Below are 115,343 nucleotides of genomic sequence, written 5' to 3'. Positions count from 1 at the left end.
TCATTGCTGCTTTACCAGCAGGTTAATAACGAAATAGGCAGCATTGAGGTTGTTAATAACCTTGGCGATATATTACGTAAAACCGGCAAGTATGAAGAAAGCTTAAAACTATCATACAAAGCATTAAGCCTTGCGCAGCAAACCAGTAATACCTATCAGCTTGCGGCCGCCTGCCGGGATCTGGGCAAGGCTTACAAACTATTGAACCGGCTGGATAGTGCCTACCATTATATTGAGCTTAGCCGTAAATATTCGTTGGAGGTTTATTCAAAAGAAGGGGTGAACCAAACAGCCTTTTTGCAGGTGCTTTATGATATAAATAAAAAAAGCGATGAAATATCAAGGTTAAACAGCATCCGTAAAACCAACCAGGTAATTACCATTGCCGAAATAATTGTGGTTGTTTTACTGGTTGTTTTGGGCCTGGTTATTTTTAGCAGGCAACGTTTAAAAATTAAAGATCAACGCGTACTTGCGGCCCAAAAGGAATCGATTTTTGCAACCCAGCATGAACTGATGAACCTGGAGCTAAAAAACAAACAGCTGCAGGAAGAAACGTTAAAGCAGCAGTTGGAGCTAAAAAGCAAAGAATTATCCAACCATACTTTAAACCTGATAAAAAATAATCAGCTGTTGGAGAGCCTGCGTAATACCCTCCAGGAAATGGTTAAGGAGGATAAACGCGATCAGAAGAAACAGATGCAGCAGATCATTCACCAGATAAATCAAAGCTTTAACCACGAACAGCACTGGAAAGAGTTTACTGCCGTGTTTGAGCAGGTACACCAGCGGTTTTTTGAAGATCTGAAGAAACATAGTAATGAACTTACCTCGGCAGATATGCGGCTGATCGCACTGCTTAAAATCAACCTCGACTCTAAGGATATCTCAACCCTGTTAGGAATATCTATGGATAGCCTGCGGGTGTCCCGCTACCGCCTGCGTAAAAAACTTAGCCTTAACCAGGGCGATAACCTATCCGCGTTTATCCAAACGCTTTAAAACTATTACCATTTATGCTCAAAGGGTGCAGTTTAACCCATAAATCACTTAACATTATCTTAATGTAACGGTAACTAAATGATAATGGCGTTTTGTTAATGACGTAAATGTTTGACTGTTAATTACTTATGCCTTTGTGTTGCTATGTTGTATATGGCATATGTAACGGTGTATACTTTTTGTAACAGTGTAAATTTCAGTTGTAGTGTGCTGCTGGTACACCTTTGCACCACAAAAAAACGAGTAAACATTGTTGAACAAACGAATTTTAAAATGAATAAACTTATACAGCTATTATTGGTTTTTGTGTTTTGCGCAACTGCCGCAAGCGCTACTACATTAAAAGGTCATGTTTATGACCAAAGCACGGGTGAGCCACTTGTTGGCGCAACTGTTATTCTTGATCAGGCCAATAAAGTAACCTCAACAGGGCTCGATGGTTCTTTTGAACTCAAGGGTGTTTCTGCCGGTTCATTTTCTCTTCGTGTTTCTTTTATATCCTATAAAACGGTTGTTAAGGAACTTGATATAAAAAAGGAAGATAACCCGCATGTGAAAATTTACATGCAGGCAAACGGAAAGGATTTACAGGAAGTTTCCATAACATCAAAAAAAGATGGATCGGCCGAGCATGAGGCCCGCCGTATTGAGCAGCAATCTGTGCAGGTGATGAATATAGTATCGGGCCGGGCCATTGAGGCGTCACCCGATTTGACGGTGGCCAACGTTATTCAACGTGTATCCGGAGTTTCGGTAGAGCGTAACAGCAATGGTGACGCGCAGTATGCTATTTTAAGAGGTATGGATAAACGGTACAATTACACCCTGGTAAATGGAGTTAAAATCCCAAGTCCCGATAATCAATACCGCTATGTTCCGCTTGATATATTTCCTGCCGACTTATTGGAAAGGCTTGAAATATACAAAACCCTTACCCCCAACCTGGAAGGCGATGCCGTTGGTGGGGTAGTTAACATGGTAATGAAAGATGCACCAAGCCGTTTCCTGGTGAATGCCAATTTAGCAGGCGGGTACAACCAGTTGTTTTTCGACCGTAATTTCCTCGGTTACCAATCATCGGCCATAAACCACAAGTCGCCTTATGAAATTGGGGGCAAAAATTTCCAGGCAACCCAAACCGATTTTCCTAAAGGCACATTAAACTATGATTCAAAGAAGCCCGCTCCAAACCTGGTAGGAAGTTTGTCAATAGGGCAGCGATTTTTCAATGATAAGCTTGGCGTTATTTTGGCGGGCAGCTACCAAAATACCTACAGGGGTAGTAACAGTACCTTTTATAGTTCGGCAGTAAACAGTACCGATCAATATGCGGTAATCACGGGTCAAAGTAAGCGTCAATTTTCAGAACAGCAAAAGCGTTATGGCTTACACGGTAAGGTTGATTACATGTTTGATAAAAACAATAAACTGAGTTTGTATAACGTATACGTAAAGCTGGATAACATCCAAACGCGGGACGCGGTATCTACCAATTACTCTACCGGTTATAATCCTTCGGCAGGTGATGCGGAATTAGGTTACTCCACCCGTACCCGTTTAACCGAGCAGCAAATATACAATAGCACTTTGCATGGCGATCATAAGCTATTTGATAACAAATTAAAAATCCAATGGTCTGCAGTTTATTCATCAGCCAAAAACGATGTGCCCGATAATACAACTATTTCACTAAGTGGCGTACGTGATAATAATGTTGACAGGCGTACCGTGGTTGATCAAAGCACCCACCGCTGGGAGCGCAACACCGATGAAGATAAATCTGGTTATTTGGATATCACCTACACAGTACCTGTTGGTAATGTAAATGTTGATTTTACGGCAGGCGGCTTGTACAGAGATAAGCAACGCAGCAGTTTTTTTAATAACTACACCCTTTACCCGGTTAACACGGCGGCACTGTATGGTACCGACTTTCAAAACTACACCGATGTAGCGTGGGCTGTTCAAAATCCAGGAGGCGCTGTAAATAACCCATTAACCTATGATGCTTCAGAGAAAACAAGCGCTGGTTACGGTATGTTTAAATTTACGGCTAATGCTTTACAGGTAATTGGCGGTGCGCGGGTTGAGCATACTAACCAGGCATATAACCTATTGTTTCCGGCTGGTGAGCTAAAACCTAAAGGAAGCCAGATTTATACCGATGTATTGCCAAGTTTAACTTTAAAATATAAACTGGGCGATAAAGACCAGCTGCATGCATCATACTTCAAATCACTTAACCGCCCGGGCTTTTATGAAATTGTACCAAGCAAGGTAGTAAATGAAGAATACCAGGAACGCGGTAACCCGGATTTGAAACGTGCTAAAGCAGATAATTTTGATTTACGCTATGAGCTGTTCCCTGATGCATCTGAGCAGTTATTGGTAGGTGGCTTTTATAAATCTATAAAAGATCCTATAGAATACACTTTCCAGGCAGATGCCACCCGGGGGCAGGATATTTATTATAGTCCGGGTAATTTTGGTACCGCGCGTAACTATGGTGCCGAGATTGATTACATTAAATTCTTTAATAAATTCGGTATCAAGGCCAACTATACCTATACCCACTCACGCATTACCACGCCTAAAACTTCAAGGGTAATTAACAGTTCAACAGGTGATGTAGAGGCCGTTTCGGTTGAGCAATCACGCCCGCTTTATGGCCAGTCTGCCCATATTGCTAATATTTCTTTACTCTATAAGGATACTAAAAAAGGTTGGGATGCACAGCTGGCCGGCGCTTATACCGGGCCACGTATCAATACAGTTTCACAGTTTTTAAATAATGACCTGTGGCAGAAAGGCTTTATACAGATGGACTTCTCGGCCGAAAAAAGATTTAAAAGTGGTTTAAGTGTGTTTTTAAAGGCGGGAAACCTGCTTAACACACCAAGCAAACTGTTCATCAAAGGCACCAATCCCGAAAATCTTAAAATTCAGGAGAAGCTTGTGTCAAACGGGCAAACGTTAATCCGCGAGGACTATTATAAACAAAGTTACCTGTTAGGTATCAGGTATAAATTATAAAAACATCATCATTTAAAAATATATAAAATGAACTTAAAACAAATTTTTGCAGGTTTCGCATTATCGGTTGTGATTTTTGCAGGTTGCCAAAAAGCAAATATTGATGTTGATACTACGCCGGCTGATGGATCGGCTATTGGTGAGGTATCCGGTGTATGGGCAAAAGGAAGTACACAGATGATCAAGGGCGATATTATTATCCCGGCAGGGAAATCATTAACTATTGAAGAGGGTGTAACGGTAGTGATGGATACCGTTGCCAAGCCAGAAATTATTGTAAAAGGGAATCTTTACTCCTATGGCACGGCAGAAAATCCGGTAAAATTTACCGTAAACGATGCTTATAAAACAACCGCCAAAAAATTTGGCAGGCTATGGGGAGGTATACTTGCTGCCCCAAGTTGTGCCGAGCTGGTGCTTGATAATACTATATTGGAATATGGCGGCTCTACAACCTCTGATGCTTCAACATCGGTAAAACAGGGTTTGTACAAGGCGGTAAGCGGCGAAAATTTGCCCGCATTATGGTTCTCAAACGTTAACGGAAAACTTATAGTAGTAAATAGCATCATCAGGAACTTTAATGAAGATTGTACCTATATAGAAGGTGGTAAAGTGATTTTTGCCAACAACTTATTTTACACCACAGGCGTTACCGGTGGCGAGGCCATGAATTTTAAATCGGGATGTTTGGCAGATTTGGCCTATAACATGGTATACAGTGCCAATACCAATGCCTTTAAACTATCAAACACCGGCGACCGCGTGCCCCAGGCGTATATTATAGCTTATAATAATACCATGATCAATACCGGCTGGAGAAGACCTACCGCTAAAGGTGGATCTGTTTGGCTGGAAAGCACCGTACGTGCCGATTTATATAACAACCTTTTTGCCAATACCCGTTTTGGAGTTAAAAGAGATACCAAGAAGCCCGAGGATAAACGATCTGTATACAGCAATAACTGGTATTACGGGTTTGACCAGGCTACGGTTAATCAGTTTCAGCCCAGTGCCGATATTGTGGCAGGTGTAAATGATGTAATTGGCAAAACTGCCGGCGCCAATGATCCGCAGTTTGTAAACTATCCATTGAGTACATCAACCAGCAATGCCGATTTTAATACCAGCTGGGATTTTCATTTAAAAGCAGGTTCGCCGGCGTTAACAAAGGGCATCACTACATTTACCAGGCACCATGCCGCAGGTATCATTGTAAATGGTATAACCTATAAATCTCCTGATCCATCAAGCTTTGTAGGCGCTTTCGGCACAAAATAAAAATAATTTATAATTCAACTCACTACAGGCGGTTGCTGTGCGGCAACCGACTGGCATTTTAATTTAATGAACAGATATAATATTTTCTATATAGCGCCATTAGCTTTATTGCTTTTTAATACAGCCTGCGGGCAAACTGCTGCCAATAAAAACAATCTCAGTTTACCTGGCATAAATTCGGCGGAGATAAAGCCCGTTGTGGTTACAGATCCGGTGGAATTTGATACGGATGATCCGGCAATCTGGATTAACCGCAATGATCCTGCTCAAAGCCTGATCATCGGCACAGATAAAAATAGTGATGGCGCGCTTTATGTTTTTAACCTGCAAGGCAAAATATTAGCTAACAAAACCGTGAAAGGGCTTAAGCGCCCTAATAACGTGGATATCGCCTACGGCTTAATGTTAAATGGAAAGCCAACGGATATTGCCATTACTACAGAACGCATGACCCATAAGCTCCGCATATACTCTCTGCCAGATTTGAAACCGGTAGATAACGGGGGCATTGAAGCATTTGCCGGTGAAACGGGTAACGAGTACCGCGATTTGATGGGTATATCCATTTATACAGCAAAAAATGGTAAGATGTACGCTATTGTAGGTCGTAAAAATGGCCCACTAAAGGGGGGATACATTTGGCAGTACTTACTTACCGATGATGGGACCGGTAATGTGAAGGCGCAGCTTGTACGTAAGTTTGGTGAGTATAGCGGTAAAAAGGAGATTGAATCTATCGCGGTAGATAATGAGCTGGGTTATATTTATTACTCAGATGAGCAGGTTGGTGTAAGGCAATATTATGCGGATCCTGAAAAAGGGAACAAGCAGCTTGCCATATTTGGAACAAGCGGTTTCCTGGCCGATCATGAAGGGATCTCTATTTACAAATTATCTGATACTACAGGATATATTTTGGTGTCAGATCAGGGAGCCAATCGTTTCCAGGTATTTAACCGGGAGGGCACCAAAAGCAATCCTTTTGAACATCGTTTAATAAAAGTGGCAAATGTTGCCGCACGCCAAAGCGATGGATCGGATGTTGTAGCGATACCGCTTAACGACACCTTTAAACACGGTATTTTTGTAGTAATGAGTAACGATAAAACCTTTCATTATTACCGCTGGGAAGATATAGCAGGGAGCGATTTGAAAATAAAATAATAAGCCTTTGCTATAAGCCGCGATAGGTAATCTGTTAATACGGGTTGCTTATCGCGGCTTGGCATTTTGTAATGTGAGGGGGCACAAATAATGTTCAAAGCCTTCAGGCGTAAGCCTCAAGATTTTTTTGCCTGATGCTTTTGCTAATGGTAAAGGAGTCGACCAATGTAATTCCCTCATTGGGGTTTATGCTAAAATAATTGCCGTTAAGTGATATGCCGTCTTCTTCCTTATTGATGCCTATCTGCAGAAAGCCGTGCCCTGTATCATAGTAGCTCATCAGTTTAACATCATCAAGTTGCGGAATATCGGCTGTAAAACGAACATCATCTGTGGTGGCTACGGGGTGCAACTCATCAAAGCCACCTGCACCTGCTATCACAAAGGATACACTTTTACCATCAGTATAATTTTTGCAAAACCTTTGATAATTATGCACATGTCCGCTGAAGACAACATCAGGCTTTTTGCCTGCGGTTTCAAAGGCATCCTCCAAAAAAGCGATCATCGGCAGGCTTGAGCCATGATTGATATCTGCCGAATAGGGTGCATGGTGTATACAAACTATCAGCATTTTATCCGGGCTTGCAGAGTGGAGCTCTTCAATAAACCAGTTTTTTTGTTCTTCGGTTATAACCCCAAATTTAGGCACGTTACTATATAGCCCAATTATGGTAGCTAAGGGCGTTTCCATGGTCCAGTAAATATTGGGCTGTACCATGCTTTTCCGTTTGGTTTGATTGCTGAAAGCAACAGGCCGGGATACAGTATCACAAAATACTTTGGTAAAGGCATCCAGACTTTTGTAGGGATGAGTGCTTAAGGGATTGATATCGCTGTCATGATTGCCGGCTATCGCGAAAATAGGACCGGGGTAGTTGCCAAAGGATTGAAAGAATTGGTTATCATATTGTTCTGCTTCCCCGTAATGGTAAACCACATCTCCTAAATGATATAAAAACTGCGGACCGTCATCCGGTTTGCTTTCTTTATTACATTGGCTGGCCATGGTATTGGCTATTAACTGCTGCAATGCCGGGTTGCCAACGCCTCCTGTATCCCCAATCATGTGGAATGCCATGTGCTGATCACTTACCTGGGGTAAAATATCTTTCAATACCAAATGGTAGGGGTATTTGCCAGATAGAGCAGGCAGTGGCTTAAATTTATAGGTATCGTCGGGTTGGTCTTTTTTAAAAATCGGTGTTTTATATTTTAGATTTTTGAGGGATTTCATTTTAATCATAATAAACTCAAAAGTACTAAATCAATATAAAGGGACGATTAAATATACCAAAGCTTGCACGATATAGACAAAACTTATAGAAGTTGTAAAATCAATCGAGTTTATTGATATTGATAAATTGGTAAATAATGATGGGCTATTTTACATGATTAATGCATTTTATGACAAAGGCCATTGTAAAATTTATAACGACAATTAGCCCGCCGTTTATTAATTTACTATTTGGTAACCTGTTTTACATGTTAATGCTATATTTTTATCAATTGCAACTATCAACAAATCATGATTAAAAGATCGTTAAAACTATATCCTATAACGCTTTGTATAATAGGTGTTTTGGCAGCATGTCATTCGGTGCCAAAAAGCCGCCCGGCTATTGATAATGAAGAGGTAAACATGCATAGTGCTTATGATGATAGTACCCTAAGCCGAAATGTTTTGCCCGTTTTAATGCCATATAACCGCATTGTTGATCCCGCAGGTAAAGTGATATCTTTTGGCGATGCTGAGGACGAAAACCATAGCATGGATGTAAGGCTTATTCCCGGCAGCGCCCGGATAGCTGTTGAAGACAGGTATGGAATTGCTGTAATAGATACCGTATCCGGCAAGGTTATCACCCGGTGGACATACAAGGCAAGCAATCAGTATAAAGGACTTTCAAGTACCTATTCGGGTTTAAAAGTGTTGAAGCTAAATAATCAAACGCAAATATTCTGGAGCGCTGCGGCGGGTAAAGGCAAAGAGTCAAAGTCGTATGTTTTCCAGGCAGTGTTTGATGGTACCACCATCAGCATTAAAAATACTTTTGATTTTAGGCCCGAAGGCGAATCGCCACTTGCCTTACCCAATGATGTAGCCATTAATAATGAGAATGGAACCAACTACCTGTACGTGGTTTTAAACGGAAATAACCAGCTGGTAAAAATAGACCTCAATACCGGTAAAACGGTATGGACCAAGCCCACAGGTGTTGCCCCTTACGGAATTGTAATTGCCAAAAACAAGGCATTTGTAACCAACTGGGCCGGCCCCGAAGCGGTGGATACCCTTACTCGTGAAACCGCAGGTGTACCTTATGGAAAAACATATATCGATCCTAAAACCGGCGCCACAGCGCTGGGCACTGTTATGGTGATAGGCCTTGCTAAAGGCGAGGTTATCAAAGAAATTCCAGTTGGTTTGCACCCCAATGCCATTATTAGCAGTGCCGATGAAGCTTTTGTTTATATCGCCAATGGCAATAGCGATATGGTTTCGGTTATATCTACCGTTTCGCTTCAAAATGTGGAGTCGATTGGTGTAAAACTGAATCCCGGCAAAAAGAGTTATATAGGCGATACTCCTAATGCATTGGCAATTGACCAATCAGGAACCACTTTGTATGTAGCCAATGGACTTGATAATGCAGTCGCTGTAGTAAAGCTGGGTTCAAAGGCATCGGGTAAGGGTGCTGCAAATAGCGAGGTAAGGGGATTTATTCCTACAGAAGCTTATCCGGGCGGCCTTGCAATAAGCGATCATACTTTGTTTGTTACCAACCTGGAAGGCGAGGGCGCACGCGTAAGCAGTAAAGAAATAAATAAAGCAGGCATTGATGCTGAAGTAGGCAATAACCCGGAGGCTACTTATAATTCCCACCATCAAAAGGCAACGGTATCTATAATTCCTTTACCCGATGATAAGCAGCTGCAGCAATACACAAAAAAGGTAAAAGATCTTAGCTTAAGCTTTAGGCAGGAAATTGCACAGCTGCTGCCGCGTAAAAATATTGCACCGCGCCCCATTCCGGAACGTATTGGCGAGCCATCTGTTTTTAAACATGTATTATACATCATCAAAGAGAACCGTACTTACGACCAGGTTTTAGGTGATATGCCAGAAGGTAACGGGAGGAAATCGCTTTGTATTTATGGCGATAGCATTACACCAAACCAGCACAACATTGCACGCAATTTTTTACTGCTCGATAATTATTATGCATCGGGCAAATGCTCGGCCGAGGGGCACCAGTGGACGGATGCCGCCATGGTTACCGACTATGTTGAAAAAAGCGTTCGTTCATGGTTCAGAAGTTACCCGCACGTGCAGGAGGATGCATTGGTTTATGATGGCAATGGCTTTATATGGAACAACGCTGCCGACCATGGAAAAACGGTGAGAATATATGGAGAGGCCTGCCAGCCGCATTTTGATAATAAACTCACCTGGACGGATATTTACAACGATTACATGGCTGGTAAACCTTTTAAATTTACCAATACCAGCACCATATCGCGGGTAAGGCCCATGTTGTCGCAAAATTTTCCGGGATCTGATGAGCACCGGATCAATGAGCAGTTAAGGGCATCAACTTTTATTAAAGAAATTAATGATTATGAAAAACAGCCCGGCGATCAATTACCTAATTTAATGGTTATCGCCCTGTCGTCAGATCATACGGTTGGTACAAGGCCGGGCATGCCAACGCCCGAAGCTATGGTAGCCGACAATGACCTGGCGCTTGGCCGGATTGTGGAAGCGGTATCAAAAAGCAGGTTTTGGAAAAATACAGTAATTTTTGTTACTGAGGATGATTCCCAGGCTGGCTGGGATCACGTATCGGCATATCGTACCACTGGTTTTGTGATAAGTCCTTATAGTCGTTTGCAGGGCAAGGTATCTAAAAACTACAACCAAACCTGCATAGTGCGCTCTATTGAGCAAATTTTAGGCTTACCACCGATGAATATTATAGATGCTACAGCTTTACCTATGTTTGATTGCTTTACAAGCAAGCCGGCGGACTACACTTATAAAAGTTTGAAAAATAAAATTCCTATTAACACTATTAATCCAAAACTAGCCTCTTTAAAGGGTGCGGCCCTGCATTTCGCCAAGCTATCATCATTGCCCGAGTATGATCATATTGATGGAGGAAACGATGATGTATTGAACCGGATATTATGGTATGCAGCTACTAAAGGTAAAAAAGCTTACCCCGCAAAACTGGCAGGTAAGGATAGCGATGATGATTGATTTTAGGTAATAAAGCAAGGCGCTCCGTTTGGCATCAGATATTTTGTAAATAAATAATACACGGGCCAAGCATCGGCCCGTTTCAATACAGAAATCGCGTTTTAAATATCTGTATGGAAAATTTTGGCTAAAGTCCCTTTTTGTTCCTTTTCTGCCGTCCCATAAATGGGGCGGCAATGAACCTTTCGCTACTTTAAATAGGATCGGTCCTTAATCATTGCCGTTGGGCTTTAGCCAACGGTTAAATTGGCGGAAATCAGTTAAGGCTTTAGCCAAAAAATATTCATGGATTTTTAAAAGCGATTTCCCTGCCCCATTTCAACTTACAGGCTATGTTACAATGCAATATTTATAGCTGAACTTATTTTGATTTATAAATAATAAACCTCATATTTATAAATCAATACCTAAAAGCCCAACTTGAAGAAGTTTATTGCATTGCTGTTACTTAATATTCACTTCCTAAATATAGGAGGTCAGTTGGCAGTGCACCAGTATTTGGTTTATAAAACCGATAAATACTACAATCATCAGATAAGTAAAGGGTTGTATAATATTAAAGATCTTACAGAAATAGCCATTCCTGTTAATTTGCCGAATATTCATGACTGGAAAAACTTTGAGAACATAGCCGGTCAGATCCAGTTTGGTAATAACAGTTACAACTATGTAAAAATGAAAATTACCCGGACTGCCATTCACCTCATGTGCATTCCTAATTACGAAACTACCCGCCCGGTTGATAATAATGTACTTAATGCCAAAAAGGTTAAGGATATACCGGTATCTCAAAAAGATCATGTTCCGTATGGCAAAATAGTAATGATGGATAACCTTAGCTTATCCTTTGTACAATTTGAGTTTAATTGCCCCATAAAAAAATTGCAAAAGAACGTGGTACAGCCTGTACAGCGTTTAGTTCATTATCATCAGGACATTCCTGAGCAACCACCTAAAGTTTCCTGCTAATTCTCTCCTTATTTAGACCACTAAAGGCATACCTGGTAGGTATTGTTGAATGTGTTTATCTGCAGTTTTTTGTATCCCGGTTGGGCAACTGCAAATAAATTGAATCATTCGCTTAATAATCAGGCATCCCTTTAATCAGCTTTAATTTGTTATGATGCTTTGTTTTTCAGGGCATCAGGCTTCGGCAGGTTTAAATACAAATTTATTTATCAAAACTAAAGTGGCATAATTCCCTGCAGGTTTACCTGTAGCGGCAAAAAGACAATCAAATGAAATTTAAAATAATATTGGCTTCAGTGCTCGTTGTAGCGCTTGGCTTCACCATAATAGCATCCAGTCAAACCTCTTCGCATGAAGAGATGATACAATTACTAAAAGCAATTAACCAAAAGAATAATACTATTTTAAATCCATTTAACCCCGAACGTAAAATTGAGTATTGTGATTCTGTACTCAAAATAGGGATTAATAACCAGGATTCATATTTATGGGCTTCAAAGGCCTCGCTTCTGCTGATGAAAGGGAAGGAAGAGCAAGCTGTTGATATTTACGAAAATATATTGAGCAAGCTGGATTTCATGCCAACAGATGCTGTTTTTTCTGAATCAGGCATCGCTTATATGCGCCTCGGCGAGCGCAGCAACTGTATGCTTAACCATACCGGTTCTTCCTGCATTTTCCCTATTAAAAATGATGGGGTTCATAAAATCCAGACTGGCTCCAGAAAAGCCATTGAAACCTACAAAACTATTTTAAAGATTCACCCGGATGACCTGGAATCAAAATGGCTGATTAATATTGCCTATATGACTTTGGGCGAATACCCGGTAAAGGTGCCCAAAAATTTGTTGATCCCCGGCTTAAATGCCGATAGTGTTGCAGGCGTAAAACCATTTAAAGATATTGCTGCAAGCCTTGGTATTAATGTTAATGGCCGGGCCGGTGGCGTTGCTATTGATGATTTTAATAATGATGGATACCTGGATATCATCACATCCGGATGGGATTTGAGCGACCCTATGCATTACTTTCAGAACAACAAGGATGGTACATTTACAGATCGTACCGAACAAAGCGGCTTAACCGGTATAACAGGCGGATTAAATATTCAACAAACAGACTTCAATAATGATGGTAACATAGATCTTTTTGTGTTAAGGGGAGCCTGGCTTACCAGGGGTTTTGGAAATCAGCCAAGCTCGCTGTTACGCAATAATGGCGATGGTACTTTTACAGACGTTACTATACCAAGCGGCTTGCTTTTCTTCCATCCAACCCAAACAGCCACCTGGGCCGATTTTAATAATGACGGCTGGCTTGATGTTTTTGTTGGTACCGAAACCTCAACCCAGGTACTTGATGCCAATTCATCTACCTGTGCATTGTATATTAATAACCACAACGGCACATTTACCAATGTTACAAAAACGGCCCATTGCGATATTGTATCATTTGTAAAGGGTGTTACCTCTGCCGATTATAATAATGATGGTTACCCTGATATATTTATTTCGACCATGACCGGTAATAAGTATCTGCTCAAAAATAAAGGTATAAAGGGCGGTGGTGTCGATTTTGAAGATGTTACCGACAAAGCTGGAATTGGCAGCAATAAGGAACGAACATTTACAACCTGGTTTTATGATTATAACAATGATGGCTGGCAGGATATTATTGTAAGCGATTATCAGTTTGAGCGCTCCCTGGGATACTATAGTGCATCCCAGGCATTGGGCCGCCCTGTTGCAAATGCGGGTAATGTATTCTTATACAAAAACAACCAGGATGGTACTTTTACTAATGTAACCAAAGAGGCGGGATTAGATAAAGTAGTGTACAGTATGGGGGGCAACTTTGGCGATATTGACAACGATGGCTACCTGGATATGTATTTTGGAACGGGTAATCCCGATTTCAGGTCGTTGGTGCCTAACAAGATGTTTAAGAATGTTGGCGGTAAAAAGTTTGTTGATATCACCACATCGTCTCGCCTGGGTAATTTGCAGAAAGGACACGGTATTGCATTTGCCGATTTGAGAAACACCGGCAGGCAGGATATTTTTGCCGAAATGGGAGGAGCCTATATCGGCGATTCGTACACCAGTTCTTTATACCTTAATCCCGAAACCAATGATAATAATTGGATAAGTTTAAAGCTGGATGGGGTAAAAGCCAATAAAGCTGCCATCGGGAGCCATATTAAACTAACCTTTACAGAAAACGGCGTTAAAAGAAGCGTGTATAAAGATGTAAATTCAGGAGGCAGTTTTGGTGCATCTCCGTTAAGGCAGGAAATGGGAATAGGGCAAGCCAAAATAATTGATGAAATTGAAATAAAATGGGCCGGAAGTGGCACCGTTCAATATTTTAAAAATGTATTACCCAATCAGTTTTTACACATCACCGAAGGGGTAGATCAATTTAAAGTAAATCAGCTTGCTAAATTAACGTTTATCGATAAGAAGGATATGTCGCTTTGTATGCCTATGACAGCGAAAATGAAGTAAGTGTTGGCTGTATTTAAAGTTGAATACAAACATTCTTTAATATCTAATTAAAATCAGCTACATTTATAGTAAAATAAACTTAGACGATGAAAAAACTATTATTACTATGCTGCATGTTAATTGGGTTAACAACAGCAAGTTTCGCGCAAAAAATGGCTGCAACCAAGCCAGAAGAAAAAGCGATGGAACTACAAAAAAAATTAAAACTTACTGATCCTCAATGCAAAAAAGTTGCTGCCATTTACCAGGAGTCATCAGAAAAATTTGAAAAGATAAAAGAAGCTAATAAAGGTGATAACGCCAAAATGGTGGTTGCTATTGAGCCGTTGCGTACTGCTACCATAAAAAAGATCAAGGGTGTTTTAACACCAAAACAGGCTGCAAAATATGATGCACTTGTAAAAGGTTCAAAAAACGCCGGCGGTAATGGCTGGAGTGACGGCTGGAGTGCAAGCAAATAAGTTTAAGGTATTTGAACCAAACTTTGTTACTATCATTAAACACAAATCCCCCGGATGAAAGTCCGGGGGATTTGTGTTTTAATCAAAAGTCGGTTGTAATAATCCCCGGTTGTTAAGTTATTGTTAATTGAATGTGTTTTTAATGCTAAAAGATAATATGCAAAAGGTATTTATTATCAGTAGCTTTAATATATCCAATTATAAATTTCCATGATCAGGCACGTGAATGTATTGTATACATTGTTGCTGATCTTTACACTGACAACAGTTTATGGCCAGGGCAAAGATCAACGGCTGTGCTTTGAGTTTTACCAGGGAACTTTTAATTGTGGAATTGATAGCAACGTGTTGGTTAAGGTTCCTGTACAATTAACACCACAGTTGGTAAAAGCCTTTTATGCCGAAGTAAATGCCGGTAATTATAAACCCTTAATGGATTCATTAACCGCCTATAAGCAAAGGAGTAATTTAAACGATTGGCTTTACTACCAGCTTATCCGGAAGGTGGCCCAGCAAATTAGTCCTAAGGAAGTTAATTATAGCAGGTATACATTGTATAAGTGGTTTTTGCTGGCTAAGTCGGGATATGATGCGCGGCTGGCTTTAACTTCCAATAAGGTGATATTTTATGTGTTTAATGATGAAAAGGTAGAAGACATTCCGTTTTTTGATGTGGATAACAAGAGGTACGTATGCTTAAATTATCATGATTATGCCCATGCCGATCTACACCAGGATCCGCCCATTCCTGTAAACGTAGATATTCCGGAAGCCGTAAATGCTTTTTCATACAATGTAGAAAAGATGCCCGACTTTAAACCCGAAGATTACTTTGAAAAAGAATTGCAGTTTACCTACCGCCACAAAGTGTATTATTTTAATATAAAACTGAACAGAGAGGTAGAGGCCATTTTTAAAAACTACCCGGTGGTTGATTTTGGATCGTATTTTAATATTCCGCTAAGCAAAGAAACCTATGGTTCGCTGATCCCGATGTTGAAAAAAAACATGAAGGGGATGAATGAAAAGAAAGGTGTGGATTATTTAATGCGGTTTACACGCTATGCTTTTTTATATGAAACCGATGAGGAAAACTTCGGGAAAGAAAAACGGCTGTCGCCCGAAGAAACGTTGTTTGAAAAATATAGCGATTGTGATGACAGGGCCGCTTTGTTTTTTTACCTGGTTAAAGAAATTTACAATTTGCCCATGATAGCGCTTTTGTACCCCACACATATTACTATGGCTGTACAGTTTGATAAGCCAGTTGGCAGCCCTATAGTTTACAAGGGGCAGATCTATTCGCTTTGCGAGCCTACGCCGCAAAAAGAAAACCTGGCAATAGGGCAGGTGTCAGCAAAACTAAAAGGTAAACCCTATGAAGTGGTTTATCAATACATCCCCACAGTAAAATAAACTGCGTGAAAATAGTATGGATTATTTAACCATCGCTGTGTTTAAATAATCCATATTATGTAGATACATAATTTATTATATTTGGGCTGATGTAGATCACCATGAAAGCATTATTCCTCAAAATCTCCTTACTGATTATTGGCCTGATTCCATCCATAGTCCTTGCCCAAACCCAACTCATTAAAAATCTTTGTGCAGGTAAAAAACAAACATTGGTGGTATATGGCACCAGTTTAACGGCTGGTGAGGGCGGTCGTGCCTGGGTTGATTCGGTGAACGCTGGATTAAATAAAAAATATGGCAACAACTTAACCGTGATCAATGCGGCAAAAAGCGCCATGTGGTCGGGTTGGGGTGTGCAGCACCTGGATGATAGTGTGATTAGCAAAAAGCCCGATGCTGTGTTGATAGAGTTTGGGATGAATGACGCTTATTTACCTTATAAAACATCGGTGGCATTGGCCCGGCTTAACCTAAACTATATGATTGACAGGATTAGGTTGTATAATCCCGGCTGCGGAGTGATTTTACAGGTGATGAATATCGCCATTAACAAGCATGCCGAGGCCCGGCCAAACCTACTTGCCTATTACCAGGTGTACAGGGAGGTAGCTAAGCAAAAGAAAATATTGTTAATTGATCACTATCCCCATTGGCAGCAAATTCTTAACCAGGGGGAGGGCGCTTATCTTAAATATGTGCCCGATGGCATCCATCCAAGTGTGCAAAGCACAAAGGCTATTATAGCCCCATATGTATTACAAAAGTTAGCCGAAGGGCGTTGAATGGAATTTCTGTAATTATAATGATATAAAGCTATATTCAGTTGTAATAATTTACTATCTATGTGTGCCGGCAAGCTACCTGTTGATGCCGGTAACGTTATTTACCATTAAAACCACTTATGAAAAACATTTTACTTGCAAGTTGCTTAATCGTTTTAGCCGTTGCCGCTTATGCGCAAAAAACGACGCCCTTATCACCACTAAAAGAAAAAACAGCTTTCCAAACAGGGAGTCCCTGGATGCCCGAGATTGACGTGCGAAGCGACATCGCCATTGTTTATGGCACTAACGACCGGCCGGGCATGACGTTTGAGCAACGTGTACAATCATGGCGCGACCACGGCTATCAAACCAATTTTATGACAGGTATAGCCTGGGGTGATTACAAAGATTACTTTTTGGGTAAGTGGGATGGTAAAAATCACCTGGGGGTAGGGCAGGTAACACAAAAAGGCGATACCATTTTTCATGGTAAGGATATGCCTTATGTAGTGCCCGATGCCTCATTCATTGAGTACATGAAAACTGCCGTGATCAAGAGGGTGATTGACGTAGGTATTACCAATATATTTTTGGAGGAACCCGAGTTTTGGGCGCGCGCAGGTTATAGCGCGGGCTTTAAAGCGCAATGGCAAACCTATTACGGCTTTCCATGGAAACCGCAGGATGCATCGGCAGAGAATACCTATTTATCAAGCAAATTAAAGTATCACTTGTATTACGATGCCATAAAGCAGGTTTCATCATACGCCAAGGCCTATGGCAAAAGCAAGGGTTTAAACATAAAAGTATTTATTGCTACACATTCGCTGGTCAATTATTCGTCATGGCAGATTGTGAGCCCCGAAGCCAGCCTGGCCTCGCTGCCCGGTATTGACGGCTACATAGCGCAGGTGTGGACCGGTACCTCGCGCGAACCAACTTATTTTAACGGTTTGCAAAAGGAGCGCGTATTTGAAAACGCCTACCTGGAGTACGGTTCAATGGTATCTATGACGGCGCCAACGGGTCGCAAAATGTTTTTTTTGACCGATCCGATTGAAGACCGGCAGCGCGACTGGAGCGATTACAAGCGCAATTACCAGGCTACATTTACCGCTAAATTATTGTATCCAACTGTATCTGATTATGAAGTGATGCCATGGCCCGAGCGCATTTACACCCATCCCTATAAAGTGGCTGGGAGTAATGAAAAGGTGCTGATTCCGCAATATTACTCTACCCAAATGCAGATCATGGTGAATGCCTTGAATAGCATGCCTGCATCGGTTAACAAGGTAACCGGCGTAAATGGTATAGGCGTATTGATGAGCAATACGCTCATGTTTCAGCGTTTCCCTACCCATAACGGGTTCCAAGATCCGCAGTTCTCCAATTTTTATGGGCAAACCCTGCCCCTGCTAAAGCGTGGGGTACCGGTGCAAACCGTGCATATGGAAAACCTGGGTTACGCGGCATCGTTAAAAAATATAAAAGTTTTGGTGCTGAGTTACTCCAATATGAAGCCTGTTTCGGCAGATGTGCATGTGCAATTAGCGGCCTGGGTAAAACAGGGGGGAGCTTTAATTTATTGCGGTCGCGATGATGATCCCTATCAATCTGTGATGGAATGGTGGAATACCAAAGGCAATAAATTCAGCGCGCCATCTCAACATTTATTTAAACTGCTTGGTGTAACCCCAACCGGCAATGACGGGCAATTTAAAGTGGGCAAAGGGGCTGTATATGTTTTAAGGCAAAACCCCAAAGAATATGTTTTATCCGCTGATAAAGACAGTGATTACATCAACGTTGTAAAACAGGCTTATGAAAAAGATGCCCATGCTGGCAACCTGGTTTTTAAAAATAGTTTATATCTGGAACGTGGTCCTTATGATATTGCATCGGTGTTAGATGAAAACGCCGATAGCAAGCCATTGACTATAAAAGGCCCAGTTATTGATCTTTTTGATCCTCAATTACCTGTACTGGCCGAAAAGATTATTAACCCCGGCGAGCAGGCTTTGCTGTATAACCTAAGCCGTGTGCCCAATAAAAAACTACCCCAGGTTTTAACATCAGCATCAAGGATATATAGCGAAAATGTGACCGGCTCAAGCTATTCCTTTGTGGCAAAAAGCCCTATAAAAACGCTGAATAGTGTACGCGTGTTGCTTCCCGGCGAGCCAAAGGAAACTTTAGTTACCGATAGCAGGGGCCAGGCAGTTACCGATGTTAAAACATCATGGGATAAATCATCAAATACGCTTTACCTGGGTTTTGCCAACAGCCCGGATGGGGTAACTGTTAATTTGAAATGGTAAGTTTATTGCTGCAAAAAATTTAGGTTCTCATTAAATATAATTGCAAAAGTTTGTTGATACAGTGTATATTGCATTGTTTGGTTAAACGTTTTAGCACTACTGTAAATCAACGCTTTAGTAATTTTAGATGAGCTATTAGGAGTTGCCCTGAAAGGGTAATCAACGCCCGATAGTTTCATCGCCCTTTAAAAAACAATTTTTTATCAATGAAAAAACTATTCCTCCTGGCGTTTGCCTTTTTACCGGTAGCAGTTTTGGCGCAAGAAAAAATAGCGTCGCCGGTTGATCTGATTAACCCGCTTATGGGTACGGCTTCCAAGCCTTCACTCTCCAATGGTAATACTTACCCGGCAATAGCATTGCCCTGGGGTATGAATTTCTGGACCCCGCAAACCGGTAAAATGGGCGATGGCTGGCAATATACCTATGATGCCGATAAGATATTAGGCTTTAAGCAAACCCACCAGCCTTCACCATGGATGAATGATTATGGCATGTTCTCCATCTTCCCGGAAACAGGTAAGTTAAAATTGAACGAGAAAGAACGCGCCAGCTGGTTCTCGCACAAGGCCGAAATTGTGAAACCATATTACTACAGTGTTTACCTTGCTGATTATGATGTAACCACCGAGATTACGCCGACAGAGCGGGCAGCCAGTTTCAGGTTCACTTTTCCAAAAAGCGATAGTTCACATATTGTAATAGATGCTTTTGATAAGGGATCATATGTGAAGATTATTCCGGGGGAGCAAAAGATAGTGGGTTATAGCACCAAAAACAGTGGCGCTGTACCTGCCAATTTTAAAAACTACTTTGTTATTTATGTAGATAAGCCTTTCGCGCTGGCTTCGGCATGGCATGATTGGAAAAAGGATAATGGCTCATTAGAGTATACCGGCGACCATGCAGGCGCTGTTATCACCCTTAAAACAGCTAAAGGCGAGCAAGTGCACCTAAAGGTAGCATCCTCATTTGTAAGCATCGAACAGGCAGAAATTAACCTGAAACGCGAGCTGGCCAATGATGATTTTGCGGTTACCGAGCAAAAGGCAAAAGATACCTGGAATAAAACATTAAGCAGGTTAAATGTAGAAGGCGGAACTATTGATCAAACTAAAACATTTTACTCCAGCTTATACAGGATGCTTTTCTTCCCCAACAAAATGTATGAGGTAAATGAAAAAGGCGAGAATATACATTACAGTCCTTTTAATGGCAAAGTAATGCCGGGTTACCTGTTTGCCGGTACAGGCTTTTGGGATACCTTCAGGGCGTTGTATCCTTTCCTTAACCTGGTTTACCCGTCTATCAATAAAGAAATGCAGGAAGGCCTGATCAACGATTACAAAGAAGGTGGATGGCTGCCGGAGTGGTCAAGCCCGGGTTATGCTGATTGTATGATCGGTAACAACTCTGCATCGGTAGTATCTGAAGCCTACCTTAAAGGCATGCGTGGATATGATATCGAAACTTTATACCAGGCCCTTAAGCATGGTGCCAATAATGAAGGCCCTAATGCTACCGGCCGTCGTGGAGTGCAATATTATAACACATTGGGTTATGTGCCTTACAACGTAAAAATAAATGAGAATGCTGCCCGTACCCTGGAGTATGCTTATGATGATTTTGCCATTTACCAGTTAGGAAAAGCCCTGGGCAAACCAAAATCAGAGATAGAGGTATACAAAAAACGCAGCCAGAACTACCGCAATATTTTTGATCCGGAAACCAAGCTGATGCGCGGTAAAAATCAGGATGGTACATTTGAAACCCCGTTCAATCCGTTTAAATGGGGCGATGCGTTTACCGAAGGCAATAGCTGGCACTACAGCTGGGGTGTATTTCATGATATACAGGGCTTAATAAACCTGATGGGGGGCAAGCAGCAGTTTGTTGCCAAATTAGATTCGGTGTTTACTATGCCACCAACGTTTGATGATAGCTATTATGGCGGCGTAATTCATGAGATCCGCGAGATGCAGATAGCCAACATGGGCCAGTACGCGCACGGTAACCAGCCTATACAGCACATGATATACCTTTATAACCATGCAGGTCAGCCATGGAAAACCCAGTATTGGGCACGCGAAACCATGAACAAACTGTACAAAGCTACTCCCGACGGTTATTGCGGCGATGAGGATAATGGCCAAACATCGGCCTGGTACATCTTCTCGGCAATGGGCTTTTACCCGGTTACACCTGCCAGTGATCAATATGTATTGGGAGCGCCATTGTTTAAAAAGGTAACCATCAATTTAGAGAATGGTAAAACCATCACCATTAATGCTTCAAATAACAGTGCTGATAACAAGTATGTGAATAGCCTGAGCATTGATGGTAAGCCATATACCAACAACTGGGTAAGCCATAAGGCTTTATTAAACGGTGCTGAGTTGAATTTTGATATGATTGCGACACCAAATAAGGTGCGTGGTACAAAGGATGCAGACGTGCCTTATTCCATGAGCAACGAAAAATAGTTGCCTGTATTATTATTTACTAATTGCCAGGGGCTTGTTTAATAACAAGCCCCTTTTTTATTGCCTGTTATTTATTAGTTTTTTTTGGTTTGTAACATTTTAGTTGCTTTTAGAGAAATATGTATTAAATAATAACATTTAATTTAATACATACTTAACGATAACCTGTTTTTTGTTTCAGTTTTAATTATTTTTTATCCGGGTAAAATATCAGGCGGATGCATTGGATGCATTAATTGAGACATCTTTTTGCAAAAAGTATTTTTGAAGTAAAACTTTTTGATATTTATAATTCGTTTATTCTTAGTTAATTGAATTTTTTTTTCATAGATTAGTATAAAAATAAGCGGGGAAAATGCCTCGCGCATTTTCCCCGCCCTAATTAACTTTTAACTGTCTTATTATTAACTAAATGTTTTTTAGTTACGGAATTAGAACGTGCAAAAGAACAAAATATTTTATTATCGCAGCCTAAAAATATTCCCTGTGGTTAATAATATTTATGTAAAGGAAACGTTACACATATTAATTGATTTTATTATAAATCTCCTGTAGGTTTATTTCTTCTAAGTTTTAACCAATAACTAATCTATATTATTCATGAAAAAAAGTCTACTCACGACTTTGTGCATTTTGTTGCTTGCTATATCACAGCTATATGCACAAAACCATACCGTAACTGGCAAGGTTACGGCCAAAGAAGATGGTTTGCCAATACCCGGAGTAACGGTGAAAATTCAGGGAACTAATACGGGTGTTCAAACCAGTGCCGATGGAAAGTATTCCTTATCGGTAACCCCAGGTGCAGTTTTATCATTCAGCTTTATCGGCTACGTTACTCAATTAATACCGGCAAACGGCACTACGCTAAATGTGGTATTGATTCCTACAAGTCAGCAACTTGGTGAAGTGGTGGTAACCGGTGCGCTGGGTATTACCAGGACGCGTAACCAGCAATCATACGCGGCTCAGCAGGTAACCGGTGAAGAGGTCAGCAAAACACGCTCATCAAACTTTGTTAACGGTTTATCTGGTAAAGTTGCAGGTTTGGAAATACGCCAGAACAACGCGCTTGGTGCATCAACCAATGTTATTTTACGGGGGGTGAAATCCATTACCGGGAATAACCAGGCACTTTTTGTTATTGACGGTGTACCGGTTAATAACAGCAACAATAACAGTGCTTCTCAGCAGGCTGGTGATGGTGGTTATGATTATGGTAGCCCATCGTCGGATATTAACCCGGATGATATTGAAGCTGTTACTGTTTTGAAAGGTGCAGCGGCAAGCGCGCTGTATGGTTCACGGGGCAGCAACGGCGTTATTTTAATAACTACTAAAAAAGGCAAAAAAGGTTTAGGTATAACAGTTAACAGCAGCGTTAGTGTTGGTTCTGTAGATAAATCAACCTTTGCAAAATATCAACACAGTTATGGTGCAGGTTACGGTAACTATTATAATGACCCAACGGGTTACTTCTTTTATGGAGACGTAAATGGTGATGGAAAATCGGATTTGGTTACCCCAACAACAGAAGATGCCTCATACGGCGCTAAATTTGATCCAAAGCTGATGGTTTATCAGTGGGATGCTTTTGATAAAACGTCGCCCAACTTTGGTAAAGCTACTCCATGGGTAGCGGCAAAAAACGACCCTACTTCGTTCTTTGTTCACCCGGTTTCAAATAACCAAAGCATCCTGATCACTAACGGAGGCGACCAGGGAACATTTAAGTTAGGTTATACCAGGAATATTGAAAATGGCATCATCCCTAACAGCAGCATTAAAAAGAACCAGGTAGACTTAGGAGCGACCTACAACGTTACGCCTAAATTAACAGTTGGTGGCGCCGTTAACTTCTATAATATTAATGGACTTGGCCGGCCGGGTACTGGTTATGATGGTGCCGCCGCCAGGAACGTAATGACCAACCTAAGGCAATGGTGGGAAGTAAACAACGATGTACAGGCTTTGAAGGCTGCCTATGAAAGAACAGGAAAAAACGTTACCTGGAACTACGCAGATCCATTAAATGGCAATTTAACCCCCATATTTTGGGATAACCCCTATTATGTACGTTACCAAAACTTTGAAAGCGATACCCGTAACAGGTATATTGGAAATGTTAACGCGGTTTATAAGCCAGTTAGCTGGTTAACTATTACCGGCCGGGTTTCGTTAGATTCTTATACAGAGTTAGATGAAGAGCGTAAAAATGTAAGTAGCGTGGGTGTACCATATTACTCAAGAACCAACAGATCATTTACCGAAACCAATTATGATTTGTTAGCTAATATTGATAAAAACATTTCAAAATCTTTCAACCTGAAAGCGTTATTAGGAACAAATATCAGGAAGGAAAACACCCAGAATATTTTTGCTACAACTAATGGTGGATTATTTGTTCCGGGAGTATACTCTATATCCAACTCCCTGAACGCTCCAAACGCGCCTACAGAATATAAAGGACTTAGAGAGGTTGATGGTGTTTTTGCAGGGGCAACACTTACTTACAACAATTTAATTACCCTGGATGCAACCATCAGAAGAGATAAGTCATCAACATTGCCAGAGGCCAACAATACTTATTATTATCCTTCGGTAGCGGGTGGTTTCATTTTCTCTGAATTGTTAAAAGATTACAAATGGTTATCATACGGTAAAATAAGGGCCAACTACGCGCAGGTAGGTGCAGATGCACCTGTTTATAGTGTAAATGATACCTATACTGTACTTCCTCCATTTGGTTCAATTCCGCAGGCCATAGTAAAAACAACCAAAAACAACCCGAATTTAAAACCGGAACGTACCAGGAGTGCTGAGGTTGGTTTGGAATTATCATTCTTTAACAGCCGTTTAGGGTTTGATGGTAGCTACTATCATACATCAACCTTTGATGAAATATTGCCGGTTAACGTATCAACCGCAACGGGTTATTCATTTAACTACTTAAACGCGGGAACGGTAGTAAATAAAGGTATCGAGTTATCATTAAATGGCACTCCGTTCCGTACAAATGATTTCAGTTGGAAAATGACCGTTAACTTTACCAAGAATATAAGTAAGGTTACTGAGCTGTTTAAAGATGATCAGGGTCAGGAAGCTAAAAACCTTGAGCTGAACAGTTTCCAGGGTGGTGTATCTATAAATGCCAGCTTAAACCAACCTTTTGGTATGATACGCGGTACCGATTTTATATATGACAAAAGCGGGCAAAAGGTAGTTGGCGCCAACGGGCAGTATCTGCAAAGCGGCCCTAACGCAAATATCGGCAACTCAAATCCTAAATGGGCAGGCGGTATCAACAACAGCTTTACCTATAAAGGGTTTAACCTAAGTTTCTTAATTGATATTCGTAAAGGTGGTTCTGTATTTTCAACAGATATGTACTACGGGTTAGCTACCGGGCTATATCCTGAAACAGTTTATACCAATGATTTAGGCAACCCCGTACGTAATACACTTGCTAACGGTGGTGGGTTTATCAGGCCTGGTGTAACTGAAGCTGGGCAGCCAAACACTGTACGTGTAAGTGCAAGTAACTATGGCGCTTTTGGTTATGCACGTTTACCAGACAAGGCGTTTGTGTATGATGCTGGTTACATCAAATTAAGAGAGGCCCTTATCGGATACTCTTTACCTCAAAAAACGGTATCAAGCCTGGGCCCTATCAAAGAAGTAACCTTTCAGTTGATTGGACGAAACCTTTGGATAATACATAAAAATTTACCTTATGCAGATCCTGAGGAAGGCTTAACATCCGGAAACCTGCAAGGTTACCAGGTAGGCGCCTATCCAACCACACGTACACTATCACTGAATTTGAAACTACGTTTTTAAGGAAAAGAATTATGAAAAAATATATAGGTTTATTTTTACTGACGTCGATACTATTCTCGGCCTGTAAAAAGGATATTGCGAGTCTGAATAACGACCCAAAGAATCCGGTACTTGTTCCTTCTTATGCATTGTTTACAAATGCCGAAAGAACATTAGCCAGCACGATGACATCATCAAATGTTAACCTAAACATATTTCGTTTAGTTGAGCAGCAGTGGCAGGAAACCACATATACGGATGAAAGTAATTACGATATTACTACCCGCCCTATTCCTGATAATTTATGGAATGCCATGTACAGGGATGTGCTTTATAATTTAGAGCGGGCAAAAACGCTGATTCCAACGGATGTAACAGGTGTTGATGTACAAAAAAATGAATTAGCTACTGCCGATATTTTGCAGGTATACACTTATTATTACCTCTTAACTACTTTTGGTAATATCCCTTATACCGATGCCTTGGATATTAAAAAAACTTTTCCAAGGTTTGACGATGCCCAAACTGTTTATAACAGCTTGCTAACCCGTTTAGATGCGGATATTGCCGCATTAAAAACCGGGGCTTCCGGATTTGGCGCTGCCGACGTAATATACGGTGGTGACATTACTGCCTGGAAGAAATTTGCAGCTACACTTAAACTTAAAATGGGCATCACTATGGTTGATGTGGATAACGCGAAAGCCAAATCCGTTATTGAATCCGCAATTGCCACTGGTGTATTTACTTCAAATTCCGATAACGCTAAATTTACATTTGTAGCAAGCCCGCCAAATACCAACCCTATATGGGTTGACCTGGTACAGAGTGCAAGGCAGGATTTTGTTGGCAACAGCACAATAATGGACCTATTGCAACCTGTTAATCCCAATGGGACACCTAAATATCCTGCTGATCCAAGGCTTCCATACTTCTTTACAGTTAACACCGATGGTCAGTACGCCGGTGCCAATCCTGGTGAAAGTGCCACATTTAGCTTATTCTCAAAACCATCCGGTCCATTGTTGGTAAAAGGCTCTATTGGCTCAATTACCAATCCTGATTTTCCGGCTACATTATTGGATTATGCAGAAACTGAATTTAACCTTGCGGAAGCGGCATCAAGAGGTTATGCAGTTGCCGGTACTGTTGCCGGTCATTACAACGCCGGCGTTACTGCTTCAGTAACCGACTGGGGTGCAACAGCTGGTGCGGCGGCAACTTACCTGTTGCAGCCAAATGTTGCTTTTGCTACTGCAGCAGGCAGTAATAATTTGCAAAAAATTGCTGTTCAAAAATACCTTGCTTTATATAACCGCGGTTGGGATGCATGGATAGAAACCCGGAGACTGGATTATCCGGTACTCTTAGCCCCCGAAACTGCGCAGACTGCTTTTCCTGTTCGTTTTACCTATCCTGTTAATGAACAAAATGTGAACCAGGTTAATTATGATAAAGCGGCGGCTGCCATTGGTGGCGATAAGGTAACTACCAAATTATTCTTTGATAAGCATTAATTAGTATAATCGCTCAAACAAAAAGAGGGAGTTGCCGGTGGCAATTCCCTCTTTTTGTTTGATGTGTTATGAATGATCTTTACAACTGCGCTACAAAATCGCGCATGGCTTGTCCCGGATCCTCTTGCTTCATAAAAGTTTCGCCAATTAAAAAGCCATTATAGCCTTCCAGTTTAAGGTGTCTTATGGTTTCAGGATCACTGATGGCGCTTTCTGATATTTTCATGAACTCGGCAGGGATGTGTTTGGCCAGTTGGTAGGATGTTTCTACAGAAACGGAAAAGTCGGCCAGGTTGCGGTTGTTTACACCAATAGCATCTAAATTGGGGTGAATGCTGCGCTCCAGCTCTTCCTGGTTATGTACCTCTAATAAAACATTCAGGCCGATACTTTTAGCCAGCGTGGCCAGCTTATCAATTTCGGCAGGAGTAAGTATAGCGGCTATCAGCAAAATAATATCGGCGCCTAATGATTTGGCTTCTATTACCTGGTATTCATCGATCATGAAATCCTTACGTAAAACCGGGATACTGTTTACTGACCGGGCTCTCTTGAGGTCGGCTTTGCGGCCCATAAAAAAATCACGGTCGGTTAAAACAGAGAGCGCTGAGGCGCCCGCTGCCGCGTAATCAGTTGTTACCTTGCTAACCCTCACCTTATCGTTTATAATGCCCTTTGAAGGCGATTTACGCTTAAATTCGGCAATTATACCGGTACGTGCAGGGTCAAGCAAAAACTCTTTGAACGAATAAGTTTCCCTATGGAAATATTCAGATTCTTCCAGTTCAACATATGAAGCGCGCTTTTTAGCGTGCGCTACTTCCCTTTTTTTATTGGCAACTATTTTATCAAGTATCGTCATGTATAAATACTAAGAACGTCATTGCGAGGTACGAAGCAATCTCTATGCTTTACAGGGTAACTATGCAAGTTGATCTGCATTTGCAGAGATTGCTTCGTACCTCGCAATGACGGGTTTGTTAATGTAAGTTCATTTTAAAGTGGCCTGCCATCCTGTGCCTCTCGAAGGGCCGCGTGCATAGGCCTTTGCCCACATGCTTCGACAAGCTACCCTGACGTATTTGCTAAAGCCCCTTTTGTCATCCTGAGGAACGAAGGATCTACTCTCCACCATGTGTATTCGCCCTGTACAGTCTACGAATAGATCCTTCACTGCGTTCAGGATGACAAACCTTTAAAAATGTTATCTCTCCATCACCGTTTCGCGAAATTTTTCCCCTCGCGATAACAGTTTGTTAATGTCATTGTTAACACAAAGTTATCATTATCCGTCAATTACCGGGTTAGCCAGTTCTGCATTATTTCTTTTCCGTACTCAGTTAATATTGATTCCGGATGAAATTGGACCCCTCTTACATCATATTCCCGGTGAGATAATGCCATGATGGAATTATCGGCCTCATCAATTGCCGTAACCTTTAATACATCGGGCAAACCATCGCTGCTTACTACCCATGAATGGTAACGGCCAACCTTAAAAGTATCGGGTAAGCCTTGAAATAATTCTTCCTGGCCATCAATAACTTTTATAGGTGTTGCAATGCCATGCATCGGCTGACTAAGATTGTACAGGCTGCCACCAAAAACTTCGGCGATAGCCTGCTGGCCCAAACAAACACCAAAAATGCTCTTTGTAGGCGCGTATTTTTTGATCACATCCAACAGTAGTCCCGCCTCTGAAGGTATACCAGGGCCCGGCGACAGGATTATCTTGTCATAAGCATCCACATCTTCAATGGCAAATTTATCATTTCTCCAAACTTCGCATTGCAGGCCAAGTTCGTTAACCAAATGCACCAGGTTGTAGGTGAAGGAATCGTAATTGTCTATAATTAATATTTTGTTGTTCATTTCTTTAATCCTTAAAAGGAAATTATATATGCTAATTCTAAATCACTCCGGGTGCGCTAAATACTAAATCCGAAATCGAAAATCCGAATTCCGAAATATTTTACAGCTCCTCGGCCAGTTCAACAGCCCGTCTTAAGGCTGCTATCTTATTATCAACTTCTTTTAATTCGCTTTCGGCTATGGAGCCCGCAACGATGCCCGCCCCGGCCTGGTAATGGAGGGTATTATTTTTACTCAGGAATGAGCGGATCATGATGGCATGGTTAAATTCGCCATTGAAACCCATATAGCCTATGGCGCCGCTATAAAAACTACGTTTCTCTTTTTCGTTCTCATCAATAAGTTCCATGGCCCGGTATTTTGGGGCTCCACTGAGTGTACCTGCAGGGTAAGTATCGGCAACTATCTTAAAGGATGATACACCCGGTAAAAGCTTGCCGCTTACATGTGATACCAAATGGATAAGGTGCGAATAGTATTGTACTTCTTTAAAAGCTTTAACCTCTACCTTCTCGCAATGCCTGCTAAGGTCATTACGGGCCAAATCTACCAGCATGACATGCTCGGCAGATTCCTTGGGGTCGTTCTCCAGGTTGCGGGCTATCTCGGCATCTTTTTCATCGTCGCCGCTGCGCTTAAAGGTTCCGGCTATGGGGAATATACTGGCCACGTTGTTTTTTATGGTGATCTGCGCTTCGGGCGATGATCCAAAGATCCTGAAATCGCCGAAATCAAAATAGAACAAATAAGGCGATGGGTTAATGGAGCGCAAGGCCCGGTAAACGTTAAATTCATCACCTTGGAAAGTACGCGAGAAGGCTCTTGACGGTACTATCTGGAAAACATCGCCCCTGAAAATATGCTGCTTCATTTTTTCAACAATGGCGATAAACTCCTCGTTGGTAAGGTTTGATTGTTCGGCAGCGCTGCTTTTAAAGCTGTATTCGGGGAAGTTTTTATTTTTAATCAGATATTCCAGTTTCTCGATACCGCCGTTTGTTGGGCCGCCTTCGGCCTGGTTATGGAAAATATACAGCTCGTTCTTGAAATGATCAACGGCTATAATGTAGCGGTAAATATGATATTGCATCACCGGTATCTGTCGGCTTACATCATCGCTTTGCTTTAGTTTAATGGTCTCGAAATGTTCAACAGCCTCGTGTGTAAAATAACCAAACAAACCATTTGAAATTATTTTAAGCGGATTGGCATCAGTTTCAAAACTGTCAATAAATTGGTTAAGCTGATCTATCAGCTCAAATGTGCCCGCCTCATGGCTCTCCTGGCTACCATCAGGGTACTGTTTTTTAAGGATACCATTGTTAAGCACCAGGCCGGCAATGGGTTCGCAGCAAATGTAACTTAAACTGTTTTCGCGGCTGTGATAATCAGAGCTTTCCAGCAACAGCGAATTAGGGAATACATCGCGAAGGCGCAGGTAAATACTTACCGGGGTGGTGGTATCGGCAAGCAGCTTTTTATGGGTGGTGGTTATTTTAAATTTGCTCATGTTATGTTTTCAAAAAATATATAATAAAAAAACCCGGCGAATTGGGGTCGCCGGGTTTCCTACTTAGGTTTACAATTGATTAGATTTATCTCTGACCAAAAACGTATCCGGCTGCCAAATTTAATTGGTGCCACCAGCTGTTTTTATGTGAGTTTTTAATCATCGAGGTCACAAATTTATAAAGAAAAATGAATTATCAAATTTTTTTAGAAACTATTTATTTGCTAAATCCTATTAGCTACGTGGAATAAGTATAATACTCACCAAAATAATTAACAAAGCGATAAAATATAAGATAGCAATAATCTTATGCTTGCCTTCGGCAGTAGCTGCTTTTTTAGATTTGCTGTGGCCAATGGTGATTAAAACGATAGCTATTATCATCATAACCCAATGTTCAACAGTAAAATAACGGCTCACGGGATTTTTCATCGTATCGCTGGTGAACTGCACAAGCGGACTAACAAAATAAAGTACTATGCCAATAAGCAATTGTGTGTGTGCCGATATCAGCGCGAATAAATTGAGCTTGCGAATGCCATTGGTGTAAGGCTTTTGACCTATCCAGCCAATTAATGCGCCAATAATGGCTGCTAATATTAATGCCAGTACAATATACCTGAAACCGGAATGAAGATGTTGTAAAAAGCTATAAGCTGTCATGCTATGGAAATTTTTTTGTGAATATACAATAAAAGCAAAACAGCTAAAACAGGTACAGCGGATTTGACTAATTACTGACCCGTTCCATTTTTTCGGGGCTTACATGTGCCGGCAATTAAAAATGCTATACCACTAAAGCCCAGGGCTTCAAAAACGCTGGTCCACTCATTACCGTTGCCGCTATGCGGATCAGCGATGGCACGTGGTATATGGAGCAGGATAAGCCATAAAAAGAGGGCTATGCCTAATAAAGTAGCGGCTAACTTTACTTTTTTCCCGAGTACGATAGCCGTGCCTGCTGCTATAAGGGCGACGCCGGCAAAGTATGTCCAAAATAAATGAAAGGGGATCCATGCTGGTACAAGCGTTGCTACAAATGTGGGGTAAACAAAGTGCATGATGCCAAAAACAATCATGGTGGTTGCAAAAAGGTAAGGGCCTGTAGGTCTTAGTTTTTCGGTTACCACATCAATGCCGCTTATTTTATGGGTGGGGAGTGATGTAGCCATAATAAAAGTGCCGCCACAAAGGGCCAGCATTTTAAAAGCATCGGTCCAACCACCCAGGTTATTTAAATTGTGTTTGATGTTATAGGGAATATGAAAAAGTATCAGCATCAGTAATAAAGATGCTCCCAAATAATCGGCCACTACATGGGCATTGATACCCGCTATGATAGCTATGGATATTAAGATAAGTAAGATGCTCGCAACGCACATGCAAAAAGTGCTTTGCCCAATAAACGCTGGCTCTGGTGGCATAATCACCGGCCTGAAACCGGTGTAAATAAATTGTTGTACGGCAATTGCAATGAGCGAAAAGGCAAAGAATGCCCGCCACACTTTATTATAGGTTTCCATAAGATTTGGAATGAGGTTTATAGAGATTTTATAATGCAATTTACAAAATTCGTAGCCTAAATTTATCTTACAGGTAAAAATATTAGCAAATAAGGTGCTGCATTGCCCTATTTATTTTGTTTGGCGAACAAAATTGAATTTTATTAAAAAATGCTTCTGTAAAATTCTTTCACCATGGCAGCAGGATTGAGTGAAAGATTGATAGCTGATGAAACGGCTATACCATAAATGCCGGTTTTAAGCAATTGCTCCACATCTGTTAATTGTATCCCGCCTACGGCAATTACAGGAATATCAACAGGTTGTTTTTCAAGCAGGCGATAGCCTTCATAACCTAATAATGGGAAATCATTGAGCTTGGTATCTGTATGTGCAAACGGCCCATATCCACAATAATCAACCACTCCCAGTTTTTGTATTTTTAACAGATCAACCGCGTTTGTAGCCGATGTACCCAACGTTTTATCTTCACCTATTACCTTACGAATGGTTACCAGATCGGCATCAAAATCTTCTATGTGTACGCCCTGGGCATCAACCCTGTCAAGCAGATCATAATGGTTAGTGATAATGAGTGTGGCCCCCCAATCATCGCAAATAACAGCCAGGTCATTTATTTCATCTATCAGCTCGTCATCAGATTTTGTCATGCAACGGTATTGTATCCAATTGGCACCAGCGGCGCAAGCTATCTCTACCTGTTCTGTATGGCTGCGGTTTGCCATGTCTTGTGTTAGATAATGAAATTTGGAAATGTATTTTTTCATTTTCGATGTGGTGTAGGGGTGGATATTTTGCCTTGTTGCTATGAATTGAAAACTAAAATAGAGACGCAAATATGCGCCTCTATGTTTTATATATGAATACGAAATAGCCCCGCACCTTGTTGCGGGGCATCCGTAACTTATTTTATTACTTCGCTAATGGTTTTGCCAATGTTGCCATCAGGTGCCTGAATGTGCAGCAATGAGGCTACGGTTGGGGCAATATCTGTCATATGCGTTTGGCGGGTTAGGCTGCCATGGTTAATACCCCAGCCCATAAATACCAACGGGATATGTGTATCATAAGGTGCCCAGGTGCCATGTGTGGTACCGGTTGTTCCATGGCCTGAAAAATATCCGGGCTTTAACACTACCTGGATAGCGCCACTGTGCTCGGCACTATAACCGTTTATAATGCGGGTACGCAAATCCTCCGGAATAGTTGCCGCATTTACTCTTTGCATATCAACTGCAAATTGCACGTCCGGTTGTTTTTGCAGGTATTGGATACAATCAAACTTAATAGCATCCTCATTTAAACCAGCTTTTTTAATGGCCGCATTATTAAAGTTAACCTGGTAATTATCCATGCTGATCACCAGCTTATCAACCTTGTATTTATCGTTCAATAAGGCGTTCATTTCTTTTTGGGCCAGGCCATCATCCCATGTGCCTGCCGGGATCTTATGATCAAGCAGGAAATTTGGGTTGTGGGCAGCTCCATGATCGGCAGTTAAAAATACCGTGTAATTACCTTTGCCTACAGTAGCATCAAGGTAGGTAAAAAATGAAGCTATGTCGCGGTCAAGTCTCAGGTAAGTATCCTCGATTTCAACGGAGTTGGGACCAAACTGATGGCCAACATAATCTGTAGATGAAAGGCTGATAGCTAAAAAGTCGGTAACGGTATTTTTGCCCAGTTGCTCGCTTTCAACAGCTGCTTTAGCCAAATCAAGCGTCATGGAGTTACCGTAAGGAGTTGAGCGGATCATGCCTAAACGACCTTTATACAATTCAGAAGTTTTAACAGGCATGGTTGGCGCATCCATTCCGGCAAATTTGCCTTCGTATTTGCTGCTGTTATCCGGTGCGCTTTGCAGGTATGTTGCTATCGGATAAAGGGTGTTCCAATCCTGTTTCAAATATTTTTCGGGGATCTTTTGATCGTTGAACTTTTTAACCCAGGCAGGCAGATCTGTCATGTAATAGGTGCTGCTTATCCAGTTACCGCTTGCATCATCAAACCAATAGGCCGCGTTTGCCGAGTGGCCTGCCGGTAAAATACCACCACGATCTTTCAAAGCAATACCAATAACTTTTGAGCGGAAATTGGTAGCTAATCTTAATTCATCAGTAACCGTGCTCACCAGCAAATTGCGGGGCGACATCTGGCCGGCTTTTGAGGTGCTGCCAACCGCAGTAACCGTACTATCATCGGTACAGTACATTGATTTACCTGTTGCCTGTACAATAAAATCGTTACCTGCAATGCCGTGTATAGCCGGTACCGAGCCCGTGTAGATACAAGTATGGCCCGCGGCGGTTACCGTTGGTATATAATCAATATTGGTGTTTTCGCAGGTGTAGCCTTCGTTCAGCATGCGTTTAAATCCGCCGGTTTGGTAACGGTCATAGTAGCGGTAAAGGTAATCCCAGCGCATTTGGTCAACCACCAAGCCAACAACCAGTTTAGGGCGGGGTACTGAGGTATTAGATGGGGCAGGTACAACGGCTTTTCTTTTTTGTGCCGATGCAGAAACAGTTACTATAGATAAGGAAATAAGCAGCAGATGTTTAAACTTCATTTTTATTTTACTTTGAATCGGCCAAATATCAGCAATGAAATTAAATAGCTATGTGAAGTTTTTGTTAATTATAGCTTATTGTTACAAAAGGCCCCGGCCGACTTTCTCTCAAAAAAAAGGTCACCATGAGTAATGTTGTTGTTGTTAAGCGAGGCTAAATGTTAGCAACGAATGCTGGCTTGCGGTATGCAGATCACGCCATACCTGGCTAATTTCAGTATCGGGGTTTGCAGCGTGTAAGCCGCAATAGGGGTATAGCTGGTCAACACATTCGCGTGCTGTTTTGGCCAGTTTCCGGCTGCTTGTGCTTACTTCATTTAGATGGAAGTTGTCCCCGGTCAATTCTCCTTGCCAGGAGGCGTCAACAGCATGGTAAAAAACTTCGCGGGCATGATGTAGCTGCTCCGTTAGTTTGGTAAGTAATTGTTTTATAATTCCTTTTTGGGCGATGCTTAAACGTTTGCCCAATTGTTTTTCTTCAAATATTGGTTTGCAGAGATCCAGGAAATGGACCGCTAAGCCGGAGATATTGGCGGCAAGGGTTGCTTCGGCCAGCTGTAAAAACGGGTATTGATATAGAGGCTCATTAACTACTGCAAATTCGGGGTCAATTTTAAAACACCTGTTGGCATTAACAAAAAGATCTTTTACCTCATAGGCATCACTGCCGGTTGCCATCATGCCAATGTATTTCCAGGCGGGCAAAATTTCCACATCTTTCCTGTCGAAAATAAAGGGGAGGATCAGTTCGGTGTCATCATCATTTAAAACAGTTTCTTCACCGTTTTTAATAATGCAGTTGGCTGTTATATGTGTGGCATGATGTACACCGCTGGCATATTTCCAGGTGCCATTGATAATATAGCCGCCATTGGTAATAGTTGCAGTACCCGTGGATGCCCCGCTGCCGGCCAAACATAAATGCGGATTGCTTAATAACTCATGGGCTATATCGGCAGATAAAAACCCGCCAAACCAGCCGGCCCCGCTGCATAAGGTTACCACCCAGCCTAAACTGCCGTTGGCCCAGGCCAGGCTTTCTTCCAACCTTACCATATCCGGTAAAGCAAGTTGCAAGCCTGAATAGACTTCAGGAACAAGGAATTTAAACCAGCCCTGCTCATATATCAACTTAAGTTGATCGGGATGCAACATACCCTGCTTTTCGGCTTGTGGTGCTGTATCGCGGATTGTTTTTACCCAGTCGGGTTTAAGATGATATGAAGGATGGTTCATTTTAGAATTAGGATTAATTTAAGAATAAACACCTTTTGTCTTAACTCTTGACTCTTCACTCTTTATTGTTTTCCCCCAGTCAAAATAACCCAAAAAGGCTATCACAAATAAAAAAATGGTGAGCAGTGTAAACATGGGTAGGTGTTTATAAAACAGAATAGGAATAGCAAACAGGTTTGATATGTTGAGGAATATCCAGTTCTCTATTTTTCGGCGGGCCAGCAGCCACATGCCTGCCCAGGCCGTTGATGATATCAACGCATCCCAAACCGGTACGTTTGATGGGGTAAAGTATTTGGCAGGGAGGTTTTTGAGCAGTACATAAAAAAACACCCAGCCAATAACAGCTATTGCCAGGCTTATCATCCACTCGGTTTTATTGCTCCGGCTGATTTTTACTGGCGGTTCGTTGCGGCGTTTTATCCAGTACCACCAACCGTAAATACTCATTACTACATAATAGGCATTGAGGATAGACTCCGCATAAAGGCCCACATCCATCAAAAGATAAATAGCTATAGCGGTGCCCAGGATGCCTGCGGGATAAAGCCAGATATTGTTTTTACGGGCCAGTAACACTTCGGCAACACCCAGTGCAACGGCAAGCCATTGCACCCAGGTGGTTTCCTTTATTTGTTCTATAAAAAGAGATAGCAGGTTATGCATTATCGTGCCTCTTTAAATAAGTGAATTTGTTTCATTGCAATTCGTATTATCTACCATGCATTAATTCGTGAAATTCGCCCAAATTCGAGCCATTCGCGTGTATTAAAAATTCAGGCTCAGTGATGCCATAAAATTGCGCGGCGCCTGCGGGAAATAGTAATTATAATTTACCACATGCCCGCTCTCGATATCGGGATAGGTAGCACCGTTGGCCTCATACTTTTTGCTGAAAATATTATTAACCTGTAAACCCAAACCAATGTTTTTAACCGAGCTGATACTGAAATTATACCGCAGCCTTACATCGCTTGTAAAATAGCTTTTAAGGTAACGGTTAACTGCGTAAGGGTTACCCAGGTTATCGGGCGCTATGTTAAAGCCTGCCGGGTTTTGGTTCATTGTATTATCTAAATATTGCTTGCTCACATATTTGCCAATAAAAGCAATCTCGCCGCCTTTAATAGGGCTATAGCTGATGATGCTTGCCCCTGTAAGCGATGGCGAATAGGCAATTGTTGTTGTTTTAAAAGTTTCTTCAACCAGTGTGCCATCATCATAATTGGAGAAAAACTGGTGATAGTTCTTGATCTTGTTGGCGCTCCAGGTAGCGGTAAGTCCCCAGTTAAGCTGGCTGGTTATCCTTACTTTACCATCCAGTTCGATACCCGCACGGTAGCTGTTATCCACATTTGTACGGATCTGCGAACCTACATCATTCAGCGCTCCTGTTAGTATCAATTGATTTTTATACAGCATATAAAACGCGTTGATGCCGCCGCTGAAAATTTTGCCTACGGTGCGATAACCGGCTTCAAAATCTTTCAGGTTTTCGGCTTTAGGTCGCTTTTGCGGAGGTGAATTTACATAGTCATCCCGGTTTGGCTCATGGTTGCCTACAGCAAATGACGCGTATACATTGCTTTGTTCATTAAGCTGATAGGTGATACCCACTTTAGGGTTAAAGAAATTCAGTTCGGCGCTTTGCTGGGCATTTTGCAGGTTTCTGTCAATGCCGTAAAAGTTGTAGTAAATATGGCGGTACTGTACATCGGCATACAGCAAAACATCATTCAAATGCCACTCGGCACGGTAAAAAATATTAAAGTCGTTCTTTTTAGCATTGTCGCGGTAGTATTCATAATTTGGACCGATACCCGCGCTCTCTTTGGTATAAATAACGTTGCCATAATGCGCGCCCGAGTATTGGTTATAAGCGCCACCCAAAGTCATGTTCAGGTTGCTTTCAGGCTGATATTTTAAGGCATAGGTAACGCCATAAAATTCATTATCCAACCAGCGACGGCGGGCCAGATCGGTATTGTTGATGGTATCAGTACCAATGATTACCGGTTTTAAACCATAATTGGCTACAGCATCCTGCTGGCGATACTCTTCGTAATAGCCTTTGCCTTTGGTATAGTGCAAAGCGCCGCTGAATGATAGCTTGCTGCTTATTTTTTGATCATACAGTAACTGGTAGTGGTTTTGCAGGTAATCATCAACCTGGTCTTTATAAAACGAGCCATCGGCCATTAAACCCAGTTCATTATAAGTGCGATTGTCTGAGCGCGTATTATCGCCTATCACATAATCGGCAATACCGTTCCAGGCCTGGTAGGTACGCTCATGGCCGGATATGACGTTGGCCCTGATGGTGCTGTTTTTACCGTACCAGGCAGCGCTCAGGTAAAGTGATTTTAAATCGGATGTTGCCCTGTCAATATAGCCATTGGAGTGAATGCGCGACAAACGGCCATCTAAACTAAAATGCCCACCCAGTAAACCGGTGCCCGCATTAACAGTATTTTTGATAGAACCGTAAGAGCCTGCCGATGTATTGATCTCGGCATAGGCGGTATCTCTGCGGGTGGTTGTTTGAATATTGATGCTACCGCCAAATGCACCGGCGCCGTTGGTTGATGTACCAACACCGCGCTGTACCTGGATGTTATCAACAGACGAGGCCAGATCGGGCAGATCAATAAAGTATGATCCCTGGCTTTCAGCGTCATTCAACGGAATTCCATTGATGGTAACGTTAACCCTTGTGGCATCAGAACCACGGATGCGGATCCCGGTATAGCCTATACCAGCGCCTGCATCAGAGGTAGTAACTACTGATGGCGTAAGGCTTAAGAGGTAAGGCAGATCCTGCCCGAAGTTATTTTTAGCCAGATCTTTTTTGCTGAGGTTGGTAAAAGCAGTGGGCGAGTTTTTAACCGCCCGGGTGGCGCTTATGGTCACCTCTTCGGCAGCAAACGTATTGCTGTTGAGGGTTAAGTTAATAACTTCATTAGCACCTATAACGATGTTTTTACTAATAGTTTGATAGCCAATGTAACTGGCATTAAGCTGGTACTTGCCGGCTTTAAGGTTGCTAAGCTGGTACTTGCCGGCTGCATCTGCAATAGCGCTGGCAGCAGGATTGGTAATGGTGACTGTTGCGCCGGGCAGTGCTTCGCCAGATTGGTTAGTGATTTTTCCGGTTATGGAAAGTTGGGCCGATGCCAAAACGGGCAACAGCAATACGGCGATGGCCAGGTAGAAAAACTTCAAAATGTGTAAAAAAATTAAATTAGTTAAACCATCTGCTCACCAGGGTACAATGGCAGTACTCTTAACATGTTACCTCTCCCTACGCCGGCATTACCCGGATCAGGTGCGAGCCCTCTTTCCCTTTAGGGGCGGGAGGCTCTGGGTTTGATCTCAGCCTGTCTTTCAGTTTGGTTAAAACAATTTGTTTTGATTACACCAAAGCAAGGCACCCCTTGAGAATTATTGCGCAAAGGTAGGGATTTAGTCCGAAAGTAATGGAGCGCAAGATTTTTAAGGCTCTTTCCTATAAATACCCTCTACAAATCAGGTGGCGGCTTACGGTGCAAGCGGCATTTTTTATTTTGCACACAACAGATGTTGGATCGTGGCTATCAGCTTGAATTATTTAATGCATTAGCCCTTGTATACCAGGGAAATCGCTTTTAAACAGGAGGCACCTACGGAGCCAAGAAGCAATGTCTTTTTGCTATAAACACGTAACTCCGCTGGAGTTGGAAATGGTTGGTGTGTCATTGACTCCGTAGGAGTATCGTGTTTATGGCACGACAAAACCCCAAAGCCAGGCTCCATAGGTGCCTCCTGTTTGTTTTTAATTTTAAAAGTGATTTCCCTGCCTTTGTGTACGGCTTAGTTGCCCGTTATAAAAAATAGTATAGTTTTGTTTTGAAAATGATAACCGTAAAACAATTAGATGCCGGCAGGAACAATAATTTTGATTTGATCAGGTTCATTGCGGCCACGCTGGTTATTTTCTCACATTCATATTGGCTAACCGGTAATGAAGCCAACGAACCAATGGGCAAGTTTTGTGGTATCGTTAATTTTGGATCATTGGGACTTAAAGTTTTCTTTGCTATTAGCGGTTACTTAATAACCAAAAGCCTTTACAGGCAGCCTTCACTTAATAGTTTTGTTTGGGCGCGCCTGCTACGTATATTTCCAGCATTGCTTTTTGCGGGTATTTTTTGCAGTTTGGTTATAGGGCCAATTTGTACAACCTTACCATTGGCCCAATATTTTGCAAATAGCGACATATATTACTTTGTATTGCACATGGCTACATTGCACGGTAATTTTTATGTGTTGAAGAGCGTTTTTGCCTCCAATCTTATATCTATAAGTGTTGATGTACCGCTATGGACGTTGCCCGCCGAGCTGTTCATGTATTTTTGTGTATTGCTGTGGGGCGTAGTGTTGGTGCTTTTAAAGAAACAATTCAAAGACCTGCTGTTGTTGCCTTTAATAATTATAGTATATATTATTTGGTGGGGTATACCAAATTCGCCCGAATTTGGTAAGTATCTTAGTAGTTGGGGATTGGTGTTTTTCCTGGGAGCTATGTGCTATTTATTTCGCCATAAAATAATTGTTAGTATACCGCTGTTGCTGGCCATGTGCGTGTTTTTTATCGTCCTGTTTCATTTCAGATTTCCTTTTATCGATACTGTGCTTAATATAGTGGTCATATACGGCATCATGGTTTTTTCCTATCACCCAAAATTGCAGGTAAAAGGCTTTCATAAGCTGGGTGATCTTTCGTACGGGCTTTATATTTACGCATTTCCAATTCAGCAATTGCTGGCCTTGAAATTCCCGGCGTTAAAACCTGTCGAACATTTCTTATTGTCGTTTCCGCCAACGCTGGCTATCGCCGCTTTATCCTGGTATTTTGTCGAAAAACCGATGTTGGGCCTAAAATCAATAAAACTATCTGGGTTTAATAGGTATTTTACCCGGTAAGTATATCAGCATCTTATTATTGCACCAGATCTGGCACCTGTTTACAGTAATTACACAATAGCGTGCCTGTTTGAACACACTTTTGATTCAACAAATTCAAATTCCGAAATCGAACATTCCAAATCCGAAATCAAAAACTTACTTTTGCGAACTTTTATAAATATAGTTATGCTTAGAACTCACACCTGCGGCGAATTAAATATCAGCAACTTAGGCCAATCGGTTACTTTGTGCGGATGGGTACAAAAATCGCGCGATTTGGGCGGTACCACGTTTATTGATATGCGTGACCGTTATGGTTTAACCCAACTGATTTTCAATACAGATACAGACGCCACCCTGCGCGAAAAAAGCCGCGAGCTTGGTCGTGAGTTTGTGATCAAGGTAACCGGTAAGGTGCTTGAACGCTCCAACAAAAACACAAAAATATCCACCGGCGAAATTGAAATTGCCGTGGAGGATATAGAGATACTAAACTCGGCTAAAACCCCGCCTTTCCAGATTGAGGATGATACTGATGGCGGCGAGGAGCTTAGGGCCAAATACCGCTATTTGGATTTGCGCCGTGCGCCAATACGCAACAACCTCATTCTGCGCCACAAAATGGCACAGGAGATTCGCAAATATTTAAGTGATCTTGAGTTTATTGAGGTAGAGACCCCGGTATTGATCAAATCGACACCAGAGGGTGCCCGCGATTTTGTGGTGCCAAGCCGCATGAACCCGGGCGAGTTTTATGCTTTGCCGCAATCGCCGCAAACATTTAAACAGTTACTGATGGTAAGCGGTTTTGACCGTTATTTCCAGATAGTGAAATGTTTCAGGGATGAGGATTTGAGGGCTGATCGCCAGCCGGAATTTACGCAGATTGACTGCGAGCTGTCTTTCATCACCCAGGAAGATATCCTGAATATTTTTGAAGGTTTAACCCGCCACCTGTTTACTACGGTAAAAGGCATCGACCTGGGCGATTTTCCGCGCATGCAATATGCTGATGCTATGCGCCTGTACGGTTCTGATAAACCTGATGTGCGTTTTGGGATGGAGTTTGTGGAGCTGAATGATATTGTTCAGGGTAAAGGCTTTGGCGTTTTTGATAATGCCGAGCTTGTTGTAGGTATTAACGCAAAAGGTTGCGCCCACTATACCCGTAAACAATTAGATGAAATAACCGAATGGTTAAAACGCCCGCAAATTGGTGTTACCGGCATGATCTATTGCCGCTATAACGAAGATAGCACGCTAAAATCATCGGTTGATAAATTTTACAGCGAAGATGAACTGACCAACTGGGCAGCGGCATTTGAAGCTGAAAAGGGCGACCTGATGCTGGTATTAGCCGGCCCTGCAGATAAAGTACGTAAGCAACTGAATGAGCTTCGCCTGGAGATGGGCAACCGCTTAGGCTTACGCGATAAAAATAAATTTGCACCACTTTGGGTATTGGATTTTCCGTTACTGGAGTGGGACGAAGAAACCAGCCGTTACCATGCCATGCACCATCCGTTCACCTCGCCAAAACCAGAGGATATTGCCCTGCTTGATACCGATCCGGGAGCTGTACGTGCAAACGCGTATGACCTGGTAATAAACGGTACCGAGGTTGGCGGTGGATCTATCCGTATCCATGACCGTGCTACCCAGTCGCTGATGTTTAAGCACTTAGGTTTTTCTGCAGAAGAGGCGCAAAAGCAGTTTGGCTTTTTGATGGATGCCTTTGAATTTGGCGCACCTCCGCATGGTGGTTTAGCTCTTGGGTTTGATCGCCTGGTATCTATTTTCGCCGGTTTGGATTCTATTCGTGATGTAATCGCGTTCCCTAAAAACAATTCGGGCCGCGATGTGATGATCGATTCACCATCAACGATAGCTGATACGCAGATGAATGAACTTAAAATTAAAACAACGGTATAAATAAGTTTTTTTGAATTGTAGCGTTTGTTGTGGTTAAAGCGTATTCAAATTAAACTGATCTTTATTTAAAATGAAAAAAATTCTATTCTTATTTTTACTACCGTTAGCTATTTTTTCTTCGTGCTCAAAAAACAGCGATGTTGTACCTTATGATGCTGCTAAACAGGCGGCCATTGATGATGCTACTATAAAAACCTATCTTACCGCTCATCCGGAAATTACCAATGTGAAGGATACTTTAGGCGTTTATTACCAGGTTATTACGCCGGGAACAGGCGTGTATCCTACAGATGCATCAACAATTAATGTAAATTATACCGGCACACTGCTTGATGGCACCCAGTTTGATGCCAATACAAATTATTCCCAAACATTAGGAAATTTAATATTGGGATGGCGAATAGTATTGCCACATGTAAGAACCGGGAGTAAGGTTTTAATGCTTATTCCATCAGTTTATGGCTATGGTAACTATGCAACCGGAAAAATACCTCCTAATTCTGTTTTGTTATTTTCGGTTACGCTAATAGCGCCCAATAACCAATAATATTTTTAATTATTAAAAGAGGCCTGGAATTGTTAATTCCGGGCTTTTTTAATTTGGTATATTTCCGATGTTTTAATACACCTAAAAAGGTTAGTGATTATTTGAATGAAGAATTTATTGTTACTGCTATTTATTGCATCCATTGCAATAACCTCCTGCTCTCGCGCACCGTCTGTTGATAAGGTAAAGCAAGCCAAAATCGATGATTCAGTTATCCGCGTTTATCTTTCAAACAACCCTATGATCAAAGCGGTTAAAGATCCATCGGGGCTGTACTACCAGGTTGTTAAACAAGGTACGGGCGCTTACCCCAACAGCAATTCAATGGTGACCGTAAATTACAAGGGCAAACTGATCAATGGCGGGCCCTTTGATTCAGCTAACGGTTTTTCCAGTTCACTTGATGGATTAGTAAAGGGCTGGCAAATAGGTATCCCACATGTAAAAGCAGGGGGTAATATTTTGTTATTTGTTCCCTCGGCTTTGGGTTATGGTCCAAGTGGTGGTGGTCCTATACCCGCAAATGCAGTTTTGATATTTGATATCGACTTGGTTAGTTTTAAGTAAACCATCAAAATTGGCCCGCGGGGGAGGGTTGGAACAGTGCCTGAAATATGCTTACGCATGTGTTAGTACATTCAAAGTATTGTTCTTATATTAACTGTTCCAAAAACTCCCTATGAAAACAAAATCGATCTTGTTTTTTTTATTGTTTGCAGTACAGGCATTTGCACAAAATGCTGCCCGCATAACACAGGTTAGTAACAAGGCCGATGCCCTAAAAGACCAGGTAATTGCCTGGCGGCGCGATTTTCATGAGCATCCCGAACTTGGTAACCACGAGGTACGCACATCAGCTATTATCGCTAAACATTTGCAGTCGCTGGGGATCGAGGTGCAAACAGGCATAGCCACAACGGGGGTAGTGGGCATTTTAAAGGGAGGTAAACCCGGCCCGGTAGTCGCTTTACGTGCCGATATGGACGGGTTGCCTGTAATTGAACGCACAGATGTACCTTTTGCATCGAAAGTAAAAACTACCTATAATGGGCAGGAAGTTGGCGTTATGCATGCCTGCGGTCATGATTCGCACATGGCTATTTTAATGGGCGTGGCACAGGTGCTTTCCACTATGAAAAGCGAGTTGCATGGTACCGTTAAATTTATTTTTCAGCCCGCTGAAGAAGGGGTTGAACCCGGTCAAAAAGGCGGTGCGGAGGAAATGGTGAAAGAGGGTGTACTTGAAAATCCTAAGGTTGATGTGATTTTTGGTTTGCATATCAACTCACAAACCGAGGTTGACAAGATCACCTATCGCCCGGGCGGAACAATGGCCGGGGTTAACGATATGCAGATCATTGTAAAAGGACGATCGGCACATGGAGCCTACCCGTGGTCGAGCATTGATCCTATAGTGGTTGCAGCCGAGATAATCAATAACCTGCAAACCATTGTAAGCCGAAACATCAACGTTACCGAAAATCCGGCGGTTGTAACTATTGGTGCTATAAAAGCGGGTAATCGTTCAAACATTATACCCGAGAGGGTGGAGATGCTGGGCACCCTGCGCTCTTTTACCGCGGCCGACGAAAAGCTATTAGTTGAACGCGTTACACAAATAGCAACCAAAACTGCTGAAGCTCAGGGGGCCACCGCCGAAGTGAAGATACCTTACAGTAATCATTACCCGGTTACTTATAACAACCCGGAGCTTACCCAAAAAATGCTGCCCAGTTTGCAAAAAACGGCAGGGGCCGAAAATGTATTATTGCGCCCGCCGGTAACCGGGGCCGAGGATTTTAGCTTTTTCCAGGAAAAAGTACCGGGACTGTTTATCTTTTTAGGCGGAATGCCTAAAGGAGGTGATCCGCTTACTGCACCATCACATCACACACCAGATTTTTATATTGATGAAAGTGGTTTTACTTTAGGTGTTAAGGCTTTGTGTAATTTAACGTTAGATTATATGGCATCCAAAGGGAAGTGATATAATGAAGTATTTTATAGGATTGGTTCTCTTTTTATTTGTAATTGATGCTTAACTTTATAAATTCAATTTCGAAAAGAATGGGCTACATTAACTGATATGATGAGGAAGAGCATATTTACTATGGTGCGTGTGGGCCTGTTATTGATTTTGATAACCGGGCAAAAAGCCATGGCGGCAGGTGTGAACTTAGCCGATACTGTTAAAAAACTAAACCCCGAAGTTCTGCAATCCGTTAATACGGTGTTAAAAGCATGTTATACTTTTGATATTGATAAAGTTACCGATATGTACGCGCCAAACGCGGTTGTTACCGATGAGCAACAACCTTTTTCGTGGAATGGCCAGCTGGCTGGTGTGCAGTGGGTAAACTCGGTTCAAAAGGCTGTTCAGGAATTTAAAATAAAGGATTTTACAGTTATCGTTAAACGGATCAAGATTTTTAGGCAAACAGAGGAGTTAGCCTATTTAATTGTCCCGGTTGAATATACGGGCACAGTAAACGGTGATCCATTTAATGAAGAAGGCGCATTTTCTTTCGTGTTTCGTATCGTAAGTGGTAAATGGCTCATCAAGAGTCAGGCCTGGGTGCCCAAGAATGGCCTGTGATCTATTTAAACATCAACTACTTATATGGAGCCTGTACTTATATTGTTTAAAAGGTTTAATGATTTAGCCCTTGCCAATGCCCTTACTGCGGTATTGGATGAGCACGGAATTGAATATACCATTGAAGAAATAGGTACATCATTTGATCCCGCTTTCAGGCGAACCGAGCTATCAAGCGAGTTTTCTGTAAAAATAAAAGCTGAAGATTTTAAAATAGTGGATCAGCTGCTGAAGGATAGCGAAATTGAAAATATCAACAACGCGGATCATGATCATTATTTGTATGGCTTTACAGATGAGGAATTGATGGATATACTTGCAAAAGCCGATGAATGGAGCGCTTTTGACTATCAGCTGGCCCGTAAAATACTTATAGAACGTGGGGTTTCCATCAATGAAAAAATGTTAACCGACCTGAAAGCCGACCGCCTTGAAGAACTAAAAGCACCCGAACCATCGCAAAAAACATGGATAATTGTGGGCTACCTATTTGCCCTGGCCGGCGGCATATTGGGCATTTTTATAGGCTGGCACCTGGCAACCTACAAAAAAACATTACCTGATGGTGAACGGGTATATGGTTATAATGAAAACGACAGGCAGCAAGGGAAATGGATTTTTTATATTGCTATCGCGATTTTTGTGATTAGTATTATTTATAAAATAGCGCCGGTATTTACGGAAAATTAACGGCCACATGAAAAGAAAGATACTACTATTATGTGCGTTAACGATTTATGCGATAGCAGCAGCAGCCCAACAAAAAGACATTTCCAGGGTAACTGATAGTATAGTTAATGAGGGCAAGGCTCTTTTTCGCTCTGAATGGGCTTCATGGTATGGAACAGATATATTTTTAGAAAAATGTAAAGATAAGCGTGACCAGGTTGGCGGCTATTTGTCCTATGAAACCCAAAATGGTTTAGCAAATGTATTTTTCTCAAAAGGGGAAAAGCCAGCTGTATTGGGCACAACTTTGTTTGGTAATGATTTTAATGAAAACAACTACAAGTTTGATACCGTAGTTCGAAAGCTCAGTGAAATAGAGCAGGAATTATACAACATGAGGCAAGTCGCCATTAAGCGGGTTAATACTGATACTACATTTAAATATTATAAAAATACAAGCCTAAATCCTGTGCCCATAATTATAAAAGGTGTTAAAAAGGTGTATGTTTTAACTGGTACGCATGAGCAGGGAGTGGTTGTTTTTGGTAATGATTATCTTATAAACTTTGACAATGACGAGGTTGTAAGTGTGAATAAATTGCACAAAAATATTATTCCGGCTTACTTTACTAATGTCCCTGCCGATAGCATTAAGAAGGAAGTTTCTTCAATGCATTCACATTTGCCCCAAACCGGTGATTTTATTACGGCAACAGATATTTGCACCTTAATGCTTTATGAAAAGCTAACCACCTGGCAGCAGTATTATGTTATATCGGAAAAATATGTATCTATATGGGATTGCAAAAAAAATGATCTTTTTGTAATGACAAGGGAAGCGTGGAAAAGAATCGCTGACGATCAGGCTATCAGGCATCCAAAAAAACAATAAACTTGGCCAATCTCCTCTTCATCTGTAGTAAAAACCAATGGCGCAGCCCTACTGCCGAGTTACTGTTTAAGGATCACCCGGAACACAAAGCGTATTCCGCGGGAACAAGTGATAAGGCACGTACGCGGGTGAATCAAAAAATGATTGACAGGGCTGATGTTGTGTTTGTAATGGAGCGCAAGCACAAGGAATTGCTTAAACAACGATTTGAAATGGGTAACAAACCTTTAATTGTACTTGATATTGAAGACGAGTACCAATTTAACGACCCGGAGTTGGTGAAGATATTGCAGCTTGTATTAAGCGATTATATCTAAGACGTTGTCTAAATTTGATTTATTAACTTTTAATGAAACACATAGCCATGCGTCATTGTGAATCCATCAGGAGTAACCCTGAAAAGATGGCGATGACGTATAGCAAGCGCTTTCGTAGAGACGCATATTTGCGTCTCCAGTTATACAGAGCGGATTTGCCTTTCCGATTTGCACGCTGGAGACGCAAATATGCGTCTCTACAAAAAAAATACTAGTCTCAACAACTTTGTAATTGCTACAGTTTCCAGTCGGGCCTTTCAAAGTGGCAGGTATATCCGTAGGGGTGTTTCTTTAAATAATCCTGGTGTTCCTCTTCGGCGTTCCAGAAATCAGTTGCGGGGACAACTTCTGTTACTATTTTCCCTGGCCACTTACCAGAGGCTTCCATATCTGCAATTAAAGCTTTGGCAGTTTCGCGTTGTGTTTCATCCAGGAAAAAAATGGCGGACCGATAAGAGGTACCGATGTCATTTCCCTGCCTGTTGCGTGTTGTTGGATCATGAATTTGGAAGAAATATTCAAGCAGTTCACGATAAGGCAAATGTGCGGGATCAAATATAACCTCTATTGCTTCGGCATGTGTTCCGTGATTTTGGTAAGTTGCATTACGTACATCACCGCCTGTGTATCCCACTACTGTTGAAATAACACCCGGGTAATTTTTAATAAGGTCTTCTACACCCCAAAAGCAGCCACCGGCCAAAATCGCTTTTTCAGTATTCATATGGCTTCGTTTTTTAATAGATTAAAGGTAGGGTACAAATGGGTAAACGGCAAGGGTTAATGTGAAATGATGTGGTCTGTGAATCCCGCAAATCATCATTAAAGGTAAACCCGCTATTATGTGGTGATTCCTGAGGCTAACCCCTTGATTGTTATTTTTGTTGCTGGAATTTTACCTTAACTGTAACTTCTTCGGGTTTGCCCGTACTGTTCCCTACCCAGGTGGGGCCAGCCTTTATCAGATCAATAGCTTTTTGATCGGCTGTGGGGGTAAGGCTTTTTTTGATCTTAAAATCGGTCAATGATCCATCGCCATTAACGGTAAATGTTACGCTAACGGTACCGGTAACTTCTCCGTTGGGTAAAACGGCATTGGCCTGCAGGTATTTTTTAAGGGCGCTCATATTGCCTTGTGGGTGGGCGTTTACAATAGCTTCTTTTTTTACACTTCCGTAGCCAACCGCAACTTCATTTAGGGCGCCATCGGCAGGGTTAAGTTCAACTTTTAGGCTATCCCCGCCTTTTACGCTCACCTGTTTAGGTAAATATCCAATGGATGCTATGGCTAATGTTTGTTTATTGCTGCTTGCCGGCATTGAAAAATAGCCGTTCACATCGGTCACGGTACTTTTATTGGTTCCCTCTATCCTAACGGCCGCGCCAATAACAGGAGCGCCATCGGTTTTGCCAATAATTATTCCATTTATACTGTTATAGCCAAACTGAGTTTTGGAATCTTTGGAGGTTACTATGGTTAAGCCATCAACTTTGCCCTTTAGTTTAGATTCAAAAGGAGCAGAGGCTTTGTCCCGTGCTTTTTTTGCAAGTGCTGCCAGGCTATCGCTATTGTTCTTCGCTTTTGGGGTTTCGGTATAATTTGATGCTACTATCTCGCTTGCAGATACAACTTCTTTATCATCATCAGTTTGCTCTTTTGGTTTTGCAACTGCAAACATAGGAGCTGGCGGCAGGCTGGCGACTGTATTATTATCGCCCGATGATATTTCGTCCTGGTAAACAGATTTATTGCCCGATTTTACTATCGTGGTTTGTTTTGCATTTTGAGTAAGCAGAGGAGCCTGGACAACGGTAACAGGCTTAGCCGGTGTTACGGTATCCTTTAACTCAACATTTGTTTTATCTTTTTTAAGCGTGACCAGTTGTTGATCGGCAGTTTTTTCGGTTACCGGAGCTTTCCTTAACCACAAGGCGCCAATGGTTAATATCACCAAAACAGATGCTGCTATTGACCATATTTGCCATGAAAAAACACGACCTTTCTTTGGTTCAATGCGCTGATGTAATCTTTCGGTCAGTTTGGCCAGGTTGACCTGCTGGTCTTCGGGAGCTGCTTCAAAACCTTCAATTGCATCCATTAAAAAAGGATCATCAAGCGCTTCCCGTTCAAGCCTGTGCATAGCTTTGGCATCAAGCTCCCCGTTAAGGTACTTCCTGATCTGCAATATGTCGGCTTTTTTAGTATTCACTTTTCTTCTCCAGGCAAATTTTAAGGTTGCGCTTACCGTTTTGAATGTAACTCTTTACTTCATTCAGGCTAAAATTGGTTATATCGGCTATTTCTTTATAGCATTTCTCTTTTAAATAAAATAAGTCGATGCTTTGTTTTTGTGCACCGGCCAGTTTATCAATACACTGTTCTAAGGCTTTATAAGCTTCTTCGCGGTTATTATCATCAGGATGCAAAAACGGGGTAAATTCCATAACGTCATCTAAATTAACCACTGTTAATTTTTTGCCCGCCCTTAATTGCATTAAGCAATAATTGCGCCCCAATACATATAGCCAACTCCTGAATGTGTTGATGTGATGATTTTTAACCTTTATTATCAGCTCCTCAAATATCCCCATCACAGCATCTTTGGCCAGGTCCTCATCTTTCAGATATTTTAAACAAACGCCATAAACCAAAACCATATATCTTTCATATAGTTTTCCTAAAGCCGCCACGTCGCCGTTGTTACGGTATACGATAAGCAGTTCTTCATCCGTTGATGTGTCTGTTTTACCTGGTTTAATAAAATTGGTCATTAAAAAGTGCAAAATAAAATTTTAAAACCACTTACGGAAATTAAGAATTGGCTGCACCTGTATTTATAAAACGAAAAAGGGCAAAAATGTTGCATCCATTTTAATAAATATGATAATCCATATCAAATTAATGGCGGCGTTTGTGGATACCGGGGTGCGTTAACGGATTAAAGTTAGCGGGGGATTTGCGGGGTTAATTAAACCGGCATAAAATGAGCAATTATGCTGGTTGCTATTAGGAAGATGAATGCCCGACATGATGTGCCGGGCATTTATAATATTTACGCTGATGTTGGTGTGGCATCCAGCTGGGTAACAAATAAATGCGGTTTTGGAATCACGATCTGGTGCTCGTCAAAAGCTTTTTTAACCAGCTCCTGTACACCAAAAAGTACGGTCCAATAATCATTGGCTTTGGCAAAAGGGCAAATGCCGAGCACTATTTTACCTTCATGTAGTTTAGAAACATTAATAACAGGCGCCGGAGTTGCCAATACCAGCGGATGCGAGAGGCAGGCATTAACAGCTATCTGGCGTACGTTGTCCATATCGCTTTGCGGTGCAATTTCAAGTGAAATATCTACCCTGATATTGCCATGCCTGCTGTAGTTAACAATGGTATTGTTTGATACGGCGCCGTTTGCAAGGATGACGGTTTTATTATCGGGCGTAAGTAAAATGGTATTAAAAATCTGTATTTCAATTACCGCGCCGCTTTGTCCCTGCGATTCAATGATATCGCCAATTTTAAATGGTTTAAAAACCAGGATCAAAACACCGCCTGCAAAGTTGGCTAATGATCCCTGCAGCGCCAGGCCCACAGCTAAGCCAAGCGCACCAATAATTGCTACAAACGACGTGGTTTGGATGCCCAGCATGCCGGCAACCGTTATAAGTAATAATACCCTTAGGCCGGCCATCATCAGGCTGCTCAAAAATGATTGAAGGGATACATCAATTTTTCCTTTAGCCATGGAAGCGTTGAGTAAACGCCCTATCCAGCTAATAACATACAGGCCGATAATAAATACCAGCAGTGCACCAAGTAACTTAATACCGAATGTGCTTAACCACGCAAAAATTGCGGTGGAGTAAAAGGATACATTTTGCATAATAAAGGAAGGTTTTGGAGATTAATGGAATTTATTTTTATGATTAGTTGTTACAAGACTATGGCAGTTAATGCCCGGTTAATATACAAATTAAAAGCGGACTGCTTATTTGTAAGTGAAACATTAACAGGCACTTAATAATAAGTGGGACTGGTAAATAAATTTCCAATTGTTCATATTTTTTAATTAGATATAAAATGATATTTACTGTATTGCAAATCAGAAAGGTTTTAATTAATTACTTTTCATGCTCAAATTAAAATGCCGAAAAAAAATTGTGAGGTGAGTTGTACTATTCTCTCTGGAAATAAAAAAAACTGCTACATGCCCTGTTTTTTGGGGAGTTAGGCGGTTTTGAGCCGCTCTTTTTTTATGAAAAGATGTTTGTACAATAAATCTTTAATTATTGCTATAGCCTAAAGTTTTATTATTTTTGGACACATAAAATTAACGACATGAATTTTCCCGCTGAATTAAAATACACTAAAGACCACGAGTGGATAAAAGTTGAAGGCAATGAAGCTACTATCGGCATTACCGAATTTGCGCAAAGCGAACTGGGCGATATTGTTTATGTAGATATAGCATCCTTAGGGAAAGAAACTGCCAAAGATGAAGTTTTTGGCACGGTTGAGGCTGTAAAAACAGTATCGGACCTGTTTATGCCGGTAACCGGAACAGTGACGGAAATTAACCCCGCCCTTAATAATCAGCCCGACCTTGTAAACGCTGATCCGTATGGCGAAGGCTGGATGGTGAAAATCATCGTTGCCGATCTGTCAGAAATAGACGGCTTGTTATCTGCTGATGACTATAAAGCGGTTGTTGGCGCTTAATGAAAGCAATATTAAAATATCATGGGCTCACAATTTTGTGGGCCTTATTTATTTTTGTCATTTGCTCTGTTAACCTGAGCTCTGCCAGCGATTCGCCGATGTTTTTCCCCGGCTTTGATAAACTTACGCATACCGGGCTGTTTTTTACGCTGGTTGTACTGTTTTGTAACGGTATTATAAGGCAACAAAAAAGGCATACTTTCACGTATAAGCAGATAATAGTTGTTGTTTTAGCCGCTGTTTTTTTTGGCGGAGTGATAGAAATCTTGCAACTAACTATTTTTACCTGGCGCAGTGCCGAGTGGAACGATTTGTTTTGCGATGTGCTTGGCATTTGTATGGGGATTTTTGCTGTTGTATTAACATTAAGCGCGGTTGGTAATGAGAAAAAGTAAACTAATTATAATTGGAGCGGTGATACTATTCAGTTGCTCTTCTTGCGGTATATTTAAAAAAGGCTGCGGATGCCCAACATTTGGTGTTATCAAAAGTGCAGTTGATGCCCATAAATTCTGTTAAACTTTATTTCGATAAACGGTTCAATGATGTTGAACTGCTAAAAAAAATAAGAATCTGTGAAAGCTTACGGTTTCATACCAAGAAGTTTTCACAAAAAATATTTTTTCAAAAGTGATCCTTGTCATTTTTAACCATTCTTATTTGGATTTAATATAAATAAGCTTACATTTGCTCAGGTTAAAAAATATACGATGACACTTTCACAACTTGAGGTAGGCGAAATAGGTATTGTAAAGGAGTTTACTGATCTTGAAATGTCGGTAAAATTGATGGAAATGGGATGTTTACCAGGTGAGGAAATCAGAATTTCGCGTATTGCACCTCTTGGAGATCCTATAGCTATTCACGTTTCCGGCTACCAGCTAAGCTTGCGTAAGTTTGAAGCCTCCACTATTATTTTGCAGTAGTTTTGTAAACATTGAAAGCCGATATAAGAGTTGCACTTGTAGGAAATCCAAACACCGGTAAATCAACTCTCTTTAACATTTTAACCGGTCTTAATCAAAAAATAGGAAATTTTCCGGGCGTTACTGTTGATAAAAAAACAGGATTTTGCCAGCTGCCTGATGGTCGCACGGCTGAGATCATTGACTTGCCCGGTACCTATAGTATTTACCCCAAAAGTAAAGACGAATCCATTGTATTTTCTGTTTTAGCCGATAAAGCCAGAGGCCTTGTTCCGGATTTGATTGTTGTAATACTTGATGCATCAAACCTGAAACGCAACCTGTTGCTGTATACCCAGATAGCCGATTTAAAAATACCTGTTGTAGTAGCACTCAACATGATCGATGTATCTGAGAAAGCGGGTATTACTATTGATGTTGATTTGTTTGCCAAAAAGCTGGGTGTGCCGGTTCTACCTATTTCGGCCCGGAAGATAAAAGGGATCGATCAGCTTAAAAGCACCATCGCCTATGCCAATAAAATTGCGCTGCAGCAGGAGACTATTGATGTTGAACCCATTGCCCCGAAACTGATAGCCCAAATACAGCAGGAATTAAAAATTGATAATCCTTACTTTGCCCTGCAGCTAGCCCATCAGCATGAAACCCTGAATTATTTATCGGCTAAAGAAAGCGATCGTATAGAGGAGCTGGAAAAAGTACACGCCTTCCATTCTCAAAAGGCTCAGGCTACAGAAACCATCGCGCGTTACAGTTTTATAAACGACCTGTTGTATGATACGGTTAAGAAGCCCGAAACTGCACAGGACGAATCTGTAAGCAATAAAATTGATAAGATACTTACGCATAAGGTATTCGGCTTTATCATATTTTTTGCCATACTGATGTTCATATTCCAGGCCATATTTTCATGGTCGGCCTACCCGATGTCGCTTATCGAGAATTTATTTATCTGGCTGCAAAGCAGTGTAAACAAGGCTTTACCAACCGGTCCGTTCACCAGTTTACTGGTGAATGGTATTATTGCCGGTTTAAGCGGCGTTTTGGTATTTGTACCACAGATAGCCATTTTGTTTGCCATGATATCCATACTGGAAGATACCGGCTACATGTCGCGTGTTACTTTTATGATGGATAAGGTGATGCGAAAAGTTGGCCTCAACGGTAAATCGGTAGTGCCGCTTATTGGTGGTTTTGCCTGCGCCGTGCCATCTATCATGAGCACCCGCAATATCGAGAACTGGAAAGATAGAATGATCACCATAATGGTTACCCCCCTGGTAGCCTGCTCTGCCCGCTTGCCGGTTTATACCTTACTTATTGCCCTTGTAGTGCCAAACCGCAATGTGTGGTGGCTGTTTAATTTGCAGGGACTGGCGCTTACAGCCATGTACCTGTTGAGTATTATATCGGCGGTAGTAGTGGCCTTTGTAATGAAGTTTATTTTAAAGGCCCGCGAGCGCGGTTACTTTATTATGGAGCTTCCTGTTTACCGGATGCCCCGCTGGAAGAACGTAGCCTTTACGATGTATGATCGTTCAAAAACATTTGTACTGCAGGCGGGTAAAGTTATTATTGCAGTATCCATCATTTTATGGGTATTGAAATCATACGGTCCTGGTGATAGGTTTGCACAGATTGACAAAACATACAGCCAGCCGCAATATACTAAATCCATGAAACCCGATAGCCTGAGCAAGGTTATCGCGTCCGCAAAATTAGAAAACTCCTACGCCGGCGTATTTGGTCACGTAATAGAGCCGGTTATTAAACCGCTTGGTTTTGATTGGAAGATAGGGATAGCCCTCATCAGTTCATTTGCCGCCCGCGAAGTGTTTGTAGGTACCATGGCCACCATTTATAGTGTGGAAGGCGATGCGGACAAGCTGGAATCTGTGCAGCAAAAAATGCATAGCGCTACTAACCCCGATACCGGCAAGCCGGTGTTTACTTTGGCGGTCGCGTTTTCGTTGATGATGTTTTACGCTTTTGCCATGCAGTGCGCCAGCACCGTGGCGGTAGTATATCGCGAAACCAAGGATTGGCGCTGGCCCGCCGCGCAATTCGCTTATATGACGGCTTTGGCATATACCGCCAGTTTTATAGTTTATCATTTCCTGAAGTAGGTTTTGGTTCATAGTTGATAGATCATGGTTCATGGAATGTTTTTTATTGGCACTCAACTGTGACCTGCTTATGTGTCTTAAGTTCTGCCTATAATCGATGGACTATCAACCGTGAACCGCTAACAAATAATAATCTCTTTGTAATTCTTTAAAAACTATCGGCTATGATCAATGAACCATCTACAATGAACTGGTGAAATCATTATATTTGTGTTGAGGTAAACATTGGATAAAGTAAAAGTTTTAGAAAGATATGTCCCACCCGATGCTGCCCCGCTCATCGGCCGCTGGATCGACTACTTTAAATGCGAATTTAAAATTTCACGTAACCGGGGCACCAAGTTTGGCGATTACCGTTCGCCACATGCCGGTAAAGGTCACCGTATATCAGTGAATTATGATCTTAATCCCTACGCTTTTTTGGTAACCACCGTACACGAGTTTGCACACCTGCATACCTGGAACCAGCATAAACAAAAAGCAAAGCCCCATGGAGCCGAGTGGAAAAACAATTTCAAAAAAATGATGCAACCCTTTTTTGAAAAAGACATTTTTCCGCATGATGTAAAGCACGCTATAACCAGCTACCTTGATAATCCCGCGGCTTCCAGTTGTTCAGATCTTAATCTTTACCGGTCATTACGCAAATACGATGCGCCTAAGGAATCATCTGTGCTCACGGTAGAAAAAGTTCCCTTCAAGGCCCTGTTTAAAATAAAGGGCGACCGCGTTTTTCGTAAAGAAGAGCAGTTGCGCAAGCGTTTTAAATGTGTGGAGATAGAAACCAAGCGGGTGTATCTGTTTAGCCCGGTTGCCGAGGTGGAATTGGTGGAAGGGTAAAGTAATACCCCTGTCAATGGCGTATTTATAAAACAGATTTGTCATTCTGAACGCAGTGAAGAATCTGCTATTCGCCATGCTTCTTTGCCCTGTAAAGTCTGCGATTAGATCCTTCACTATCGTTCAGGATGACAATGCTATTAGACGTCATTTATCTTTAGCGTACCCCAATTTTACAACTCCCAATCACGTTTTTTTCAAACCTTCATACCCAACAAATTAAATCCGTACTTTTACCCCATGGCAGAAGTTAAATCATTTGTGAATAATCCTTACCAGGAAAACACTTATATTTTATATGATGAAACCGGCGAATGTGTTATTATTGATCCGGGAATGTACACCGCTACAGAGCAAAATGTGGTGGTTAATTTTATAAAGGATAATAACTTAACCCCCGTTCTGCTGCTAAATACCCATTGCCATATTGATCATGTGCTTGGTAATAAATTTGTGTTTGATAAATATGGGCTTAAGCCTAAATTTCATGAGGGGGAGTTGCCTGTATTGGCAGCCGTAGTGGCTTATGCGCCTCAAATGGGTATCAGGTATGAGGTTTCGCCAATACCGGAGGAATATCTGCCCGAAACCGGAACCATAAAATTTGGCAACACAGAGTTGGAGTTGATTTTCGCCCCCGGGCATTCACCAGCGCATTTGTGCTTTTATGATAAGGCGGCCAATATTTTAATAGGTGGCGATGTTTTATTCAGGATGAGTATAGGCCGTACAGATTTGCCTGGCGGTAATTTTGCCCAATTGATGGATAATATCGAAACCAAGCTTTTTGCTCTGCCCGATGACTGTACCGTTTATCCCGGTCACGGGCCGGAAACTACTATCGGTTTTGAAAAACAAAACAATCCGTTTCTTACTTAAGTACATAACGTAATACTTATCACTCAAAACCAATTTGAATACTTCGGTCTATATAGCTAAACGGTACTTGTTCTCGGGCAAGAAGATGCATGCCATCAATATCATATCGGGCATATCCATGCTGGGCGTGCTGGTAGGCAGCGCGGCCTTGATTATTATATTATCGGTGTTTAATGGGTTCGAGAAAGTTATCCTTTCTTTATATAGCAATTTCACTCCCGAAATAAAGATCGAAACCCGGCTTGGCAAAACTTTCGATCCTAATACGCCCTATTTTAATGCATTGCATAAAGATGCCAGCCTCTTTTCATTCACGGAGGTGCTACAGGAAAAGGCCCTGATAAGATATGGAGATAAGCCGCTAATTGGAATTATAAAGGGTGTGAGCGATGATTTTTTAAAAAACAAACAGCTGGATAGCACTGTACAAAACGGATCTTTTACCTTAAAAAGCGGGGATAAGTATTTTGCAGTAGTTGGGGCAACTATACAAGGTAGCCTGGGCATCAATGTTCATGATGATCTATCGCCCATACAAATATTTTCACCACGGCGTACTGTGGTAAGTTCGGCAAATCCGCTTGATGAGTTTGAAGTGCGATCCATTAACGCATCCGGAGTGTTTGCCATACAGCAGGAGTTTGATGATATTGTGGTAACACCAATAGAGTTTGCCCGCGACCTGCTCAATCAGCCAAAAGAAATTACATCGCTGGAGCTTACTTACAAAAAAGGCACCGATCTATCGGTGGTACAAAACAAAATTAAGGATGCCATAGGCAAGCAGTACACTATAAAAAATCGTAAGGAACAAAATACCGAGCTTTATAAAACGTTAAATTACGAGCGCTGGAGTATATTTATGATTTTAACCTTTGTACTTATCATAGCCATATTTAATATCATAGGTTCATTAACCATGCTGGTTATTGATAAGCGCAAGGATATAGCCATTTTAAGTAGCCTGGGTGCCAATAAACGATTAATACAAGGGGTATTTTTTTTTGAGGGGATGATGATATCAATATTTGGTTGTATTGTTGGTATAGCACTGGGCCTTGCATTTTGCCTGGTTCAACAGCGCTTTGGATTTATAAAAATGGGCGCGGCCACTTCGGTGATTGATGCTTACCCGATAGATCTTAAGATATCTGATTTTGGCCTGGTATTTTTAACAGTAGGGGCCATATCTGTTATTGCATCGGGTATTAGTGCACGATTAAGTATTAAAGGATTGGATGAAATCAAACAGGATTTGTAAATTTGTTATATGAGGATAAGGTATATTCAAAATTTCGCCTTCTTAATTATTCTTTTTTTGGCAGCGAGCTCATGTAACGGAAATTCGAAAAAAGTAGATATACCTGTTGTTTACAAAGGTTTGTACAGCTTTGGTCCCGAAATAAAATCATTTAAAGATTGCGACAACGGCACAGAATTTTGGGTTGCAGATAGCTCGGCAACGTTGGAACTGAAATACTCGCAAATGAACTTCGAAAAACCATATGAGCCGGTTTATGTTGAGGTAGAGGGTATTAAATCAAAGTCGGGTAAAGAGGGGATGGGATCTGAATATGATAGCACCCTTGTTGTAAAAAAAGTAATAAAAATAACAAAAGAGATACCGCAGGATATGTGTAATTAACACGATATTCAACAAAGGTTAATCAAAATAAATAAAACTCATCTGCCGCAGTGGCGTTAACTTATCATCATGGAATCAAAACGTCAGCAAAAATTTGCCGGAGTAATACAGGAAGACCTGGCAGCTATATTTCAACGCGAGGGTATGAACTATTTGCCTAATACCCTGGTAACCATAACCAAAGTACGTGTAACCCCCGACCTGGCCATCGCCCGCATATTTTTAAGCTTTTTTGGTAATACTAATTTGCAGCTGGCTTTGCAAACTATAAAATCGCATGCTTCTGAAATTCGATATAAACTGGGTGCCCGTATCAAAGATCAGGTAAGGATAATTCCGCAGTTGGAATTTTTTGTGGATGATACCAGCGAATACGTGGAGCGCATGGATAAAATATTTGATAAAATAAGTAAAGAAGAACGCCAGCCGGATACAGAATAGCGATTTATCCTGATGGATCATCATGAACAGCTTCATATTTATTTAAAAAGCCACCCGGATGCCATTGGCAGGGTGGTTGATTATAATGCCGGCACCGACCGGCTTTTTTTGTTAGATTTTACTGCTGCCAACACGGAACTAACTACGGATATTATTGCCGATACCCAAAAGTTTACGGATTGGGTAAACTACAAACTGAAAGCAAATAACTGCCGCTACGGAATTGGTGGTTATATGGAACATCGCACTATTTATGCGGTAAGCGCCCATTTTGATACCGAAGATGAGCCACGTCGCTTGCATTTAGGCGTTGATATTTGGGGAGCCGAAGGCACACCTATTTATACTCCCTTTGACGGCAAGGTGCATAGTTTCCAGGATAACAATAACCTGGGCGATTACGGCCCGTGTATTATTTTAGAGCATAATCTTAGTGGCTTAACGCTTTATAGTCTTTACGGCCACCTGAGCCGCAAAAGCCTGGAGGGATTGGCCGTTGGGAAGCCTGTTAAAAAAGATGAGCAAATAGCCAGTCTTGGCAATAATACCGAGAACGGCCAATGGCCGCCACATCTGCATTTTCAGCTGATGTTTGATATGGAGGGGAAGTTTGGTGACTATCCTGGTGTATGTAAATACTCGGAGATGGAAAAGTATAGGACGAATGTGCCCGATGCGGGATTGGTGCTTGGGTTTTAGCCCCCCGGCTCCCTCCTCAATGCTATTATGTTAACGAGTTTCTCCCCCAGCGGGGGAATAGCTTTGTAGCAAAAAAGCAAAAATGAAGCTCCGTGCCAGAGGTACGGAACCTTAGGTAGCGTACCTCTGGCACGCAAAAGACAATTTATTTATGTTTTTCTACAAAGCTTTTGCTCCTCTGGAGCAACCCATCACTCTCCTAACTTAATAACATTGGCCCCCTGAAGTGGGAGCTTAGTGTACACAAGTAAAAAGAGCAGCCTGCACCGTTAGGTGCAATCTGTTTGTAGAAAGGATATACCCATTAACTTTGCCTCGTTAGAGGTTACCTTTCAATAGCAATGTTATTTACCTTGTTAATTGGGGGGCACTTACCTTTTTTATTTACTGTTTATAACTAATAAAAAGGGACAGTCTGCACCGATAGGTGCAACCTGTTTGTAGAAAACGCATGCGATTACCTTTGCCTCGTTAGAGGCTACCCTCCAACAGCAATGTTATTTACTTTGTTAATTGGGGTTGCACCTACGGAGCAAAGCTTGATTGTTGTTCAAAATTGCTACAAACAGGTAGCTCCTACGGAGCATACATGGACACCATCGCTGTTCGGAAGAAATAAAAAGGCGGTCATGCCGATGCAGATCGGCATCTCACTTGCAAGGCAACCCTTGTGCTGGCTTCGAATTATCTATAAAAAAGTCAACCTTTCTGATGGGGTGCTGAAATAAATTCAGCATGACTTGTTGTTTTTTAAGAAATTATACGATAAGCAACGTGCATAGCATAATGATTACCGGTTCTGTAAGGTGGCGAAATAAATCCGGCCTGAATCAGCATAAATAACGCCATAACAATTCCACAAACCCAATCATTATCCCCGTTTTATTGTCGATATTTATACTATGATAAGGCGCTTGCTCATCGGTATAATAGCACTAACTACGGTGTTTGCTGCAAAAGCTCAGCCTGCATTTAAAGGCGGGCAAAATGCACTTAATAACTTCCTGCTATCAAAAATTGTTTATCCCGAGTATTCCCGGCAAAATTGCATTTCGGGTACTGTTACTGTTGCTTTCAAACTGGATAAGACGGGTAAAGTGATGGAGGCCAGGGTACAAAACGGACCCGGTATCGATCTGGATGATGAAGCCTTAAGAGTGATCAGGTTAACATCGGGCCAATGGATAATTCCGGCTGATTATAGTTCAACTACTTACCTGGTTCAGCCTATACGCTTTGATCCCGACCCAACACGTTGCAGCACATCAACGGCAAATGACGTGCAGGTAGCAATTGCCAATTATAGGAGCAGGCAGGAACTGGAAAACGCGGTTACCAATTATTATATTAATAAATATCAGGGTAAGGGCGATCCATCTAAAGAATCACTCATCATTGCCTTAAAAAAACAATTGGGATTCGATGACGAATTGGTTGGCGATTTGCTTAGCCAGGCTAATGAAAAGCTAAAACAAGGGGATAAGGAAGGCGCTTGTACCGATTGGAACTTCATCCGCAATATTGGCAGCGATAGGGCCGATAGTTTTATTGAAAAATATTGCAGTAAAAAGCCTTAACCAAATTATAATTCGATTAAGGCTTTTTGATTGCTTGCAGAATAAAAATCAGGCAGTTAAGCTTACCAGCTCAACTTCTTTAATGGCCAGCAACATAAGGCGGCCCTGGTATTCAACCCAAACATCGGCAAAACCGTTACCATCATAACCTAAAAACTTCATGAAGGGGTTGCTAATGTTGAGGTTTTTCCACCTTTTACCAATGTACTTAAGTAACTGACCACTTTTTAATGTTGTGTTTGCCATAAGTTTTAATTTTTAAAGTGTGAAACAATGAACTAAGGTAATTAACATTTGCGAAAATATTTAACCCGTGGAAAATAAATTTTCTTTTGTATCTGGTTTATTACAGCAAAGAAAACAGTATTAAGTTGCCGTTACTCTATGATAAAACCAATGCCAAATGGGTAATGTTTTGTTTGTTAGTGCTTTATCGGTAAAATGTTATTTTGCTTTAGTATAGCTTTTGGGGTCGAGCGCACCGGGCGACCAACCTTTAAAAAAATCCAATATTTTGTCCTTACTGTAACCTTTTCCCTCTTCCAGGTATTCGGAGTTTTGCGTGTGGAGGCGCGTTCCTTTACCATCGAGCACAATAAAAACCGGGAACCCAAATCGTTGAGGGTAACCCAGTTTGGCTAAGGCCTCTTCGTTCTCGTTTTCCTTGCTGTAATTTACATGTAAAACAATATAGTTGGCATTAAGGTATTTATCCAGTGTGGTGTCTTTGGTTACCAGGTCATTAAAGCGGATACACCAGCTGCACCAGTTGCCGCCTATTTGTAAAAGTACATTTTTATGTTGCGTTGAAGCTTGTTTAACAGCAGCTGCAATATCTGCTTTGGCATCGGCCGATGGATTGTAAAGATGAGGCTTCTCCTGTGCCCTTACAGCCAAAGAAAATGCGGAGATCAATATTAACAAAAGCAATTTTTTCATAAGTGGAAAAATATTTTTTCGCTGCTGTATCAGCAATAAACCGGCGTAGATATGTAAGATGAACAAATTACAGGTTTAAGGTAGAGAATTATTTATAATAATTCAACAAGATTGGTCAAATACAGGCACTTGTAAACACAATGTGGAAAACTTCCAAATTGAATGGTAACTGAAGAGTAATATTTTTGATATAGAATACCCTAACAACACCCCGATTATTATCGGAAATTTAGGGACGATATGTGAAAGCGCTTATTTAAAATTGAGTTTTTTCAGTTATAAATAGTTAATATGTGTTAAGCCCCGCCCAATGCGGGGCTTTTTTTGGCTCTGTGCCGGGGTTTTACCTGGTAAAATATTTTTCAATAACAGTGTCTTTACATTAAAATCATCCACACGTTAATTTGCATACTAACACCTCCCGAAAGTTTTCACATAGGCTTATCTAAGATTTAACATTTACATTATTTATCCTTTGCTTTTTTTTTACGACATTTGCGCCGTTAGAACTTTTAGTTATAGGCTATAACCAATAATTTATATGAATTATACCATCAATAATTTACCCGACCGTACAACTAAACCCCGTGATAAAGGCATTACCATGGTGATGGATAAAGGTTTAAGTTTGAGGCAGGTGGAAGATTTTATTGAGGTTGGTGGCACACATGCCGATATTATTAAGTTGGGCTGGGCCACCTCATACGTGACCCCTAACCTAAACGAAAAAATAAAGCTATACAGAGAAGCAGGCATTCCGGTTTATTTTGGAGGCACTTTGTTTGAAGCATTCATTGTACGTAACCAGTTTGATGATTATTGCCGTTTGCTTGATAAATACCAGATGGAGCATTGCGAAGTATCAGACGGATCGATCACTATTGAACATGATGTTAAATGTGAGTACATCCGTAAACTGGCAAAGCAGGTTACCGTTATATCAGAAGTTGGGTCAAAAGATGTGCAAAAAATATTTGCGCCATACAAATGGATAAAACTGATGAACGCCGAAATTGAAGCGGGTTCATGGAAGGTGATTGCTGAAGCCCGCGAAAGTGGCAACGTGGGGATCTATCGTGATTCGGGAGAGGTGAGGCAGGGCTTGGTTGATGAGATCCTTACCCAGATACCCGAAGAGATGATAATATGGGAAGCCCCCCAAAAGGCGCAGCAGGTTTGGTTTATCAAATTAATTGGTGCCAACGTAAGTTTAGGTAATATTGCCCCGGCCGATATTATCCCGCTGGAAACATTACGCCTGGGTATCCGGAGCGATACTTTTGATCATTTTCTGAGCTTATAATTAACCTTATCATACAGTGCCAAAGCCTTCGGATGAAAATTCAGAGGCTTTTTTTGTGCCTTTTAAATCAATAATTAAAACTCCATGTTTCGTTACAATATCTCATTGTGACAGGGAAATCGCTTTTAAAAAAAACGCCACGTCATGCCGAATTTATTTCGGCATCCCACAGGACAATCACGCCTGTCAGGTCACCGACTTTCCTACTGCAGACTTATCCCGTGCTCAATGCATGTGGGATGCCGAAATAAATTCGGCATGACGTCCGCTTTTTAACTTTCGAACTCCCTCAGACTGATGGAAAAGCCGCTGTAAATTTTAAAAGCGATTTCCCTGCCTATTGTGATTTTTGGATATGGCAGTTACCGTTTCTGTGTATATCTTTAGGCATTCATTTTAGGGGATAACAAATTATAATACATGAAACATTACGGGCTGATAGGTTTTCCACTTTCGCACTCCTTTTCAAAAAAGTATTTTACCGAGAAATTTAAAACCGAGGGCATTGAAGATGCGGTTTATGACCTATACCCGCTTGAGCATATCAAGGATCTTCAGGATCTGCTGGACGAAAACCCTAACCTGGTAGGCCTTAATATTACCATTCCGCATAAGGTTTCAATTATACCATACCTGGATTGGATAGAGCACGATGCCCGTACAGCCGGAGCTGTAAATTGCATCTGCATTAGTGCAGAAAGTCCGCTACAGGCGGCTTTTACCGGCGAAGTTGGTGTGCAAGGTCACGATTTCAGGCTTGAAGGTTATAATACAGATTTGTATGGTTTTGAGATGTCGATAAAGCCACTCATCAATGATACTAATGACGAGGCATTGGTATTGGGTGATGGCGGCGCGGCAAAGGCTGTAAAATGTGTGTTGGAGAATATGGGCATCACTTATAAAACGGTAACCCGCAAACCGCACCCCGATCACTTGCTATTCAGCGATTTGAAACCGCATCACATAAAGAAACATAAGATCATCATCAATACAACACCATTGGGGACCGCTCCTAATATTGATGAGTGCCCGCCTATCCCTTATGAAGCTATTACTGATGAACATTTACTGTACGATCTGATATACAATCCAGAAGAAACCCTGTTTTTGAAACGCGGGCGTGAGCAGGGAGCGGCAACAAAAAATGGGTACGAAATGCTGGTATTGCAAGCAGAGAAATCCTGGGAAATATGGAATACTAAAGATTTGCGCGCATGAGATATGCCGGTTTATTAGTTGTGGTGTTGTTATTGTTTGCTGCCTGCGGTGGCAATCATGACTATTCGCCCAAGCCGCGGGGCTATTTTCGCATAAAACTCCCCAAAAAGGAATACCAGGATTATACCGCTGGCTGCCCTTACACATTTACCTATCCTAAATATGCAATCATTGAGCCAGATTTGAGCAGAAATGCCAAGCCATGTTGGGTTAACATGCAGTTTCCGCAATTTAACGCCACATTGCATTTAAGCTATCAACCGGTTACTTCAAAAAAAGAATACAATCAACTGGTGGAGGATGCACGCACCTTCGCTTTTAAACATACGGTAAAAGCTACTTCTATAGATGAGGGCATAATAGCCTATCCCGAGCGCAAGGTTTATGGTATTTATTATACCATTGATGGTAATTCGGCTTCATCTGTGCAGTTTTTCTTAACAGATAGTACAAAAAACTATCTCCGCGGCGCACTTTATTTTAACTCTGAACCAAAGCTTGATTCCATTCAGCCGGCACTTAATTTTGTTAAGAAAGATCTGGAGGTGTTGATTAAGAGTTTAAAATGGAAGTAGGGGGAAGGGGCTAAAGATGTTAAGAGCAAAAGATTACCCAGAGAAATACAATCCCGGACTCTGAAGGAGAATTGACATTTTAAACGGTTTGTCATCCTGAGGAACGAAGAATCTATTTGCAGACCGTACAGGGTGAAGAAGCATGGCGAATAACAGATCCTTCACTCCGTTCAGGATGACAAAAAAGATGATTTCTTACTCCACTTAATATTCCAACAACTTCTCCACCGTTTCCACTAACCTTGCCTTCGCCAAAAACTGGTCTTCCAGGGCTTTGTTCATCGGTATAGCGGTATCAAGGCTGCCACAGCGCATTACCGGGGCATCCAGGTATTTAAAGCAATGCTCGGCAACGTGGGCTGCTATTTCGGCACCGAAGCCGCTGGTGAGCGTATCCTCATGCAGTATCAATGCACGCCCAGTTTTTTGTACGCTTTTTTCTACAGCTTCTTTATCCCATGGCAACAGGCTGCGCAGGTCGATGATCTCTAAAGATTGATCAGGGTGCTTAGCCGCGTACTCCAGGGCCCAGTGTACACCCAAACCGAAGGTGACAATTGTAGCTTGTTCGCCTTGCTGTACAATATTGGCTTTGCCTATTTCTATCAATATATCGTTATCCGGTACTTCGCCGCTGATGCTGCGGTACAGGTATTTATGTTCAAAATAAATCACCGGGTTGGGGTCGTCAATAGCGGCCAGCAATAATCCTTTAGCATCTGCAGGGAAGGCCGGGTAAACAACTTTTAGTCCGGGTGTTTTGGTAAACCAGGCCTCATTACTTTGCGAGTGAAAGGGACCCGCTCCTGTGCCTGCACCGGTAGGCATCCGTACTACCATATCTACTGCCTGTGCCCAGCGGTAATGCGTTTTGGCCAGGTTATTAATGATCTGATTAAAGCCGCAGGTTACAAAATCGGCAAATTGCATTTCAACAATAGCCTTATAGCCGTTTAGCGCCAGGCCCATACCTGCACCCACAATGCCCGATTCGCAAATGGGCGTATTACGCACCCGGTCTTTTCCAAATTCTTCAACAAAGCCCTGGGTAATTTTAAAAGCGCCGCCATACTCGGCAATGTCTTGCCCCATGATCACCAGGTTTGGGTGTTTGCGCATGCCCTGCCGCAAGCCATCACTTATGGCATCAATATAACGCTTGCTGGTTGCTGGCGTAACCGATGGCTGATTTGCCGGGAATTGATATGACCGGTACATATCAGCAATCTCGGTTTCCACATCCGGAATAATATCGGCCTCGCTATAAACCTTTTCAAACTCCGATTCGATAAGTGTCGTAAACTCTTTCTTGATGATCGGGATCCAGTTTGGCAGCAATATGCCTTCGTTCAGTAAATATTTTTCAAAATTGGCCAGCGGATCTTTGGCGCCCCACCACTCAAACAAATTTTGCGGAACATATTTTGTGCCTGATGCTTCCTCGTGCCCACGCATCCTAAAGGTCATGCATTCCAGCAAAACCGGGCGGGGATTTTCGCGGATGCTATTTTTAATATGGGTTATAGTATGGTATACCTCCAAAATGTTATTACCATCAATGCGGCGACCTTCCATGCCGTAGCCTATGGCCTTATCAACCAGCTGGCTGCAATGGTATTGTTCGTTTGTTGGGGTTGATAGGCCGTACCCATTGTTTTCTACCAGGAAAATAACGGGTAAATTCCAAACCGCGGCAATATTAAGCGCCTCATGGAAATCACCTTCGCTGGTAGCTCCTTCGCCGGTAAATACCAGGGTTACTTTCTTTTGGTTGGATAGTTTATCAGCCAGTGCAATGCCATCTGCAAGGGCCAGTTGAGGCCCCAGGTGAGATATCATCCCGATGATCTTATAATCCTGCGTGCCGAAATGGAAAGAGCGGTCGCGGCCCTTGGTAAAGCCGGATGGTTTGCCCTGCCATTGAGCCATTAAACGCGAAAGAGGAATATCCCTTGTTGTAAAAACGCCCAGGTTACGATGCATGGGCAAAATGTACTCATCGGCCTCCATGGCTAATGTGCTGCCTACTGCAATGGCTTCCTGGCCAATTCCTGAAAACCATTTGCCAATACGGCCTTGCCTTAATAAGATCAGCATTTTCTCTTCAACCAGGCGCGGAAGCAACAATTTTTTGTAAAAAGATACTAAAGTGTCGGTATCAAGGTTTTTACGATCGAAAATCATAATGTAAAACTACTGAAGTTTTTAAATGGGGAAGCCCTCAACAAGGCTAAAAAATAATATTTTCGAGTTAAACTTTGTATGTTTGGTAATCCTAACAAAGAACTTATGAAACGAATTGGATTTTTACTATTGGTGGTGTTGTTGCTCATTGGTTTTGCGGCCTCTTCTCAAGATTATTTTTTGTTGCCCGGTAACTTCTATATGAAAAAGGGCGATAAGCTCAATCTGCATTTATTAAGCGGGAATGAATTTGTGAAAGAAGGTGAATACAAGTATGAAAGCGGGAAGATATCCAAATTTGTATTGTACGAGGGCAAGAAACAAACTGATTTAAGTAAGTCTCCTAAAGATACATCAGCCAATATTTTAAACTATAAACTGGAGAGCGCTGGTTTAGCCATGGTAGAGGTGGTTAAAAGTGAAAGCGTAGAATCGGAAAGGAATAAATTTTTAAAATACCTCAATAGTGAGGGACTTGATAAAATTGCCGAAGATGCAAAGAGCAATAACCAGCAATATTTTGTAGAGAAATCCACACGGTATTTAAAAACGCTTATTGCTGTTGATAAACCGAATGACAGGGATTTTGACAAACCATTGAACGAGGATTACGAAATTATCATCAAACAAAATCCTTACAGATCTGATTACGGGGATGATGTAACAGGTGAGGTGCTTTTTCACGGAAAACCATTAAAAGATGCCGTAGTTATTCTGTATGTTAAAACCATCAACGGTAATGTTTTTTCTCAAAAATTGAGTGCTGACGCGGGCGGGCTTATTTACTTTAAACTAAGCCGGGAAGGAATCTATATGTTAAGTTCGGTACATATAGAGGCATCCAAAGATAAAAAGGCCGATTTTGAAAGCTGGGGCACTACCTACACTTTTGCCTTTACCAATAATGGCACCATGCCCGATACCTACAGGGAATTTGGGTTTGGAAACAAACATTGATTTGTTGGAGCAAGGATTTTTGGAGCAAGGAACAAGGATATTTGGAGCAAGGATTCATGGATAAAGGATCGCGGCTTCAATTGCTAACGGCGGGGACATTGCTTATATAAAAACAGGAAAGCCTTTCGGTTCATACCCGAAAGGCTTTCTTGTTTTTAATCTTTATAGTTTTTAAAGTGGCTTAGGATATAGCAGGATCATAAACTCATTGTTTCTGTATCTATATATCCTGGTTCCTTGCTCCAAAAATTCTTTATTTAATCTTTTTTGCCAGATCAGTCAATGGCATGGTAACCATACGGCCAATAGGTTTTTTACCCCGGTAGGTTATTACTTTCAGCATAGTTGCATCCTTAGGTGCATCTATTGGGCTGGTGTACTTAGGGTAAAAATTATCGGGCAGTGAGTTATCGAAGCTGTAATAAGTTTCTAATCCCGGTGCCTCATTGGTTAAAGTGATCTTTAATGTACTATCGGGATTGCGGATAGCGCTGAAAGAGGGGTCATAAACACTTGGCGCATATTTGGTTTCAGATTCATCAAGTCGTTCAAATTGTTTTTCTACCTTCCCGAAAAAGTAATTCCAATTCTTTTTTTCCCTTGGCGACCATACCGATTCGGCAATAGCCATACCTCTTGGCCAGGTCATATACTCCGCCTGGCGCATGTTGTAAACCTGCTCTGTCCATAAATTGGCCTGCCCGCCTTTTATCAATTTGGCATCTACACCTTCGGGTACAGGTTCAAATTCATAAGTTTTATTCAGGCGCAACTTAGCGTAAACATGGGTTTCGTTCACGTCGCTTTGCATGTAATCAAGGTAAGCAAATGTAGTTGGGCTCATTACTACATCATGCCCCATTTTAGCGGCTTCAATACCTCCCTGGATACCTCTCCAGCTCATTACCGCGGCATTGGGGCCTAAGCCACCTTCCAGGATCTCATCCCAGCCCATGAATTTTTTACCCTTTGATTCCACTATTTTTTCCAAACGTTTTTCAAAATAGCTCTGTACTTCCTGTTGGGTTTTCAGGTTTTCTTTAACCATTAATGCTTTAACGGCCTCGCTTTGTTCCCAAAAGTTTTTGGCACACTCATCGCCACCCATGTGGATGTATGGGAAAGGGAAAAGCTGGGCTACTTCGGTTACAACCTTATCTAAAAACTCGTACACGTTTTCGTTGGCAGGGCATAACGTGTTATCAACAATAGCGGTGTTGTGCTGGCCTTCCCATTTCATAAAGGGCTCACCAGAGTTTACAACGTATTTATCGGCACCAGGAGTACATGATAATTCCGGATAGGCGGCAACGGCAGCAAGGCTATGGCCAGGTACATCAATCTCTGGCAGGATATTTACAAAGCGATCTTTTGCGTATTGTACCAGGTCTTTAATATCTTCCTGGGTATAAAAGCCACCATAGGTACGGGGCTCATCTGGCGAGGGCTGGCTGAAAGTGCCAAACTGCCCAACTTTTTTAATATTATGAGCACCAACCGTGGTAAGTTTTGGCAGACTTTTAATTTCAACCCGCCAGCCTTCATCATCGGTTAAATGCAGGTGCAGCAGGTTAAGCTTGTATTTAACCATGGCATCTATATATTGCTCAACCTCGGCTTTGGTAAAAAAGTGGCGCGATACATCAAACATCAAGCCTCTCCAGCCAAACCTGGGGTAATCGGTTATCTCAACGGCAGGGGCTGTCCACTTAACACCCTTTGCCAGTTCTTTGCCTTCAATCTCTTTTGGTAATAGCTGTATAAAGGTTTGCAAGCCATAAAATAACCCTGCGGCCTCATTTGCCCTTATCACCACCTTTTTTGCTGTTACTGATAAATAATAGCCTTCTGATTTTAAAAGGGTATCCACCTTTTTATTAAGTACAAGTTTGATTGATGCGGCAGGTGCTACACTTTTGGTAGTTACCGTGATACCTGCGGCGGTATTTAACTTGTTTTTAAGATAGCTGATTACCGGACTTAGCTCGGGCTGTTTGCCGGCCTCAACAATAATTGTTTTGGGTAAAATGAAATTACCTGTTTTTTTAATAACCTTAACAGGTTCTGGAATAATAGATAAGCCATTATTGGTCACCTGGCCAAATGATAATAGATGCAGGCTACAGCAACATAGCAACAGGGATAGTTTTTTCATACTTGAATTTGGTTTATAAGGAATACTTAATTGGAACGTTATGCAAATTAAACTTTTTAAAGAATATTAAGAAGTTTGTAATGAAAAATTCTTGTTACAACAAAAAGCCCCGCTTCGTATTACGAAACGGGGCCTTGCATATTTAATTAAGCTGTTTATTTAAGCGTAAAACCTGTTTTACCCATTGTGCTGCCATCGGCATACAGCAATACGGTATAGGTGCCTTTTACAAATGGAGGGGTTGGGTTAACCCAATCAATGGTATACTCGGTACCGTCATCCTTAAAATCAATAGATGTTTTATAGGTGTATTGCAGGTCTGCGTTATCGGCAGTGAAAGTTCCGCCATCAGGTGCGGTGATCAGGTTGCCTGTTGGATCAATAATGCGTACATAAATATCATGCAGCGCTTTTGTAGCCAAAGTGTTGCTGGCAACAGTGAAATTGATCTTGATTTTTTTTGCTGGCCCGGCACGGGTAACGTCAACCTCTTTGCCGCTGCCTTTAATTTTGTAAGCTACTATATTTGATGTAGCCAGCTTTATTGCTTGTGCTACTTTTACTTTAGCATCAAGGTCCTGATTTTGTTTCTGCAGGGTATCGGCCTTTTTAGCAACAGTTGCCAGGTTGCTTTTTAAGGTATCCCGTTCGGTTGTTAAGGTTGCGTTTTGTTTATGCAGCTCTTCAATATCGGCTGTATACTTAGTTACAAAGTAACGGAGCTGTTTAACATCTTCCTCGGCTTTTACCAATTCGGCTTTGGTTAATTTGCCTTTGGCCAGTTGGGTTCTTAATACCTGGATCTTCGCTTTTAACGAATCATTTTTTGCGGTTAACTCTTTGGACATTTTGGCCTTGCCAGCGGTTACCTGATCAACCTGGGCCTCAAGGCTGTCAAGATCAGCTTTTAACCTTGTTTGTTCATCCTGTTGGGTGACTATCCGCACATCCGATTTGTTTTTTTGGAGGTACAGGTACACATCGGTACCCAATAAAGCCAGTACCACCACGATAAGAAAGTAAATTACGTTTGAATTTTTTTTAGGTGGTTGCCCAGATTGATTTTCCATAGCAATTAAATGTTTAAAGTTTAAATACAGTTTTAAGTAGAAAGCTATTTTAAAAAAAAACTTCTGTTTAACTGTGGTGTTTAGTTTACAAGCATATCTATATTAATTGATATTACTTGTTTTTATTACAATTTTAAGTGTTGTTTAAAAGTATTTACACAACGCTATTAAACGTAAAAAGGTTTAAAATATGATTTTTTTTAAAAATTGAGATTTTAAAATGGCGTTGGTAAAGGATAAAAATAAGTACAATAAGCCAAAATCGCAATATGAGGACAAATTTATATAGTATAATAAAACCCCTACCATATGAGTTTTATATCTTTGCATCTTTAATTAATTAGGTTTAATGCATATATACCGCCCGTTTTTACTATTGATAGCCACCCTGTTTATTGTTATAAGCGTTAAGGCACAACCGGCTGAACCAACAAATGCGCCTGTAGCAGCTAAGACCGAACCCAAACGCGAATTTAGAGGGGTGTGGGTAGCAACCGTAGTAAACATCGACTGGCCAACCAGTGCCAAATTCACATCCGAAAAGCAAAAGCAACAACTGATTGATATATTAAACTCGCACCAGGAAACCGGCATCAATGCCATTATGCTGCAGGTAAGGCCTGCTGCCGATGCTTTTTACGCGAAAAGCCGCGAGCCCTGGTCAAAATATTTAACGGGCAAACAGGGACAGGGACCCAGCCCTGCATATGACCCGCTGGAGTTTGCTATTACCGAAGCCCACAAACGCGGAATGGAACTGCATGCCTGGTTTAATCCTTACAGAGCAACTTTTGATGGTAATTTTGCGGCACTTAGTCCGCAGCATATTACTAAAATAAAACCGGAGTGGTTTTTTACCTATGGTGGTATCAAAACATTTAATCCGGGTTTGCCGGAAGTGCGCGATTATATTGTACAGGTGATATTGGATGTGGTTGATAATTATGATATCGACGGCGTACATATGGATGATTATTTTTATCCATACCCTATTGCCGGGCAAAAAATAAACGATGACGCCTCCTATGCCAAATACGGCGAAGGATATGATAATGTAAAAGATTGGCGCCGTCATAATGTCGATTTGTTAATAAAGATGATTGGCGATAGCGTGCATGCGCATGACCCGGACATTAAATTTGGTGTAAGCCCGTTTGGCATCTGGGCTAATAAATCACAAAATGATGAGGGATCTGAAACCAACGGAGGATCATCCTATTATGAAAATTACGCCGACTCACGCGAGTGGATCAAAGAAGGATGGGTTGATTATATAAACCCGCAATTGTACTGGCCTATAGGCAACCGGGCGGCAGCTTTTGATAAATTGTTAAACTGGTGGAGCGATAATACCTTCGGCCGGCATTTGTACATAGGGCAGGCGGCTTACCGCATTAATGAGCGTAAAACAGCAGCCTTTAAAAACCCCGGCCAAGTGCCCGAACAGATCAATATGATCAGGAATAATCCGCGGGTGCAGGGGAGTGTTTATTTCAGTTCCAGTTCGCTTACCAATAATCCGCTTGGCATTACCGATTCTTTGCGGAACAATTATTACAGGTACCCGGCGTTGCCCCCCGTTATGCTTTGGCGCGATTCTGTTGCTCCTAATGCCCCGCAAAATGTTACTGTCCGGCCGATTGTAAATAAAAACAGCGTTATGGTAAAGTGGCTTACACCTACGCTTGCTAAGGATGAAGAAGCGGTGTATGGCTACGTGATATACCGGTTTGAGAATGATAATGAGAAAATAAATATCGACGACCCTAAAAACATCCTGAAGATCATCTACAATACTAACCTTACCTATGAGGATAATACGGTTCAAAAAGGCAAGACTTATTTTTATGTAGTGACGGCACTTGACAGAATGAAGAATGAGAGTGAACGATCGCCTACCATAGCGGTCACGGTACCTTAATGTTTAGCTGTTCATTATAGCTCCGCAGTTGATATCCAGGCTTTGGCCGGTTATACTTTGCTGGCTTAGCAGGTATGCAACCAGGTTAGCAACCTCTTCTGGCTGGCTCATCCGTTTTAGCGGTACGCTTTGCATGGCTATTTCATAAAACTCCTGTTTGCTTATGCCAATGCCATCGGCAATACCCTGCAATCCGTTTTGCGACATTTCTGTATCAACCCAACCGGGGCAAATAGCATTTACCAATATTTGTTGTGGGGCAAACTGTATTGCCCATGAACGCATCAAGCCAAGTAAGCCCGCTTTTGATGCGCAGTAGGCCGAATAATTGGCCACACCCAATCTGGCCAGTATCGATGAAGTAATGAGGATATGTTTATTATTCCCTGATGCTTGCAGGGCAGGCAAAAAAGTATTTACAAAGTTGTAGGTGCCGGTAAGGTTGGTGTTAATAATATCTCCCCACCGGTCATCGTTGCCCCAGTAGTTTTCGCCGCCAATGCCAGAGTTGGCTATGAGGCCGTTTACCGCTGTATCTCCTAATTGCTTCAGTGCATTAGCTAAGCTTTCCTTATTGGCTATATCTGCAATAAGGATCAGGTGCTCTCCTTTGGGTAGGGTTGATAAAGTTTCCTGCAGCTTATCGGCATTGCGGCCAAGTAAAACACAATTGTGACCATCATTAGCCAGTTTTTGAGTAATGGCTTTGCCAATGCCGCTGCCAGCGCCGCTGATAATATAGGTGTTAGTCATTATTATAGTTCAATAAGTTGCATTTGTTTAAGGCGGTTAAGATAAATATCAATTTCTGAATCGCCCATACCATAAATTTTTTCTGTAGACCAAAAGGTCTGGTATATTTCAATTTTGGTTTTGATGCCGCTGTTATAAATATCCAATAGCGTTTGTTCTATATAATTCAGGCCGTCGGTATTGGTTCGTAGCCTTTTTATATGGGCTTGCAGGGCAGGCTTAAGCAGGTGCAATATTCCCCAAAATGAGTTTTCATCAAGCCATAGCTGCAGATCATCAGCATTGCCATTTACATACAATGGCCAGGCCTCGGCGGCAAGTTCAAATTCCCATTCACTGAGCTGCTCCCTGCTGTCATAAAGGTCTTCCAGCTGATCGCCATTTAACTCACCCATCCCCCTAAAATCATCTATTCCCGGATAACATGCCGGGCAAATAAGGTATACCGCCGGCAATGACATATTGGTTTGCTGATTTAACATTTGCATCACCCCCAATAGATTTACCTGGCAATGCAGGTCGAACTCAAACCAGAGGTTAATCTCGTCATAAGATCCATTCAACTTGCCCAGTTCTTCAATCATTTTATGCTGATAATCTTCAACAGGCTCATTAAATGTTTTACTAATCCATTCGGAGCGGGCTGTCCAGAAACTTGCCGATGAAATATTTTCCTGCAATGGCCCCTCGGATAATACTTCGCGCCAAACCATTACATCGCCATCAAGTCCGGTTTGATTGAAACCGTATAATGTAGAATCGCCATTAAGGATATGTAGAATACTGCTCATAGATGCCTTATTTTATTACAAAGCAACGTGTTTTATGATAGTTTGGGTATGGGTTTGTAAAATAAAAGTGTGCCTGTTCTGAATCTTTCTCTGTTGAGGGGTTTATTACCATCCCTTCAGCTTTTTTAAATAGGCTGTTAATTCAGCGGCAATAAGCTGGTGTTCGTCAAGATCGGGATGGGTGCCGCAGCCGTTATAATACCTGCGCGAGAAAAAGTATTTATATACCTTTTTATCGCCGTTGGCATTCGCATAGGCTGTAATTGCTTTAATATAACGTTGCAGGGCATCTGTTAGTTTGCCATCTGCCATTGGGCTGGTTAAGCAAACAATATCGGCCCTGGGGTACCTTTGCCTTATAGTACCAATAAATTGAAGGTAGGCGCCACAATACAAGACCGAGTCCTGTACGCCATCATTTTGCCCCAGGCAAATAGTAACCAAATCTGGCTGATAGCGCTTAAAATCCCATGCTATGGAATCATTGCGGAGGTATACTTTATCAAATACCTGTGGCATAACTACGTTCATATTGCAACAGCTATGTACAAGGCCAATACCTGCTACCGAGGTAAGCTGCCAGTCGGCGTTTAAATTACGCGATGTGGTTGGCCCGTAGCTCATATAGGCGTTGTGCTGATCGTACCATTCGCCTTTATCGCAAGGTACTACTGATTGATCCATGCCTGCACCACTGGTGATAGAATCGCCGATGTACTCTATTTTATGCTTTGCCTTTGATGTTGCTAACAGCTTGTTGCAGCGGATGCCAAGGAAATCAATAAACCCGATCATTGATTCTGTGTCTTTACAGATCAATACAGTGTGGATACCTTCATCCAATCCATCGGCTATAGTGATCACATTGGTTTTACCGGTGGTTTGTATACGATAAGGTTTTTTGTTATCAACGGCAATCTCCAGGTAGTTATGGCTTTTGCCATACATCTCCTGGTCGTTAATAAGTAACTGGCATTTACGGCCTTTAAACCGCACCTTGATATATACACCAGGCGACCACATCCTTGGCCTTAATAGGTCTGACAGATCAACCCTTCCAATATATTGAATGAGGGGGTTATCGGCCCGGTACAGCGTGAGGGAATCGGCCGGCGACGCCTGCGCGCTTATTGACAAAATAATAATAAGGAATAAAGCTGCTAAATATTTCATACTCGGTAATATGCAATGGGGTATGGTAAAAATAGCTATTTACCGGGTATGCCATTAATACTTTTATAGCGTTTAATGAGCCCCAATTAAATAACAGGATGTTGCGCCGAATTGCTCAGTATTGGCCAATAACAAAGCAGGCCGCTTCATTACTGAAACAGCCTGCGCCTGCATAAAAAAAATTGAATTGAATTTATTATTGTTGATCCGGCTCGTCAGATGGTGTACCTACAATTTTGTAAACGGTATCACCATTATTATTTCTACTTTCCTGGTAGTAATAACCATCAGGAGAAACAAATAGCTTTTCGCCATTAATCTTTATTTTTCTGCAATCATCAGGTAACTGGTTAACAATATCGCCTATTTGCGGGCCTTGCTGAACATCGCCATTGCCGCCATTATCGGTATTTAACTCGCCATCTTTACCTGCAATTACATAAACCTGTGTGCCATCATCTTTGGTATATGGTTGATAGTATACACCATTTGATTCATAGTACTGCTCGCCATTAATGCTGATAGACTTGGCATCTGATGGCAGGTTTTTAACTTCGGCACCTATAGGTGGTTCAACAACAGTATATTGATCATTATATTGACGGTAGTATAAACCATCGCTATAGTAATATTGATAATCGCCGTACCAGAATGGATAATAGCCGAAAGGCAAAAATCCTATGCTGAAACCAATACGTGGATAATAGTATGAGTTATAATAGTTGTGATATGGGTAGTATCCATGGCTTCCAAAATATCCGCCACGGCCGCCATACCGGTAACCATTTGCATAAACCCTATTGCCGTATCCGTTAGCGCCATTGTAGTAAGAACCACGGCCGCCATTATAAGCGCGCCTGTCAACACTGTTATAGCTACGGGTACCGCTGTAAACGCGTTGTCCGCCCCCGTTTATGCTACTGCGTTGAGGAGCTACAGCTACGCTATTTGTCCTGTTGCCATAGCCACGCTGAGGGGCTACATTTACATTACCACGGGTTACATTACCATTGCCGCTAAAGCCACGGGATACCGGGGCTATAGCTGACCGCTGACCACTGCCGCCGCCACCATTAAATGAAGGACGGGCAACACCTACGTTGCCGCCGCCTGAAGAACGGGAAACGCCAACACTTCCGCCGCCACCGCCGCCAGATCTTGAACCGCCGCCACCGCCACTGCTGCTTCCGCCACCACCGCCGCCGCCTCTATGCTGTGCATTTGCTGTAAAAGCTAAAGGCAAGCTCAACAGGCCTGCTATAGCGAATGAAAATAAATTTTTATATGTCCTTTTCATGATCGAAAGTTTTTTAACTGTTCAGCAGGTATTTTGCTGATGATATATAAGTATAGACTAAAGAATGTTTAAACGGTTTAATTGATATTTAATAATTATTTACAACATAATACAAAAAGCACACCAATATAAATTTCACCTTAACAACAACCCTAAAAAGCCGTTTTTATTACACTGCGCTTATTAATTTAAAGCCTCGGCAATCAGCAAAAAAGGCTCTTCAAACTGCAGGCTAAAAAAACCGTCACCGGTGGTTTTATAAAGTCCTTGCCCGGTGTTTTGCAAGCCTTTGTATTGCAGTCTATTAGGTAATGTTAATAACTCAATTTGCTCGCCGGCAGGTTTCCATTTGCTGAAGCCCGATGTAACGGGATAAATTTTTTGCCGGTTGTTAAAAATAACCAGGTTAATTTTATCAGCATAGGGCAAAAAATCGTCTAATGCCAACTCGTCAGTAATAATGTTCACCGCCGGATAGCTATTAGCCGTAAGGAACTTCAATGCTGTAACGGCCAGGCTATCATTTGCCGCCGGTATCAGTTTGATATCCGATTGCTGGATCACCTCATCTCCATAGCTAACTATCCAATCTACCTTGATCCCAAAACTGTTTAGCTTTTCGGCAGTATCGGGTATCGTGATCACCGTTGGGCTCCACTCCAGTAGTTGGCCCAGCAGTTCTTCCTCAAAATTATCTATCCCCAGCACCAGTAATGCAGGCTCCTGTTTTTCGCGAACAATATGATGGGATGACATTTGATAAAGTTATGGGGAATAAATGAATATTTAATGAAATGAGGTGTATGGAAAATGTTAAATTATAATATTTAACATTTCAGGTTTTTTATGGAAGGAGAATAAAATTTAAAGTATTTTCTTTTCTCAATCGTCTTAATAAGCATAACGCGTAAGATGATTGAGAAAACTAATATTTAAAATATGTTAATTGAAAACAAAAAAATATCAATTGTAGGTGGTGGCCCCGGCGGATTAACACTTGCTCGGCTTTTACAAATGAACGGTGCAGATGTGAAAGTATATGAAAGAGACTTAAATAAGCATGTACGGGTGCAGGGTGGTGCTCTTGACCTTCACGAGGAATCTGGATTAGCAGCTTTAAAGAAAGCGGGATTAATGGAGGCTTTTAAAGCCAATTACAGACCAGGAGCAGACAAAATCCGCATCGTAGATAATAAGGCAAATATTGTGTTTGATCAACACGTATATGAAACAGTTGAAGCATTCGGAAATGAATGGTTTAGACCGGAAATTGACCGGGGCCCGTTAAGGGATATTTTATTAGCATCATTAAAACCGGGCACTGTAGTTTGGGACAGCCATATTGTATCACTTGAGTCGGTTAATGATTCCTGGAAGCTTGAGTTTCAAGATGGCAAATCAGCTATGGCAGATATCGTAATTGCTGCAGACGGTGCTAATTCTAAAATTCGTTCACACATAACTGCCGTAAAACCTTTTTATGTAGGTATCACAATGGTAGAGGGATTTGTAAGCGATTCGGAAAAAATAACGCCGAAAATTCACGAACTGCTTAAGGGCGGGAAAATTTTTGCTTTTGGAAATGAAAAATCTTTAATTGTAAGTTCAAAAGGCGATGGTAGCCTGGGATTTGCTACAGGTTGTAAAACGGATGAATTTTGGTTTCGTGAAAGTGGAATAGATTTTAAAGACAATGTAGAAATGCTGACCTGGTTTAAAAAGGAATTTTCTGAATGGGGCAGTGTTTGGTTGGAATTGTTTGAAAATGATAAAACAAGTTTTATTATAAGGCCGCAATATTGTATGCCCTTAGATCAAAGCTGGGAAACAATACCCAATATAACCATGCTGGGCGATGCCGCCCATTGGATGCCACCTTATGCCGGAGAAGGTGTAAATATGGCTATGTTGGATGCGTTGGAATTAAGCGAATGTTTAACCAATCCGGCATTTACTAATATGCAAAAGGCTATTGCAAGCTATGAAAAACAAATGTGCGCAAGATTTGCTGATGTTGGAAGAATAACGCTTGAATCAACCGCATCATTACACTCGGCCAATGCGATAAACAATATGTTGGCAATGTTTGAGCAATAGAGAAATATCTCCCCCGGTTACCATAAAAGCCGGGGGACAAGTATTTGTTGGTTAAAGCCCTATTTTAGAAGATAATTTCATTGTAATTGCAGCAATTCATGTTCCAGGTAACGAAAGCCTGGTCTGGATGAAACATCTGCTGCCATACAAGCATCCCTGATACCGGCGATCTTTATTAAATTTTCATCACTTTTTGCTTCCTTATTAAGGCTAAGCAGATCATCAAGCAGGCAGCCATAAGCTCTCACTTCAAGCCGCTCAAGTGCTGATGCTATTTTGCTATCTGTTTTATTGTAAAAGGTAGCGGCCCCAAAATCGCCAAATAAAGTATTTCCTTCATCATCTATTAAGGTATTATGGGTGTACATATCACCGTGCATAATGCCTCTATCATGTAATTGAACAGCAACTGAGGCAATGGTACTGGCTATTTTCACTATTTGCAGAACAGAAAGGGCCATATTTTCCTCAAAAACATCCCTGGTGCAGCTTTGCAGACTGGGGGGTAAACCGAGGTTATAAAAAAATGAGGGGATCAAACCCATAACTAAACCTTTTTTACCTTCGGGATGGGCTGTTATCTGGCCAATTAGTTTTACCAATCCGTGATGAACTCCTGCGGTAATACAGGCATCCATCTCATCTTCCGGCAATCCGTCGCTGGTGACTGAGCCTTTAAAGGTTTTTACGGCTACTTCTTCTATTTGGCCCGCCAGTTGCCTGGTTGCCTTGGATATAATGCCCGATGCGCCTTCTCCAAGCTTATAATTGATCTCCAAATCACGCCAGTTAATCAAAACAAGTGGCTTCACAACAGGTTTTTCGCCAAAAGGGTTTCCTGAAAATGCCAGCCACGATAGTTTCGGCATTTGTAAAAGCCATTCGGGCATACTACTTAGCTTATTGGCCGAGATTCGTAAAAGCTCCAGGTTACTACAGTTACTAAGTTCCTGGGGTAACGTTGTCAACTTATTACCGGCAAGCATTAACTTTTGCATCCTTGTGCAATTGCCTATATCGGCCGGTAGTTTTGTAATGTTGTTATTGGTAAGTATCAGCCAGCGCAGATTGGGGTTAAGGGATCTTGCCGGTACAGTTGTTATTTGGTTTGCTTTAAATCCAACAATATCCAGCAGCGGGCAATCGGCTAAAACTTCGGGTAATATGGTGAATGAATTTTCTGAGCAGAAAACGGTCTTCAGCTTTTTAAGCCGGCCAAAATCTGCAGGGAATGAGCTAAGGTTATTCCGCGAAAGATCAAGCGTTTCCAGCGTATCTGCCAGTTCAAATATTTCTTCCGGAAAAGAAGAAAGCCCTTCGGCGAGCGACAACGAAACGGCTCCTTTTAGTTCGCCGTTTTGTAGCTGTAATAATGTTTGCATGGGTAAGGTTCAGTTAAAATAACCCCTCAATAATATCAGCAGCCGATAGTCCTTCTGCTTCGGCATGGTAGCTGCGTACAATGCGGTGGGTTAAAATAGGTTTGGCAACGGCCTGTACATCTTCAATATCAGGTGAATATTTCCCGTTGATAACGGCATGGCATTTGGCCCCCAAAACTAAAAATTGTGATGCGCGCGGACCGGCACCCCAGGTAAGTAAACGGTTGATGTGTGGTGTGGCAAACTCGGTATTGGGGCGGGTTTTTGATACCAGCTTTACGGCGTATTCCATCACATGATCGGTAACCGGGATGTTACGCACCAGTTGCTGAAAGTAAGTGATCTGCTCGGCGTTCAGTATTTTTTTAACCTCCACCTTTAACGTGCTTGTGGTGTTTTTAACAACCTGCAATTCCTCTTTAAATGAGGGATAATCTAATGCAACGTTAAACATAAACCTGTCAAGCTGTGCCTCGGGCAGGGGATAGGTTCCTTCCTGCTCAATAGGGTTTTGGGTAGCCAGTACAAAAAAGGGTTTTGCAAGCTTATGTGTTATACCGGCGGCGGTAACCGCTTTTTCCTGCATAGCTTCCAGTAAGGCAGCCTGTGTTTTGGGCGGGGTACGATTTATTTCATCGGCCAGGATGATGTTACTGAAAACGGGGCCGGGTATAAATTTAAAATTTCTGTCTTCGCCTAAAATTTCTGAGCCGATGATGTCTGATGGCATCAGATCTGGTGTAAACTGGATGCGTTTAAAATCCAGGTCAAGTACCTGTGATACGGTTTGCACCAGCAGGGTTTTAGCAAGGCCGGGTACGCCTACCAGTAAACAATGCCCGTTGCTGAAAATAGATATCAGCACAAATTTTACCACCTCGTCCTGCCCAATGATTACTTTTCCTATTTCGGATCGTATTTGCTGGTAAGCAAGCTTTAAAGCATCGGCTGCTTCAACATCAGAACGGTGTGGCATAGATTGGGTGTTATTTAGTTTGGGCGCTTGTACTTGTTGGTGTTGTTACCCATTTTTTCAGGATATCGCAGGTTTGGTATTCCTTGTCAATTTTGATAAAAGTTTCTTTGCGGCGTTTATCAAACCATTTGTTTACCGTTTTGCTGTTTTTATCCTCAAAAGCAAACTCCTTTAATTTAGGAAAATCCTGTGCCAGGTTTGCCTTGTGCGCATCGGTAGCTGATTTCAAATATAAAATTTTGTAACTCTTTTTGCCGTCGGCGCCGGTAAACAAATCGGGTTTTGAAATGCTGCCAACTTTCATGGTATCAATAGTAAGTGCAACTTTAGGGTCAAGCTTATCGGTAGGGATAAAGGTTGAGCGGTTTTGCACGTTTTCAGCATTAAGCATCATACCTCCATTGAATTTGGTTTCCTTATCGTCTGAATAATAGGCTGCAGCAGCCGAAAAGTCAAATGTTTTTTTGTTTGCCAGTATCAGCGTATAAATGCTATCAGCTTTGGTTTTAGCTCTATCCAAACTGGCCTGGGTTATGGCCGGCGAGATTAATATATGCCTTACGTGTACCTGCTCTCCGCGGCGCTCAATAACCTGTAAAAAGTGAAATCCAAAATCGGTTTCAAATACGGGTGATAGCTGCCCTGCTTTAAGTTTAAAAGCGTTGGCCGTAAACTCTTTTACAAATATGGTACGATCGGCAAAACCAAGGTCGCCACCCTCAACTGCAGATTGTGGATCCTGTGAGTAAAGCCTTGCTAAGGTTCCAAAGTCTTCTCCTTTTTTAACCCTGGCCAGCAGTTCTTCGGCCTTTTGCTTATATAATTCCTTTTCTTCTTTATTCAATTTAGGCTGAAAAACTATCTCGCCAATCTCTACCTCTTTATTAAATGATGGCAAACTATCTTTCGGAATGGTATTGAAGTAATCTTTAACATCCTGAGGGGTAACATTCAGTTTTTCGGTAATTTTTGCCTGCATTTTTTGAGCAATCATTTGCTCTTTCATGTCGGGGCGTATTTCATCCTTGTATTGGATAAGCGAACGGCCTAAAAAGCCTTCCAGTTTATCCTGGCCTCCGGCCCGTTGCATCATTTCGCGCATCCGGCGGTCAACACTGGCGTCAATATCATCATCTTTAACATCAATACTATCAATAATAGCCTGCTGGGCCAACAGTTTTTGAGTTAATAATGATTGCAGTATGCGGCATTTCATATCCGGGTTTGGCTGCATACCCTGTACCAGATATTGGGCGTATTGTTGTTCAATATCAGATAATAGTATGGGGCTGTTACCAACAATGGCTGCAATTTTATCCAGTGTTTTGCCGGGTGTTCTTGCTGTAGTAGTATCGGCCTTTGCAGTTTTGGCCGAATCTGCTTTTATCTGTGCCCTGGTAACTGATATAATAGAAATAAAACTTAAAACTAATAACCCTAACTTTCTCATGTAATGCTTATGTACTAAATAAAACGGATTAAATGCATCCGTTAAAACTTCAAATTTCGGTAAAATTTATTAATTATAGCTGTACAATTAATTTCAATAAAACACAGTTTGCTATAATTGTGCTAATATGGTTATAATGCTTGAAACCGTTTAACTACTTTTGGTTAAAATTTGTTAAAGTGAAAGTTGAAAACCCCGTTGCCCTGCACTTTATTTTACAGGATGAGCTTTATCTGCTAAATACCGATAAGTCACAATATGAAAATATAGTTATGACCGCGCCATTAGCGGAAGAAGCCACGCCGATAATTACAGAGGCGATACCAATAGCCAGACAACCTGAACCTGTACTTGCAACGTTACAACCTGAAGTAAAAACGCCGCCGGTTAGTTTTAATTATCTGGGGAAAAATTTAAAAAGCTTTTTGGTGCTGGTACATTACCCCGATTTGGAATTTATTGATGAAACACATTTGACAGCACTTACCAGTATCATTAAAAGAAAGGACCTTGCTGTTGATGACATGGCTATCGTTAACCTGGCTAAGCAGGTGAATACTCATTATGATGAATTGCTAAAGTTTTTTAAGCCTGCGAAATTGTTGGTATTGGGAAATAAAGCCCTGCCACAAGGTATTCCGCCATTGGTATTAAATACCCCCAAATCATTAGGCGGTTTTACCGGCCTATATAGTTTTGCCTTTGGCGATATGATGGACAGTGTTGATCATAAAAAGGCATTTTGGGAACAAATGAAAACACTATAATTTGAAGATTAGAAGCTATTTAAATTTGATTCAATAATGTTTTTATACTTCTAATGAGGCATTTAACCACCCGTCATTGCGAGGTACGAAGCAATCCCCAAATTACAGGGCGGATTTGCACAGCGGATCTGCAGAGTTCGGGATTGCTTCGTACCTCGCAATGACGATCTGTTTTTTATTTTTAGACAGCCTCTTAATCTTTAATCCTTTGTCAATAATCTGAAACATGCACAAATTAGTATTCGCAACCAATAACCGCCATAAGCTTGATGAGGTAGCCGCCAAAATTGATGGTAAAATTGAACTGCTAACCCTCAATGATATTGGCTGCTACGATGATATTGAAGAAACAGGCACTACTTTTAAACAAAACGCTTCGATAAAAAGTCAATTCATTTATAAAAAATATAACCTGGACTGTTTTGGGGATGACAGCGGTCTGGAGATAGATGCCCTTAATGGCGAGCCGGGAGTTTATTCTGCACGTTACGCAGGCGGGCATGGTAACCATGCGGCTAATATTAAAAAGGTATTGGATAACCTGGAAGGCGAGACTAATCGCAAAGCCCGTTTCCGCACGGTAATATCGCTGACCTGGAACGGAGAGGAGCATTTTTTTGACGGCACGGTAGAGGGCAGTATTCGCACCGCGCCCAGTGGTACCGATGGTTTTGGATACGACCCTATATTTGAGCCGGATGGTTACAATATCACCTTTGCCGAAATGAGCATGGATGCGAAAAATCAAATCAGTCACCGGGCTAAAGCGATGGAACTACTGGTTAATTTTTTAAGCGCCAGGTAGAATATTAAGTTATGATTAATTTTCATGTAACCTTTACGCTAGTAATACGTAAATAGGTAGTATACCGAACGCCTCATGAAATTAATAACCCAAATAAGACATATCTGTTTTTCAACAGATACCGATCATCGTTTTGCAAAAAGCCTGAAGAAGGTAAAAGAAGCGGATCAGGTCAGCGCATCAATTAATGAACGTTTGCTGGAGATTAAAAAAAACTTTAATTCAAAAAGTATCGAAGTAAGCTAAGCGTTTGGCAGGATTTATGCTAATGAGCATTTAAATAAACTACTGTCATGAAAAAGTTACTTAAAACCCCGATTGCAATTCTATCTCTCATTTTTGTATTATCAGCCTGTTCATCTACAAAAAACACAGTTTCAACTAACGTATCCCGCGGCAAATTTGTTGGCACCTGGACACTTAATAATGTGAAATATGATGGTTTGGTTCAAAATGCCGTTCAAAACGTGTTTGACCAGGCTGCCCCGGAAGCATTTGTTGGTAGCACCTGGAAACTAACCAATAGTGGTAATGGTATTTATACCCTGGCTAATGGTACATCACAAACCATATTTTGGTCGGTTTTTAACGGCGGAACAACAGGTACACAATTCCAGTTCAAAAAAATATTTGAAGGCGATAAAGCTAAAAATGTAGCAGAAGGCTACCGTTTGGATATTGGAAACAATGATGGCTCGGCCATGACGCTTAAATCACCAGTTACCGTGGGTGGCGGAACAGGATATATTATTTATTCGTTCACTAAAAATCCGTAAGCTTTAGGTTAAAGGTAAAAGGAGAAAGGTAAAATGTTCTCCTTTTTTTAGGTCAAAATAAAAGGGTAAAGGCGAAAGATGATGTGATTCACTTATGCCTTTACCCTTTTTACTTTTATATGGAGACTTGGAGGCTGCGTCTTTTATTCTTTGTCCATCAAATCCTTACATCCACAAAAAAACTTTCACCTTTCGCCTTTCACCTTTTTGCCTTTTACCCTTCACCTATTATTCAGCTGAAGTAAACTTCAGGCAAACCGGGTTTCCAATGTCTATTTTAATACCTGTTTGTTGTAATCTACCTGTATTTTGATCTATTTTAAATACAAACATATTGTCGCTGCCCTGGTTGGCTACCACCAAATAATTCCCTGAAGGATCTATAGCAAAATCGCGTGGGTTTTTGCCATAGGTCGACTGGCGGGACACAAAAGTAAGTTCGCCGGTTTCCTGGTTTACAGCATAACAACTGATCTCGTTGGTTTCTAAACGGTTTGAGGCATAAAGAAATCTTCCATCCGGAGATATGTGGATAGCCGCTGCCGCTGTTTTGCCGGTAAAGCCATCGGGCAATAAGGTTATTACTTGTTTTTGTTTAAACTTTCCATTATCATAATCAAATACAAAAATATTTGATCCCATTTCAGTTACCAGGTAAACACGTTTTTTATCCACTGAAAATTCCAGGTGGCGCGGACCGCTACCTGGGGTAACGCTAACAAAAGCAGGATTGGCGCCTGTTAATGGCGACTCTTTACCAGCGCGATAGCGGTATATGTTTATCTTATCGGTGCCAAGGTCATTATAAAACAAATACTTTTCATCGGGCGATAAAATGCTCATATGCGCATGTGGTCCTTGCTGGCGCTCTTTGTTTGGCCCCTGGCCATCATTACGCACAGTTTCACTGCCATTAGCTAATGAACCGTCCTTATTTATAGGCAATACCGTAACCTGTCCGCTTGAATAGTTAGCCACAAAAGCATTTTTTTGAGCCTTATCAACGGCGATATAACAAGGATCGGCTCCTAAGGATGATTGCTTATTGATAAAATCCATTCTGCCGGTTTTAGCATCAAATGTAAATGAGCTTACCTCACCTTTGGTCACTTCATTTACAGCGTAAATAAATTTGTTGTTTTTGCTTAGCGTTAAATAGGAGGGATTAGTTACACCATCTACCTGGCTTAAATAAGCCAGCTTGCCACTTTGTGTATAAAAACGGTAAACCACAATACCTTTACTTGTGCCGGTGGTGTAGGTGCCCACAACAAGATCAAAAGTTTTGGGGATTAGTTTTTTATCCTGAGCAAAATTAAGCAGCGGCGATAGCATCGCTATGATCAAAAGGACTTTTTTCATATGGGTAAGAATTGATTAAGGAACGCAAGTTAACAAAATCGGCAAAAAAAATGCCCCGTTGGTTAACGAGGCATTTTATTATTATTTTATCAGGTGTTTAAGCTGGATGATCTCACTTTCTTCCAAATGGCGGTAGCGGCCTCTCGGAAGGTCCTTTTTGGTAAGGTTGGCATAAACCACCCTGTCCAGTTTTACAACTTCGTAACCAAGGCTTTCAAAAATGCGGCGTACCACACGGTTTTTGCCACTGTGTATCTGTATACCTACTTCTCTTTTTGAACCACCGGCTACATATGATACCGAATCGGGTTTTATTAAACCGTCTTCCAGCTCAACGCCATAAATGATTTTGTTAAGGTCGCCTTGTGATAAGCTTTTGCTTAGTTCAACCTGGTACAGTTTGCTGATGTTACTGCGCGGGTGCGAAAGCTTGTCAGCCAGTTCGCCATCGTTTGTCATTAACAACAAGCCTGTGGTATTCCTGTCTAAACGGCCAATTGGGTAAATGCGTTCTTTAGTTGCTTTTTCAACCAGGTGCATTACCGTACGGCGTTCCTGCGGATCTTCTGTAGTAGTTATATAGTCTTTAGGTTTATTTAATAATACGTAAACCATTTTTTCGCGGCGCAGGGTTGAGCCATTGTATTTGATCTCATCTCTCATAGGATCAATTTTAGCACCCAACTCATCAACTACCACCCCATTTACCGATACCACACCGGCAATGATCAGCTCATCGGCCTTGCGGCGAGAGCAAATACCTGCATTTGAAATATAACGGTTAAGGCGGATAAGTCCGTCGTCCTTTGTTTTGCTTTCTGCAGGTTTTTTACGACCACGCATGGTTTTTGCCGGCGCGTCAAGATCTTTGGTTATTTTATCATATACCGGCTTGCGTTGCGGCCTGTCGGCGTTGTAAGCTGGCTTATCTTTAGAGAAACTGCCTTCGCGTTTTTTAAATCCGCCATCGGCTGGCCTGTCGCCAAATTTTTTCTCTGTTGATCTTTCTGCTCCTGCACCAAATTTACCTTCGCCACCTTTATCCGCGCCGAAGCTTCTTTTAGGCTTATCGCCAAAATCTGCATTTGATTTACGCGTACGTGGAGATGAGTATGGTTTCTTTTCGCCTGGACCAGAACTTGCGCCGAAGCTTCTTTTTGGTCTTTCTTCGCCTTCGCCGGATGATGGTCTGCCAGCGTAAGGTTTTCTTTCACTCGGGCCAGAACTTGCGCCGAAGTTTCTTTTAGGTCTTTCTTCGCCTTCGCCGGATGATGGTCTGCCGGAGTAAGGTTTTCTTTCGCTTGGACCAGAGCTTGCGCCGAAGTTTCTTTGCGGCCTGTCGCTGTCACCAGATGCTGGCCTGCCAGAGTATGGCTTGCTGCGTGGTGAAAAGCTTTTTTTATCACCAGATGAAGCGCCGTCCCTGAAATTGCTTTTAGGTTTATCGCTATCGCCGGATGTTGGGCGACCAGAATATGGCCTTGATCTTGTAGATGATTTTTTATCGCCAGATGAAGCACCGTCCCTAAAACTGCTTTTGGGCTTGTCGTCACTGAACCTGTTGCTTTGGAAAGGTTTTTCCGGGCGGGTTAATTTCTTTTTATCTCCGTTTGGAGTGGCCTTGCCTTTTGAAGCGGATGATGATCTTTTGGGTTGATCATCACTTCTTGAACTTCTGCCGGTAGAGTTTCTACCTGTTGCTTTTCCCGGCTTGTCGTCGCGACTACCTGTTGGTCTCTTAAATACCATATTTTTTTGTTTAGCGCTTTCGCAGCGTGAGGGTCAAAGTTACGCTTTTTTGGCAAAAACTAATCAAAAATTTCAAAAAAATATTGCGGTTCAAAAACGGGGTTTAAACAGTTTTAAACCCCGTTTTTGAACCGAAAACCAACACTAAAAAAGTTAGCAAAAAGCTAAGTATTTGATTATGTGAATCGTATGACCTACCTTTGCAGCACATTTTACCTAATGTATAGTTAATGATAAAAAAAGAAATGATTAAAAAACACTTACTTACGTGCTCCGTAACGCTGGTGCTGGTTCTCATTTCCATGCTTAATATCTTCAGTACAACAATTACTGAATCGGTTGCAAAGCCGGCACGATTAAGCGATCGAACCTCGAAATTTATTTTTATTAAAAGCAATACCGCTGCCTATAATTTTGCAGCCGAAGCTTTACCTGTTAATGATGCCAGGGTTACTTTCAAACTCAATAAATCGCTCAGGCAGCATGCTTTTAAGAATGTACAATCAACCTTGCTACATCGTAAGGCCGAAGTACTGTTCCCTATTATTGAGCCTATATTGAAGTTTTACGGTATTCCTGATGATTTTAAATACATTCCACTTGTGGAGTCGGGTCTTAAATCGGGCACTTCTTCCAAAGGAGCATCGGGTTTATGGCAATTTATGGCAGGTACCGCGCGTACCTACGGTTTAAAGGTAGGTCATGGGGTTGATGAACGGCAGAACGTTCGCAAATCAACCATTGCGGCCTGCAAGTATATTAAAGAACTATACGGTGAATTTAACAGCTGGACACTGGCTGCCGCTGCTTACAATAATGGCTCTATTAAATTAGCTAAAGCCATCAACAAGCAAAACGAAGATAATTATTTTCGCATGAGCCTGAACCGCGAAACCGGTTCATATGTTTACAAGCTTATTGCCATGAAAGCAATTATTGAGCAGCCTAAAAAGTTTGGGTATAAAAACTACATTAATATTACCCAGCCAACACAACTGCTGGCATTTAATTGATATTGACTGTCAATGTCATAATTAATTAAAGATTACACTACGGAGCACTTTGAGGCCGACCTTCCCAGCTGGAAGGTCGGCCTTTTTTGCGTATATTTGCGGGCTAATTAGTGCGTTACTGAATTAGTGATTTGGTGATTTTTTTGCTTCTCCTGTTTATGATTGGCGAGGTTTTTTCTAATTGGTCTTAAAAATCACTAACCCGCTAATTCACTAAATCATCCTTAATATATGATTACAAAAACTGTTGATCTGGGCGAGCAAAGTGAAGTTGAAGTTTACGGAGCCCGGGTACATAACTTAAAAAATATTGATGTTTCTTTTCCGCGCAACAAGCTGGTGGTAATTACCGGTTTAAGCGGCAGCGGTAAATCATCACTGGCATTTGATACTATTTATGCCGAGGGGCAGCGCCGTTATATGGAAACGTTTTCGGCATATTCCCGTCAGTTTATGGGTGGTATGGAACGGCCGGATGTAGATAAGGTATCTGGCCTTAGTCCGGTTATTGCTATTGAGCAAAAAACCACCAGTAAAAACCCACGATCAACCGTAGGCACCATTACCGAGATCTACGATTTTATGCGTTTGCTTTTTGCCCGTACCGGGGATGCTTATTCCTATACTACCGGCGAGAAAATGGAGCGCATGTCTGAAGATCAGATCCTGAAAACCATCACCGAAAAATTTGACGGCGAGCCGGTTAATATCCTGGCCCCGGTGGTAAAGGCCCGTAAAGGTCATTACCGCGAATTATTTGAATCCATACGTAAGCAGGGATACCTTAAGGTTTGGATTGATGGTGCCATGGCCGATGTGGAGCCTAAGATGCAGGTGGATAGGTACAAGATTCATGATATTGATATTGTGGTGGATAGGCTGGTTGTAACAGAAAAAGATAGCAAGCGTTTATACACCTCTGTACAAACCGCGTTAAAAATTGCCAAGGGCATCATTAGGGTGGGCGATAAAGATGGTAATGTAGCCTATTACAGTAAATATTTGATGGACCCGGTTTCGGGCATTTCATATGATGAGCCGCAGCCCAACACATTTTCATTCAACTCGCCTTATGGCGCTTGCGAAAAATGTAATGGCTTGGGTTATATTTTTGAGGTTGATGAAGCTTCTGTTATTCCTAACCCTAAACTTACCATCATGAATGGTGGTTTGGCGCCGATAGGTGAATACCGCGAAACGTGGATTTTCCAGGTGTTGAAGGCATTAGCAAAAAAGTATGAATTTTCGTTAACCACGCCGATAGAAAAACTAAGCCGCGATCACCTAGATATCATCCTGAATGGCGCGCCCGATACGATTAATGTTTCTGTTGAATACAACAAGTGGAATGTGCAAAGCTACTCCATCACTTTTGATGGTATTGTGCGTATGCTTGAGGAGCAGCAGGAACGCCGCAATGATGAAGGCATGGACGATATGGAAAACTATCGTGTGCTTAAAACCTGCCCCGTTTGTGAGGGTGCAAGGTTGAAGAAAGAGTCGTTACATTTTAAGGTAGATAACAAAAACATATTTGAGCTGGCCTGCATGGATATCAATCATCTGCAGGAATGGTTCAATGGGCTGGAAGACAGGCTTACCGAACGCCAGAATGTTATCGCCAAAGAGATATTGAAAGAGATTAGAGCACGAATAGTGTTTCTGCTGGATGTAGGGCTGAGCTATTTAACGCTCGATCGTACGGCCAAAACGCTTTCAGGTGGCGAGGCGCAGCGCATCCGGCTGGCCACGCAAATTGGCTCGCAGTTGATGAATGTAATGTACATTTTGGATGAGCCAAGTATCGGTTTGCATCAGCGCGATAATGAGCGTTTAATAAATGCCCTCAAAAACCTGCGCGACCTGGGTAACACCGTTTTAGTGGTTGAGCACGATAAAGATATGATACTGGAAGCCGACCATGTGATAGATATGGGCCCGGCAGCCGGCGTACACGGCGGGCAGATAGTTGCACAGGGAACTCCTGCGCAGCTAATGAAAGAGCATACGCTCACAACCTCCTATATTAATGGCGAGCGTTCTATCGCTGTGCCCGAAAAGAGGAGAGAGGGTAACGGCAAAACCTTAAGCCTTAAAAAAGCAACCGGTCATAACCTTAAAAAGGTATCGGTTGATTTCCCCCTGGGTAAGCTTATTGGCGTTACAGGCGTATCGGGTAGTGGTAAATCAAGTTTAATTACCGAAACTTTATACCCTATTTTAAACCATCATTTTTTCAGGGCCAAAAAACATCCGCTGCCTTATGATAAAATTGAGGGCCTGGAAAATATTGATAAGGTGATCGAGATAGATCAAACACCTATCGGGCGTACGCCACGCTCAAATCCGGCTACTTATACCGGTGTGTTCTCGGATATCCGTAATTTGTATGTTGCTTTGCCCGAGTCGCGGATCAGGGGATATAAACCGGGACGTTTCTCGTTCAACGTAAAAGGTGGCAGGTGCGAAACCTGCCAGGGTGCCGGTATGAAAGTGATAGAGATGAACTTTTTACCGGATGTACAGGTGCCTTGCGAAGAATGTGGCGGTCGCCGTTACAACCGCGAAACGCTGGAAGTACGTTACCGCGGTAAATCCATCAGCGATGTACTGGATATGAGTATTGAAGATGCCACCCCATTTTTTGAACATATCCCGGCCATCTATCGTAAAATAAAAACCTTGTTTGATGTGGGGTTGGGCTATATTACGTTGGGCCAGGCATCAACCACCTTATCGGGTGGAGAGGCACAGCGTGTTAAGCTGGCTACCGAATTATCCAAAAAAGACACAGGTAATACTTTTTATATATTGGATGAACCAACAACCGGTTTGCATTTTGAAGATATCAACGTGCTGTTGGGTGTGCTTTATCAATTGGTTGATAAAGGCAACACGGTTTTGGTTATCGAACACAATCTGGATGTAATTAAGGTGGTTGATCACGTAATTGACCTTGGTCCCGAAGGCGGCTCTGGTGGTGGAAAGATCCTTTTCAGCGGTACGCCCGAAGGTTTGTGCAAGGTAAAAGATAGCTTTACCGGCCAGTTTTTAAAGAAGGAAATGGGGCTGTAGGAAGAAAAGTTACAAACCACACGTACAGCTTCTTGTACATGTGGTTTGTGTTTTATATCTTTATTTAAAATTAAGCAGATGGAAGTCACCACATATACAACCTTCAGGCAGCAGTTAAAGTACTTTTTGGATAAAGTGCGTAATGATCATAAACCTTTGGTAGTTACAAGCATCAACGCAGAAGACGTTGTGGTTATTTCCAAAGCTGATTATGAGAGTATGGAAGAAACTTTCTATCTACTTAAAAGCCCAAACAATGCCGCCCGGCTTATGAAAAGTATCGAGGATTTTAACAAAGGTATCGGTACAGAAAGAAAACTTATTGAAGAGTGAGAATAATTTTCGCTGATCAGGCATGGGATGATTATTTATACTGGCAAGCCACAGATAAATCTATCCTAAGAAAGATAAACTCTTTGGTAAAAGAAATAGAAAGAACCCCTTTTGAAGGTTCGGGCAAGCCAGAGCCTTTAAAACATAATTTAGCAGGATTGTGGTCCCGCAGGATAAATCTGGAACATCGTTTGGTATATAAGATCGAAAATGACTCGATTCATATACATCAATGCCGTTATCACTACTAAAAAAACAACAAATAACTCACATGCTTCAGCGTTTGCCTTAGCTTTTCAAGGGCGATACTTACCTGGCGTTCTACAGTTTTGGGCGAGATATTAAGCTGGCTGGCAATCTCTTTATACTTCATATCGCTAAAGCGGCTCAGTACAAAAATTTCACGGCATTTTTCTGGGAGGGTATTGATGGCAGCTTTTATCTGGCGGGCCAGTTCCTTTTCTTCGTAGCCGTTTTCAACAGTGCGGCGCATTTCATCAAACAGATCGTTTTTTTCAAGATAGCTAACGTATAGGTTCTCTATCTTTTGGTGCTTTAAATAATTAAGACTGCGATTTTGCACCATCTTATATAGGTATGAGCTTACCGATGTTGAAAAAGTAACCTCGTGCCCTTTCTCCCATAAATCGGTAAATACATCAGCTACTATCTCTTCGGCAACCGACAGGTCATTCACAAAGCGATTGGCAAAAAGCGTAAGGCGGGTGTAATGAAGTTTAAATAAAACTTCAAACGCCCGGGCATCACCCTGCGTGAGTTTTGTAATTAAGGCGTCGGCGGGTTTGGTAATCATCTATTCATATTACAAGTAAAATGAAATACTTTTTAAAAAACTTTAACAAGTTAGCGATTAAAATTTGAAAGATTCAAATTTAATATGGAAATAATGATAAGCTAATGTACAAAAATTCTGTGTTAACTGCGTTGTGCGCAATTAGCGGGTGGCTTTTTATGATATCTCCCAATTTAATGAAAAAATATTTTCAAAGCGCTTGAGGGTATCCGCTTTTTCAATTGTCTTGTAGTCATAATAAGAATGGACAACGAAGAGATAAAAATTTTACTGGTAAAGTATATAACCCGCGAAGCCGATGAAAAGGAGACCGCGCAGGTAAGGGAATGGGTAAGCGCGCACCCGGAGAATGAACAGTATTTTGCACAGTTGTATGAAACCTGGCAAAATATGCTGTACCTGCAGCAGGGAGTGGTGAATGAGGAAAAATCCTTTGATAAATTTGCTTTGGCAACAATACCGCAGGAGGCAAAATATGTGAGGCTAAAAGTGTGGAGTAAGGTAGCCGCTGTGGTAGCCATGTTTGGCGTGCTTACAGCGTTGCTGGTAAACCATTACTCACAAAATATTCAGCGTGTAAGGCAGGTATCGGTTAAAAATGGCGGCATCAAAAAAATAATTTTAAATGATGGTACCATTGTTTGGTTAAACGCAGGGAGCAAGCTTAATTACAGTACTAATTTTAATAAAACCAACCGCACGGTTTACCTGGAGGGCGAAGCTTTTTTTGAGATAGCTCCGGGGAAAAAAACTATTCCTTTTTTGGTTAACACTAAAAATTATACCATCAGGGATATCGGTACAAAATTTAACCTGAAGGCTTATCCTAACGATTCGTTTTTTGAAACAACAGTGGTAAAAGGAGAAGTATCAGTTGAGGGCAATGTAGATAACAACGCCAATGAAATGAGCCGTATTTATGTGAAACCACAACAGGTGCTCAGGATCTTTTATCCCAAAGCAGAGCGATACGCGGCAAAACAGGATGATAAAGAGCTAAAAAACCTGAACGAGATACAGGTGCTGCAGGTGGATTCGGCGAAGCTGAACCGGTATGACGGCTGGAAAGATGATTTGCTGGTGTTTGATGGCAATACGCTTGATGAGATCTCCCGGGTGCTGGAGCGCAGGTACAATGTGAAAATTATGATGGATGATACCGTGCTGCAAAACATCCGCTACTCCGGCAGTTTTAAAAATGTGGCCAGTATTGATAAGGTTCTGGAGTTAATAAAGGGCAATACGGCTATCAACTATGCTATAACGGGTAACACTGTAAACATTACTAAAAACAATAAAAATTAATCAGCTAATCTTAAAAACTAAAAAACAAACTATGATAAAAAACTAACGCTCTCTTTCAAAATAAAAAACCCGAAGTGCGCTAACACCCGGGTCCTATAAATCAATAGCTAATACCCTACGCTTGGGGAAGCATCGTATTAACTAATTAAAACACAAATTTATGATAAATTTTGACAGAAAATCTGTAATGGCTGTGCGTGCATGGCAAAAAACGATTAAAATTATGAAGCTTGTAACTGTTTTACTCTTAACGGGAATAATGCAAATACACGCTGCCGCTTACTCGCAAAATGTTTACAACTTTAGTGTGAACAATATATCTGTTAAACAGATGTTTAAGCAGATTGAGAAAAGCAGCAAGTACACGGTTTTTTACCGGCTTGACCAGGTTAACGTAGATAAAAAGATCAACGTTGAACTACAGGATGCCAGCATTGAAACGGTAATGAACCATGTACTTAAAAATCAACAGCTCACCTTCCAGGTGGTGGATGATATCATTATTATTAAACCAACAGATGGGGAGGCCATTGTCACCCTTACGGTAACAGGTACAGTTACCGATGCTGCCGGCGCACCATTACCGGGAGTAAGTATAAAGCTTAAGGGAAGTACCTTAGGTACAGTTACCAATATTGATGGTAAGTATAGCTTAACGCTGCCCGATGGTACCGGATCACTTCTTTTTAACTTTTTGGGTTTTACCCCCCAGGAGATAGCTGTTAACGGGAAAACCATCATCAACGTAAAATTGGTAGAGGAGTCAAAGGCCCTCAACGAGGTAGTTGTGGTTGGTTATACCACCCAAAAGAAAAAGGACCTTACCGGTGCTGTGGCTGTTGTAAATGTTAAAGATTTAAATAAACAGGCTTCATCATCAGTAAACAGCCAGCTACAGGGCCAGGCATCTGGTGTTACAGTAACGGGCTCGGGCCAGCCGGGCGAAGAACCCCAGGTACACATCAGGGGTTTTAACACATTTGGAGATAATACGCCATTGTACGTGGTGGATGGAATGGAAACTTATGATGTAAGTACCATTAACCCCAATGATGTGGAATCGTTACAGGTGTTAAAGGATGCAAGTTCAGCCTCTATATATGGGGCGAGGGCGGCAAACGGGGTTATCATCATTACCACTAAAAGAGGTAAGGGTAAAGTAAGTGTACAATACGATGCTTATTATGGCACACAGGTGCCTAAAGGAGGAAACGTTTGGAATACGCTTAACCCGCAGCAGATGGCCAACCTGCAGTTAACAGCACAAAAAAACTCGGGTATTACTGATCTCCAGGATCCGTTGTATAATCCTTCGGGTACCGGAACAACCTTTACACTGCCTGATTATATAACACCTGCCGGGGCTAAAGAAGGTGATCCATCAGTAAACCCTTCAAAATATTATGTAAACCCTTTTTATACATCGCCCAACGACTATAATAATTTTTACAGGATAACAAGGGCCAATAAAGCCGGTACAGATTGGTATCATGAGTTATTTAATTCCGCGCCGATAGAAAGTCATAACTTAACATTAAGTGGCAGTACCGAACAGGCAAACTACCTGTTTTCGCTTAACTATTTTAATCAGCAGGGTACGTTGATAGATACCTATCTTAAACGGTACACATTACGCTCAAACACCAACTTTAATATAACCAAACACATCAGGGTAGGCGAAAACCTGTCATATTCCATTACAAGAACGCCACAGGTAGCCGCGGCCAACCATGCACAGATCACCGCCAACAGTCCGGATGGCGTTATCGCTATGGGCTTGAGAGAGCAGCCAATAATCCCGGTTTATGATATAAAAGGTAATTATGCCGGTAGTTATGGTACCGGCCTGGGCGATGCCAATAACCCGGTGGCTATACAGCAGCGCACCAAAAACAATGGTTCTACAGCTTACCGCCTGTTGGGTAACATGTTTGCCGAAGCGGATATTTTTAAGGGGCTTACCCTGCGTACCAGTTTTGGAGGCGATATCACCAATAGCAACGACCACGCGTTTACCTATCCAACCTATGAAAACGTTGAAAATTCTCTCATAAACAGCTATAACGAAAACTCTGCCAATAGTTACAGTTATAACTGGACCAATACCCTTACCTATCAAAAAATCTTCGGGAAGCATAATCTTAACGTTGTGGTAGGTACCGAGTCGGTTGAAACGTATGATAAAAGCCTTGGAGGCAGTATACAAGGCTTTTATAATTTTGATCCTGATTATGTGAACCTTTCAACAGGTACAACAAACAAAAACAATTACAGTAGTAAAAGCTCCACATCGTTGTTGTCTGAATTTGCGCGTCTTGATTATATTTATGATAACAAATACCTGTTTAACGCCACCATTCGCCGCGATGGTTCATCAAAATTCCCGGTAGACCAACGCTACGGTTATTTCCCTGCATTTAGCGCGGGCTGGCGTATCTCACAGGAGAGTTTTCTTAAAGATGTAAAATGGCTTACCGATCTTAAAGTAAGAGGTGGCTGGGGTATAATGGGTAACCAGATTAATATGGGATCAAAGGATGCTTATACCACCTTTGGTACTAATATTGGCCAGTCATATTATCCCTTAGATGGTAATTCCGCATTGTTGCCGGGCTTTTACCAGGATCAGATAGCCAACCCACATGCTTTATGGGAAAAGGACATCAACTCCAACTTTGGGTTTGATGCTACCATACTTGATGGCAAAATAGCAATAACAGCCGATTACTATCGTAAGGATATAAAGGATCTTTTATACGCCGCCACGCAATTAGGTACAGCCGGTAACGGGCAGGTGCCCGCTCAAAACGTGGGTAAAATGAAAACCGAAGGCCTTGATATATCTGTAACCGGCAATATCAGAGCGAGCAAAGACCTTAATTTTAGTGCTACCGGTACTGTAACTACCTATAACAATAAAATATTAAAAGTATCTGATGACAGAACCTATTTTGTAGGCGATGCCACAAGCCGCTTTGATAGCCCAATTACCAGGAGCGCCGTGGGCCACTCATTAGGTGAATTTTACGGATACCAGGTAGTAGGCTTTTGGAATAACCAGGGCCAGATTGATGCCGCCGATGCCAGTGCTCAAAAAATAAGTAACGATCCAAATGCAGTTTACCAATCAGATACAAAGGTTGGCCGTTTCAGATATAAGGATGTAAATGGTGATGGTATAATTACCGATGCTGACCGTACATTTATTGGCAATCCTAATCCTAAGGTTACTGCAGGGCTAAACCTGGGTGTAAATTATAAAAACTTTGATGCCAGCATATTTCTTTATGGCTCATTCGGCAACAAATTGTGGAACAGTGTTAAATACTGGAGAGACTTTTATGCTTCATTCGGTACAGCTAAAAGCTACACTGCCCTTAATGATTCATGGACTCCAACGCATCAAAATGCCAAGGCTCCTATACAGGAATTGGATGCATCAACCAGCAGCGGAGCAACCCCAAACTCGTATTTTGTTGAAAACGGAACTTATGTGCGTATGCGTAACGCGCAAATTGGCTACTCTTTTAATATCAACAGTTTAAAAAAGATTGGTGTTCAAAAGTTAAGGATCTATGTATCGGCAACCAACCTGTTTACCTTAACAGGTTACAGCGGGATTGACCCCGAGCTGAGTGGTAATACCAAAGACTTTGGTATTGACGAAGGCAGCTATGCCAGTCCACGTACATTTTTATTCGGAGTTAATTTTTCATTATAACAACAGCATTAAAAGTATTACAATGAAAGCAAAAAAATATTTCAGCATCATGTTGTTCAGCGTTTTGGCTCTTGGTGCATGTAAAAAAACATTTCTTGATAAACCAATTACAGGTGCGCTTGAGCCGCAGTTTTTGGAGACAGAAGCAGGAGCTAATGAACTGCTTGTAGGCGCTTATGCCGTTTTAGACGGACAGCAGGGTGGAGACGCTGCTATAGGCGGCGGCGGAGCCTGGGAGGCATCGCCCGATAACTGGATATATGGAGGAGTTGCGGGTGGTGATGCTTCAAAGGGAAGTATTGCCGGTGATCAGCAGCCCATTGAACCTATCCTTAAGTATAACCCCGATGCAAGCAACGGCTTTTTTGATAGTAAATGGAGGGCCGATTTTGAAGGCGTTTCAAGAACCAATAACACTATTAAAATAACAGGAAAGGTTGCCGTAATTACTGCCGCGGCAAAAACGAATATATTGGCCCAGGCGAAGTTTTTACGTGGGCATTATTATTTCGATCTGAAAAAGATGTTTAATAATGTGCCTTATCTTGATGAAACCACAACGGATATCAATCAGCCCAACACAACTGATATTTGGCCAAAAATTGAGGCTGATTTTAAATACGCGTATGATAATTTGCCTAATACACAGGATAATGTAGGCCGTGCCAACAAGTGGGCGGCGGGTGCTTATTTAGCAAAAACATATTTATATGAACATAAATATGCCGAGGCAAAAGTGGTTTTTGATGCTGTAATAGGCCAGGGTGTAACAGCATTGGGGCAAAAGTATACGTTGAACACCAAGTTTAACGATAATTTCAGGGCCGCAACTAATAACAGCGCCGAGTCTGTTTTTGCGGTGCAGGCAGCTGCCAATACAGATCCGGGTGGTCCTTCAAATGCCAACAATGGCGATATGCTGAATTTTCCTTACGGTAATAGCAGTCCGTTTAGTTGCTGCGGTTTTTATCAGCCTTCCATTGATCTGGCAAACCATTTCCGCACAAATGCGGTTACCGGCTTACCATACCTTGACGATTACAACAGCCATGCTTTAAAAACGGATATGGGCATTGCCGCCGATGGAGATTTTACCCCCGAGGCTGGAACAGTTGATCCGCGGTTAGACTGGACTGTTGGTCGCAGAGGCATTCCTTTTCTTGACTGGGGCTTACACCCAGGTACCGATTGGATAAGGGATCAGCAGTACGCGGGCCCTTACTCGCCCATTAAAAATGTTTACGGCCAGGCCGAGCAAACTACCAATGGTGATAATACATCATGGGCTCCAGGCTCTGGCATCAATTATAACCTGATCCGTTATGCCGATGTATTGCTCATGGCTGCCGAGGTTGAAGCACAACTTGGTAATTTTGATAAGGCAGAAAGTTATGTTAATATGGTGCGCAACCGGGCCGCCAATACAACAGGGTGGGTGCATAGTTATAAAAATGATGATAACCCTACCGCGGGCTTTACCAATACGCCTGCAGCAAATTATAAAGTGAGCCCTTATTTGCCCGGCGCTTTTGCAAGTAAGGATTTTGCACTTAAAGCCATTTATTTTGAACGGAAAATTGAGTTAGCCATGGAAGGTCATCGCTTTTTTGACCTCGTAAGATGGGGTATTGCTGATACAGAGCTTAATGCTTATATCGCTTATCAAAGTACGCTAACCAATGATGTTAAAGGGGGCAAGTTTGTGAAGGGTAAAAGCGAATACTACCCAATTCCACTTACCGAGATTGACTTGAGCGCGAAAAGTGGCGCCCCGGTACTTAAACAAAACCCAGGATACCATTAATTAATGCTGCCGGGATAGCAATATCCCGGCATATTTTATAGACTACCGGGTATTGTTCCCTGCTGCAAACCGGTAAAATTTTTTTTAAACCAAAACATGAACAAATCATCAACACGATTTTTATCGCTGGATGTATTTAGAGGGATGACCATATGTTTTATGATCATTGTAAATACACCTGGTAGCGGTGCGCAGGCATTTTCGCCATTGGAACATGCGGCCTGGCATGGTTTTACACCTACCGACCTGGTTTTTCCTTCGTTTTTATTTGCCGTTGGTAACGCCATGAGCTTTTCAATGAAACGCTACCTGGAAATGGGCAACGCAGCGGTGCTCGCCAAAATATTTAAACGTACCCTGCTGATATTTTTAATAGGTTACCTGATGTATTGGTTCCCCTTCTTTAGCTTAGATAAGGGACATGTTGAGTTTTCGCCTATAAGCCATACCCGTATTATGGGGGTTTTGCAAAGGATAGCATTGTGCTATTGTTTTGCATCGCTCATGATCCATTTTCTGTCAAAACAATCGGTTATCATATTATCGGTACTGTTTTTAATTGGTTACTGGGTAATCCTGTTGGTTTTTGGTGATCCATCAAACCCATTGAGTATGACCGGGAACGCGGGTATCTTTCTTGATAAATTTGTACTGGGCGATAACCACCTGTATCATGGTGAAAAGATAGCTTTTGACCCCGAAGGAATATTGAGTACGCTGCCTGCTATTGTTAACGTAGTGGTTGGTTATTATGCTGGTAAGTTTATTCAGCAGAAGGGCAAGGGGTATGATGTGATATCTAAAATGTTGCTCATGGGCTGCCTGTTCATATTCCTGGCCTTGTGCTGGAATATGGTATTCCCTATCAATAAAAAATTGTGGAGTAGCTCATTTGTACTGGTTACAACCGGGCTCGACCTGGTGATCCTTTCTTTCCTGGTTTATGCCCTCGAAATAAACGACTGGAACAAAGGTAACTGGACCCGTTTCTTTACCATTTTAGGTAAAAATCCGCTGCCAATTTATGTATTGTCAGAAACCCTGGTTATCTTTTTTTACATGTTCACGGTAAAGGGCGGCAGTTTATATGGCTGGATAAATGATAATTTTTACCAGGTAATAGCGCCGGGCGCAATAGGCTCACTTTTGTTTGCTATTAGCTACATGCTCCTGTGCTGGAGCGTGGGTTGGCTGTTAGATAAGAATAAGATCTATATCAGAGTTTAAAAGATTTTTTTAATATCCCCTACAACAGCGTGGCCGTGAAAATGGTCGCGCTTTTTTCTTGCAAAAAAAACTTTTTGTCATCCTGAACGCAGTGAAGGATCTGTTGTTCGCCATGCTTCTTCGCCCTGTACAGTCGGCGAATAGATCCTTCGTTCCTCAGGATGACAAACCTTTTTTACGTCATTTTCTCCTTCAGAGGCCACCGGATTTTATGACTCGACGGTCGGTTTACCTATTTTAGACAGCCGCTAAAGTTCTATATAGCTAAATGATAGATACGGCCAGATGCCGGAGCGGTATCAGTTACCTGGCCCAGGTATTTTTTGGATACCGATTTTGGCGCGAAACCAAAATCAACAACGGTAACGTTAACAGTACCATTGATGGATTTATCAGCGGGATTAAGCAAGCGGTAGGTATCGCCGCCGTAGCTAAAATAGTTATCGGCAACTTTGGTGTTATCAAAGTTGTAGGTGGCTTTCAGGCTGTTTACCGAGAAGCCGGAATCTTGTACCTTTTTGCTGATCTGCTCAAAGTTTACCGGCACATCATTTTTAAAAGTAATAAGATAAGTATTGCGGATCAGGTCGGTTTTAATTTCGCTTACAAAAGGAAGTGCACGTAAAGATTTTTCTGTTGTTTTGGCACAAAGGGCACATGTAAGGCCGCTAACCTGCAATTCGGCTTTGGTAAACTGTGCTTTGGCAACGGTAGCAGACAGGGAAAACAGGATGATGAATATTTTGAGCGTTTTCATTTTTAAACTACTTTTTGAGATAAACCGAAAGTGAAATTGCCGGGGCGTTCAATTAATTTATCAGTTACGGAAAATGAAGGTTTGGATAAATGTTGCGGTACCTCGCGAGGGTTCGTCGGTTGGTTCCCTGTCAAAAACTTTCGCAAATACAGATTGCCGTGGTGAATAGAAAAGGTTTTTAAAGGGTAACTGTGGTAGTGCAAACGCGAATACTTTGCTAAAAAAAGATGTTGCTTCGTCGTGGAAAGTATCATTAATTTTTGGCTTAACGGGAGTGCGTTTGCAACAATTTGTCTTTCCTGTTGAACTACAATTGATAACTGCCGTATTTGTTTTTACAGAAGCAGCTTTGCTGCCAACATAATGGAGATTAAGAGCAAAGCCCAATACCGTAACAGCGTACAGCACAGTTAGTAATATCGCTCCTGATCTTTTTAACATATAACAAATGTAATTGATTAACTCATTGATTACAAATTGTTTTTTGTGTTATTATAATATCCGTAAAATAAAAAACCCGGCCCTCGCGGCCAGGTTTTTACAATTAACTTGATCTTTTATTATAACAATATATTATTGAAATTGCTTATTACTGACCGGCTTGTTTGGCTTCGTTTTTCATTGTTGAGTTAGCAACAATTACAATCTCTACCCTGCGGTTTTTTGAACGGCCATCAACTGTTGTGTTATCAGCAATTGGTTCAGTTTCGCCTTTTCCGGAAGTTTGTAAACGTGATGAAGCAACGTTGGCTGCGGCTATAAATGATTTTACAGATTCGGCTCTTTGCACAGATAAAGTCATGTTGTGGGCGTTGGAACCAGTATTATCGGTATGGCCAACAATTAAAATATTTGTTTCGGGATTATTTTGAAGCGAGGCCGCTAATTTTTGTAAATTAGATTGAGCTTCTGCTTTAAGCGCCGATTTATCGGTATCAAACAAAATACCTGAATCAAATTTTACCAGGATACCTTCGCCTTCGCGGGTTACGGTAGCACCGGGCACGGTTTGTTTTATTTCTGCAGCCTGCCTATCCATGTTACGGCCAATAAAGGCACCTGCGGTACCACCTACAGCACCACCTATAATAGCTCCTAACGCTGTATTGCCAGCTGCCTTGCCAATAAATGCACCTACGGTACCACCGGCACCGGCACCAATTGCAGCACCCTTTTGCGTTTTGGTTAATGAGTTACAGCCTGCGCTTAAAATGCCTGCTGTTGCTAATGCTAAACTAAAAGTAGCTACCCTTATTCTTAAAGATTTCATAATATTATATATGTATATAAGTTGTTATTTGCAAAGCTAATGCCAAAAGGCATATTCCGTAATATTGAAGGCGAATCATTACTATGGCGTTACTTTTTTAACAATTAAGAAAGTGGATTTCGGGCTTGCATGCACCCTTTAGTGTGGGCACTAAAAAGTGGCTAATTTTTAGTACATCAAATGTAAAATTATCGATACACGGGAAGGGTCCCGGTTAATTATTAACCACTATTAAGGTGGCCGGAAATATAAGTTTAAAAGTGCTGCCCGCATCTTTTTCTGATACTACCTCAATTTCGATATCATGAAAGCCGGCTATTGATTTTACAATTGGCAGGCCAAGCCCAAAACTCTCCTGCTGTAACGACTGGCGGATTTTTTTGAAGCGATTAAATATGGATGGAAGCGCATCGGCGTCAATGCCTATACCTGTATCCGTAATGCTGATGATAAATTTATCATGTACTGCTACTGCCGTTACCCGGATGCTGCCACCTTCGCGGTTATATTTAATAGCATTGTTGATAAGATTAAAAAACAAGTTGAACAGCAGGAATTTATTAATATTAACCAGGTACCAGTTATCGGGTACCGAAATATCATAGCTGATGTTTTTATCCTGTAAGCGAATGGAAATTTCATCGTATACATCCTGCAGTAATTCGCTTACCGCTACTTTGTCTTCCTTTAAAAACTGTTCGTTCTCTATTTGCGATATCAGGAGTAGTGTTTTGGTAATGCTTTTTAAACGGTTCAGGATCTTTTGCATCTCCAGTAAACGCACCTTGATCTCGTCGCTGATATCCTCCTCCTCAAACATGTTCTCAATTTTTGATTGAAGGATGGAGATTGGGGTCATGAGCTCGTGCGAGGCATTAGAAATAAACTCGCGCTCCTTGTGGAATTTATCAGCAATGGTCTCAATCATTTTATGAATGCTCAGATCAAGGTGTTCAAAATCAGAGGTGTTGGTCCGCACTTTTCTGTACGACTGGAAATTGGGGAACTTTTGACCAATCAGTTTTGTTTTTATAATAGTGCGGAGTGGCTTAAGCACATAATTGGAATAAACCTGGTCAGCAAGGATGGTAAGCAGGATCATGCCCAGCAATACCTGGAAAGCTATATTTTGTAGCGGGGTACTGGTTTCATCAAGTGTATCAACACTTTTGCCTATCTCCAGCAGGTAATTTTTATTTTTTACTTTAAAAGTATGGCTTAATATGCGGTATTCAAGCGTATCTCCCTCGCTAAAAAGACGTTTCCCCCTTTTAATGGTATCTAAATAATAATTGGGTTCAACCTCGTCAAGACTTATATATTCGTCTTTGAGGGGCAGGTAACTTCCATACCCTTCGCCGTTTACAATATAGGTTTCAATGCCCCGGCTTTTTACTATTTGGAGTAGTTTGTTTTTTTGTTTTATGAGCTTGCTATCTACATAATTACTACTGATATTTTTGATCAATACCGGTACCAGCAATACAAATAGTATGGCAATCACCAGTTTTGATATGGCGTTAAAAAGCGTAAGTTTTGTTCTGAGTTTCAATACTTAAGCGTTGATTTTAATTTTGTAGCCCAGTCCTCTTACGGTTTCCAGCCAATCGGGCGATGCAAAGGCATTTAATTTTTTCCGGATATTTTTAATGTGCGCATCTATATAGTTGGAGTCGTAATCATTATTAACCACACTGCCCCAAATGTGTTCACTTAGCTGCATGCGGGTAAGGGTGCGATTTTTATGTAAAATTAAATAAGCAATAAGATCAAATTCCTTTTTTGTGATGGCATTTACCGTACTGCTGCCGTATGTAATGGTACGGTTTGTAAGATCGATAAGGAAACCGTCGAGTTCAATTATATTGTTTTTAACACCAAATTTGCGGCGGATTATGGCCTGCATGCGGCTTTGAAGTTCCAATAACGAAAATGGTTTGGGCAGGTAATCATCGGCGCCAAGATCGAGCCCTTTAATTCGGTCGGTAATTTCGGCGCGTGCTGTAAGTATGATACAGGCCGCGTCCGAATCGAGTTTTTTGGCTTCTTTCAGCAGATCAAGTCCCTCATAATCTGGCAGGCCCAGATCTATCAAAATAAAATCGTAGAGATTGGTCGCTATTTTTTCTGATGCCGAAGTTCCATCGTAACAAACCTCGCATATGTAGTTATAATTTGTCAGGAAGATTTCAAGTTCCTGTGCAAGTGCTTTTTCGTCTTCAATTATTAAAACATTCATATACCCGGTTTAATAAAAGAGGTAGTAAAAGGTAAAGTTAAAAAATGATTCTTTTCTGTTTTCAAGCGCCCCCTCAACGTTAACGGGGATAGAGTATCGCCACGATGCTTCCAATGTATAATGCGGCCTGTTATAGGCAATGGGCAATTTAAAACTGTAGTTGAGCATCTTAAACTTCCTGTTATAACGTGCAGAGTTAGGGTCATTGTGTACATAAATATTGTCTATATCATCTTTAAAACGATGGTCAAGAGAATAGCGCTGTACAAAATTTTGGGTGCCCGTTATAAAATTAAAGGATGGATTAAAGGAAAGGTAATCCTTGTCATCAAAAATACTCCAGCTGGTTTCAATGTATTTGGAGTTGGTTACGGTTACAAAAAAATCATTTGATTTGCCAAAAAGGTAATCCATGATCACACTTGTTTTTACGAAGTGCCAATCATAGGAGTTTTTGAGGTTGACATCATTTGATGATGCCGATTTTATAACATTGGCATCTTTATTAAAAATAAAGCGCGTGTAGCTTGCCGCTCCCGAAAAATCTTTAGAAAATTTGTAAAAATATCCACCACCCAAATCTACTTCATCAATCGGCGTGTATCCCAAAACTTTGAGTATTGAACCGTAGGCAAAAAAGCCCTGTTTAGTGTTATAGATAAGATCGCCGGTTACAAACGGGTATTTAACTGGCCCGGTACGACCAAAAAAGAGTGCATCGCTGCCGTAATTTACCCCTACAGAAACAGATTGCTTTCTGATAATGGTATCCGTATCGGCAACAACATGGAGGTTGTTGCTCGTAAAAAGGTCTGTGTTAATACCTGCAGCATATAAGGTATTACTACCCATAACAAAAAAAAGTAAGCAAAGGTACTTCATCAAAAATCGGTAAATTGTTTGTTAACCTGTTTAATTGCCATTTCTTCGTGGTATTTCTGGCGGACGCTCCAATCCTTCGGGCCGACGCTGTCTTTTCGGTTTTGGTTTGGCTGGTGTAGTATTGCCATTTTCGTCAACCTTTTCGGGCTTTGCCTGTCTTCTTGCCTTAGCTACCTCTTTAATTTTATTTTTTTCATCCAGTTCCTGCTGTTTTTTGCTTTTTGACAATATAGTATCCGCAGATAGATTATCATGCAATACCGTAATCATACGGAAATTATAAACAGAATTTAACGGGCTGTTTTTAATAACGGCAGATGATAAATATGGTGCAAATATCAATACGAGGACAATATACGCAAACCACTTTATCATTGGGGGGAAGAAAAACTTAAAATTGTATTCAAATATCGGTCAATTTAAACAGTAATACCCAAGGGGGAGGGGGCTGTTGATAACAATTACGTTACTAAATTATTTAACCGGCAGGTATTGCCCGGATAATTTGTAAATAAACACGTTGCCTGAATAATTGATAGGTTATAATTTATTTTATATCAGATGCTTACATCTTTTGATGTGTAAACCCTGTTTTGATCATCAATAATGATACAAGCTATTTGATTTAGCTGGTTTATTAAATACATACCTGCGTTAACGCCAATATTAATTACCGGCGAAGCCATTGCATCAGAAAGTTCGGCTGTTGGGCTAATGATGCTCACGCTTTTAATTTCGCTTACCGGGAATCCTTTGTTGGCATTTGTCACGCTTTGGAATTTCTTTTTACTTACACTGGCATATTTCTCGGCATTTACTGAAGTAGCAAAACCCATGTCGCTAATGTTAAGATGGGCAAATGGTTGTTTTCTTTGCTCCGGATCGGCAGCTGCAACTGTCCATGGTTTATGGTTAGGCTGGGTTCCCCAGGTTAGCAAATCGCCGCCTGAATTAATTACACCACTGTTTACGCCGTTCATTTGTAAAACGTATTTTGCCCTATCGGCAGCGTAACCTTTGCTATTGGCACCAAAACCAATGCGCATGCCTTTTTCTTTTAAAAAGATGGTTTGTTTAGCGGCGTCAAGTATAACACTCTGGTAGTTGGTTTGCATTACCGAATATGGAGCGGTTTTAACAGGAGCATTTTCAACAAGTGCATTATCATTACCTGTTACATTATTGCCTGTAAAATAGGTAATATCAAAGGCACCATGAGTAAGTTCAGATATTTGCAAAGCTCTGTCAATCAACCTGAATATTTCGCCATTGGCTTTTACCGGTTCAATGCCCGCGTTACGGTTAATTTGTTTAATGTTACTATCATCGCCAAAGGCCGAAAGTAATTTTTCTACCCGGTTAATTTCACAAATGGCAATGTTTATTTGCTCATTGGCCAGTAAGTGATCGTTCCCAACAACACTTATCTCAAACTTATCACCCATTGCGTAAACGTTGCGCCTGTAGGTGGCTAAATTGTTACTTAAAGTTTTTACTGCCAACATAAATGAAATTCTTTATCGTCAAAAAATCAAACAACTCTAATCCTGTTGCAGGGGCGATAAATTTCCTGATAAAAAGGCTACACCGTTACTCTGCAAAAACTAAAGTAGCAGGCTTGTATGAAAATAAGATGAAAAAGGGCTTGTAAATAACGTAAATCGATAATTTACTGCTAATAAAGTTGAAATATTCTTAAATTAGGACGAACGGTTGACAATCTGCAGATCGTTTTTTTAATTAATCTATTAAAATGTTCTCGCCAAATTTTTGAGATACGGTGGTGTTTTCTTTACCGTTGATGCTAATCACAAGGGAATTATCAAAGGGGATCTTTTCTATCAGTTGAATGCGGGTGCCTATGCCAATATCCAGTTTAATAAGATATTGTAAAAAGGTATTGCTGGTATCGCGAACCGCCGCTACACGGCAGGTGGTGCCGGCTTTAAGATCGGTTAGGGTTACTGAAAATGATTTGGGGACCTTGCCATTGGCTTTGGGTATCGGGTCGCCATGCGGATCGTACTCCGGGAAGCCCAGGAATTTATCAAGCCTGTCGGCCAGTGTAATATCGCTGATATGTTCCAGTTCCTCGGCAATATCATGGATCTCGTCCCAATGGTAGCCCAGCTTCTCTAACAAAAAAACTTCCCATAAACGGTGCCTGCGTACTATCAATGTAGCATCTTTTAATCCAAGCTGGGTAAGTTTTACGCCCTGTTTTTTATCATAAGCTATTAATTGCTTTTCGGTAAGCTTGCGTATCATATCCACTACCGATGCCGGGTTGTTACCCAGGGTTTCGGCAATTGCGGTAGGCGTTATCTTAACATCCTTTTGCTGTGCAACGCGATAAATCGCTTTTAAATAATTTTCTTCTGATAGTGTATACATTGCTGTTGACGGGCTAACACACAAACATAAATAAAAACCAGCCGGTTTGTCATGATCAGGCGTTACTAATTGTTGTCATAAGCGCCTAAACGAAAACAGGCCTCCGTTTTAGGGAAGCCTGTAAGTATTAAATTGTAATGATTAATGTCCGCCGTGTCCGCCGCCATGTCCGCCACCGCCATGTCCACCACCACCGTGGTTTTCATGTCCGCCGCCACCGTGATTCTCATGTCCGCCACCACCGTGGTTCTCATGTCCACCGCCACCGCGGTTATCACGACCGCCGCCGTTGCCATGAAATTCAGGACGTCCGTATCCTCTGTTACCATAGTTAGGACGGTTATAAGATCCCCTGCGATCATGGTTGCCTCTCCAATAGTTGGCATACCTTGTATCGCGGCTGTTACGGATAAAACCTTGGTCATGACGGCCCCTGTAACCGGCATATTCTGTTCTGTAAACATCATGCCTTAACCATGGGTTCCTGTCGTTTATAACAACTTTATAGCCATGATACAGGTCATAGTTGCGGTAACGCACCGGTAGGTAGGTATGATGTACCCATATATTGTTATCAAAATAAACATACTCATGGGTAGGTACATCATAATAAGTATCTATATCGGGCATGTAATAATAACTTGCGTGGTCATAACCTACAGGGCCCCAGGCAGGCTGGCTGCCAATATTTAAACCCAGGCTAACGCTTACTTGTGCGCTGGCTGTTTTAATAGCGAAGCAGCTTAGTATTATTGCTGCTGACAGGATGATTTTTTTCATTTGATGATTTTGTTAAAGTACTGCGCCAATACGGATGAATTCATTTATAGTTGCGCATTGTTGGATGTATGACAATATTTAATCCAAAAAGTTTAAAATCATAATGCAGATAGGTCTCTTGCCTGTAACAGCGCATAAAAAAACAGGCTTCCTGTTATGGAAAGCCTGTTTCATATAAAATAAACAATCAAAAATTAATCTCTGTGACCATGACCCTTATCATTTTTACGGTCATCTTTGCGGTCCTCCTTACGGTCGTTACGTACTTCTTTGCGTACAACTTGTCTGTTGCCTTTACCATTGCCGTTGCCATTCCAATGCTTGGTGTATTTCACATCACGGCTGTCGCGGATGATGTTTTGATCATGACGGCCCCTGTAGTTTGCATATTTGGTGCGGTAAACATCGTTGCGAACCCATGGAGTACGTTCGTTTACTACAACCTTGTAGCTATGGTAAACATCGTAATTGCTGTAACGCGGAGGTAATGCGGCTGAATGTATCCACGCGTTATTATTGAAATATACATACTGATGTGTATTTACATCATAGTAGGAATCAATATCGGGCATGTAGTAATAGTCTGCATGATCGTAGCCGGTTGGGCCCCAGTCTGGTTGACTGCCAATATTGATGCTTAAACTTATTTGTGCACTGGCAGGTTTTATTGATAAACAACCTAAAAAAATGGCGGCTGTTAAAATGATCTTTTTCATAGTGTTATTGTTTTGTTTGGAGGTATGACAATAACCGATGAAAAAAGTTTAGTTAAATATGCGGTGCAACGTGTAATTAAGCCGTTACAATTATAAAGTCGGTAATATAACAGCGGCTTATTGATCGTCCTCGCTATCCTTGTCTGCCGCTTTTTTGCCGGCCATAGCCAGCATAGGTTTACCAATAACTTTATAGTTTCCTTCGCCTTTTAGTATGGATGCCAGCTGGACTTTATCCTGCATCGTTTTTACAGCCTGGGCCAGTTCTTTATCGTATTTAAAGTTGGCTTCGTAACGGCCCTTTTCAAAGTAATACCGTGATGCTATCTCGTTTTCAAGCACCTGTTTTATCTCATCCTTATGCTGTTGCAGATCGTTCTTTTTGCTGGTGAGGAGTTTAGCCTTCAAAACATCATATTCGCCCTGGATTTCAGTAAACTGCTTCTCTTTGGTCGCCTCGGTTTTAAGGTTGTTCAGCAGTTTTTCTGATGATGTGGTGTAGTTATAATTTTTATCAGCAAGATATTTTACAAAGTCGTTATAGTCGTTATCTGATAGGTTGAACGATTTGATATCGGCTATTTTAGCATGCTTGTCGCGATATAAGGTGGCGTAATCAAATATTAAAAGTTTGCCCACCAAAGCCTGGGTTACATTGGCAAACCGCTCTTGTTTAATAAAAATATCAGGGTAAATGCCGCTACCATCATAAACCGAGCGGCCATTTTTGGTTTTAAACTCGTGGATTAGTGAATCGGCTACTTTAACAACGCTGCCATCATCCTTGCGGTGGGTATAGTCCAGTTCCTGGATGCAACGGCCCGATGGTACATAGTATTTGGCGATGGTGATTTTTACCAGGCTATTATAAGGCAGGTTAAACGTTTGTTGAACCAGGCCTTTGCCATAGCTGCGCTGCCCTATAATAATGGCACGGTCAAGATCCTGCAATGAGCCTGCAACAATTTCTGATGCCGACGCCGAGTGGCTGTTTACCAATACTACCAGGGGCAAATTAGGCTCAAGGGGAGCACTAACGGTGCTGTAGGTAAAGTTTTTATCTTTTATTTTTCCTTTTTGCGATACTATTTCAACATCTTTTTGCACAAAAAGGTTAACTATTTTTACTGCTTCCTGTAATATGCCGCCACCATTGGAGCGCAGATCCAAAATAATACCACTGGGATTGTTCTTTTTTAGGGATACCAGGGCATTGGTCACTTCGCTGGCAGAGTTTTCCAGGAATTTATCGAGTTTAATATAACCCATGTTGCCGGCAACCATGCCAGAGTAAGAAACATTAGGTTGTTTTATCTCATCACGTACCAGGCTCTTTTCAAATGGCTGGGCAACATTATCGCGTTTAATAAAGAGCCTTATGGCAGCGCCTTTTGAACCTTTAAGCAGCAGGCTTACCTGGTCGTTATTTTTACCATTAAGGTCGATGTCATTTATCTTTAATACCTGATCGCCAGGGCGTACGTCTCCTTTTTGGGCCGGGAAGCCTTCAAATACATCAGATACGTATACTTTGCCATTGCGCGCAAATATGCTGGCGCCAATACCGCCATACTGGGTGCTTACATAATGTAGCTTATAATCCTCAATTTCAGATTCGGGTACAAACTCGGTATAGGGGTCAAGTCCCTCCAGCATAGCATCAACCCCGGTTTTAACCAGCTTGGCCGAGTTGATATCATCAACATAATTGATGTTCACCTCTTTATATACTGATGCAAAAACATCAAGGTTTTTCGATATCTGGAACAGGTCGTCATCAAAAGCCGCAACACCGGCCGCCAGCATTATAACACCGGCAAATAAGCCTATCTTTTTATATTTTCTGAAGATCACCATACCCTGTACAACATTAAAGCATATAAAAATACGAAAAGCTTATCGATTTTTACAAATGCGACCTAATTTACAGCCTGTTATTATCAATATTCACCAATGCCTTTTTCAAGGTAAAGACAACATATTCCCTGTTACGGTTTACCAAATCCATCAATTTGGTTATCAGGGCTTCTTCCTGTCCTTCGGTATATCTTAGTTGCTCATCGCTAAGGTTGTTATACTTACGTTGAACTTTAATTTTTACACGTTCCCAATCTTTATTGGAGATACTGATCTCGGCCATTGTTAAATTATTTTAAGCAAAAATATAAAAAATACACGGCAGCAGAATTTAAAAATCAGGCCGAGCCTGATTTTTAAAACTAAATATGCACAAGATGAGATGGTAATGGCATTCCTTCGCTCAATTTGTCGGGTAAAGGGGGCATCCGTTTGGTTTGCAAGGGGATAAGGCCCGTCCATATCGGGAGGTTTAGGTCTTCATCATCATCAACTGGCATTCCTGTACGGATCTTTGCCGAGGCTTCGTCAATTTTAAAGGCAAGCGCGGTTGTTTTGCGTACCTCGTTTTCCTGTATCGGGCGCAGGTAATCCCAGCTACCGGGCACAATTTTATTGGTGAGCCATTTAAATGCTTCTATTTTGCTTGCCATGTCCTCTACTTTTTCGGCCTGCGCAAATATTACTACCGAGCGGTAGTTAACAGAATGATGAAATGCTGATTTAGCTATCACGAGCGCATCCATCAGTGTTACAGAGATACAAACCGGGATGCCTTTTTCAAGCTCGCGCATCAAGTGGCTGCCCACAGAACCATGTATATAAATACGATCCTCATACCTCACAAAGGCAGTGGGGATGGAATAGGGTTTATTTTCTGATGAATAGCTGATGGTACAGTACAACGCCTCATCAAGGATGGCGTTAATGGTTTCGGGCTCGTAATTTGCCCTTTTAGCTGATCTGCTGGGAATAAGATGTGCTGCTGGAGTTGCCATAATTTTGTTTTTTTATAAAATTATGCGTTTATTGGATCACCATTGTCGCCCAATTTATACAAAAGTGGTAGTCCGGTTTTATGCAGGTATTTTCAACAAGCTTAAGTATAGATAAAGACGCGGTTTTACCGGTTTATATTCAGCTGGCAAACCAATTAATGACTTTGGTAAAGGCCGGCACTTTAAAGGCGGGCCATAGGCTGCCTGGCACCCGGCAACTGGCAGCAGAGTTAAGCGTTCACCGTAAAACGGTTATCAGGGCGTATGATGAGTTGCTTGCACAGGGATGGCTGGAAAGCCGTACAGGCAGCGGCACATACGTGGCCGCGCATTTGCCGGTATCTAAACCTCAAAAGTTGTTGAGTGATACGCATGATGTTGCTAAAGTAGCCGGGTTCGGGGTTAAAATGGCGCCCCATCTTCAACGTAAAATAGCCGATCTGAATATCGAACTGCATCTTGATGATGGTTTCCCGGATGTGCGTATCGCGCCTGTGCTTGATATTTCAAGGGCTTATCGTACACAACTTTTAACCGGAAACCCCTATACCCGTTTAGGCTATGCAGACCCAAAGGGCTCGATATGGTTGCGGGAGGAATTGGCGGCGTATTTAAATATTACACGGGGGCTAAGGGTTACACCGGCCAATATCCTTATTGTGCGCGGCACAGTTATGGGCTTGCACCTGGCCTGTGCGGGCTTGCTGGAGCCGGGAGATACCGTTGTAACAGCCGAACCGGGCTGGGCCGGGGCCGAAATTAATTTTTTGCAGGCCGGGGCCAATCTTTTAAAAATACCGGTTGATGAATACGGGATAGATATCGACATGCTTAATGAGCTTTGCCGTAAGCAGCCCGTGCGGATGGTGTATGTAACATCGCATCATCATTACCCTACTACCGTAGCGTTGCGGGCCGATAGGCGGATCCGTCTACTTTTACTGGCACAAAAGCATGGCTTCATTATTTTTGAGGATGATTACGATTATGA

The 115,343-nt window shown here is 41.7% G+C and carries 99 protein-coding genes (2 of these 99 cut by a window edge); 54 read left to right on the top strand and 45 right to left on the bottom strand.

Annotated features, from left to right (window positions below; translation table 11 throughout):
* The 4 genes from AC1DYB_RS09730 to AC1DYB_RS09715 all read left to right on the top strand — a co-directional run.
* Positions 1-1,002, top strand: the 3' portion of a protein-coding gene (locus AC1DYB_RS09730) for a tetratricopeptide repeat protein (RefSeq protein WP_477434446.1). 531 nt of this gene lie to the left of the window's left edge; the window shows 1,002 of its 1,533 coding nt (coding positions 532-1,533); its start codon lies off the left edge, out of view; the stop codon is at positions 1,000-1,002.
* A 273-nt stretch (positions 1,003-1,275) separates the two neighbouring features.
* Positions 1,276-4,035, top strand: coding sequence for a TonB-dependent receptor (locus AC1DYB_RS09725; RefSeq protein ID WP_477434444.1), 2,760 nt, complete (start codon positions 1,276-1,278; stop codon positions 4,033-4,035).
* A 27-nt stretch (positions 4,036-4,062) separates the two neighbouring features.
* On the top strand, positions 4,063-5,316 hold the full coding sequence (locus tag AC1DYB_RS09720; protein ID WP_477434442.1) for a right-handed parallel beta-helix repeat-containing protein: 1,254 nt from the start codon (positions 4,063-4,065) through the stop codon (positions 5,314-5,316).
* 66 nt (positions 5,317-5,382) lie between these two features.
* Positions 5,383-6,480: a phytase gene (locus AC1DYB_RS09715; protein ID WP_477434440.1), complete on the top strand. Its 1,098-nt coding sequence runs from the start codon at positions 5,383-5,385 to the stop codon at positions 6,478-6,480.
* Positions 6,481-6,583: 103 nt separating this feature from the next.
* Here the strand turns inward: AC1DYB_RS09715 and AC1DYB_RS09710 are convergent, their stop codons facing one another.
* The gene (locus AC1DYB_RS09710) at positions 6,584-7,717 is read right to left on the bottom strand and encodes a metallophosphoesterase family protein (RefSeq protein ID WP_477434438.1); all 1,134 of its coding nucleotides are present in this window, start codon (positions 7,715-7,717) and stop codon (positions 6,584-6,586) included.
* A gap of 291 nt (positions 7,718-8,008) precedes the next feature.
* On the opposite strand from AC1DYB_RS09710, the gene AC1DYB_RS09705 reads away from it, so the two are divergent.
* The 10 genes from AC1DYB_RS09705 (at position 8,009) to AC1DYB_RS09660 (ending at position 27,004) form a co-directional block, all read left to right on the top strand.
* On the top strand, positions 8,009-10,744 hold the full coding sequence (locus tag AC1DYB_RS09705) for a bifunctional YncE family protein/alkaline phosphatase family protein (RefSeq protein WP_477434436.1): 2,736 nt from the start codon (positions 8,009-8,011) through the stop codon (positions 10,742-10,744).
* Positions 10,745-11,164: 420 nt separating this feature from the next.
* Positions 11,165-11,713, top strand: a complete 549-nt coding sequence (locus tag AC1DYB_RS09700) for a hypothetical protein (protein ID WP_477397802.1) — start codon at positions 11,165-11,167, stop codon at positions 11,711-11,713.
* Between the two features lie 269 nt (positions 11,714-11,982).
* Positions 11,983-14,220: a CRTAC1 family protein gene (locus AC1DYB_RS09695; protein WP_477397804.1), complete on the top strand. Its 2,238-nt coding sequence runs from the start codon at positions 11,983-11,985 to the stop codon at positions 14,218-14,220.
* 86 nt (positions 14,221-14,306) lie between these two features.
* The gene (locus AC1DYB_RS09690; protein ID WP_295714678.1) at positions 14,307-14,681 is read left to right on the top strand and encodes a hypothetical protein; all 375 of its coding nucleotides are present in this window, start codon (positions 14,307-14,309) and stop codon (positions 14,679-14,681) included.
* Positions 14,682-14,891: 210 nt separating this feature from the next.
* Positions 14,892-16,097, top strand: a complete 1,206-nt coding sequence (locus AC1DYB_RS09685) for a hypothetical protein (RefSeq protein WP_477434434.1) — start codon at positions 14,892-14,894, stop codon at positions 16,095-16,097.
* Positions 16,098-16,198: 101 nt separating this feature from the next.
* Complete coding sequence (locus tag AC1DYB_RS09680; RefSeq protein WP_477434432.1) at positions 16,199-16,882, top strand: SGNH/GDSL hydrolase family protein; 684 nt, start codon at positions 16,199-16,201, stop codon at positions 16,880-16,882.
* Positions 16,883-17,001: 119 nt separating this feature from the next.
* A complete protein-coding gene (locus AC1DYB_RS09675) occupies positions 17,002-19,185 on the top strand; it encodes a hypothetical protein (protein ID WP_477434430.1) in 2,184 nt (727 codons plus the stop codon).
* A 206-nt stretch (positions 19,186-19,391) separates the two neighbouring features.
* On the top strand, positions 19,392-21,668 hold the full coding sequence (locus AC1DYB_RS09670) for a GH92 family glycosyl hydrolase (protein ID WP_477434428.1): 2,277 nt from the start codon (positions 19,392-19,394) through the stop codon (positions 21,666-21,668).
* 600 nt (positions 21,669-22,268) lie between these two features.
* Positions 22,269-25,508, top strand: a complete 3,240-nt coding sequence (locus AC1DYB_RS09665) for a SusC/RagA family TonB-linked outer membrane protein (protein ID WP_477434426.1) — start codon at positions 22,269-22,271, stop codon at positions 25,506-25,508.
* Positions 25,509-25,519: 11 nt separating this feature from the next.
* Positions 25,520-27,004 carry a SusD/RagB family nutrient-binding outer membrane lipoprotein gene (locus AC1DYB_RS09660; protein ID WP_477434424.1) on the top strand — a complete coding sequence of 495 codons (1,485 nt, stop codon included), beginning with the start codon at positions 25,520-25,522 and terminating at the stop codon, positions 27,002-27,004.
* Between the two features lie 79 nt (positions 27,005-27,083).
* Here AC1DYB_RS09660 and trpC read toward each other — a convergent pair whose 3' ends face one another.
* From trpC to AC1DYB_RS09610, 10 genes are all read right to left on the bottom strand, one after another.
* Complete coding sequence (trpC, locus tag AC1DYB_RS09655) at positions 27,084-27,866, bottom strand: indole-3-glycerol phosphate synthase TrpC (RefSeq protein WP_477434422.1); 783 nt, start codon at positions 27,864-27,866, stop codon at positions 27,084-27,086.
* 434 nt (positions 27,867-28,300) lie between these two features.
* Positions 28,301-28,876 carry an anthranilate synthase component II gene (locus AC1DYB_RS09650; RefSeq protein ID WP_477434420.1) on the bottom strand — a complete coding sequence of 192 codons (576 nt, stop codon included), beginning with the start codon at positions 28,874-28,876 and terminating at the stop codon, positions 28,301-28,303.
* A 100-nt stretch (positions 28,877-28,976) separates the two neighbouring features.
* Positions 28,977-30,386 carry an anthranilate synthase component I family protein gene (locus tag AC1DYB_RS09645; RefSeq protein WP_477434418.1) on the bottom strand — a complete coding sequence of 470 codons (1,410 nt, stop codon included), beginning with the start codon at positions 30,384-30,386 and terminating at the stop codon, positions 28,977-28,979.
* A gap of 234 nt (positions 30,387-30,620) precedes the next feature.
* Positions 30,621-31,049, bottom strand: a complete 429-nt coding sequence (locus AC1DYB_RS09640) for a cytochrome B (RefSeq protein WP_295714706.1) — start codon at positions 31,047-31,049, stop codon at positions 30,621-30,623.
* Positions 31,050-31,120: 71 nt separating this feature from the next.
* On the bottom strand, positions 31,121-31,909 hold the full coding sequence (locus AC1DYB_RS09635; protein ID WP_477434416.1) for a DoxX family protein: 789 nt from the start codon (positions 31,907-31,909) through the stop codon (positions 31,121-31,123).
* A 143-nt stretch (positions 31,910-32,052) separates the two neighbouring features.
* Positions 32,053-32,676 (bottom strand): thiamine phosphate synthase, encoded by a 624-nt coding sequence (locus AC1DYB_RS09630; protein WP_477434414.1) that lies wholly within the window; start codon positions 32,674-32,676, stop codon positions 32,053-32,055.
* Positions 32,677-32,813: 137 nt separating this feature from the next.
* The gene (gene pafA / locus AC1DYB_RS09625; RefSeq protein WP_477434412.1) at positions 32,814-34,478 is read right to left on the bottom strand and encodes an alkaline phosphatase PafA; all 1,665 of its coding nucleotides are present in this window, start codon (positions 34,476-34,478) and stop codon (positions 32,814-32,816) included.
* 144 nt (positions 34,479-34,622) lie between these two features.
* Positions 34,623-35,714 (bottom strand): acyl-CoA dehydrogenase family protein, encoded by a 1,092-nt coding sequence (locus tag AC1DYB_RS09620; protein ID WP_477434410.1) that lies wholly within the window; start codon positions 35,712-35,714, stop codon positions 34,623-34,625.
* An 18-nt stretch (positions 35,715-35,732) separates the two neighbouring features.
* Entirely contained in the window at positions 35,733-36,380 is a 648-nt protein-coding gene (pnuC, locus tag AC1DYB_RS09615; protein ID WP_477434408.1) for a nicotinamide riboside transporter PnuC, read from the bottom strand.
* 102 nt (positions 36,381-36,482) lie between these two features.
* The gene (locus AC1DYB_RS09610; protein WP_477434406.1) at positions 36,483-38,936 is read right to left on the bottom strand and encodes a TonB-dependent receptor; all 2,454 of its coding nucleotides are present in this window, start codon (positions 38,934-38,936) and stop codon (positions 36,483-36,485) included.
* A 669-nt stretch (positions 38,937-39,605) separates the two neighbouring features.
* Between AC1DYB_RS09610 and AC1DYB_RS09605 the strand changes: the two genes are divergently transcribed.
* The 9 genes from AC1DYB_RS09605 (at position 39,606) to AC1DYB_RS09565 (ending at position 47,611) form a co-directional block, all read left to right on the top strand.
* Positions 39,606-40,676 carry an acyltransferase family protein gene (locus AC1DYB_RS09605; RefSeq protein ID WP_477434404.1) on the top strand — a complete coding sequence of 357 codons (1,071 nt, stop codon included), beginning with the start codon at positions 39,606-39,608 and terminating at the stop codon, positions 40,674-40,676.
* A gap of 168 nt (positions 40,677-40,844) precedes the next feature.
* On the top strand, positions 40,845-42,590 hold the full coding sequence (gene aspS / locus AC1DYB_RS09600; RefSeq protein ID WP_477434402.1) for an aspartate--tRNA ligase: 1,746 nt from the start codon (positions 40,845-40,847) through the stop codon (positions 42,588-42,590).
* A 70-nt stretch (positions 42,591-42,660) separates the two neighbouring features.
* Positions 42,661-43,137 (top strand): FKBP-type peptidyl-prolyl cis-trans isomerase, encoded by a 477-nt coding sequence (locus AC1DYB_RS09595; protein ID WP_295714728.1) that lies wholly within the window; start codon positions 42,661-42,663, stop codon positions 43,135-43,137.
* A gap of 105 nt (positions 43,138-43,242) precedes the next feature.
* Complete coding sequence (locus AC1DYB_RS09590; protein WP_477434399.1) at positions 43,243-43,704, top strand: FKBP-type peptidyl-prolyl cis-trans isomerase; 462 nt, start codon at positions 43,243-43,245, stop codon at positions 43,702-43,704.
* A 112-nt stretch (positions 43,705-43,816) separates the two neighbouring features.
* Entirely contained in the window at positions 43,817-45,124 is a 1,308-nt protein-coding gene (locus AC1DYB_RS09585) for an amidohydrolase (RefSeq protein ID WP_477434397.1), read from the top strand.
* A gap of 99 nt (positions 45,125-45,223) precedes the next feature.
* The gene (locus AC1DYB_RS09580; RefSeq protein ID WP_477391468.1) at positions 45,224-45,733 is read left to right on the top strand and encodes a nuclear transport factor 2 family protein; all 510 of its coding nucleotides are present in this window, start codon (positions 45,224-45,226) and stop codon (positions 45,731-45,733) included.
* Between the two features lie 24 nt (positions 45,734-45,757).
* Positions 45,758-46,423 (top strand): hypothetical protein, encoded by a 666-nt coding sequence (locus AC1DYB_RS09575; protein ID WP_477434395.1) that lies wholly within the window; start codon positions 45,758-45,760, stop codon positions 46,421-46,423.
* 7 nt (positions 46,424-46,430) lie between these two features.
* Positions 46,431-47,294 carry a hypothetical protein gene (locus AC1DYB_RS09570; RefSeq protein WP_477434393.1) on the top strand — a complete coding sequence of 288 codons (864 nt, stop codon included), beginning with the start codon at positions 46,431-46,433 and terminating at the stop codon, positions 47,292-47,294.
* 2 nt (positions 47,295-47,296) lie between these two features.
* Positions 47,297-47,611, top strand: a complete 315-nt coding sequence (locus tag AC1DYB_RS09565; RefSeq protein WP_477434391.1) for a low molecular weight protein tyrosine phosphatase family protein — start codon at positions 47,297-47,299, stop codon at positions 47,609-47,611.
* A 235-nt stretch (positions 47,612-47,846) separates the two neighbouring features.
* Here AC1DYB_RS09565 and msrA read toward each other — a convergent pair whose 3' ends face one another.
* The 4 genes from msrA to AC1DYB_RS09545 all read right to left on the bottom strand — a co-directional run bounded on the left by msrA (position 47,847) and on the right by AC1DYB_RS09545 (position 51,495).
* Positions 47,847-48,335, bottom strand: coding sequence for a peptide-methionine (S)-S-oxide reductase MsrA (msrA, locus tag AC1DYB_RS09560; protein ID WP_477434389.1), 489 nt, complete (start codon positions 48,333-48,335; stop codon positions 47,847-47,849).
* A 151-nt stretch (positions 48,336-48,486) separates the two neighbouring features.
* Positions 48,487-49,821, bottom strand: a complete 1,335-nt coding sequence (locus AC1DYB_RS09555) for a carboxypeptidase-like regulatory domain-containing protein (protein WP_477434387.1) — start codon at positions 49,819-49,821, stop codon at positions 48,487-48,489.
* Positions 49,811-50,383, bottom strand: coding sequence for an RNA polymerase sigma factor (locus tag AC1DYB_RS09550; protein WP_295714752.1), 573 nt, complete (start codon positions 50,381-50,383; stop codon positions 49,811-49,813). The genes AC1DYB_RS09555 and AC1DYB_RS09550 overlap by 11 nt, the downstream gene beginning before the upstream one ends.
* 281 nt (positions 50,384-50,664) lie before the next feature.
* Positions 50,665-51,495, bottom strand: a complete 831-nt coding sequence (locus tag AC1DYB_RS09545; protein WP_477434384.1) for a mechanosensitive ion channel family protein — start codon at positions 51,493-51,495, stop codon at positions 50,665-50,667.
* A gap of 455 nt (positions 51,496-51,950) precedes the next feature.
* Here AC1DYB_RS09545 and gcvH point away from each other — a divergent pair, with 455 nt between their 5' ends.
* The 12 genes from gcvH (at position 51,951) to AC1DYB_RS09485 (ending at position 61,464) form a co-directional block, all read left to right on the top strand.
* A complete protein-coding gene (gene gcvH / locus AC1DYB_RS09540) occupies positions 51,951-52,331 on the top strand; it encodes a glycine cleavage system protein GcvH (RefSeq protein ID WP_477434382.1) in 381 nt (126 codons plus the stop codon).
* Positions 52,331-52,726, top strand: a complete 396-nt coding sequence (locus AC1DYB_RS09535) for a VanZ family protein (protein WP_295716796.1) — start codon at positions 52,331-52,333, stop codon at positions 52,724-52,726. Before gcvH ends, AC1DYB_RS09535 begins: the two co-directional genes overlap by 1 nt.
* Positions 52,727-53,041: 315 nt before the next feature.
* Entirely contained in the window at positions 53,042-53,257 is a 216-nt protein-coding gene (locus AC1DYB_RS09530) for a FeoA family protein (RefSeq protein WP_183562073.1), read from the top strand.
* An 11-nt stretch (positions 53,258-53,268) separates the two neighbouring features.
* The gene (feoB, locus tag AC1DYB_RS09525) at positions 53,269-55,383 is read left to right on the top strand and encodes a ferrous iron transport protein B (RefSeq protein ID WP_477434379.1); all 2,115 of its coding nucleotides are present in this window, start codon (positions 53,269-53,271) and stop codon (positions 55,381-55,383) included.
* A gap of 225 nt (positions 55,384-55,608) precedes the next feature.
* Positions 55,609-56,223, top strand: coding sequence for a SprT-like domain-containing protein (locus AC1DYB_RS09520; RefSeq protein WP_295716802.1), 615 nt, complete (start codon positions 55,609-55,611; stop codon positions 56,221-56,223).
* A gap of 240 nt (positions 56,224-56,463) precedes the next feature.
* Positions 56,464-57,102, top strand: a complete 639-nt coding sequence (locus AC1DYB_RS09515; protein WP_295716804.1) for an MBL fold metallo-hydrolase — start codon at positions 56,464-56,466, stop codon at positions 57,100-57,102.
* Positions 57,103-57,136: 34 nt separating this feature from the next.
* A complete protein-coding gene (locus tag AC1DYB_RS09510) occupies positions 57,137-58,363 on the top strand; it encodes an FtsX-like permease family protein (protein ID WP_477434376.1) in 1,227 nt (408 codons plus the stop codon).
* 57 nt (positions 58,364-58,420) lie between these two features.
* Entirely contained in the window at positions 58,421-58,747 is a 327-nt protein-coding gene (locus AC1DYB_RS09505; protein ID WP_477434374.1) for a hypothetical protein, read from the top strand.
* A gap of 69 nt (positions 58,748-58,816) precedes the next feature.
* The gene (gene rbfA / locus AC1DYB_RS09500) at positions 58,817-59,188 is read left to right on the top strand and encodes a 30S ribosome-binding factor RbfA (RefSeq protein WP_477434372.1); all 372 of its coding nucleotides are present in this window, start codon (positions 58,817-58,819) and stop codon (positions 59,186-59,188) included.
* A 12-nt stretch (positions 59,189-59,200) separates the two neighbouring features.
* The gene (locus tag AC1DYB_RS09495; protein WP_477434370.1) at positions 59,201-59,887 is read left to right on the top strand and encodes a peptidoglycan DD-metalloendopeptidase family protein; all 687 of its coding nucleotides are present in this window, start codon (positions 59,201-59,203) and stop codon (positions 59,885-59,887) included.
* A 494-nt stretch (positions 59,888-60,381) separates the two neighbouring features.
* On the top strand, positions 60,382-60,615 hold the full coding sequence (locus AC1DYB_RS09490) for a hypothetical protein (RefSeq protein WP_477434368.1): 234 nt from the start codon (positions 60,382-60,384) through the stop codon (positions 60,613-60,615).
* A gap of 174 nt (positions 60,616-60,789) precedes the next feature.
* Positions 60,790-61,464 (top strand): energy transducer TonB family protein, encoded by a 675-nt coding sequence (locus AC1DYB_RS09485; RefSeq protein WP_477434366.1) that lies wholly within the window; start codon positions 60,790-60,792, stop codon positions 61,462-61,464.
* A 48-nt stretch (positions 61,465-61,512) separates the two neighbouring features.
* Here AC1DYB_RS09485 and AC1DYB_RS09480 read toward each other — a convergent pair whose 3' ends face one another.
* Both AC1DYB_RS09480 and AC1DYB_RS09475 read right to left on the bottom strand, forming a co-directional pair.
* A complete protein-coding gene (locus AC1DYB_RS09480) occupies positions 61,513-61,710 on the bottom strand; it encodes a hypothetical protein (protein ID WP_295716814.1) in 198 nt (65 codons plus the stop codon).
* A 198-nt stretch (positions 61,711-61,908) separates the two neighbouring features.
* Positions 61,909-62,403: a thioredoxin family protein gene (locus AC1DYB_RS09475; RefSeq protein WP_477434364.1), complete on the bottom strand. Its 495-nt coding sequence runs from the start codon at positions 62,401-62,403 to the stop codon at positions 61,909-61,911.
* A 541-nt stretch (positions 62,404-62,944) separates the two neighbouring features.
* On the opposite strand from AC1DYB_RS09475, the gene AC1DYB_RS09470 reads away from it, so the two are divergent.
* From AC1DYB_RS09470 to gldD, 3 genes are all read left to right on the top strand, one after another.
* Positions 62,945-63,706: a phosphosulfolactate synthase gene (locus tag AC1DYB_RS09470; protein WP_295716818.1), complete on the top strand. Its 762-nt coding sequence runs from the start codon at positions 62,945-62,947 to the stop codon at positions 63,704-63,706.
* Between the two features lie 420 nt (positions 63,707-64,126).
* Positions 64,127-64,927, top strand: coding sequence for a shikimate dehydrogenase family protein (locus AC1DYB_RS09465; protein ID WP_477434361.1), 801 nt, complete (start codon positions 64,127-64,129; stop codon positions 64,925-64,927).
* On the top strand, positions 64,924-65,502 hold the full coding sequence (gene gldD / locus AC1DYB_RS09460; protein ID WP_477434359.1) for a gliding motility lipoprotein GldD: 579 nt from the start codon (positions 64,924-64,926) through the stop codon (positions 65,500-65,502). Before AC1DYB_RS09465 ends, gldD begins: the two co-directional genes overlap by 4 nt.
* Positions 65,503-65,706: 204 nt before the next feature.
* On the opposite strand, the gene AC1DYB_RS09455 is transcribed toward gldD, so the two are convergent.
* Positions 65,707-67,686 (bottom strand): alpha-ketoacid dehydrogenase subunit alpha/beta, encoded by a 1,980-nt coding sequence (locus AC1DYB_RS09455; RefSeq protein ID WP_477434357.1) that lies wholly within the window; start codon positions 67,684-67,686, stop codon positions 65,707-65,709.
* Positions 67,687-67,791: 105 nt separating this feature from the next.
* On the opposite strand from AC1DYB_RS09455, the gene AC1DYB_RS09450 reads away from it, so the two are divergent.
* Positions 67,792-68,643, top strand: a complete 852-nt coding sequence (locus tag AC1DYB_RS09450) for a DUF4198 domain-containing protein (protein ID WP_477391488.1) — start codon at positions 67,792-67,794, stop codon at positions 68,641-68,643.
* Positions 68,644-68,896: 253 nt separating this feature from the next.
* Here AC1DYB_RS09450 and AC1DYB_RS09445 read toward each other — a convergent pair whose 3' ends face one another.
* Together AC1DYB_RS09445 and AC1DYB_RS09440 are read right to left on the bottom strand one after the other, a co-directional pair.
* Complete coding sequence (locus tag AC1DYB_RS09445) at positions 68,897-70,798, bottom strand: beta-N-acetylhexosaminidase (RefSeq protein WP_477434355.1); 1,902 nt, start codon at positions 70,796-70,798, stop codon at positions 68,897-68,899.
* Between the two features lie 155 nt (positions 70,799-70,953).
* A complete protein-coding gene (locus AC1DYB_RS09440; RefSeq protein ID WP_477434353.1) occupies positions 70,954-71,868 on the bottom strand; it encodes a hypothetical protein in 915 nt (304 codons plus the stop codon).
* A gap of 349 nt (positions 71,869-72,217) precedes the next feature.
* On the opposite strand from AC1DYB_RS09440, the gene AC1DYB_RS09435 reads away from it, so the two are divergent.
* Positions 72,218-73,789 (top strand): glycoside hydrolase family 10-like protein, encoded by a 1,572-nt coding sequence (locus AC1DYB_RS09435; protein ID WP_295716831.1) that lies wholly within the window; start codon positions 72,218-72,220, stop codon positions 73,787-73,789.
* A gap of 3 nt (positions 73,790-73,792) precedes the next feature.
* On the opposite strand, the gene AC1DYB_RS09430 is transcribed toward AC1DYB_RS09435, so the two are convergent.
* From AC1DYB_RS09430 to AC1DYB_RS09410, 5 genes are all read right to left on the bottom strand, one after another.
* Positions 73,793-74,542: an SDR family NAD(P)-dependent oxidoreductase gene (locus tag AC1DYB_RS09430; protein ID WP_477434351.1), complete on the bottom strand. Its 750-nt coding sequence runs from the start codon at positions 74,540-74,542 to the stop codon at positions 73,793-73,795.
* Positions 74,543-74,544: 2 nt separating this feature from the next.
* Positions 74,545-75,333 carry a DUF1835 domain-containing protein gene (locus tag AC1DYB_RS09425; protein WP_477434349.1) on the bottom strand — a complete coding sequence of 263 codons (789 nt, stop codon included), beginning with the start codon at positions 75,331-75,333 and terminating at the stop codon, positions 74,545-74,547.
* 105 nt (positions 75,334-75,438) lie between these two features.
* Entirely contained in the window at positions 75,439-76,506 is a 1,068-nt protein-coding gene (locus AC1DYB_RS09420; RefSeq protein WP_477434347.1) for an SGNH/GDSL hydrolase family protein, read from the bottom strand.
* 196 nt (positions 76,507-76,702) lie between these two features.
* The gene (locus AC1DYB_RS09415; RefSeq protein WP_477434857.1) at positions 76,703-77,422 is read right to left on the bottom strand and encodes a DUF6515 family protein; all 720 of its coding nucleotides are present in this window, start codon (positions 77,420-77,422) and stop codon (positions 76,703-76,705) included.
* Positions 77,423-77,986: 564 nt separating this feature from the next.
* Positions 77,987-78,559: a thiamine diphosphokinase gene (locus AC1DYB_RS09410; RefSeq protein WP_477434345.1), complete on the bottom strand. Its 573-nt coding sequence runs from the start codon at positions 78,557-78,559 to the stop codon at positions 77,987-77,989.
* A 183-nt stretch (positions 78,560-78,742) separates the two neighbouring features.
* Here AC1DYB_RS09410 and AC1DYB_RS09405 point away from each other — a divergent pair, with 183 nt between their 5' ends.
* Entirely contained in the window at positions 78,743-79,900 is a 1,158-nt protein-coding gene (locus tag AC1DYB_RS09405) for an FAD-dependent oxidoreductase (RefSeq protein WP_477434343.1), read from the top strand.
* Between the two features lie 77 nt (positions 79,901-79,977).
* On the opposite strand, the gene AC1DYB_RS09400 is transcribed toward AC1DYB_RS09405, so the two are convergent.
* From AC1DYB_RS09400 to AC1DYB_RS09390, 3 genes are read right to left on the bottom strand one after another with little or no spacing between them, the layout of a single operon-like run.
* On the bottom strand, positions 79,978-81,282 hold the full coding sequence (locus AC1DYB_RS09400; protein ID WP_477434341.1) for a leucine-rich repeat domain-containing protein: 1,305 nt from the start codon (positions 81,280-81,282) through the stop codon (positions 79,978-79,980).
* 13 nt (positions 81,283-81,295) lie between these two features.
* A complete protein-coding gene (locus AC1DYB_RS09395; protein WP_477434339.1) occupies positions 81,296-82,258 on the bottom strand; it encodes an AAA family ATPase in 963 nt (320 codons plus the stop codon).
* Positions 82,259-82,268: 10 nt separating this feature from the next.
* Positions 82,269-83,708, bottom strand: a complete 1,440-nt coding sequence (locus AC1DYB_RS09390) for a peptidylprolyl isomerase (RefSeq protein ID WP_477434337.1) — start codon at positions 83,706-83,708, stop codon at positions 82,269-82,271.
* 179 nt (positions 83,709-83,887) lie between these two features.
* On the opposite strand from AC1DYB_RS09390, the gene AC1DYB_RS09385 reads away from it, so the two are divergent.
* The 4 genes from AC1DYB_RS09385 to AC1DYB_RS09370 all read left to right on the top strand — a co-directional run bounded on the left by AC1DYB_RS09385 (position 83,888) and on the right by AC1DYB_RS09370 (position 86,056).
* Positions 83,888-84,475 (top strand): hypothetical protein, encoded by a 588-nt coding sequence (locus tag AC1DYB_RS09385; RefSeq protein ID WP_477434335.1) that lies wholly within the window; start codon positions 83,888-83,890, stop codon positions 84,473-84,475.
* Positions 84,476-84,701: 226 nt separating this feature from the next.
* Positions 84,702-85,280: a non-canonical purine NTP diphosphatase gene (locus AC1DYB_RS09380; protein ID WP_477434333.1), complete on the top strand. Its 579-nt coding sequence runs from the start codon at positions 84,702-84,704 to the stop codon at positions 85,278-85,280.
* 75 nt (positions 85,281-85,355) lie between these two features.
* Positions 85,356-85,526 (top strand): hypothetical protein, encoded by a 171-nt coding sequence (locus AC1DYB_RS09375; protein WP_477434331.1) that lies wholly within the window; start codon positions 85,356-85,358, stop codon positions 85,524-85,526.
* Between the two features lie 47 nt (positions 85,527-85,573).
* Positions 85,574-86,056, top strand: coding sequence for a hypothetical protein (locus AC1DYB_RS09370; protein WP_477391500.1), 483 nt, complete (start codon positions 85,574-85,576; stop codon positions 86,054-86,056).
* 228 nt (positions 86,057-86,284) lie between these two features.
* Here the strand turns inward: AC1DYB_RS09370 and AC1DYB_RS09365 are convergent, their stop codons facing one another.
* Together AC1DYB_RS09365 and AC1DYB_RS09360 are read right to left on the bottom strand one after the other, a co-directional pair.
* Positions 86,285-87,418, bottom strand: coding sequence for a lactonase family protein (locus tag AC1DYB_RS09365; protein WP_477434329.1), 1,134 nt, complete (start codon positions 87,416-87,418; stop codon positions 86,285-86,287).
* A gap of 81 nt (positions 87,419-87,499) precedes the next feature.
* Entirely contained in the window at positions 87,500-89,167 is a 1,668-nt protein-coding gene (locus AC1DYB_RS09360) for a pseudouridine synthase (protein ID WP_477434327.1), read from the bottom strand.
* A gap of 230 nt (positions 89,168-89,397) precedes the next feature.
* Between AC1DYB_RS09360 and AC1DYB_RS09355 the strand changes: the two genes are divergently transcribed.
* From AC1DYB_RS09355 to AC1DYB_RS09340, 4 genes are all read left to right on the top strand, one after another.
* Complete coding sequence (locus AC1DYB_RS09355; protein ID WP_295716859.1) at positions 89,398-90,180, top strand: lytic transglycosylase domain-containing protein; 783 nt, start codon at positions 89,398-89,400, stop codon at positions 90,178-90,180.
* A gap of 231 nt (positions 90,181-90,411) precedes the next feature.
* Positions 90,412-93,255: an excinuclease ABC subunit UvrA gene (gene uvrA, locus AC1DYB_RS09350; RefSeq protein WP_477434324.1), complete on the top strand. Its 2,844-nt coding sequence runs from the start codon at positions 90,412-90,414 to the stop codon at positions 93,253-93,255.
* Positions 93,256-93,333: 78 nt separating this feature from the next.
* The gene (locus tag AC1DYB_RS09345) at positions 93,334-93,588 is read left to right on the top strand and encodes a type II toxin-antitoxin system Phd/YefM family antitoxin (protein WP_477391504.1); all 255 of its coding nucleotides are present in this window, start codon (positions 93,334-93,336) and stop codon (positions 93,586-93,588) included.
* Entirely contained in the window at positions 93,585-93,839 is a 255-nt protein-coding gene (locus AC1DYB_RS09340; RefSeq protein ID WP_477391505.1) for a Txe/YoeB family addiction module toxin, read from the top strand. Before AC1DYB_RS09345 ends, AC1DYB_RS09340 begins: the two co-directional genes overlap by 4 nt.
* On the opposite strand, the gene AC1DYB_RS09335 is transcribed toward AC1DYB_RS09340, so the two are convergent.
* A complete protein-coding gene (locus AC1DYB_RS09335; protein ID WP_477434322.1) occupies positions 93,836-94,402 on the bottom strand; it encodes an RNA polymerase sigma-70 factor in 567 nt (188 codons plus the stop codon). The two genes, AC1DYB_RS09340 and AC1DYB_RS09335, sit on opposite strands and share 4 nt — an antisense overlap.
* Before the next feature lie 243 nt (positions 94,403-94,645).
* Here AC1DYB_RS09335 and AC1DYB_RS09330 point away from each other — a divergent pair, with 243 nt between their 5' ends.
* The 4 genes from AC1DYB_RS09330 to AC1DYB_RS09315 all read left to right on the top strand — a co-directional run bounded on the left by AC1DYB_RS09330 (position 94,646) and on the right by AC1DYB_RS09315 (position 102,459).
* Positions 94,646-95,707 (top strand): FecR family protein, encoded by a 1,062-nt coding sequence (locus tag AC1DYB_RS09330; protein WP_477434320.1) that lies wholly within the window; start codon positions 94,646-94,648, stop codon positions 95,705-95,707.
* A gap of 160 nt (positions 95,708-95,867) precedes the next feature.
* Positions 95,868-99,428, top strand: coding sequence for a TonB-dependent receptor (locus AC1DYB_RS09325; protein WP_477434318.1), 3,561 nt, complete (start codon positions 95,868-95,870; stop codon positions 99,426-99,428).
* Positions 99,429-99,450: 22 nt separating this feature from the next.
* Complete coding sequence (locus tag AC1DYB_RS09320; RefSeq protein WP_477434316.1) at positions 99,451-101,232, top strand: RagB/SusD family nutrient uptake outer membrane protein; 1,782 nt, start codon at positions 99,451-99,453, stop codon at positions 101,230-101,232.
* Positions 101,233-101,328: 96 nt separating this feature from the next.
* A complete protein-coding gene (locus tag AC1DYB_RS09315; RefSeq protein WP_477434313.1) occupies positions 101,329-102,459 on the top strand; it encodes an acyltransferase family protein in 1,131 nt (376 codons plus the stop codon).
* A 256-nt stretch (positions 102,460-102,715) separates the two neighbouring features.
* Here the strand turns inward: AC1DYB_RS09315 and AC1DYB_RS09310 are convergent, their stop codons facing one another.
* The 14 genes from AC1DYB_RS09310 to AC1DYB_RS09245 form a co-directional block, all read right to left on the bottom strand.
* A complete protein-coding gene (locus AC1DYB_RS09310) occupies positions 102,716-103,216 on the bottom strand; it encodes a heavy-metal-associated domain-containing protein (RefSeq protein ID WP_477391511.1) in 501 nt (166 codons plus the stop codon).
* Between the two features lie 60 nt (positions 103,217-103,276).
* Positions 103,277-103,657, bottom strand: coding sequence for an HYC_CC_PP family protein (locus AC1DYB_RS09305; RefSeq protein ID WP_477434311.1), 381 nt, complete (start codon positions 103,655-103,657; stop codon positions 103,277-103,279).
* Between the two features lie 148 nt (positions 103,658-103,805).
* Positions 103,806-104,486 carry a YiaD family glycine zipper/OmpA-like lipoprotein gene (locus AC1DYB_RS09300; RefSeq protein ID WP_477434309.1) on the bottom strand — a complete coding sequence of 227 codons (681 nt, stop codon included), beginning with the start codon at positions 104,484-104,486 and terminating at the stop codon, positions 103,806-103,808.
* Positions 104,487-104,700: 214 nt separating this feature from the next.
* A complete protein-coding gene (locus AC1DYB_RS09295) occupies positions 104,701-106,038 on the bottom strand; it encodes a sensor histidine kinase (RefSeq protein ID WP_477434307.1) in 1,338 nt (445 codons plus the stop codon).
* Positions 106,039-106,041: 3 nt separating this feature from the next.
* Entirely contained in the window at positions 106,042-106,725 is a 684-nt protein-coding gene (locus tag AC1DYB_RS09290; RefSeq protein ID WP_295716875.1) for a response regulator transcription factor, read from the bottom strand.
* Positions 106,726-106,734: 9 nt separating this feature from the next.
* On the bottom strand, positions 106,735-107,577 hold the full coding sequence (locus AC1DYB_RS09285) for a hypothetical protein (protein ID WP_477434305.1): 843 nt from the start codon (positions 107,575-107,577) through the stop codon (positions 106,735-106,737).
* A 60-nt stretch (positions 107,578-107,637) separates the two neighbouring features.
* Positions 107,638-107,982, bottom strand: a complete 345-nt coding sequence (locus tag AC1DYB_RS09280; protein WP_295716879.1) for a hypothetical protein — start codon at positions 107,980-107,982, stop codon at positions 107,638-107,640.
* Between the two features lie 182 nt (positions 107,983-108,164).
* On the bottom strand, positions 108,165-109,112 hold the full coding sequence (locus tag AC1DYB_RS09275) for an FAD:protein FMN transferase (protein WP_477434303.1): 948 nt from the start codon (positions 109,110-109,112) through the stop codon (positions 108,165-108,167).
* Between the two features lie 235 nt (positions 109,113-109,347).
* The gene (locus tag AC1DYB_RS09270) at positions 109,348-110,001 is read right to left on the bottom strand and encodes a metal-dependent transcriptional regulator (protein ID WP_295716883.1); all 654 of its coding nucleotides are present in this window, start codon (positions 109,999-110,001) and stop codon (positions 109,348-109,350) included.
* A gap of 141 nt (positions 110,002-110,142) precedes the next feature.
* Positions 110,143-110,781, bottom strand: coding sequence for a hypothetical protein (locus tag AC1DYB_RS09265; protein ID WP_477434300.1), 639 nt, complete (start codon positions 110,779-110,781; stop codon positions 110,143-110,145).
* A 194-nt stretch (positions 110,782-110,975) separates the two neighbouring features.
* A complete protein-coding gene (locus AC1DYB_RS09260) occupies positions 110,976-111,497 on the bottom strand; it encodes a hypothetical protein (RefSeq protein ID WP_477434298.1) in 522 nt (173 codons plus the stop codon).
* 117 nt (positions 111,498-111,614) lie between these two features.
* Positions 111,615-113,354: a S41 family peptidase gene (locus tag AC1DYB_RS09255; RefSeq protein ID WP_477434296.1), complete on the bottom strand. Its 1,740-nt coding sequence runs from the start codon at positions 113,352-113,354 to the stop codon at positions 111,615-111,617.
* A gap of 67 nt (positions 113,355-113,421) precedes the next feature.
* On the bottom strand, positions 113,422-113,637 hold the full coding sequence (locus AC1DYB_RS09250; protein WP_295716888.1) for a hypothetical protein: 216 nt from the start codon (positions 113,635-113,637) through the stop codon (positions 113,422-113,424).
* Positions 113,638-113,716: 79 nt separating this feature from the next.
* Positions 113,717-114,352, bottom strand: a complete 636-nt coding sequence (locus AC1DYB_RS09245; protein WP_477434294.1) for a pyridoxamine 5'-phosphate oxidase family protein — start codon at positions 114,350-114,352, stop codon at positions 113,717-113,719.
* A gap of 80 nt (positions 114,353-114,432) precedes the next feature.
* Here AC1DYB_RS09245 and AC1DYB_RS09240 point away from each other — a divergent pair, with 80 nt between their 5' ends.
* Positions 114,433-115,343: the 5' portion of an aminotransferase-like domain-containing protein gene (locus tag AC1DYB_RS09240; protein WP_477434292.1), read on the top strand. 541 nt of this gene lie beyond the right edge of the window; the window shows 911 of its 1,452 coding nt (coding positions 1-911); it begins with the start codon at positions 114,433-114,435; its stop codon lies beyond the right edge, outside the window.

The sequence above is a fragment of the Mucilaginibacter sp. P2_A4 genome (assembly GCF_056405015.1).
Note: the sequence above shows the minus strand (reverse complement) of the source record. Positions and strands in the feature narration are given on the sequence as shown.

Excerpts from the sequence above, each read along its gene's own strand:
- AC1DYB_RS09530 (WP_183562073.1), top strand. The coding sequence starts at position 53,042 with ATGACACTTTCACAACTTGAGGTAGGCGAAATAGGTATTGTAAAGGAG.
- AC1DYB_RS09380 (WP_477434333.1), top strand. The coding sequence starts at position 84,702 with ATGCACAAATTAGTATTCGCAACCAATAACCGCCATAAGCTTGATGAG.
- uvrA (WP_477434324.1), top strand. The coding sequence starts at position 90,412 with ATGATTACAAAAACTGTTGATCTGGGCGAGCAAAGTGAAGTTGAAGTT.
- AC1DYB_RS09620 (WP_477434410.1), bottom strand. The coding sequence starts at position 35,714 with ATGAACCATCCTTCATATCATCTTAAACCCGACTGGGTAAAAACAATC.
- AC1DYB_RS09270 (WP_295716883.1), bottom strand. The coding sequence starts at position 110,001 with ATGTATACACTATCAGAAGAAAATTATTTAAAAGCGATTTATCGCGTT.
- pnuC (WP_477434408.1), bottom strand. The coding sequence starts at position 36,380 with ATGCATAACCTGCTATCTCTTTTTATAGAACAAATAAAGGAAACCACC.
- AC1DYB_RS09485 (WP_477434366.1), top strand. The coding sequence starts at position 60,790 with ATGATAAGGCGCTTGCTCATCGGTATAATAGCACTAACTACGGTGTTT.
- AC1DYB_RS09590 (WP_477434399.1), top strand. The coding sequence starts at position 43,243 with ATGAAGAATTTATTGTTACTGCTATTTATTGCATCCATTGCAATAACC.
- AC1DYB_RS09455 (WP_477434357.1), bottom strand. The coding sequence starts at position 67,686 with ATGATTTTCGATCGTAAAAACCTTGATACCGACACTTTAGTATCTTTT.
- rbfA (WP_477434372.1), top strand. The coding sequence starts at position 58,817 with ATGGAATCAAAACGTCAGCAAAAATTTGCCGGAGTAATACAGGAAGAC.
- pafA (WP_477434412.1), bottom strand. The coding sequence starts at position 34,478 with ATGAAGTTTAAACATCTGCTGCTTATTTCCTTATCTATAGTAACTGTT.
- AC1DYB_RS09325 (WP_477434318.1), top strand. The coding sequence starts at position 95,868 with ATGATAAATTTTGACAGAAAATCTGTAATGGCTGTGCGTGCATGGCAA.
- AC1DYB_RS09470 (WP_295716818.1), top strand. The coding sequence starts at position 62,945 with ATGAATTATACCATCAATAATTTACCCGACCGTACAACTAAACCCCGT.
- AC1DYB_RS09490 (WP_477434368.1), top strand. The coding sequence starts at position 60,382 with ATGTTATTTACTTTGTTAATTGGGGTTGCACCTACGGAGCAAAGCTTG.
- AC1DYB_RS09575 (WP_477434395.1), top strand. The coding sequence starts at position 45,758 with ATGGAGCCTGTACTTATATTGTTTAAAAGGTTTAATGATTTAGCCCTT.
- AC1DYB_RS09580 (WP_477391468.1), top strand. The coding sequence starts at position 45,224 with ATGATGAGGAAGAGCATATTTACTATGGTGCGTGTGGGCCTGTTATTG.
- AC1DYB_RS09645 (WP_477434418.1), bottom strand. The coding sequence starts at position 30,386 with ATGAGCAAATTTAAAATAACCACCACCCATAAAAAGCTGCTTGCCGAT.
- AC1DYB_RS09705 (WP_477434436.1), top strand. The coding sequence starts at position 8,009 with ATGATTAAAAGATCGTTAAAACTATATCCTATAACGCTTTGTATAATA.
- AC1DYB_RS09450 (WP_477391488.1), top strand. The coding sequence starts at position 67,792 with ATGAAACGAATTGGATTTTTACTATTGGTGGTGTTGTTGCTCATTGGT.
- AC1DYB_RS09675 (WP_477434430.1), top strand. The coding sequence starts at position 17,002 with ATGAAAAACATTTTACTTGCAAGTTGCTTAATCGTTTTAGCCGTTGCC.
- AC1DYB_RS09345 (WP_477391504.1), top strand. The coding sequence starts at position 93,334 with ATGGAAGTCACCACATATACAACCTTCAGGCAGCAGTTAAAGTACTTT.
- AC1DYB_RS09245 (WP_477434294.1), bottom strand. The coding sequence starts at position 114,352 with ATGGCAACTCCAGCAGCACATCTTATTCCCAGCAGATCAGCTAAAAGG.
- AC1DYB_RS09265 (WP_477434300.1), bottom strand. The coding sequence starts at position 110,781 with ATGAAAAAAATCATCCTGTCAGCAGCAATAATACTAAGCTGCTTCGCT.
- AC1DYB_RS09375 (WP_477434331.1), top strand. The coding sequence starts at position 85,356 with ATGAAATTAATAACCCAAATAAGACATATCTGTTTTTCAACAGATACC.
- AC1DYB_RS09335 (WP_477434322.1), bottom strand. The coding sequence starts at position 94,402 with ATGATTACCAAACCCGCCGACGCCTTAATTACAAAACTCACGCAGGGT.
- AC1DYB_RS09290 (WP_295716875.1), bottom strand. The coding sequence starts at position 106,725 with ATGAATGTTTTAATAATTGAAGACGAAAAAGCACTTGCACAGGAACTT.
- AC1DYB_RS09320 (WP_477434316.1), top strand. The coding sequence starts at position 99,451 with ATGAAAGCAAAAAAATATTTCAGCATCATGTTGTTCAGCGTTTTGGCT.
- AC1DYB_RS09405 (WP_477434343.1), top strand. The coding sequence starts at position 78,743 with ATGTTAATTGAAAACAAAAAAATATCAATTGTAGGTGGTGGCCCCGGC.
- aspS (WP_477434402.1), top strand. The coding sequence starts at position 40,845 with ATGCTTAGAACTCACACCTGCGGCGAATTAAATATCAGCAACTTAGGC.
- AC1DYB_RS09605 (WP_477434404.1), top strand. The coding sequence starts at position 39,606 with ATGATAACCGTAAAACAATTAGATGCCGGCAGGAACAATAATTTTGAT.
- AC1DYB_RS09410 (WP_477434345.1), bottom strand. The coding sequence starts at position 78,559 with ATGTCATCCCATCATATTGTTCGCGAAAAACAGGAGCCTGCATTACTG.
- AC1DYB_RS09425 (WP_477434349.1), bottom strand. The coding sequence starts at position 75,333 with ATGAGCAGTATTCTACATATCCTTAATGGCGATTCTACATTATACGGT.
- AC1DYB_RS09670 (WP_477434428.1), top strand. The coding sequence starts at position 19,392 with ATGAAAAAACTATTCCTCCTGGCGTTTGCCTTTTTACCGGTAGCAGTT.
- AC1DYB_RS09725 (WP_477434444.1), top strand. The coding sequence starts at position 1,276 with ATGAATAAACTTATACAGCTATTATTGGTTTTTGTGTTTTGCGCAACT.
- AC1DYB_RS09395 (WP_477434339.1), bottom strand. The coding sequence starts at position 82,258 with ATGCCACACCGTTCTGATGTTGAAGCAGCCGATGCTTTAAAGCTTGCT.
- AC1DYB_RS09720 (WP_477434442.1), top strand. The coding sequence starts at position 4,063 with ATGAACTTAAAACAAATTTTTGCAGGTTTCGCATTATCGGTTGTGATT.
- AC1DYB_RS09475 (WP_477434364.1), bottom strand. The coding sequence starts at position 62,403 with ATGAAAAAATTGCTTTTGTTAATATTGATCTCCGCATTTTCTTTGGCT.
- AC1DYB_RS09360 (WP_477434327.1), bottom strand. The coding sequence starts at position 89,167 with ATGGTATTTAAGAGACCAACAGGTAGTCGCGACGACAAGCCGGGAAAA.
- gldD (WP_477434359.1), top strand. The coding sequence starts at position 64,924 with ATGAGATATGCCGGTTTATTAGTTGTGGTGTTGTTATTGTTTGCTGCC.
- AC1DYB_RS09480 (WP_295716814.1), bottom strand. The coding sequence starts at position 61,710 with ATGGCAAACACAACATTAAAAAGTGGTCAGTTACTTAAGTACATTGGT.
- AC1DYB_RS09695 (WP_477397804.1), top strand. The coding sequence starts at position 11,983 with ATGAAATTTAAAATAATATTGGCTTCAGTGCTCGTTGTAGCGCTTGGC.
- AC1DYB_RS09535 (WP_295716796.1), top strand. The coding sequence starts at position 52,331 with ATGAAAGCAATATTAAAATATCATGGGCTCACAATTTTGTGGGCCTTA.
- AC1DYB_RS09585 (WP_477434397.1), top strand. The coding sequence starts at position 43,817 with ATGAAAACAAAATCGATCTTGTTTTTTTTATTGTTTGCAGTACAGGCA.
- trpC (WP_477434422.1), bottom strand. The coding sequence starts at position 27,866 with ATGACGATACTTGATAAAATAGTTGCCAATAAAAAAAGGGAAGTAGCG.
- AC1DYB_RS09255 (WP_477434296.1), bottom strand. The coding sequence starts at position 113,354 with ATGGTGATCTTCAGAAAATATAAAAAGATAGGCTTATTTGCCGGTGTT.
- AC1DYB_RS09435 (WP_295716831.1), top strand. The coding sequence starts at position 72,218 with ATGCATATATACCGCCCGTTTTTACTATTGATAGCCACCCTGTTTATT.
- AC1DYB_RS09440 (WP_477434353.1), bottom strand. The coding sequence starts at position 71,868 with ATGGAAAATCAATCTGGGCAACCACCTAAAAAAAATTCAAACGTAATT.
- AC1DYB_RS09685 (WP_477434434.1), top strand. The coding sequence starts at position 14,892 with ATGATCAGGCACGTGAATGTATTGTATACATTGTTGCTGATCTTTACA.
- AC1DYB_RS09400 (WP_477434341.1), bottom strand. The coding sequence starts at position 81,282 with ATGCAAACATTATTACAGCTACAAAACGGCGAACTAAAAGGAGCCGTT.
- AC1DYB_RS09370 (WP_477391500.1), top strand. The coding sequence starts at position 85,574 with ATGAAAAAGTTACTTAAAACCCCGATTGCAATTCTATCTCTCATTTTT.
- AC1DYB_RS09710 (WP_477434438.1), bottom strand. The coding sequence starts at position 7,717 with ATGAAATCCCTCAAAAATCTAAAATATAAAACACCGATTTTTAAAAAA.
- AC1DYB_RS09550 (WP_295714752.1), bottom strand. The coding sequence starts at position 50,383 with ATGACCAATTTTATTAAACCAGGTAAAACAGACACATCAACGGATGAA.
- AC1DYB_RS09640 (WP_295714706.1), bottom strand. The coding sequence starts at position 31,049 with ATGACAGCTTATAGCTTTTTACAACATCTTCATTCCGGTTTCAGGTAT.
- AC1DYB_RS09595 (WP_295714728.1), top strand. The coding sequence starts at position 42,661 with ATGAAAAAAATTCTATTCTTATTTTTACTACCGTTAGCTATTTTTTCT.
- AC1DYB_RS09275 (WP_477434303.1), bottom strand. The coding sequence starts at position 109,112 with ATGTTGGCAGTAAAAACTTTAAGTAACAATTTAGCCACCTACAGGCGC.
- AC1DYB_RS09570 (WP_477434393.1), top strand. The coding sequence starts at position 46,431 with ATGAAAAGAAAGATACTACTATTATGTGCGTTAACGATTTATGCGATA.
- AC1DYB_RS09635 (WP_477434416.1), bottom strand. The coding sequence starts at position 31,909 with ATGGAAACCTATAATAAAGTGTGGCGGGCATTCTTTGCCTTTTCGCTC.
- AC1DYB_RS09365 (WP_477434329.1), bottom strand. The coding sequence starts at position 87,418 with ATGAAAAAAGTCCTTTTGATCATAGCGATGCTATCGCCGCTGCTTAAT.
- AC1DYB_RS09430 (WP_477434351.1), bottom strand. The coding sequence starts at position 74,542 with ATGACTAACACCTATATTATCAGCGGCGCTGGCAGCGGCATTGGCAAA.
- AC1DYB_RS09690 (WP_295714678.1), top strand. The coding sequence starts at position 14,307 with ATGAAAAAACTATTATTACTATGCTGCATGTTAATTGGGTTAACAACA.
- AC1DYB_RS09715 (WP_477434440.1), top strand. The coding sequence starts at position 5,383 with ATGAACAGATATAATATTTTCTATATAGCGCCATTAGCTTTATTGCTT.
- AC1DYB_RS09650 (WP_477434420.1), bottom strand. The coding sequence starts at position 28,876 with ATGAACAACAAAATATTAATTATAGACAATTACGATTCCTTCACCTAC.
- AC1DYB_RS09305 (WP_477434311.1), bottom strand. The coding sequence starts at position 103,657 with ATGTTAAAAAGATCAGGAGCGATATTACTAACTGTGCTGTACGCTGTT.
- AC1DYB_RS09285 (WP_477434305.1), bottom strand. The coding sequence starts at position 107,577 with ATGGGTAGTAATACCTTATATGCTGCAGGTATTAACACAGACCTTTTT.
- AC1DYB_RS09660 (WP_477434424.1), top strand. The coding sequence starts at position 25,520 with ATGAAAAAATATATAGGTTTATTTTTACTGACGTCGATACTATTCTCG.
- AC1DYB_RS09315 (WP_477434313.1), top strand. The coding sequence starts at position 101,329 with ATGAACAAATCATCAACACGATTTTTATCGCTGGATGTATTTAGAGGG.
- AC1DYB_RS09680 (WP_477434432.1), top strand. The coding sequence starts at position 16,199 with ATGAAAGCATTATTCCTCAAAATCTCCTTACTGATTATTGGCCTGATT.
- gcvH (WP_477434382.1), top strand. The coding sequence starts at position 51,951 with ATGAATTTTCCCGCTGAATTAAAATACACTAAAGACCACGAGTGGATA.
- AC1DYB_RS09495 (WP_477434370.1), top strand. The coding sequence starts at position 59,201 with ATGGATCATCATGAACAGCTTCATATTTATTTAAAAAGCCACCCGGAT.
- AC1DYB_RS09665 (WP_477434426.1), top strand. The coding sequence starts at position 22,269 with ATGAAAAAAAGTCTACTCACGACTTTGTGCATTTTGTTGCTTGCTATA.
- AC1DYB_RS09545 (WP_477434384.1), bottom strand. The coding sequence starts at position 51,495 with ATGCAAAATGTATCCTTTTACTCCACCGCAATTTTTGCGTGGTTAAGC.
- AC1DYB_RS09280 (WP_295716879.1), bottom strand. The coding sequence starts at position 107,982 with ATGATAAAGTGGTTTGCGTATATTGTCCTCGTATTGATATTTGCACCA.
- AC1DYB_RS09390 (WP_477434337.1), bottom strand. The coding sequence starts at position 83,708 with ATGAGAAAGTTAGGGTTATTAGTTTTAAGTTTTATTTCTATTATATCA.
- AC1DYB_RS09355 (WP_295716859.1), top strand. The coding sequence starts at position 89,398 with ATGATAAAAAAAGAAATGATTAAAAAACACTTACTTACGTGCTCCGTA.
- AC1DYB_RS09300 (WP_477434309.1), bottom strand. The coding sequence starts at position 104,486 with ATGAAATCTTTAAGAATAAGGGTAGCTACTTTTAGTTTAGCATTAGCA.
- AC1DYB_RS09420 (WP_477434347.1), bottom strand. The coding sequence starts at position 76,506 with ATGAAATATTTAGCAGCTTTATTCCTTATTATTATTTTGTCAATAAGC.
- AC1DYB_RS09310 (WP_477391511.1), bottom strand. The coding sequence starts at position 103,216 with ATGAAAACGCTCAAAATATTCATCATCCTGTTTTCCCTGTCTGCTACC.
- AC1DYB_RS09330 (WP_477434320.1), top strand. The coding sequence starts at position 94,646 with ATGGACAACGAAGAGATAAAAATTTTACTGGTAAAGTATATAACCCGC.
- AC1DYB_RS09260 (WP_477434298.1), bottom strand. The coding sequence starts at position 111,497 with ATGAAAAAGATCATTTTAACAGCCGCCATTTTTTTAGGTTGTTTATCA.
- AC1DYB_RS09630 (WP_477434414.1), bottom strand. The coding sequence starts at position 32,676 with ATGAAAAAATACATTTCCAAATTTCATTATCTAACACAAGACATGGCA.
- msrA (WP_477434389.1), bottom strand. The coding sequence starts at position 48,335 with ATGAATACTGAAAAAGCGATTTTGGCCGGTGGCTGCTTTTGGGGTGTA.
- AC1DYB_RS09445 (WP_477434355.1), bottom strand. The coding sequence starts at position 70,798 with ATGAAAAAACTATCCCTGTTGCTATGTTGCTGTAGCCTGCATCTATTA.
- AC1DYB_RS09515 (WP_295716804.1), top strand. The coding sequence starts at position 56,464 with ATGGCAGAAGTTAAATCATTTGTGAATAATCCTTACCAGGAAAACACT.
- AC1DYB_RS09250 (WP_295716888.1), bottom strand. The coding sequence starts at position 113,637 with ATGGCCGAGATCAGTATCTCCAATAAAGATTGGGAACGTGTAAAAATT.
- AC1DYB_RS09465 (WP_477434361.1), top strand. The coding sequence starts at position 64,127 with ATGAAACATTACGGGCTGATAGGTTTTCCACTTTCGCACTCCTTTTCA.